This is a genomic window from Dulcicalothrix desertica PCC 7102, assembly GCF_003991905.1.
Classification (GTDB): Bacteria; Cyanobacteriota; Cyanobacteriia; order Cyanobacteriales; family Nostocaceae; genus Dulcicalothrix; species Dulcicalothrix desertica.
This window is the reverse complement of the sequence record NZ_RSCL01000002.1, coordinates 454,484-548,479: the sequence shown is the minus strand read 5'-3', so window position 1 is coordinate 548,479 and position 93,996 is coordinate 454,484. Positions and strand designations below refer to the sequence as shown.

Genomic DNA, 93,996 nt, shown 5'->3' with positions numbered 1-93,996 from the left:
TGCAGCACAGAATCGCTTTAACTTGTTGTTTCAAAAGTTTATTGAGGTGTTCACAACAAAAGAGCATCCACTAGTAATGTATAAATAATTCAACCCAAACACCCAACATAAAAACGTCAGGCGCCTCAAAGCCTATTTCCATTCAACAGGAAGTCAAAATCATTACACCTATTAGTGGTGAAACAACAGCTAAAACAACCAACTTAGCTGTGCAATATCACCCTAGCTCAAATGTAAAAGTAACACTTAATGGTAAACCCATAAACTCAGCAATTTCCAGTTATTTACAAAAGGATGAAGCCAACCAGCTTTATACAAAAATCTGGTATAATATCCCTCTAGAACTCGGTGTAAATATAATTACAGCACAAACAGAAGAAGGTAAAACAAGTAGTATAAAAGTAACACTAAAAGAGCAAAAAACTAAACTTGTTTTTGTGCCTGTAGATGAACCCAGAATTCCTGCTGATGGTCGTTCAAGACTAGAATTTGAAGGTAAAATTACAAATGAAAAAGGGGAAGTTATCCCTGAAGATGTTACTATTACCCTTAGTGCTACTGCTGGTCGATTTTTAGGCGCCGACCAAGATAACGATGCTCCTGGGTTGCAAGTTTTGGCACGTGATGGTAAGTTTTCTGCTACTCTTCAAGCTGGTTATGACGCACAAAATGTTAAAGTACGCGCGGCTGTTGATAAAACCAACGTAGAAGCGTATTCTAATATCGAATTTATAACAAACCTCCGTCCTTCACTTGCTACAGGTGTCATAAATTTAAGAATTGGAGCAGGTGGCACTAATTTATGGGGTAGCTATCGCGATTTTCTTAACCCAAATAAAACTGGCAGAACTGATGTTGATTTGGATGCATCGGTGTTCGCAACTGGCAAAGTCGGGGATTGGCTATTTACAGGCGCCTACAATAGTAAACGTCCTCTAAATCAAGATTGTCAAGGAGATGTACGTTTATTTGGTGGAGTTCAAGATTGTGAAAAAGCTTATCCTGTTTATGGTGATTCTTCCAGCGTAACTCCGACGACACCATCTATAGATAGTGTTTATGCAAAATTAGAACGCAGTCCAAATATACCTGGCGCCGAATCTGATTATTTCATGTGGGGTGATTATAGTACTCAAGAGTTTGCACGTAATTCACAGTTATTTACGGCAACAACTCGTCAACTCCACGGGTTTAAAGGTAATTACAATATTGGCAACTTACAAGTAACAGGTTTATTTGCCAATAATATCCAAGGGTTTCAACGTGATACTATTTCTCCTAACGGTACTAGCGGTTATTACTTCTTATCACGTCGCCTAGTAATTCCCGGTAGTGAAAATGTATTTATTGAATCAGAAGAACTTAATCGTCCAGGTACGGTAGTAAAGCGCAAAGCCTTATCACGCGGCGCCGACTATGAAATAGACTACGACCGAGGCACGTTACTTTTTCGCAGTCGCATATTTTCCACTGAACTCAACCCATTTGGCGCCACCCTAGCAAACCGTATTGTTGTAACTTACCAAAACGAGAAGGGAGGTGATAGCAAACTTTATGCAGCAAGGGCACAATATAATTTTCGCACAGACGCAAATGGTAGAGACCGGGTTAATACGGTCTCTACGAACGACCCTTTTATAGCAGCAAGTTATTTATGGGAAGACCAAGGCGCCCAAGATTTTGAATTATATGGGGCTGATTTCTTTGTTCCTTTGGGTAATGGGCAAATAGTAGGTGAATACGCGCGTTCAAGTCATAATTCACCAACATTTGGTTATGTAAGTGGTTCTGCTTATCGTATAGAAGCATTAGGACAAATTACACCTTCTTTACAAGGACAAGCTTTCTATCGTTCGGTGACAGAGAACTTTGCCAATAATGCAACATGGAGTTTTGCACCAGGACAAACTCGTTATGGCGCCGGACTTTCTGGAAAAATAACCGATACAACAAGCTTTAATTTAGGATACGACTATGAAAATAATTTTGGTATTGCGCCAGCACAACGGACAGAAACGTTTGATTTATTCAATCCGCAACCGCTCCCAAAACCTGGTAGCAAAATTGATAACTCGCTAACTACATTAAGAGCAGGTCTACAACAAAAACTAGGCGCCTCTGATATTAGTTTAGAATATGTAAACCGTTCTCGTAAAGACCGCGTTGATAATAAATTCAATGCTAATGCAAGTCAGTTAGTCTCTAAATTAAATGTACCTGTAACAGAATCACTAACATTCCGCGCCCAAAACGAAGCCAACCTTGGTAAAAGTGATGCTTTATATCCCAACAGAACTACCCTTGGATTAGATTGGGCACTATATCCGGGTGTGAATGTGCGACTTGCACATCAATTCTTTGATGCGGGTTTACTACAAGGTAATAGTATTACTAGTCTTGATACCACAGTTGAACATAAATTCTCTGAAGATACTAGTTTGACAGGACGTTATTCTATCTTCACAGGTATTGATGGCATGAATGACCAAGGTGCAGTTGGACTTAATCATCGCATTCGACTGGCACCGGGACTCAAATTAAATCTAGGTTACGAACGCATTCAAAATAATATCTTTGGTAACACTGCCACAGGTATTCGTTTTGCCCAACCTTATACAACCGGACAAAGTGCCTTCTCATTGGGATATTTCTCTGGTAACTCTTACAGCGTTGGTCTTGACTATACAGATAACCCCAACTTTCAAGCGAACGCGCGCTTTGAATACCGCGATGGTAAAGAAGCAAATAACATGGTTATCTCCGCAGCAGCAGCAGGTAAAATAACCCCTACATTAACTGCCGCAGCTCGCTATCAACAAGCAGGTGGCGCTAATCAGTTGTTAGGTGGACTTGGTGACACAGCAAATCTTCGCGTTGGTTTAGCATACCGTGACCCCAACGACGATAAATTTAACGGTTTACTCGCATACGAATATCGTCAAAACCCATCAACTACCCCTGACACTCTTTTATTTGGAGCTGGCAGTGGTTCTACAGAACACTTATTTTCAGCCGAAGCAATTTATGCACCAAATTGGCGCTGGGAACTGTACGGTAAATATGCTTTACGTAATAGTACTACCTATCTTGCCAATAATTTTACAGGAAGCAGTAGCTTACATCTAGCACAACTACGAGCCAGCTATCAACTAGGCTACCGTACCGATGTAGCAATAGAAGGACGTTGGTTAGGTCAACCAACACAAGGCTTTAACGAATTTGGCATCGCCCTAGAAGGAGGGTATCATCTTACACCCGATTTACGAATAGGTGTGGGTTACGCCTTCGGAAGTGCAGATGACCGTGACTTTACAGGTTATCGTTCCGCAGGAGGCCCCTATTTAAACATCTCATACAAAATCAACGAACTATTTGGTGGATTTGGCAGACAAAAAGTTGCGCCACCCCAACAACAAGAATCCCTCACCCAAAAAACCCCCCCACCGTAATAAGCACTTCAGTGCTTTCATTCCCAAGCACTGAACTACTTACAACGACGAAAATATATACTATACACCCTCACCATGAAACTAATAAAAACTATTACAAGCATACCTTTACTACTAACAACTCTCACCTCCCAAATCCTATTACACACACCAGTAACCGCACAAACAGCCACACCTTTACTATGCGCGGTTCCTGGTAAAGATGGAGTCAGAACATTAGCAGGTGTTATTAATACATACTATGCAGGCGCCGGAACAGCATCTCGTGGTACCGATACTATTAATGTTGGCGCCATCAACCTTGACGGTTCTCAAACTCCTATAGCTGCTGGTGATTTACTATTAATCATCCAGATGCAAGGAGCAAATATTAATTCTACTAATACTGATAGTTATGGCGATGGGACTTCAGGAGGTGGAAATGATGGAGACTTAAGGATAATTCCCAATCCAAATGGCGCCAATGGTAATCTTGGTGACGATGAGTTTACAGCAGGTAATTATGAATACGTAGTTGCAACTAAAGTATCGGGTAGTTCCATAACAATTAGAGGTGCAGGTAGTAATTCTGGGTTAATAAATACTTATAGTAGTGCCCCTTTTGGTGCCCAAGGTCAAAGAACATATCAAGTAATTCGTGTACCACAATACTCAAACGCTACTCTCACCTCTAGTTTAACTGCAGCTCGTTGGAATGGTTCATCGGGAGGAGTTTTAGTTTATGATGTTGCAGGCAATACTAACCTTGGTAATAACACCACTGTTGATGTTAGTGGTATAGGTTTTCGAGGAGGTGGCGCCTATCAATATCAGGGTGCAGCACGTGGATTAACAAGTAGAGACTATCGTACCCTTTCTACTGCTACTGCAAATAGTTCCAAGGGAGAAGGTACCGCTGGTACACCACGCTATGTATTTAATCGAGTTAATAACACCCGCACAGACAATGGTGTAGCTAACGAAGGTTATCCAGATGGTAGTTTTGGTCGAGGTGCCCCAGGTAATGCTGGTGGTGGGGGTACTGATGGTAATCCTGCTGCCTCTATTGGTAATAATGAAAACTCTGGTGGTGGTGGTGGCGGAAATGGCGGTAGCGGAGGAATGGGAGGTCGTTCTTTCCGTTCAGCATTGGCTGTTGGTGGTTTTGGTGGAGCGCGTTTCCCTGCTTCTAGTGGTCGTGTTGTTATGGGTGGTGGAGGTGGTGCTGGGACAACAAATGATGCAACTAGCGACCCTCCAGATAGTATACCAGATGGTATTGCTAGTAGCGGCGCTTCAGGAGGAGGCGTTGTATTAATTAGAACGGGTACCATTAGTGGCAGTGCTACTGTTAATGCTTCGGGTGCTGATGCTTTAAATGTTGGGCGAGATGGCGGAGGTGGAGGAGGCGCCGGAGGAAGCGTAGTTATAACTGCTGCAAATACTGTAAATAATAGCCTTGATCGTTTGACAGTAGATGCCAATGGTGGTAAAGGTGGTGATGCTAAATTTGGCTTGCTTCATGGTCCCGGTGGTGGTGGTGGTGGTGGAGTTATCCTAACTAACCTACCCGCCCAACGCAATGATAATGGTGGTGCTAATGGTGGTACAAGCGACCCAGTTGACCCAAGAATGAACTTTGGTGCAACACGTGGAAGCGATACCATTCCATTAGATGAGAACAGTATCCCCATCCCTGGTGCAAACTCCGGCGCCGAGTGTGTGCCACAATTAACTGTTAATAAGACAACAAGTACTCCCAGAATCACCAATAAGCCTGGTAAAGCTATTTATACAATTACCGTTTCTAATGCTGCAAACCGAGCAACAGCTACAAATGTTGTTATTTCTGACCCTTTACCGACAGGTTTTACTTTCGATGCTTCTACTCCTCCCACGGTGACTTTAATAAATTCTGCCAATGAGCCAACAGCTCGTAACACTATAATGAATCCTGAAGCGGGCGCCACAACCGCAGATTTTGGTACTTTCAATATTCCGGGTGGTGGCAGTGTACAAATTACTTTTAGCGTTGATGTTGGTGTGAACGTACCTGACAATACATATAATAATGATGCTATCGCTACTTATATTGACCCAACTCTAGATACACCAGGCAGCAATCCAACAACTACAAATATTGCGCGTAGTAGATATGACGGTAATATTAGTACAACTGAAGATGTCATAGTCAGTCAACTTCCACCTCCACCACCTACTCCCGTAGTTAATATACGTGGTGTTAAACGTATTACCAACGTTATTCGTAATGGTGTGCCTCTTGCTGGCGTTAACTTTGGTGTGGTTATTGATGACCCTAGTGATATAAACGATGATGCTAGTATTTGGGCAAATTCGCAACTGGCGCCTGTAGGTGTAACTCGCATTGACCCACAATTAAAATTACGTGCGGGAGATGAGGTTGAATATACAGTTTATTTCCTTGTTGATGGTAATGAGCCTATAACTAACGCACGTTTTTGCGACCCTATTCCCCAAGGAACGAGCTTTATTAGTAATTCAGGTAGTGATATTACTTTAAATATAGCGAACACAATTACTAACCAAACGAATATTGCCGATGCTGATAGAGCAAGCTTAGTTAACGCAGTAGCCCCTTTACCAGCAAATAACGTTTGTCCCAATCAGTCAAATCCTACAGGCGCCGTTTTGGTGAACTTTGGAACTCTAGACTCGACACCTGGCAACAATTTTGGTTATACAAGGTTCCGAGTCCGGGTTGATTAATTCCCCTAACAAGAACAACGCACAGAAACCGGGCTTCTTACTTAAGTTATTACCATAAACAGTGTTTTTCGTATAAAAGCCCGGTTTCTTGGGAGCCAATCAATGCTAATCATCAACTATTGGCTATCAATTACCCCTCTGTTTGGCGCCAAGCATTACAGAGTTTAAAGTTATGTAGCCTTTTGATTACGAACGATAGGGCACTGCGGTAAACTATCCTTTGTTTAATGAATTCTTTCGCAGAGAAAATTACTGGAAAGGAGCCTTTTCAAATGTCTCATACCGTTAAAATCTACGATACCTGTATTGGCTGCACCCAGTGCGTTCGTGCTTGCCCCACCGACGTATTGGAAATGGTGCCTTGGGATGGCTGTAAAGCTGCTCAAGTTGCTTCGTCCCCCCGGACTGAAGATTGTGTAGGTTGTAAGCGCTGCGAAACCGCTTGCCCTACCGACTTTTTGAGCATCCGAGTTTACCTTGGTGCTGAAACCACCCGCAGTATGGGTCTTGCCTACTAAATAAACGATTTAAGGAAAAGGTTTTGGGAGAAGGGGTAAAGTTTTATTTTCCGGCTTTACCCTTTTTCCTTTATCCTTTTCCCCACTTAAAGCCAGGATGGGAATTTGAATCATAAATTTTGTTCCTTTCCCTGGCGCCGAATCATACCAAAGTTTTCCTCCGTGCTTCTCTACGACTATTTGGTAGCAAACAGATAATCCTAATCCCGTGCCTTTACCTACTTCTTTCGTTGTAAAAAAGGGGTCAAACAACTTGTTACTAACATTATCATCAATCCCAATACCATTATCTTCAATAGTAATTATTACATTACTGCTTTGAATATTCTCCGTATAAATCCAGATAGTAGGATTTTTGTTTGAAGTATCTTCTTTATCCTCTAATGCATCAATAGCATTGCTAAGAATATTCATAAACACTTGATTTAATTGTCCAACGTAACAATTCACTAATGGTAATTGACTGTATGCTTTGATAACCTGAATTTCAGCACGGTTCGGTTTTGCTTTGAAACGATGGTTTAATATCATTAACGTACTATCGATACCTTCATGAATATCAGCTTCTTTAACTTCAGCCTCATCTAAACGCGAAAAATTGCGAAGCGACAGTACAATCTCTCGAATGCGCTTAGTACCAACAGACATTGAATCAATAATTTTACTCGTGTCTTCTTGAATGAAACTTATATCTATTTCATCCATCAATTCTTGAATTTGTTCAGGAGGAGTTGGAAAATATTGCTTATACATTTGTATTACTTTTGATAAATCTTGAGTATAATTATTTAAATGGTTGAGATTAGCGTGAATAAAATTGACAGGATTATTAATTTCGTGTGCAATTCCAGCAACCATTTGCCCTAAACTAGACATTTTCTCATTTTGAATCATCTGGCTTTGAGTATACTTTAATTCTTCAAGAGCTTTTTCTAATTCAATAGCTTGCTGTTTAAGTATGGCTTTAGATTTATTTAGCTGCTTTTTTTCCCAAATATCCACTTGCCACAAAACAATTATCATTATCACTGCTAAAGATGCGACTAATGCCGCTGTGATATATAATAACCAAAGTTGGTATTCAATATTCGTACGAGGAATGACTAGCCCAATAGACCAATCAACACTCTTGAGTGGTAAGTAAGCTATATATTTTTCGGCGCCATCAATAAAAGCTTTTTCAATACCTTTGTTTTTGTTTACCATTCTGCGAGCAAGTGCAACGGTGCTTGGAGAAGTAGATGTGAGGAGACTAGGGGTAGGTTTTTCAATAGTTGATATTAAATTTGAGTTAGGGTGAATAATAATTTCTGCTTTATTATTAATGACAAAAGCATAACTATTACGTCCATAGCGCAGTTTATTAACAACAGAAGAAATCTTAGTTAAATTCACATTACTATGAATTTCTCCAATTGGCAGACTAGTTTTATTTGAATTACTCCAAATCGGCGCCGCAACAACAATAGCAGTTTTATTGGTAGCGCGACTTACTAAAGGGTCGGATACATTAGTTTGCCCTGCCATTGCTTTTTTAAAATAGTCTCGGTCTTTAATATTTTTACGTTCGCTACCTGTTGCAGTACTTTGGCGCCAACCGTTAGGAGTAGCAATTGCGAGCCAATCAAACTCTTTAATGCGCTCTACCTCTGACTTTAAATATGGCTCTGATATCGACCAATTGAGTGAGCGTACAATATCAGTGGCTGCAATAGTTTCAATTTCTGATGAGCGAATTAGTAACCACTCATCAATTTCGTTGACTCCATTTTTTACTGTGAGTAAAGCAGTTTGCTTCAGGTTATTTAATGTAAAATCATAAATTAATTCAAACCCTACAAAAGCAGAAATACTGACAATAATTATTGTTAATATAAGAATCAAACGTACTAAAGAATAACGGGGTAAATCATCCTTTAGCTGTCTAGATAAAGATTTACTAACTTTTTGATTCCTCAGATATTTAAATTTTAATACAGGTATTTTAAACATTTTATTTAAACGCTTGAAATATTAAGCTCTAGATGTACCCTTATTTGTTACGCCAGCAATACTTTCAGCATGTATACATCTAAGTAAATACCGACTAAGTAAATACCGACTAAAAAGTCATCAGAAAAAGCTTATTCTTATTATTCCCTCAAAATTGTTAATATCACAACCTACAGTAATGTTGCCAAATTTTGACAATAAATAATTGCCAATCTATGATTATGTATGCTGTTATTGTATAATTCTGGTTTCAAATTTAATATTAAAGCTTTTATATGGCAAAGTTATCGAGACGGAAGTTTCTGGCAGCTAGTAGTGCAGTTGTCGCAGCGCAAGGTATTGCTCATGGCCTCAATAATTCTAGTTCTACGTATGCTGAGTTGCGGAGTAAATACTCTATAGGCGCCTATGCAGGTTACACTGATACACCAGAAGTAACAACAGCGGTACTTGGATTTATTGCTGTCACAAGTTGCGCTCCTTTAATAATAGCAAAAGCAAAAGGCATGTTTGCTAAGTATGGAATGCCTGATGTAATAGTGCAAAAGCAACCTTCATGGGGGGTAATGCGGGATAAGTTAATGCTGGGTTCTGATAAAGATGGGTTGGATGGTTCACATTTACTGTTCCCGATGGCGTATCTAATTACAACAGGAGAAATTAGCTATGACCGTAAAATACCCATGTATATTATGGCTAGGTTAAATGTGAATGGACAGGGAATTTCAGTTGCGAAAGTATATCAAAATTTAAATTTAAGTTTGGATAGTTCACTCTTAAAGTCTGAACTACAGAAAAAATCAGCAAAAGGGGAATCTATACGGTTTGCAGTTCCATTTCGCCGCGTTACAGGCGATTTTTTTATGCGATGGTGGTTAGCATATGGAGGTATTGACCCAGAACGAGATACTTCAATAATAGTTATACCTCCACCACAAATGGTTGCTAATATGCGTGGTGGTTCGATGGAAGGGTTTTGTGTAGTAGACCCTTGGCATCAAAGATTAATTAAACAGAAACTTGGTTATTCGACGGTGACAAGTGGTGAATTATGGAATAATCATCCAGAAAAAGCCTTTGTAATGCGCGCGTCTTGGGTAGACAAGTATCCGAAAGCTTCTGTAAGCTTACTTGCTGCTGTTATGGAAGCGCAAATTTGGTGTGACCAACCAGAAAATAAACAAGAGTTATTTAAAATTTTAGCTGAACGTCAATGGATGGGAGTATCCGCAGAAATTATAGGTAATCGTTTGTTAGGTAAATTTGATTATGGTAACGGGCGCCTTGTGTCCAATAGTCCTCATGCGATTAAATATTGGAATGATAATGCATCTTACCCTTATAAAAGTCATGATTTATGGTTTCTAATCGAGGATATGCGTTGGGGTAATCGTTCCCCTGACTTTGATACTAAACGTTTAATTGATGCCGTCAACCGTGAAGACTTATGGCGCCAAGCTGCAAAAACTATCAGTCAATCTGATGCCATACCACCATGCACATCACGCGGAGTCGAAAAGTTCTTCAACGGTCTAGAGTTTGACCCCGAAAATCCAAGCAAATATCTACAGGCGCCTATATTAAGGCAAGTATCATAAATTTAATTTTACCTAAGAAACCTGGTTTCTACGCCAAATCATCATTTTTATTACCATATATCAACAAGAAACCAGGTTTTTCAAATTTTACAAGTAAAGACAATACAAAACAAATTAAAATTCAACTACACAATTATACCTAAGAAACCTGGTTTCTACGCCAAATCATCATTTTTATTACCATATATCAACAAGAAACCAGGTTTTTCAAATTTTACAAGTAAAGACAATGCAAAACAAATTAAAATTTAACTCGTCTCAACAACTTAAGCAAATCATACCATCGGTAGTTGGTTTCTTAGTTTTTTTCTTTATCTGGTATCTTCTAAGCTTGCAACCTGACACATCACTACCCTCTCCTATAAAAGTTATTAGCAATACTTGGGACTTGATAATCGACCCATTTTTTTACAAAGGCAATAACAATAAAGGTTTATTTTGGTTACTACTTGCGAGTCTCCAACGAGTTACTATTGGATATTTATTAGCTGCGGTTATTGGTATTAGTATTGGCTTTATTATCAGTTTAAATCAATTCTTAAAAAAAGCTATTGAGCCAATTATGCAATTACTGCGTCCAGTGGCGCCTTTAGCATGGTTGCCGCTTGCACAAGCAATTTTTCTCAAACCAAATCCATCAGCAATATTTGTAATTTTCATCACTGCAATTTGGCCCATTATCATTAATACAGCTTTAGGGGTGCAACTAATTCCTAAAGATTACATAGATATTGGAAAAATGTTAGAAATGTCATTTGTAAAAAACCTCTACAAAATTATCTTACCTGCTACACTTCCTTACATATTCACAGGTTTACGCATATCTTTAGGATTATCCTGGCTTGCAGTAGTGGCGGCAGAAATGCTATTGTCAGACGATGGACTAGGTTTTTTTATTGTTAACGCATATAACAATTCTGATATCAGCGAAATCATCTTAGCAATATTTTATTTAGGTATAGTTGGCATTATTCTAGATAAATTAATGGTTTTAGCTTCGTCAAAATGGGAAAGAAAGATTCCGTAACATTCATATGTTGTAGAGACGCGATAAATCGCGTCTCTACATTATATATTTTTTATAAATATGCCTTTGGGTAGATTTTAACAATAGCATTTTAAATTTTATGTAAATTTTTAATAAACTAAACTACCATATATATAATGTTATATATCATAGTCTTAAAATTAATTGCACAATTAAAGGTAGAAAATAGTTGGTTATGTTAAAAGTAGACAAGAGGTATTAATGTTATTAGATATAAATAATAGTGGAGTTGAATTATCTGCGCCGACGAATGAACAAAATGCTGATGGGTTAATTAGAACAACACATCCACGTCCACAGTTACAGCGCTTGCCTTGGCAAAGCCTAAACGGTATATGGAAATTTGCATTTGACGACGAAGGTTTAGCTGTTCAACCCAGTGACGTTAAGGAATGGACTCATTCTATAGAAGTTCCCTTTGCTCCGGAATCAGCCAAAAGTGGGATAGGTGATACAAGTTTTCATCCTAATTGTTGGTACGAGCGCGAATTTGAAACGCCTTTTTCTGATGGTAGATTACTTTTACATTTCGGCGCCGTTGACTATCGTGCCCGTGTATGGGTAAACGGTCAATACATCGCTGAACATGAAGGTGGACATACTAATTTCTCTCTCGATATTACCCACGTTTTGAATGATAGTGGCAAAACCACAGTAACAGTGTGGGCACAAGACGACCCGCAAGACCTCGCTAAACCTCGCGGTAAACAAGATTGGCGCCTGGAACCGCACAGTATTTGGTATCCTCGTACTACTGGAATTTGGCAGACAGTATGGATTGAGCGTGTGGGTACTACTTATTTAGGAAGCATTTACTGGGATTCTGACTGCGAGCGATGGGAAGTTGGTTTTGAGGCTGGACTAGCGGGTGATGTTCCTGATAAAGGCATCCTAATCAAAATGAAACTCAGCGTTGGCGATACTATATTAGCGAACGATACTTATGAAGTGCTAGGGGGAGAAATTAATCGTCGCATTGCACTTGGCGACCCTGGTATTGACGATTACCGCAATGAATTATTGTGGACTCCAGAAAAGCCAACTTTAATTGATGCTTCCATCGAAGTGTGGTACGAAGGACAACTGCTGGATGAAGTAAAATCTTATACTGCAATGCGGGCGGTAAGTATACAGCGCGATCGGTTTATGCTTAATGGGCGCCCTTATTACTTAAGAATGGTTCTTGACCAGGGGTACTGGCCAGATACGTTAATGACTCCACCGAGTGATGAGGCATTGCAGCGTGATGTAGAACTTATTAAAGCAATGGGTTTTAACGGAGTACGCAAACACCAAAAAATTGAAGACCCACGTTTTTTATATTGGGCAGATGTTTTAGGGTTATTAGTTTGGGAAGAAATGCCTAGCGCTTATCGCTTCACCCGTAAAGCAGTGGAACGAATGACGCGCGAGTGGACTGAAGCAATAAAGCGAGATATGAGCCATCCATGTATTGTAGCTTGGGTACCTTTTAATGAATCTTGGGGAGTGCCAAATCTCGTAGAAACCGCAGCTCACCGTAACTACGTTTTAGCAATGTACCATTTAACGAAAACGCTTGACCCAAGTCGTCCAGTAATTGGTAACGATGGTTGGGAAAGTATAGATACAGATATTCTCGCAATTCATGACTACGACACCCAACCGCTGCACCTAGCTCGTCGTTATGGTGGAGAAGTTAAGTTGTCAGATGTGCTTAATCAAAAGCGTCCCGGTGGACGTATCCTTACCCTTGATAACTTTCCCCATCAAGGACAACCAATTATGCTAACTGAATTTGGTGGTATTGCTTATGCTGCTGATGACAGCTTAGATGCAGATAAAGTTTGGGGATATGAGCGCTGCTCGAATTTGAGTGAGCTACAAATGAAATACGCTGCTTTACTCGAAGCCGTTAATAATATAGAGATATTCAGTGGATTTTGTTATACACAATTCACCGATACGTTCCAAGAAGCTAACGGTTTGTTGTATGCTGACCGAACGCCAAAATTTCCCATAGAAGCAATTCGGGCTGCAACGCTTTCAGGCGAAGGATTTTGCACTCCCAACAATTGTTGAAGTATCGTGCATCCTGGCGCCGAGGCACGCATCGGGTGCAATCTATCGGATTAGAGAGGCGCCTACACGTTACCCTAATAATTGATGAGGACGTGCGACGATGCATGACACGCCGTTTTCCGTATGGAATCCTTTACACAATTGAGCAACACTATATTCTTATCTTAGCAGTAATGCATTGCAGTCGAGAACCTGGATACTGGAAAAGTCGTAGATAGAGAAAGTAATGAAATTTGTGCAGTAGTTATTAATATCAGATAAAGTTGCCCTTAAATTTTGATATTTTTGATTTTTAAGATGCTTATCTAAACACTCTTGATACACTACAGTTAAATAATCAAAAGTAGATTGCGGGAATGGATCGTTATACATATTCATTTATATAAAAAATATACTGATATAAAAACAGCATAGATTACATAGTATGAAGATATGTTTATAAATAAGTGATATTATATATTTTTCCTATAAATTATGAGAAACAAAAAATACTTTTTTCAAATTATTCTTAAGTATATATCAAGTATACAAATTAAAAATGAATGTCATTAGAAAATCCCCCCAACCCCCCTTAATAAGGGGGGCTTAAAGCACTCTTATCCTCCCGTAATTAAGGAAGGCTTAAAGCACTCTTATTCCCCCCTTATTAAGGAAGGCTTAAAGCACTCTTATTCCCCCCTTATTAAGGGGGGCTAGGGGGGATCAACCCAAGATTACTTTGATTTTGTTTCCTTTTTAGTGTCAACTTTTTCTTCTGCAAGGCTTTTTTCAATAGCGCCTTCTGTAGTCAACTGACCCAAGGCGCCTGATACCATAAGTTTAGGCAAATTCTCAATATCTTTTAACCTAGTAAGTTTACTCTCTCCCGTTGCTGTATCCCGGTGAACTACTACCACTGAGGGCACTATATCATCTCCAAATGCATCGAGTAGAGCAGGGTTATGAGTAGTTACCAAAATATCAATTTCACGTTTTCTGCCTATCTCGTGTAACATCCGTGCTAATAGTTCCGCGCGTGAGGGATGTAACCCGTTATCAACATCTTCAATAATTAACTGGCTTTTTTCAGGTATTGTTAATAAAGCCGTCATGATGGCTATAAATCTTAAAGTTCCATCTGACATGCTACGGGCATCTACTTCTTGTATTTGTCCATTTGTCCATTCTTCTTCGCAATATAACATTGCATCACTGGCATATCTACCAACACGCTCTGCCCAGACTTTTAAAATATTTCCTGCTGGTAAACCGCGTGCATATTCCGATAGTGTATCTTCGACTTCATCTTGTTTACGTGCCGATAAACCAGCTATGACTCCTGCAAGATTTGATGCATCGCTGTCTAAGCATTTAGAAAGATGCGAGTAATTCCGCATTTTAGCGGGAATTGGATTAAATACATAAATTTTCTCAAGATTGCCAATTACATGATTAACTTCAGTGATATTATCGAGTACGTAGGTATTTTTAAAGTAAGTTAAAACTGATTTGTCATTATTGGGGAGTGTCCAACGTGCATTTTTATAGTGCGTAGAAATTTTAAGAATTTTTTCGCGTTCGTCTTTTGAATCTATATAGCTGGTAACAAAATCGCGTTCAAAAATCATTGTTTTTTTATCGCGTTGATACTCACGACAGGTTATTTTTTCTTCGAGTATCATGGCATCGCGTTTTGTTTCTACGGTAATGCCATATAAATAATCGACTTGTTTACTTTCACCATTGACAAGTGCTTTGAGTGTAAATTCTACTTCGGGTTTAAGAGCTGCCCAGCTAACACCACCACGAATGGGAGGCAGAATTTTATCTCCTGCTAGTGCAGCTTCAATTTCATATCCATCAACGGTTCGTCTTAAAAACTCAAATGCTTCGACAAGATTTGATTTTCCGCTAGCATTTGTACCTATTAAAACCGTGAGTGGGTATAGCGGTAGTTCTGCATAACGAAAACTTTTCCAATTTTTCAGAAAGAGGCGCTTTAGCATACCCACTTTAATGAACAATATCTAATTGTCCTACTATCTTCCAATACTTACATCTGGGTTTTCCTCAAGCTTGATTGTATTTTCATGCTTATTATCAGCAAATTCCGATGCTGCTGTATTAAATGTTCCTGCTTGCCAGTTATCAGCAGCATCTTTAATAAAACTTGCGATTGGTATGGCAACTAGCACTCCAATAATTCCTCCTAGTTTGCCACCTATTAATAAAGAAATTACTACCCAAATTGGGTTTAGACCAGTTAAATTACCGAGTAGACGAGGCGCCACAATGTTTGAATTAATTTGGTCGAGTCCTACAGAAACAGCAAATATTTCTACACCTAACCAGAAATTTTGTAACCCGACCAATAACGAGACAATAATAATACCAATGGTAGTTCCAAACGGGAATAACGAAAATATTCCAATAGTAACACCGAATAATAAAGCGAGTGGCACTTGTAAAAGTACAAATGCCAATATCAACGAGACTGCAAGAATTGAGCCTAAAACAGCTTGACCTAGAAAGTAATTTTGAAAATCCTCACGCAACAATTGACGAACTTGGGTACTTATATGACTTGGAAACCATTTAAAAATTCCATCCCAAAGCTGCTCACCATTGAATACCATATAAATAGTTAATACTACTGTTAAGAGTACATTAACTAAAGTACCAATAGTATCTACAGCAATGCCCAGTATTTTTCCTGTAAATGTTTGTAGTTGATTTGAGACTTTATCCAGAACTTGGGTTACTATCTCACTCAAATTAATCGGTAACTCCTGTTGCTGAAGTGCCCAATCTTGAAACGCTTGTAATTGCGCGGTTCCTGAATCAATCCAAGTTGGTAAAATATTTGCTAGTTCGTAAATTTGTTCTAAAATCAATGGTACAAGAGTGATAGTGATGCCAACACCCCCCACCAAAGTAATTAACAAGGCGCCTGCAATTGCCAACTTACGCTTAATTCCCTGTCGCTGGAAAAACTCGATAGGGTAGTCCAGAATAAATGCGAGTAAGATAGCAGTAATAAATATATTAACTAATGGTTGAAAATACTTAATCACTTGTAGCAAAACCCAACCATTTAAAACAGTTAGGGGAAAAGCAATTCCAATAGTTAACCACCGGGGAAATTTGTTGACTTGCATCATGAATCGTGCGTTATGAGTGCTGACTGCTATTATCCATGAAATTTATTAAGATTTGTTGATGAGCAGGCGCCAATAGTCGCTCTTCCTTCGCATTATCAGAATAGTAACTACCCTTACAAATATCAGATGGCAAAAGCATTGCCATATCCCAACCTTCATTCAGAGCTAGTTGCTCAAACTCGACATCTAAAGTTGCACTAAAAACATGACGTATAACATTTTCGTCACGATAGCAACCAAAAAAGCTAAATGTAGAGGGTAGTTTGTAACCAATTTCTTCTAATATTTCCCGTTGTACCGCGACTTCGGGAGTTTCACCTGGCTCAATATGTCCACCAAACAAAGCCCAATATCCAGGCAAACGGATAGTCGGTATATTATCCCGCAATTGCATTAGATACTTATTATCTCGATAAAGAATTGCAATAGCAGCCTGTGTTGTTATATTCATAAATATTTACTATTTAAATTATAAGTATAAATTATTACTTCTCTTCAATATAAACTTCACCTTTTTCTTGTCCAGCCAAGGGAATGCTCTTGTAGCGAAGTTGACCTTTGAAGACAGCTTGCTCCCCAACTTTAAATCCCTTCTGGTTTGTCAATACAACGATTGACCCAGTGGAGTCATTTAGCTGGTATGCGTGCTTACCCAGCAAGGGTATATATTTTTCAATTTTTCCTTGAATGTAGACTGTAGAATCTTTTTGCTGTGGTGTTAGCTGTTTAATCGGTGTAATGTTGGCGCCAATGGCATTCATGCTTGTGCTTATATTTGAGCAGCTTGCTAAACCAGCAAAAGCAGTCACTGCCAAAGCCCAACGAAATACTGAAATTGGATGGTAAAAAAAATGTGCCTGCTTCATAGCACCCCAAGTAAGGAGAAAGTTTTGTATCAGTATGTGCTTTGTCGCCATTTTAATCAAGTCAGTTCCCCTGAAAAGTACAGCAGCTTACAATGCCCTTTAATCTCAAAAATATACTCTCTACTGATACAACTCTTCTGAGAAAATAGGGACTGGGGAATAGTAGCCACCCTAAACCCATATTCAAAAATCTAAACATTCCCAATGGAAACACAAACTGCTAAAATCCTTGACGGTAAAGCGCTAAGTGCGAAAATTCAACAATCTTTGTCAGCACAAATTCAAGAACTGCAACCCAAATTCGGGCGCCCTCCTGGTTTAGCTGTACTAATGGTTGGCGATAATCCTGCTTCTGCGGCCTATGTACGTGGTAAAGAGCGTGCTTGTGAAAAAGTTGGGATTGCATCGTTCGGGAAACATTTTCCAACTCAGACAAGTTTGGCGGAACTCGAAGATACTATTGCAGCACTTAATAATGACCCACAAGTCGATGGCATTTTAGTACAATTACCTTTACCTGAGCATTTAGACTCTGTAAAACTTCTGAACCAAATTGCACCTGAGAAAGATGTTGATGGTTTACATCCTGTGAATATGGGGCGCCTGGTGCGAAGCGAGGAAGGGTTACGTTCTTGCACTCCTGCTGGTGTAATGCGGCTCTTAGAAGAATATCAAATTCCTGTGCAAGGTAAACAAGCTGTAGTATTGGGACGCAGCATATTAGTAGGTAAACCCTTGGCTTTAATGCTGCTCGAAGCAAACGCTACCGTCACCGTCGCCCATTCTCGTTCTCACGAAATTAAATCCATTACACAATCAGCAGATATTCTTATTGCTGCTGTTGGACGAAATGGACTTGTCACAGGCGAAATGTTGAAACCGGGCGCAATTGTGGTAGATGTGGGGATAAATCGCGTTGTTGATGCTAGTGGCAAAGACCGTTTAATCGGTGATGTTCACTTTGAGTCAGCTTCAAAAGTAGCAGAATATATTACCCCCGTTCCTGGCGGTATTGGTCCAATGACAGTTGCGATGTTGCTACAAAATACTGTCAAAAGCTATCTCACTCGATTTTAGATTTTAGAACTTTATCAACTTACTCCCTTAAAATTGTAACCTATATGACAGAACCTCAAGGATACTTAGCATGGTAGCAGCGGATAATATTCAAACTAAACAACCCACCCAGCCTGGTGCAAAATTTAACCTTAAGGATTACCTCAAAGCACGTCAGCAGATTTGTGAAGCCGCGCTCGATAAATCGCTGCCTATGCAGTATCCTGAAAAAATTTACGAAGCAATGCGCTATTCGCTTTTGGCTGGAGGTAAGCGCTTACGTCCGATTTTGTGCATCGCTACCTGTGAAATGATTGGTGGCACAATTGATATGGCCATGCCTACCGCGTGCGCGTTGGAAATGGTTCATACCATGTCGCTTATTCATGATGACCTCCCCGCAATGGATAATGATGATTATCGACGTGGGAAGTTGACAAATCACAAAGTTTATGGTGAAGATATCGCTATTTTAGCTGGCGATGGTTTACTGGCTTATGCTTTTGAGTTCATTGTTGAAAATACTCAAAATGTGGCGCCTGATGCTATTTTAAAAGTTGTTTCTCGCATTGGACGCGCGGTTGGTGCCGCCGGTTTAGTAGGTGGTCAAGTTGTAGATTTAGAATCTGAGGGTAAAAGCGACACAAAGATCGAAACCCTCAACTTCATCCATAATCATAAAACCGCAGCGCTTTTAGAAGCTTGTGTCGTTTGTGGTGGCATTTTAGCAGGCGCCAATACTGAAGAAGTACAGCGACTATCACGGTATTCTCAAAACATTGGGCTAGCATTCCAAATAATCGATGATATTTTGGATATTACAGCAACACAAGAACAGTTAGGTAAAACCGCAGGCAAAGACCTAAAAGCGCAAAAAGTTACCTATCCAAGTCTTTGGGGAATCGAAGAATCGCGCAAAAAAGCCGACCAACTTATTAAAGACGCATGTGCAGAACTTCAACCATACGGAGAAAAAGCCCAGCCGTTGATAGCTTTAGCACACTTTATTACAAACCGTAACCACTAATTTTATTACTTGGTTGCATCACATACTTTACTTCAGACACGAGAGTGTTTAACATATACAAACTTATCTGAAATAACATGCAGGACATAGGCGACATCTTTAACAACCGGGTGCTGCTGGTTGCCCTCACAGCTTGTTTCATGGCTCAAGCTATAAAACTAGCTGTTGAAATCATCAAAAATCGTAAGTTGAATGTACAGGTCTTAGTCACAACTGGAGGAATGCCCAGCGCACACTCAGCTTTAGTCACAGCTTTAGCAGCAGGTGTCGGGCAAACAGTTGGGTGGCAAAGTCCAGAATTCGCACTTGCAACGGTTTTTGCCATCATTGTCATGTACGATGCGGCTGGAGTTCGTCAAGCTGCTGGTAAACAAGCGCGTATTCTTAACCAAATGATAGACGAATTATTTCGTGAACACCCTAACTTTAACGAAGACCGCTTGAAAGAATTACTCGGTCATACTCCGTTTCAAGTTATAGCTGGTTCAGCTTTGGGTGTTACAGTCTCTTTATTAGCACGCGCTGCCTATTAAAAATGTAGAGACGCGATATATCGCGTCTCTACAATTATTGTAATTTGACGATGGGGCGCAGCAACACTACCCTACGCGCGTCTACCATTTGGGTATAGAAACCGCGCTCAGAAAGTGTTTGTAATGTATTTTGCGCTTCACGAGAGTTCGTTGTATAAACTGCTAACAAGTAAGGACGCTGACCGTAAGAAACGAAGCCAATATCGCCTCCAACTACTTGCTGTACTTGTTTCACTGTTTCTGGCCTATTGAAGTAATCAACTAACACTGCATAACCCTGACCCAACGTTTGTGGTTTGGGTGCTGGTCTCACAACTGGTTTAGTAGCTACATCTTGAGGTCGAGTTGTGATAATAGCAGAAAGACCCGCAGAATCGCGTATAAATCTCGCCCAGCGATTTGCATCTTCTAGCTTACCAAAACCACCTATGCGGGTTACGATGTCATTGAGATATCTACAGACAGAAGTGTTAGTTTCTGAAGGCAGGACGCGACGCAATTGATTTTGATTATCAGTTGTAGGACTAATTACCAACAAAAGATACTCACCACCGTTAGGTGGACGGCAAACAGAAATGTTCTGTTGGGCGCCTACAGAATTCATGCTGCCCATCAACCCAGCAATCGTAATAAACAAAGCACTAGATAAAGTCTGAAGTCTCTCCACTACAGTTGAACACATAAATTGCTTCTCTTCAAAGATTTCGCGTACTTCGATTTTGTTCCCCAAAACAAAAAATGCCCAGTAGAGACGTGATTAATCACGTCTCTACATTTACACTGTTACCATTGACGCTAAAGCATCGGGTATTGACTCGCTCGGCGCCTGAAATTCTCCTGTAATGACGTACTCCAAACGAAGTTTTAACCAAGTGATAAACTGAGAGTTAGTTGAAATTACTGCCACAGATGGTTGTGGACACTTCGCTTTTATACTCACCATAGCAGGCGCCTCAAGAAACGCAGGCTGTTTGACTAACCAAAAATCAATTTCTTTTTCGTTTTCGTGGTAATAACGAGTTCGTTCTTTCAAAACCTCTTCAAATGGTTCTTCTTCGAGTAAAAAACGCTGACTTGCTAAAACGTAATAGTATGTCGTCATTTTTCTTCCTTATACTTCTAATTAATAATTTAAGGATACAGCGATTACTGACTGTATCCAAGCGCTATTAACTCTTTGTGAATCGCTTAAATAAAGAAACTGGATTAAACGGACACCCTTGCGACTTAGTATCAGATGCTACCTTCCCTCCCGCTGTTAACTGAGTAAGAAACAGGGAATTATCAAAGTAGTGTTCCATCGATTCTATTTTCAAGTCAGAAGTAACTTTTGCTACGCTCATACCAATAATTTCCACAGTTTCACCAGTGGGAGCAAAGTCTTTGTACTGACCTTTAAAATGACCCCAATGGCGCCACTTGAAAGTCACGTTAGGTGGTCCAGAATATACTTCGAGCAATTCCCAAGGAAAACCATTGGGAAAGGTTGTGTGAAAAATGTGATGTGAGGATTCAAAAGACTCTTCCGACGATTTGTAATGTTCGGAATTTGCCATAAACACATTATAAGTACCTTTGGCGCCAAGTTCTACAGCATCAAATTCACGCCCCCCATTAGTACTAACACGGAATTTATCTTTAACAACCGATAACCATTGTTGGGGGTTAGTCTTGAAAGATACTTCCATTTCAAAAGTTCGCACCAAATTTTGAACGATAGCTTCGAGCGACCCCTCCATATGTTTACATACGCTTTCTTTTGCCAAATTATCGTTCGAGCGAGAATAATCTGGAGCTTTTCCTGTACGCCATTCAACATCGGCAGTTGCACTATATGCAATTACCGTATCGCGATGTTGTACCCAAAGTGGTAAATTATTAGATTGTTCGTTTGATGGTTGTTTTGCGTTTGTTGCAGTCATAGAAGTTATGGCTTGTGTTTTCAATTACTTGAGATTTCGCAGTAAAAACCCCTCTATGACATCTCTACACAATTAATATTCGCCGCGTATTGCCATTTTCATTTCGCGAACAGCACGCTCAATACCAACTAGTGCAGCCCTACTAATAATAGTATGCCCGATATTCAACTCCTCCATTCCAGGAAGACACGCGACAGGATATACATTCCAGTAAGTAAGTCCATGACCAGCGTTGACTCTTAACCCTGCTTTTAAAGCTTGTTCGCATCCAGCAGCTAAAAAATCTAACTCGTGCTTACGACTCAAATCATCTTTTGCGTCAGCATACTTACCTGTATGTAACTCAATAAACTTAGCCCGCAATGAGGCAGAAGCTTCTATTTGTGCAGGTTCAGCGTCAATAAACAAGCTAACAGGAATATTAGCGCTTTGCAGTTTATCAACAACTTCTCCAATTCTACCAATTTGCCCAACGATATCTAAACCGCCTTCTGTAGTTACTTCTTCGCGACGTTCAGGTACCAAAGTTATATAGTCAGGTTTAATATCAAGTGCAATAGCTGCCATTTCTTCAGTTGCAGCCATTTCCAAATTCAAATGTGTACGTACCGTCTGTCGCAATAACCGTACATCTCTATCTTGAATATGGCGCCTATCTTCCCGTAGATGTGCAGTAATACCATCGGCACCTGCTAATTCTGCTAATACTGCTGCTGCTACTGGGTCTGGTTCTACCGTTCTACGAGCCTGACGAATGGTAGCAATATGGTCGATGTTCACCCCAAGTGTTAAAGTCACCCTTGTATATTCCTTAATTCCACAATCCTAGAAAAAATTATTGTACTAGAAATAAAGCCCTTCTTGTAGCACAGGCATCTTGCCTGTGCAGTCATGTATTATTTTTACCACACAGACACAGAGTACACGGAGAGAGGAGGAATGAACCACATAAGGAGCGAGGATTTCCCGCATGCATAACTAATAACTCCCGGTTCGCCCATTTTAAATTGAGTTAAGAAAAAGCTGAACGATTTAATCAGGGTTCTAGGTTATAGTTCAACTGCACTCTTGTTCTAAATTGGCACCATCACATAAAAATAGAGTTTGTAAAGCGGGATGGTATTTTAAGGTAAATCGCTCAAACCGTTGTTAAATATAGATTCTCAGTTTTTCGGCAATTTCTCTAACTCCAAAAAAAATGAGCGAACCAGGAGTAATAACCCGCAACTTGGGTTAATAATATGGAGTACTAGAAGCAAAATCTATTTTGCTTTTATAGTAAATAATAATCAAACCAAGTAGCCATTTGTTATATGACAGTAGCGTTAATCCCGACCAAGCAATATATCGAACAACGAGGTGAAGGATATTACATAGAGGGGACACGTATCTCTCTCGATTCAATTGTATACGCTTTCCTAGATGGAGAATCTCTTGAAAGCATTGCCCAAAACTTTCCATTGCTCTCGCTTGAACAAGTTTTTGGTGCTATTACTTTCTACCTTGCCAATCGAGAACTGATTGATACTTATTTACGCTCAGGTGAGAAAGAATTTAATAAACTGCAACAATCTTGTAGAGAGAAGAATCCGCTTCTGTATCAAAAATTAAAAGCTGCTCAAGCACAGAAGCGTGTGTAGAATATGACGAGTATTAAATTTCAAGCAGATGCAGACCTTAATCAAGCCATTTTGACTGGAACACTACGTAGGCAACCAACCATTGATTTTCAATCAGCATTTGAAGCAGGATTTGAAGGAAAGAAAGACTCAGAAGTATTAGCCATTGCGGCAATAATAGTAGGATTCTTGTAAGCCATGACCGCAGAACTATGCCTGCTGAGTTTGGTCAGTTTATAATGTCACAAACAAGTTCTGGAGTTTTAATTCTCTCTAAAAATTTGTCAATAAGTGATGCTATTGAAGCGCTCATTCTCGTTTGGGAAGTATCTACTGCTGAAGAATGGGTTAATCAAATTATGTCTATTCCATTCTAAAAAACGACAATGAAGGGGAATTTTTGGCCCGTTTGAGCTTTTACGCTTTATTTAAGGGAAATTTAACTCGACGCACTAGTATAAAACCTTAGTGCAAACCGCCAAAACCAGGATGATAAGAAGAATAAACCTAACGCTAACACTCCGGCGCCTATTAACCAACCTACCTGACTTCTACCCAGCATCGCTTCTGCTGGAATAGTCGTTAAAAAGGCAACTGGCACTACAAATGTAAAGAAAAATCTAAACGCTGTTGGATAAGCGACCATTGGATATCTACCTGCTTCTAGCAACCCACGCAATACTTCGGTAACGTTATAAATCTTTACAAACCAAATACTTGTGGCGCCGAGCATAAACCACAAGCTGTATAGTACAACCAACCCAAAAGATATAGGTATTAAGCTGATTAAATAACTATTAATCCCTATACCAAGACGAGTTCCTGCGTAGCCAATTAGTACTACACCAAAAATTAAATCTGGCAATCCCCAAGGTGATAAAGTGTGGAATGATAACCAAAACTGACTTTTTACGGGTTTGAGCAAAACAAAATCGAGTGTACCTTCTTGAACATGACGAACTATTTTATTTAGATTTGGCGCCAGAAATGTTGCCGCAAAGCCTTGGAGTAAAGTAAAAACACCTAGAACTAATAAAGCCTCTTCCCATGACCAGCCCGCGAAAGAATAGCCTTTGCGATAAAATAAAAATAAACCAAACAAACTACCCGCCAAGTTTCCAACGCTACTCAAACTCGCCAAAATAAAATTAACCCGATATTCCATTTCGGCAGCTATCGCAGCACTCCAAAATAGTCTAATCATCTTTAAATATCTTTTCATATCACCTCCACCATTAAATCTTGCAGGCGCCTTGCTTATCAAAATATTACAATAACCAAGAGTAACGTATATTCTGTAACGCTATACAATAAATTTACTTAATTATATTTACCACAGAGGCGCAGAGAACATAGAGAAATTTGTTCAGGTAGTGTACCGCAGGTAGATTGGCACCTAACTATTCACAATTAATTACATGAAGCGTTAGAGACCAAGATTATATTTGTGACGCAACAATAGTCAATTTTCTGTCTATACGTATACGTAGAAACCTTACATGTAACGTCTCTACACGTCCGGTATCATGCAAAACCCTAATCTGAGGGGCAATATTATCGCTTTTACCTTATTGGTTATTTTCTTACATGAGCGATAAAACTTTATGGGAAAACCAAATGCAAGATTTTATTGAAGTACTAGCACAAAGGCTAGAGATTAAGGATTTAATTGCTCAAAATCTTAAGGGAATAGAAGAATTAATATTAGTGCCTCACTTGTTACTGCATCAAATTCCCTTCGCTGCTTTACCTATTGGAAATAATCAATACTTAGCAGATAAGTTTATTATTCGCTACATCGCTAGCTGCCAAGTTTTAGAGTTTTGTAAACAGCGCCCTAATATAGAGATAGGATATATTGCTTCTCTACAATACGGTACTGTGGAAGATGCTAATAACAATCTTGCGTGTGCCGCTTTTGAGGGTGAAAAAATTGCCAATTTATACAATATTCCTTTGGAAAAACGCTTAATTGGAGGTCAAGCGACCTGTAATAACTATCGACAGTTAGCGAAACAAGTCCAAGTGCTTCATTCTTGCCATCACGCCCAATCTCGCCTTGATAATCCTTCAAGAAAAGTACGAAAATTGGGTAAGTACGCTTCAATATTGGTCAATAGAAAAAGGCTTGTTTGTCAGTTATAATCCAAGAGATACTTCTTTTATTGAACAACTAGTAGATGCTTTACTCTACCACAGTGACAACCTTTCGATGGGCAGGTATTTAAAATTATCATAAAGTACAAAGCTATTATTAAATTATTAGCATTACTTAATACAGTTTAATCAAATTGTTCAAAAAATATATGAATGAAGAAGTAAATCCTAACTCTCAAGAAAAAATAGACAAAGCATGGCAAGCATTAGAAGAAGCTAGGCAAGTTCAAAAAGCTTGGCTAGCTCATGGGATTGACTTTGTAGAACTATACGTTGAAGATTGGGATGGAGACTGGCTGGAAACTTGGGGTGACGATGATGAAGAAGATGAAAATCCTTCTATAGAACCAATTCTTAGTTTTTTAGAAAGTGATGATTCTGTAGCTGTAAAAGTGAGGACACAGTTACAAGATAAATCTCTTCCTGAGATTGCTGCTCAATTAGAGAAGTGTTTGAGTGTTTCAGAGGCAGAAGATAGAATTTTTGCTGTTAAGGATTTATTAGCGGATCGCATGGAAAATAAAGAAAGTTTCCGTTCAGATAATGATGATAATCATATTGATTTGCTTGATTTAACAGAAGAACTAGTAGAGAAGCTTGGTGAGATTTTGCCGAACTAATCCCCAAGTATAGTTGTAGGGGCGCCGAAATAACGCAATACTAAATTGTTTTTGAACAAATCATACGGTTTGTAAGCTGGGTTTTGCCATACTCTTTGGTAACTGTATCTTTATAAATCTTTAGAAATAAGCGATTCTGTTGTGAGTGAAGAAGAATTTACGCATACTATCCAAATTATCCGTCAACAGATAGAGGCGCTGTACCTGATATCTTGCACCTCTACGTATAAATTCTTAAATTTCAATAAGCCTGTTTATAATAGTACTGATTAACTTAGTTCATTTTAATGAACTTAAGCCCCAACGCCTACGGGTTTTAACCCTAGGCGGGTATGGGCATCATTGTAAAATTGGTAAATAAAGTTACATGTATAAACCCAGGTGCAAGATATGAGGTACGGATATATTGATTCAACGCCAATACAAGAACAATTGAGTAATACTATGGAGGAAATTGGCGCCTCTGCTACCTCGTTTTCACTAAAAATTCCAAAGTGTTGATCAGGCAGCTAAATAGTGACCGCCGCGCGCTTCAAAAGCAAAATATAAAATGGGTAACTGAAACTGCTAGGTGCAAATCTTATTTTTATTGATATCACCAAGCACATACATCTTGAGAACGAATTGGAAAGCTTAAGAGCAAAACTGGCAAGGCTTACTCAGTAACTGTATGGTGGGCAATGCCCACCCCTACCAAAGCCAAAAGTTCTTCTAATAGGGAGGCTTTTTCTTAGTTACGCTCAACATTGGTAGTGATGTGCTTGAAGAGCGTTCAGGTAGGTAAAGCTGCTTTACTGGTTTTTCTTCTTGCGGCGATGGACGACTTTGCCCGGATAGGCGCCACCATCGGAACGCTAGCGTCAAACCCGCTGTTCCTAAACCAAAAGCGAATAAAGACCAACTGTCACCGAACCCGCCAATCACAGCATCAACTACCCCTACGGTAATTAATCCGCTAACTACTGGTTCTCGACGGTATGTAGATTTTAATAAACGAGGTAACGCAATATTCATCACAGCTTTTTCTTTTAGACTTTTGTATAAATTTACCTAAAATGCTTCACCTGTTGTCGGCGCCAAATAATGAAACTCCATCATTATTTATTATAATTTTGATTCATATATAGCAGGGGAAGACATTTTATCAGCACGGAGCTACAACATTGGTATTACTATAACCGTGAGCATCAATCTTGCGATAGACGGCATTTTACAGTATTTCAGTCATAATTAAGTTCATATGTATTAAAAACCAGCCCGATACTTTAATAATCGGCTGGCAACGAAGCCTTACCTGTAAGGTTACAACTAAGACTACAACTTATACACTATGTTTTCCGGCAAGTGGTAATCGAAAATAGAGATAAATCGCACTGACCCTAAATTCTGTGCTTTTTTTCGCGGCTTATCCCCTACGCCAGCATCCAAGACGACTGAACTAGCAGCTACTTGATTGATGAGGTAAACTCTTAAGCATTGCTTAAACTAGGAATATACCAACTGGGCATCGCCACCACATATCCCTTAAGTGCTGTATAAGTCAGCCTTTCTTATAGTCACAGAACTTAAACCTGGAGGTTTATATATCACAGGCTTTTAAAAATTGAGTAGAAAATTATGCATCAGATAAACTTCCTAAGCATGAGGTGAAGTTTGTATACATAAATTGGCTAAATTTACAACCCACCCGTAGCTTCTTATCTAAATTAACACAAAAGTCTTAATTTGCATGATTTTCCACACTTAATTTAAACACTATCAACTTTAACAACATATGTCAAGATGCAATTAACTCTACTTTGTGCGTCTGTTATCTACCGTCAGAAGTCTAAAATATCACTGGTAAGCTTTATCCAGTATTACGTCTATCGTAAACCGAGCCAAGTTAAAACTCCTTTGTCAGTGACGTATTCAATCACCACAATTAGGAGGAATCCAATCATGGCAGCTCTACCGTTCAAACGTTCGGCATACTCATTAAATCCAAACTTGGGTTCTTCGAGCTTGGGTGTAATGCTAGGTTGTGGCTGAGTCATCATTTACAATACCTCAATAAGGCAAACTTAAGTTTACAGCAGTTTGTGACACTTTTGCTTTCGGGTAAAGCAAACTAGTTTTGTTACAAAAAGTAATTATTCTTTATATATTTTAGTGAAAATGCGTCAATAGTCAAGAAACGGCTGGAAATACTGTAAACAAAAATAAAATATTCCAGGTTGGTGTTATTCGTATCTAACGTATCAAACTGGCAACTTAGTCTAAGAGAAACTACACTAAAGCAAAATTAAATTAGAGGCAGTAAATGGAAATTGGTATTCCCAAGGAAACAAAAGACCAAGAGTTTCGAGTCGGGTTGAGTCCTTCAGTAGCGCGCGTGTTGCGAGAAAGTGGTCATCGCGTTTATGTTGAAACACAAGCAGGTGTGGGTGCTGGATTTAGTGATGATGATTATCTACACGCTGGCGCCGAAATTGTGCCAACTCAAGAAGCTGTATGGAATCGTGAGTTAGTAGTCAAGGTCAAAGAACCTCTAGAATCTGAGTATAAATTTTTACAAAAAGAGCAAATATTATTTACATATTTACATTTAGCTGCTGACCGTAAGTTAACTGAGCATTTAATTGATTGTGGTGTTACTGCCATAGCATATGAAACTGTAGAACAATCTGGCGCCAACAAATTACCGTTGCTAACCCCAATGAGTATTATTGCCGGAAGATTATCTGTACAGTTTGGCGCCAGATATTTAGAGCGTCAACAGGGGGGTAGAGGAGTACTATTAGGTGGAGTCCCTGGTGTTAAACCGGGCAAGGTAGTAATTTTAGGTGGTGGGGTTGTAGGAACCGAAGCTGCTAGAATTGCTGTTGGCATGGGCGCCTCGGTTCAGATATTAGATGTAAATGTCGATAGATTGAGTTATTTAGAGACAATATTCGGTTCGCGCGTTGAATTACTATATAGTAACTCTGCTCATATTGAAGCTGCTGTTAAAGATGCTGACTTACTAATTGGCGCCGTATTGGTGCTAGGAAAAAGGGCGCCTATATTAGTATCGCGTACACTTGTTAAACAAATGCGTGCGGGTTCCGTAATTGTGGATGTAGCAGTTGACCAAGGTGGATGTATAGAAACTTTAAATCCTACATCTCATACCAACCCAGTTTATATAGAAGAAGGTGTTGTTCACTACGGTGTACCGAATATGCCGGGTGCAGTACCTTGGACAGCAACCCAAGCACTCAATAACAGCACACAACCTTATATACAACAGCTAGCTAATTTAGGTTTAAAAGCTTTGGAAACTAATCCTGCTTTAGCTAAAGGTGTGAACGTTCAAAATCATCGTTTAGTACATCCAGCAGTACAGTCCGTATTTCCCGACTTAGTGAGTTAGCTGTAAGGTCGTCACTGACGACCCTACCAACTCTTATCCAAGTGGTAGCTCGATTACAAACTCAGTTCCTATGTTAGGTGCCGAATTACAAATTAACTTACCAGCATGAGTTTCCTCAACAATTTGATGAGCAATAGCTAACCCCAACCCAGTACCTTTACCTACACCTTTAGTTGTAAATAAGTGGTCGAAAATTTTAGCCTTTACAGATTCTGACATTCCAGAACCATTATCTTTAATGCGAATTACAGCAGTGTTATAAGCTTGCAAAACTTCTGTTGTAATTGTGATTTGTTTAGGATTTGCTTTTAATTCATCGAATGAATACTTTTGAGGTTGTTCATCAATTGCATCAATAGCGTTTGCCAAAATATTCATAAATACTTGGTTGAGTTGTCCTAAAAAGCATTTAACAGGTGGTAATTTATCGTATGCCTTAATAACTTCTATGGCAGGACGAAACTCGTTGGCTTTGAGACGATATTTTAAAATTAATAAGGTACTATCAATTCCTTCATGGATATTACAAGCAACTTTTTCGGCTGTATCAGCTCTGGAGAACGTGCGGAGGCTTGTGCTAATATCTTGAATCCGCGCTGTTGCCCCTTTCATTGAAGTAATTAATTTGGGTAAATCTTCAGCTAGAAATTCTAAATCAACTTCTTCGGCAAAATCATTGACAGCAGGCGCCAGTTGTGTATGATGTTGCTGGACACATTGTATATATTCGAGTAAATCTTTTACATACTCTTGAGCATTATTAAGACTACCTCTAAGAAACCCAATCGGGTTATTAACTTCATGTGCTACCCCAGCAACTAAGTTACCTAAAGAAGACATTTTCTCGTTTTGTACTAACTGAGTTTGTGTTTGCTGTAGCTGATGCAGAACATTTTCTAATTCAGTCGTTTTTTGTCTAAGTTGAGTTTCAGATTGTAGCAGCGCTTCTTCTGATAGCTTGCGTTTAATACCTAGTGCAATCTCACTTGCTGCAAATTCCAATGATTCTAAAACCGATTCGGATAAAATTTGACGAGCAAACATTGCTAGTACACCCACAATCTGCCCATCAACTATAAGTGGGTATCCTGCAAACGCTACCATCCCTTCGCGTTTTGCCCATTCTCGGTTACTAATACGAGAATCTTCTAGAACCTGATTTGTTAAATGTGGTTTACGCTCAAAAGCAATCAATCCAATTTTAAATTGACCGACAGGAATTTGGCTGTGAGAACCGTTGATATGGGTGTATATCCCAGCACTTGCTCGTAATTCTAAGATTTGTTGTACAGAATTCAGTGTCCAAATTCGAGCGAATGCTGCATCAAGATGCTGAACAATCACTTCCGTACAACGTTGGAGTGTTACTTGTAAACTATTTTCTTGGGTAAGTATCGTATCTACATCTGCTCGGAAAGCTGTCAATCTGGCTTTTTCTTGAAGCGAAGCTAACGAGTCTTCTAATTGTTGAGCGTAGTTTTGCGATTTTTGATACAGTCGCGCATTCTCTAAAGAAATAGCAGCTTGCGTACACAAAAGGTTAAGAATTTCAACACGTTCTTTTGTAAATGCTCCGATTACTAAGTTATTTTCTAGATACAAAATGCCTAGCAGTTTACCTTGATTCAAAATCGGAGTACATAATAAGCTCTTGGACTGCTGCTGGATAATGTATGAGTCAGCAAGTAAAGAATCCTCTTTTGTCGCATTGTTGATTACAACAGTTTGCAAGCTACGTTTAACAGTGTAAATTAGGCTAACGGGGACATCAGAACTGTGTTCAATACTACTAGCTTGTAAAATTATTGGTTCTTGTCCCTTTATAGCAATGGCTTCTAAGCGTAAGTCATTATCCCACAGCAACATCAACACGCATTTACTGGCGCCAGCGTTGGTAATAATAGTATTAAGCAAACAGGTAAGTAATTTATCTAAATGAATTTCCCCAGAAAGAGTTTGAGAAGCTTTGAGGATGGTAGCAAAATCTAAAACGGACGAGATTGAAGTGCTGCTACTAGTAGATGTTTGTGTCGAATTAACTGTACGCGCGGTAGTAATACTGGAGATTGTTTCTAACGAATTAAGACGAAGTTGTTTTTGTTGCAGAATGGGCTGTAGCAATTGCGGATAACGTTCTTCCAAGTCAGATATTTTAGCTTTGGCGCCCCAACGCGCGTAGCAGTAGTAAGCTTCCTGCATATAAGTAGTCGCAATTTTCTCTCGACCCCATTCAAGATAAAATTTACCAGCCAGTTCATTTGCCAGTGCTTCTTCGCTAAGGTACTCATTTGCGCGCGCTCCCGCAATAGCTTTGTCGTAAAGTTCAATAGCTTCCACTTTGTTATTTAAGAGACGATACCTTTCTGCCTCAACTAGCTCGTACTTATGTTGGTGGTTCATTGGAGCGTGAGTTGCCCACTTTTTCATCTTCTCTTGATTTAACTCTACTTTCTCCATAAGGCTTTTTTGCTCAATTGTTGAGCAATAGTGATAAACTCCAAGTCGCGCTAAAGAATTGTAGAAATTAAATATAGGAACCAACAACGTAGCTGTTGCTGTTTCTAAATATGTTTCTGCTATTGTAGCATTTGTTACAGCTTGAGATAATTCTTCAAATAGATAGCATAAAATAAGTTTATTCAGGTGAAAATAGTAAAGTGCGGTTGTGTCATTTGCTTGCTGATGTTGTGCTAGTAGCTTTGACTCGTTGTAAGCTTCACCAACTAAAATAAATGGAGTTTCCGAGCTACCAGTTAAGTTCAATACAAACTGCCTAAATATCTGATGATAATTGAAGTGAAGTTCTTGTTTAAGATGATTAAAAGCTGTGCTGTAGTTAGCCATCTTCTCTGTTAACTGGTTAAGTTCATGACCAATAAAACATGAATATTGACTTTCAAAGAAGAGATTCCAAGCGGCATGTTGTAAATCACCAGCTTCTATACTATTTTGATATCCTAACTGTAAAAGTGATAGTGTTTCCTTAACATGAGTCTGCCAATGCATTGTAAACGTAGCAACAAGCATGAATGTCTGAGCGTTTTTTTCCTGATTGTTATATTTTTGCAATAATTTTAAAGCTAGTTTGCCAAATTTACCACCACATTCAATGTCCTGAACTACACCACATAAAATTGTTCCATAAGCAGAATAAGCAATTGTAGATAAGGAATCATTTCCATATTGGATAGATAAATTGACCATTGACAAGAGAATTAGAAGATGTAATGGCGGGTTGGCTATGTAAGCAGAACTAGATATACTCTTCAAGATACTTAAAGCAGCTATCTTGGAAGCATCAGTCATTTCGGGAAGATGAATTAAGTCTTCAATACCATTCTCAGGAATTAGTGAAGCTGTGTATGCTATTGCTTTACCTATGTCTTCACCTGTAGGCTTTTGTGGAAAGGTAATTTCTAATAGCTTTAGTACTTGTAGCCCAATTTCAATAGCTTCTAATGGTTTTTTCTGTGCTACATAAGTGAAAATTTTAACTTCATAAGCTTTGACCTTATCAAGCAGGGTTTTAGCTTGTTCCAATACAACATTTGACAATAGCTCTATCTGTTCATAATTACCACAAAGATAAGCTGTTTCGGCGCCTAGGTCATACAAAGCTAAAGTTAGGTCATAAGCTTCTTGCCAAGAATCACCTAAAAGCTGAATACCCGTAATCGCGTAATACCAAGCAGGTTCATAAGCTGTTGCGGCTCTAGCTTTGCGTCCTGCTAGGAGATTTAATTGTGCCAATTCTTCTAAGTTTTCTTGTTGAGTAATTAAGGCGGCGCCTATATTTAATTGATTGACGATTGCAAAAAGAATGTCTTCCCGCTCTACCTCCTCGCTATTACTCTTCATCATTTGTCCAATTTTCAAGTGCGTTGCTTGTTTTTGAGCTTCTGGAATTAGGTAATAAGCAGCTTGCTGTACTCGGTCGTGAAGAAATTTATAGTTAGGTAATTGGTAACAAATTGTAGATAATTGGGTCGTTTTCTCATTGCCACCATCTTGGAAAAATTTGTAAACCTCAGTAGTAGGCAATATTAACCCTTCCTGCAATGCCTTCCATAAATCTTCGGCTGTTTCTACTTGAGATTTTTCATAAATAATTGCCAATGTCGCTAAATCAAATTGGTTACCAATACACGCAGCCAGTTTTAGCACATTCTGGGTTTGTAATGGTAGCTTTTGTAACTGCAATGCCATAAATTCAACAACATCGTCGGTAACTGCCTTTGCTTGAACTTGAGCAATGTCACACTGCCATCCCACCTGCCTTTCACACGAGTTAAAAGTAATTAATCCATCATCATGCAGCGCTTTCAAAAATTGGTTGCTAAAAAATGGATTGCCTTTCGTTTTGTGATAAACTAGTTGCGTTAATGGTGAAGCTATTTTAGTTGTACAACTAAGAGTATCGGCAATTAACTGGTTGAGATGAATTTCTTTTAACGGCGCCAGGGTGATAGTATTTAATGTAACGTTATTCTTTTGTAACTCTTCCAATGTCAATATCAGTGGATGTGCTGCAAACACCTCGTTATCTCGATAGGCGCCGATTAATAATAAATATCCTGCCTCCGCTTCACTTAGTAATAATTGCATCAGCCTCAACGACGCAGAATCAGCCCACTGCAAATCATCGATAAAAATAACTAACGGATGGTCAATAGTAGTAAAAACTTGAATAAATTTTTGAAATAACAGATTAAATCTATTTTGCGCTGCACTTCCTGAAAGTTCCGCAACAACAGGTTGCTTGCCAATAATATATTCTAATTCTGGAATTACTTCAACAATTACCTGCGCGCTTTCACCCAACGCTTGTAATATCTTAGCTTTCCATTGTTGAAGCTTGACATCAGTTTGGGAAAGCAATTGTCCCATCAAGTCCCGAAATGCTTGAACAAATGCAAATAAAGGAATATTACGCTGAAACTGGTCAAACTTGCCTTTGATAAAATAACCACACTGCCTTACTATCGGCTTATGTACTTCATTAACAACAGCAGTTTTACCAATTCCTGAAAAACCAGCTACCAGAATCAATTCGGCAGCAGATTTTCTGATAGTATGCGTTTCATCTGTTTGTAATGGGTTACCAGCGACTCTTTCAAAAGCATCTAATAACATTTTGACTTCTGCTTCTCGACCGTACAGTTTCTCAGGGATGAGAAAACGGTCGGAAATATCACGCTGTGCAATTTCAAAGCTTTCAATTTTGTGTGTATCTTTTAATTCATATAAGCATCGTTCCAAATCATACTTTAACCCTAATGCACTTTGATAGCGGTCTTCAGCATTTTTCGCCATCAATTTTTCCACAATTAGCGACAGTACAGGGGGAATTTCTGGATTGATTTCATGTACTAAAGGGGGGTATTTGGCAATATGACAATGCACCAACTCCATTGGGTCATCAATCCCAAACGGCAATTTTCCTGTAAATAACTCATATAAAGTTATCCCCAACGAGTAAAAATCAGTACGATAATCAATCCCACGATTCATCCGTCCTGTTTGTTCTGGCGCCAAATAAGCTAATGTACCTTCAAGAAGATTGTGACTATGTATTTCTTGAGTTTCTCTAGGTAGCAGCGAGGCAATACTAAAGTCAATTAATTTTATTTGCTGACTATGGGGATGTATAAGAATATTAGCAGGTTTAATGTCCTTATGAATAACCCGCGCTTTCTTTAGTCCATCCAAAATATCTGCAACTTGTATAGCTACAGTTACAAGCTGCCACAGACCAAGAGTATTTGTACGAACATAATCCCGCAGCGAAACCCCACCAAAATCTTCCATCACCAAAGCATAAGCATTCTGATAAGGTTCTAAACTGTAGGGACGAATAATTCCTGGTATGTCTAGATTTTCGGCAATCGTGTACTGGTTACGAAATTGTACTAACTCGTTAAAGTTAGGGTAAGAATTTTTCAGCAACTTGATAACTACAGGTTTTTGGTCAATCAAGCGTTGACCTCGGTAAACCAGTGTTCTGGAACCATCGTAAAGTAATTTACTGAGGTGATAACCAGGGATGCTGCCTTCTAAAATTGCCATATGCTAGGAATTGTTGAGATGTTCTTTGTATATTATTCCCTAGCAATATAAAGTACTAACAGCACAAGAGTACATAATTAAATAATTAGTAAAAATACAGAGATTCTCATTATCATTACTATAAATAAACCAAAGAAATTATGCTTTATTCTTTTTATCGCCTAAAATTTTAGATATCCAACCCTTAATACTAAAGCTCAACACCCAAGTAACTAAAATAAAAACCTATCTGCAATAATTGCAAAAATAACATTTATTATTATCGCTAAAATGTAGGACATTTTTTTTAATTACTAGTAGTTACAGAAAATTTTTAAGGCTGTTTATTCAATTCTAAATAGTTTTTGATGTTAAGCTGTTGTTGAATGATTGTAGAAACTATGTTATCACAAGTTTCCCATAACCAGTCTTTGCTGATACGGCGCCTATTTGACTTGAGTTTAATAACTTCGCTTTCTTGCAAATTAAAAGCCAAAAAGTGAACACTAGGCACCAAGATTTTATGATTAATATGATTATTACTCATTCTCATCAAATGATATTTTAGATGCAATACGAAAATATTCAGAAGCTGCTTTCAAATTATCTTCCCTGTTTCCATAAATACGATGTTGGTAGGCAGTAGCCATATTTCGTAGAGTTTCTGCCCATTCTTTTGGGAAATGCTCGCGTTCATATATTCCCAACGCAACGCGATAACATTCAATAGAAACTTCTACATTAACTGCTTTATCACCTAAAATACGTTTCAAATATGCTTTACCAAGATAATTTTGCACTCCTGCCCATTTCAGCGGATACTTATCACGACGATATGCTCGCAGCGCAATTTCATAACCTGCAATTGCAATTTCTACATTATAAGCAAGCTCTCCACTAGTAAAATCTTGAACTAAATTACTAAAATTAATAATGTCTGTAACAATACTCAAAGCTATTTCTTGGTTTACCGCAATTAATGTAGAAGTTGCCCAATTATCTAGAGCTTGAGCAAAGTTGATGTTGAGCTTATCTAAATTTCCTTCTAGCAGCTGATAAATAACTTGTGCATCACCGTTACTATTCGCTGTTAACCGTAACACATCACCAAGAAAATCTATGTACTGTGAAGCCAATAAATTTGTATTTATATTCGAGTTAGCATTACTGAGTGCTTGAGTTAAAGGTACTGCTATTGTTTGTAAAAATTCAGCTGCCTTTTTTTCGCCAATGTCAGTAAACATCGCTGCAACTTGTCGCAGTGTCAGTATAAATCTTGTATCTATGATGTCCTGATGCGAACGTAAAATTTCTGTTTCGGCGCCGCTAGGACAGTTGAGTAATTGCTCAATCACCTGCATGTAAACAGAATACGCTTTCTCTTCGTTATCAAATTGCTCTTGTTGTGGCACCAGCATTTCTTTGAGTTGCTGCACTAAGTCCAGCAAGAAATTAGCTGTGCTGAAATTACCTCTTTGTGTTGCCCTGGTGGCTACTCGATCCATCAATTCAATCAAATTTGTATCAACCAATTCTAAATTAGCTTGTAACAAAGCTAACTCTTCTCCATTTGGGCATCGTAGCAATTCGCGAATCAATGTTAAATAAGCCCGGAGACGGTTTCTGTCCATTCAGGGCCGACCTCAGTGATTAGTTAATTATAGATATAAATTTATACTAGCTATTGTAAAGACTCTAGGACTGGTTGATACATTTAGGGAAATCACTAATTCCCCATTTTCTCGAAACAGGTTTATATAGGAACATGACCGCTAAGATAAAAGTAATAGTGTTGCGATTTGTTAAGATTTTTTGGAGTGGGGTTTTTTAGCAGCGGCGGGTTTACCCATATCCTGGTGAATAGAAGGAAATTTAGGTGAACCCGCCCATACAATAATTATTTAGGAATGTGTTATGGCTCCCGCAGTTTCGATTCAAAATTTAAAAAAGCGCTATGGTGCAACTGAAGCTGTCAAAAATGTGTCCTTTCAGGTACAGTCAGGAGAAATTTTTGGTTTGCTCGGTCCCAACGGCGCCGGTAAAACAACTACTTTACGTATATTGTGTACTTTGACGGCGCCTGATGCTGGTAAAGTAGAAGTCTCTGGAATTTCGGTAGTAGAGAACCCAAAAGCTGTACGACAACGTTTAGGATATGTCGCACAAGAAGCAGCACCAGATAAAATATTAACAGGTCGCGAACTGCTACAATTGCAAGCTGCAATTTACCATTTACCTGCGGCAGTAACAAAGCAGCGAATCGACACAGTACTTAGTTTACTAGGTTTACAAGAATACGCCGATAAAAAGACTGGCACGTATTCTGGAGGTTTGCGTAAGCGTTTAGACTTAGCAGCAGGGTTACTACATGCACCCGATGTGCTAGTACTAGACGAACCAACAGTAGGACTCGATATTGAAAGTCGGTTTATTGTTTGGGAATTTTTACGAAAGCTGCGCGAAGCTGGAACAACAGTATTAATTACTAGTCATTATTTAGAAGAAATAGACGCATTAGCTGACCGAGTGGCAATTATAGACCGTGGTGTAGTCATTGCCCAAGGAACGCCATCTGAGTTAAAGGATAAAATAGGAGGAGATAGAATAACGCTGCGTATTCGTGAATTCTCTCCGCAGGAAGAAGCAGAAAAAGCAAAAGATTTACTTCAATCTTTGCCATTTGTACAAAATGTAATTATAAATGGCGCACAAGGTAACTCGCTTAACTTAGTTGTAACTCCGCAAAACGATACCTTAATCACAATTCAACAAGCTTTAAACAATGCTGGTTTACCCATGTTTGGTATTGCCCAGTCACGTCCTAGTCTAGATGACGTTTACCTTGCTGCAACAGGAAGCACTCTTATGGACGCAGAACTTGCAGCAGCAGCAAACCGCGACCCCAAAGCAGAGAAAAAACAAAACATGCGCTAGCAGTAAGGGCGGGTTAACCAAAAATCTATACTTGACTTTAAGATACCCCTAAACCCGCCCCCTTTTCCCCAAATCCAAAATCCTAAAACCCCAAAATCCTTATGAGTGGCACCATACTACCCCCAAAATCAGATATCAACTGGCAGCAAGTAGCATCACCGCAACTCTACGCTAGTAAATCATCAAATAATACCTTCGGTGAAATAGTTCAAGAAACTTTAGCGCTAACAAAACGCTTATTCATCCAACTACAACGGCGCCCCAGTACTTTATTTGCTGGTATCATTCAACCTGTAATGTGGTTAGTACTATTTGGCGCCTTATTTCAAAATGCACCAAAAGGTATATTTGGCAGTACAACCAATTACGGTCAATTTCTCGCAGCAGGTATTATTGTTTTTACAGCATTTGCAGGAGCGCTCAACGCTGGACTTCCTGTAATGTTTGACCGTGAATTTGGATTCTTAAATCGTTTACTAGTCGCACCCTTAGCATCACGCTTTTCCATCGTCTTCGCGTCAGCAATCTTTATTATTAGTCAAAGCTTACTCCAAACTGCCGTTATCATAGGCGCCGCATCATTTTTAGGTGCAGGTCTACCTAACGCAGCAGGCTTAAGTGCAATAGTACTAATTGTGTTTGCGTTAGCCCTTGGTGTAACTGCTTTAAGTTTAGGTTTAGCATTTACTTTACCAGGGCATATTGAACTTATCGCAGTTATTTTCGTTAGTACCCTACCGATGTTATTCGCTTCGACTGCATTGGCGCCATTATCATTTATGCCTACATGGTTACAAACAATTGCGACCCTTAACCCTCTTAGCTACGCTATTGAACCAATACGCTACCTCTACACTCATAGCAACTGGGGATTAAATAGTGTTGTAATGCAGTCATTTTGGGGTGATGTAACCTTCGGTGGCGCCTTACTAGTATTAGTAGGGTTCGCAATTGTAGCATTATTGAGCATACAACCTCGACTTCGCCGGACACTTTCGTAGAATAGAAACAATCATTAACTATAGTACTTGAGGGGCAGACTCTATGAAAATCCGATTATTAGCACTTTTATCTTTAGCTGGACTAGGTTTAGCAAGCGTAGCACAACCAAGCAACGCGCAAACTTTCCCTGGCAACCAAACCAACCCACAAAACTACGACGCACCTAGCGACCCATTTAGTCGCGGTACTGAGCAAAGTCCGTTCAACATGTTCCAAATGATTCACAACGCGCAACTTGGTATCAACAATTACAATCCAGATTTTTTCAATCAACAAAGCAAAGAATTAGACGAAGCAGCAGCAGCATTCCGCGCGCGGCAACAACAAATGATGCAAAATGGCAATACACAAAATACAGGCAACATAGTACAACCACTACCACAGCAAGGTTCACAAATAATCAAACTAGAACCCAGCAAGTAGTATTTACACTCTTTTTAAATATTTCTCTTGTGGGGTGGGCATCCTTGCCCGCCCATTTATTTTTTATTATCATTTATCTTGGATAAACTTCCAATGAGTACTGAAAATGATGAAAGCTATGAGTTGCATATTCTAAAAAGCGTTATCAATACTTACCTCGACCGCGTATTGCCCAATACAGAAGAAACTTTAGGCTCATTTACCTCTAAACGTGATGAAACTGTATGGAAAATAGCTACAGATATTTATAACCAAAGTGGATATAAAGTTAAATTCTCTATAATACGTGATGTTGTTGATTCTCGGATTGAAACGTTAAAAATACAACTATTAGCTGAGAAGAACGCTGCCCACGAGCGCTTAAAATTACAAAAAGCCGAGAAAGCTAAACGAATAGTAGAGGCAGATAAGCTTTACCAAAATCGCTTAATTGAGTTAGCTAATAACTTAAACGAGTCAGGTAGAGATAAAATTATGTCCAATCTTTTTCTAAGAATTCAAGACATAGTTAGTGATAAATTAAACGTTGAGCGAGATACAATAGCTTTAAATCATCACATAATATCTGATTTGGGTGCTGATGCGCTTGATATTACAGAGCTTTCTATGGCACTAGAAGAAGAATTTGACATTGAAATACCAGAGGATATACTATGTTCGGCTAGTACACCTATGTGGATATGGCCTCAGTCTTCGAGTAATTCTTTTGATAATTCTGAACCTACAGCTTGTACTATTGGAGAAATTTTAGATTTTATCCACAAGCAGTTATTCAAAGGGAACACCAATAAATAAATTATTCATATTATGTTATTGATAACCAGTCTAACTAAGGAGGGCTATAAGTCCATCCTACAATAAACAATTAAATAATTTCAAAATCAGGAATTATTAATTGAATAAGTTTATATAAACATATCCTTTAGGAAAAATCTCTATTACATTGCTAAAAATTTCTAGAGAAAACATGGTACACGCATATTATATATTCTCTAGAAAAATTTCCAGACGGCGCCAAATTTCGAGAAAAACAAGTCTGATATAAATACATTCTCTAGAAACTCCATACATTGATAAAAATTTCTAGAGAAAACATGGTACACGCATATTATATATTCTCTAGAAAAAACTCCAGACGGCGCCAAATTTCGAGAACAACAAGTCTGATATAAATACATTCTCTAAAAACTCCATACATTGATAAAAATTTCTAGAGAAAACATGGTACACGCATATTATATATTCTCTAGAAAAATCTCCAGATGGCGCCATATTCTAACTCGTTTAACTTTTATTTCTGTGTCCTCTGCGTTTCTGTAGTAAAAATTTTCATTGTCAGCAAATATTGCTACCTATTTTTTTATTAATTAAGTGTTATTCTCCTCCGGAGACACTCCGTGAACGCAAAAAAAGCGCTTTTTTACAGGGCGAATTTGTATACTTGGATATTTTTTATACAGTTTGATTACATAAATTCGGAGCTATAACTGAATATTATGATTATTTTGACGATTTTATTCGTTGCTTTTTGTTTCAATTACTGGGGTTTATTTATTATATCCCCCAGTAAAACATCATCCTGACCGATATATAATTACAAACCTAATGCTTGTAAAACATCACTAGCGTGAGTGGAAGTGTTAACGCTGCCATCAACGTGAGTAATTTTGCCGTTACCATCGATTACATAGGTAACGCGCTTCGCATATCCACCACCATCAACGTCATAAGCGCTGATAAGTGAATGGTCGGTGTCTGCCAACAGAGGAAAATTCAAATTGTACTTTTGAGTAAATGCCTGGTGCGAACTTTCATTATCAGCGCTAACTCCCAATACAACTACATCTTTATTTTGATAGTCAGGTTGAGCATCGCGGAAACTGCAAGCTTGTTTGGTGCAACCTGGAGTATCGTCTTTGGGATAGAAATATAAAACTACAGTTTTACCTTTGAAATCAGACAACGACACTGTATTACCGTTGGTGTCTTTGGCGGTAAATGCAGGTGCATCTGTACCAACTGCTAAAGCCATAATTAAACTACCCTGTTTGCTGATTGTTTATGCAATTGAAATTTTACAATAATTTACAATGTTTTTAAGATGAATATCTGTAGAGACGCTTCTAACTCTTAACTCTTATGTCTGTTGCTGATTATCAAAACCAAAAACCTTTCGTTTATACAGGTCAGACTCTTGAACGCGCGTTGCGGTCGCTGATTTGTTCGCCTTTTATGCTTTCTTTGTTTGATGCGATGCGTCAAGACAGGGTAGCAATCAGTGAAATTACTGGTACTAAGGGTGTTGAGAATGGTTATACTAAACGCCCTTTGTCGGAATTAATTACGGATAATGAGCTGGTTTGGTTAATTCAAGTTGGTGTATTACGACGTGAAGTTGATGGTCAGGGTATAACCGATAGTTTTCGTTTGACTCCTTTAGGGCGCCAATTAGTTGAGGAATCTTTGACAAAACCCTGGCGCCAACCGACGTTTCTGGATATTTTTTATGAAGTTGTGACTCGCTACTTGAGATTACCCTTCTAGAATTAAGGGGAAATGAGTTATTAAAGAAGGATACACGGGAACAATAAGTACGGAAACGTCAATCCCATTCATGAAATCTTTAATATAGTTGAGTTGTCACTCGTTATCTAATTGTGACGATTGGCATCTCACATTGGTTTGCGACCACTCTCCCCCTACTAAAAACTAATAGATTATTAACTTATGAAAGCAATTATGGTTGTGGGCACTACATCCCACGCAGGAAAATCTCTATTAACAGCTGCTATTTGTCGGATTTTGTCGCGACGTGGTTGGCGAGTGGCGCCTTTTAAAGGTCAGAATATGGCTTTAAATGCATACGTAACAGCCAGTGGTGGTGAAATGGGCTATGCTCAAGCTGTTCAAGCCTGGGCTGCTGGTGTTATTCCTTGGGTGGAAATGAATCCTATATTGCTTAAACCCCAAGGCGATATGACTTCACAGGTCATAATGAAGGGCAAACCCGTTGGTAAAGTTACTGCTACTGAATATTATGAACAGTATTTTGATTTAGGCTGGCGGTCAATTGAAGAATCTTTACAGCATTTGCAAACCGAATTCGATTTGTTAGTTTGCGAAGGTGCTGGAAGTCCTGCGGAAATTAATCTTAAGCACCGCGACTTAACCAATATGCGAGTCGCTAAACATTTGAACGCATCCACTATATTAGTTGTTGATATCGATAGAGGTGGCGCCTTTGCTCATATTATTGGCACTTTAGAACTACTAGAACCAGATGAGCGCGCGTTAATTAAAGGTATTGTAATCAATAAGTTTCGAGGACAGCGTTCGTTACTTGAATCAGGAATTAAATGGGTTGAGGAACGCACGGGTATTCCAGTAATTGGGGTAATTCCTTACCTAGAGCTTGTATTTCCTGCCGAAGATTCGTTGGACTTACTCGAACGTAAACCGCATAAACATGGCAGCGACCTTAATATTGCAGTAATTCGTTTGCCTCGCATTTCTAATTTTACCGATTTTGACCCACTCGAATCAGAGCCAAGTGTATCAGTAAAATATCTAAGTCCAAAGCAAGATTTAGGACATCCAGATGCAGTAATTATACCTGGCACAAAAACGACTATTGCTGACTTACTAATTATGCAAAAAAGCGGCATGGCAGAAGCTATCCAACACTACGCTGCTTCTGGTGGAACGGTTCTAGGAATTTGCGGAGGATACCAAATTTTAGGACAAATGATAGCCGACCCAGAAGGCATTGAGGGTCAAGCAGGTAGATTCCAAGGGTTAGGATTATTACCATTAAAAACAGTTATTACTGGACAAAAAATTGCTCGTCAGCGTCAAGTAACTTCAAATTTCCCACACCTAGGTTTACCTGTTACCGGATTTGAGATTCACCAGGGACGTTCACGCACAGAAATTCCACCCAACGATAACCAAGGGTACCAAGCATTATTCGATGACCCCAATTTAGGATTAGTCGATGGTTGTCAATCTGTTTGGGGAACTTACTTACACGGTATATTCGATAATGGACCTTGGCGCCGAGCTTGGTTAAACCGTTTACGTCAACAACGTGGTTTAAAATCATTACCTACAGGTGTTGCAAATTACCGCGAACAGCGCGAAAATCTATTAGATTCCCTTGCGAATGAAGTTGAACGGCATTTAGATTTATCAGCGTTTTTGTGATTAAGTTAACAAACCCATGACTATTCGTGTTCATTTTCTACCCGATGATATAACTATTGATGCCGAAGTGGGAGAGCCTCTACTTGATGTTGCCGACCGTGCGGGAGTATTTATAGCCACAGGGTGTTTAATGGGTTCATGCCACGCTTGCACAGTAGAGTACGAAGACGGAAAAACTGTGCGTGCATGTATATCATCCGTACCACCCGGACGTAAAGAACTAACCATTAACTTATTTAGCGACCCAACCTGGTGAACTGGTAATAAGGACTTCAGTCCTTAATATCTACATTAAGGACTGAAGTCCTTACAACGAAGCGTCCTTACAACGAAGCGCATACTCTTTAAACCGTTGTAAATCAGCATCAAGAGTAGATTCTACAACCTTCCCCAAAAACAAATTATCCATAATCTTACCGATAACCCCAGGAATGGCATAAGCAACCGTCAATTTGACGATACTACTGGTTTTACGGTCATAAAATCGAATGGCGCCACGATTTGGTAATCCATCAATAGATTGCCATTCGATTATTTGTAGTGGTATTTTTTTTAGAATGCGAGAACGCCAACTAAACTCTAACCCGTTTGAGCTAAGTTTCCATATTGATATATCTGGGTCGTCTTCGGGTATTTTTACTGAATCTATCCATTTCATCCAACGTGGCATTTGTTCTAAATCTGACCAGAGACTCCATACGAAATCTATTGGCGCCTCTACTTCTACCTGTACAGTATGCTCTAACCAGTCTGGCATTATTTTTTAATGGGGGAATGAGGAATGAGGAGTTAGGAATGAGGAGTTAGGAATAAGGGGTTATAACTCCTAACTCCTAACTCTTAACTTTTAATTGTTTCTAATATTGCTTTGGCTGCTTGTCTTCCTGATAGCGTGGCGCCCTCCATACTATCAATATAGTCTTGCTGTGTGTAACTTCCGGCTAAGAAGAAGTTAACAATTGGCGTTTTTTGGTTGGGACGATACATATCCATTCCCGGCGCCTCACGATATAGTGATTGTGCTAGTTTTACTACATTTGACCAGGTTAATTTTAATTCTCGTGATGAAGGAAATAATTTATGGATTTGGTTGAGAGAGTGTTCAACTATTTCTTCGTTACTTTTCTTTATAAATGGGTCACCCGGTGTCAACACTAACTGTATTAATGAACCTTGTCCTTCACGGTAAAAACTGTCGGGACTAGTTAGCGCTAAGTCGGCGAAGCACGAAAAGTCAACATCGGCAGAATATAATAAGTTATCGATTCCGGCTGCAAGTTCTCGTGAAGTACTAGTTTTCGCATCTTCTAGTTCTGTAACCCAACCGTCAAACCGTAATTGTACAGTCGCAACAGGCACAGCATCTAACTTGTAAATGTTATCAAACTCTGACCATTTACGCCAATCAGAGGGTATTAATCGCTTAATTCCTGGTACATCACAAGCTGCTACATAAGCATCAGCAATAATACTTTCTTCGCTATCACCGTTTGCTACTTTTATTTCGGTGATGCGTGTTTGTCCTTCTATCTCTGTATATACAATATCTCTTACTTGCCGACGAGTATAAATTTTGGCGCCTCTCTTTTCTAGATAATTCAAAATTGGTTTATGCATGAAATCGTAGGGCGAACCCTTCAGCATTCTTAGCTTTGAGGCTTCTGTACGAACGGCGAATAGCTGAAAAATTGTCAACATACACCGTGCGGAAATATTCTCTGTATCAATAAACCCTAGTGCTAAGGCAATTGGATCCCAGAGTTTTCGCAAGCTGTTGTTGTTACCACCATGACTGCGGAACCAATCAGCAAAACTGCAAGAGTCTAGGTCACGAATAGTTCGCATGGCGCCATCAAAATCTACTAGCCCCTGTACTACAGGACTTGTGCCTAATGCCATCGCGTTGCGGAATTTGTCATATGCCGAAAGTTGCGATGTTGTAAAAAATGCTTTTAATCCATTTAAAGGGGCGCCAGTGAAGAAGCGGAAATCAAGCGCGCCAACACGTCCACCTTCGTTAATAAAGGTATGAGTATGTTGCTTAGGTAAAAAATTATCCAAAGCACCGACTTTCTGCATCAAATCGAACAGTTGATAGTAGCAGCCAAAAAAGACGTGCAAACCCATCTCAATGTGGTTGCCATCCGAATCAACCCAACTGCCGACTTTTCCGCCCACAAATGGACGCGATTCAAAAATTTGGACTTCACAGCCCGCATCAGCTAAATCTACAGCGGTTGCTAGTCCAGCTAAACCAGCACCTACGATTGCAACGCGCATTCCGTACTTCCTTTTCCAGTTATCTTTACAAATTTTAACTTGGGTTGGTGTCAGAAATGGCAATTGTCGCTATAAGTTCTCACTCGTATCGTTGGGTACGTGCGTGTGGGAGGTGAAATAGATTTAAAAATTTTAGAAATTTAAGTGTGTGAGGAGGCGCTAACTAGAGTTACTCAAAAATTAGTAGACATTTAGAACGAGATTTTAACGTTCCAAAACTTGTTATCGATTCGCGCTAACGTTGTTCGTCGCTTCCTCGTTAATTGGTAAGCCTCGAATCAGTTCTCGGATGACATCGGTTGCAGGTCTACCAGTCTGCTGACAGTACAGCTCTAGTCTTTCTGCTTCCTGTGCCGCTAAATTAACAGTTATGCGTTTGACAGCCCATTTTTTATTAGTCATTTTTGTTATGCTTCTTTGAACCAAATTCAGTTGTAGTTTGTAATCACGCGAGTGAAGAATATATCATGTTTATGTGTTTATGTGCAGTGGAGCATCTTATATTACTAGTTTCATGAATAAAATAAATTTAGGGTTAGCAGAATACTTATCATATCCTAATAAAGTATAAAATTTGAGATTCATTGTAGTTGATTGTGACAAAAAAATTATTGCACACTGACTATTACGACAGGAGAAACTATCAACAGGATAAAACAATCCTGCTTGAACAAAATTTTATAAATTAACTTGATATTGTTACTGTTAAGCAAATAACGAATTTACAAAATCCTCATTAAACTCATCGCGACCTGAACGTAAATCAAGTTCTCCAAAAACTTCGGGAGAAAACATTTGCCATAAGACTTGATAGTATGGCATCAGTGCATCGACTTGTTGGGTGGTTAAGCGCTGACGTATTTCTTGACCTAATAAGTGTAACATTTGTCGTATTAACTCCCATTGGACATTAAATGTGGGATACAACATTACACATAAAGGAAATAACTCTTGCGTCAGCGCTGCAACACTTCCCTCTAAGGTTGATAACCATAAGTAAACTTGAAACATTTCAATGTCACGTATACTCGAAATCATCACTGCTGCGTCGCTTAAACGACCTGAAGAACAGCGGTAGTTGGGATATATGTCAATAATTTTTTTTGATATATTTTTAGCAATTTCAGTACTTACTGGTAATAAGCTTTGCACTGCTGATAATTCTTTTGAATCGTAATCGTGTTCTGCTGCTGCTTCATAAACTCTTTGAAGTGGCATGTATAAATGGTCATCAATTACTTTGAAGTACGCACTTATTATTGAACGTTCTAAAGGTGATAAAGTATCTAGCAGCATTTGGCTTGTGTAGTGAAATTGCATACTCACAAACCCAATTACACGTGGGTCTTGTTCTGTATACTTTTTTCGTATTTCTCCAACGTTATGACCTATTACTGTTGCTAACTGACTCGGCGCCACTTGTTCAGTATAAATACTCAATGCTTTTTCCGATAAAGGTTCGCCAGTACGCGCTAACCGCATTACCGTAGACAATTGCCGTTGCGGCACCTGTTGAGTATAAACTTTCAAGGTTTTTTCATAAATCTTAAATGATTCTGCGGTTATCTCCCACGGGTTGATAAGTTCGGGGTCAATCTTATGACGTTTTGCTTCAGTTGCTAGTAATATCTCAACACGGTTCCAGGCTTGGTGGCTAACCGTCCGTAAAGAACCATATAGCGACTGCGCGGTTTTCTTACGCCCATCTTGAGATACAACGTTGTTTAGGCTTTCTCTCTCAGGTTCGGATTGCTGATACAAACCGTTATCGAGATTTTGTAAATACTTTTTTGCCCATTGCGATGCTAAAGATAGGGTGGTACTTTTAGGAGTGACACCCAACCTATGCTCCTTTGACTCTTCCAATATTTTTTTCATTATTACCCTGGTATTTCTGGATATTACAAGCTAAAAATGATTTTTAACCTGATTATTCAATTGTATATCTTGTCTCTTATTCACCTATATTCTTTAAGTAATCTTGATTTATTGTATAAACTATTTTGATAGTTTTACTTCATGAAATATTTGTAAAGAATATAGTTGTTTAGTTAAATTTTTAATCATATCTCTTGACAGTAGACATAATGCATAATATGTAATATCTGTTACAATTATTTTACAATCATACTAACTCTCTTAATAAAGAGTAACTATCTTTGGTTACTATTTAGGGTAGAGATTTATGAATTTTGAGTGGCAGTTATTTGGCATCATATGTATAATGATAATCGTTCGATAGTGACTAATGAATCAGTATTTTTAGCCAAAATTTATGAGCTTATAAGCTTGGATGTCAAAAAATATACGACATCAAGTCAAAGTTAGTTTTATGAAAAAGTCTATAGCACTTAGCAACATACGCCAATAGCTTGTTAAAAGCTTTGTCGAAACTCCTCGGTGAAGGTATAAAAAATTATTGAAAATTTAGTAAAAATTTAGTAAAAATTTAGAAACTATCTGGAAAAATATCTGGGCTGAACATTTCCCATAAAATTTCAAGGTAAGGTTTAAACAGGGTTTTCTCTGTATCTCCTAATCTGGCGCCAACTTCTTGACGTAGTAGGTGAATCATCGTTCGTATTAGTTCCCACTGAACCTTAAGTGCAGGGTAAAGCATTACACACAATGGAAACAGTTCGTGTTGAATTGAACCAATACTGTCTTCTAGTACACACACCCATAAATAAACTTGAAACATTTCAACATCGCGGATGCTGGCAATTTTTACTACTGGATCGGAAAGTAAGCCACTGTGCGTATGGTATCTTGGGTAAATCAAGTTAACTCGTTCACATATCGACCGTGCAATGTCAGTACTGATTGGTAATAGCTTTTGAATAACTTGCAGAACTGTCGAATTTAGCTCATGTTTGGCAGACGCTTCATACGCTCTCTGTAAAGGCATGTAAAGATAATCATCAATTACCTTAAAGTAACTATTAACTACTTGACGTTCTGAATATGGAATTTGTCTCAGCAGGATTTGCCCTGTGTAATGTATTTGCATTGATACAAATCCAATCACTCGCGCATCACTCATCGTATAATTAGAGCGCACTTTCCCCAAATATCCACCTATTTTTGTAGCTAAGTGTTCAGGTGGTAATTGTTTAGCATATGAATCTATAGCCTTATTGTATATAACAAAAGAATCTTGGGAAATTTGCCACGGGTCAATTAACGTGCGGTCGATTTCATGACGATGTAGTTCTCTACCAATTAGCTTCTCTGTTTGTGACCAAGCCTCAATACTTGTTTGCCTTAACAAATTATACATTATTTCCACAGTATTTTCTCTTAAGTTTCCTCCTTCGTGTATGTCATTTACTTTATCCAAACGTTGGACATATTTTTTAGCCCACATTTTGGCTAAATGAATTACTGGTGAAACTTCTGGCTTACTCTCCCCTTGCGAACCAGAAACCAATGCTGTATTAAACATAACTGAATTCACAAGTTATACTACTTATGCTAATAGTAATTTATATTACTTAACACAGGTGTTGCAACAGTGATTTCTCTGAACTATATAATAGTGGAAAGTGCTGAGTGCTGAGTAGAGTTAGGACTCAGCACTCAGCACTCATTACTTTTTACTCATATTGAAGTTCGGGCATTAATTGTAAAGTTCCGATGCCTAGTTGCTGGGGTGAAAGGGATACACCTTCAAACAATGCCATCATGTCACGCAGTTGAGGGTTGCCGCGACTGGCGCCTGTTAGTCCTTTGGCAATTATTAGTCCGCAGTAGCCTTTAGTGTTTTTGCACCTTTGGTTCCACTTTCTACGAGCTTCGACATGGGTGGGGTCGTCGTCTTCAAATTCTCCAAACAAAAATAATTCACCGTTCTTGGTTTGTAACAAACCCAGGTCGTATACTTCTGTTCCCATAGGGTCGGCGCCGGGGTTAAAACAAATTGCTTTCAGTCCACCTGCTTCTTCAATACTCTCAATGACAGTTTTTGCTTTGGGACGTGAGGTTTGTATTAATATCACAGGTAAACCATCACCAACTGGCTTTATATCACCTGCTTTCTGGTATTTAACGCCTTTTTGAAGATAATCTAACATTTCCCACGATACGACTCCTAAACTTAAAAACGAATCGTCTGGTATCAAATCATCGCGAAGCGAACGAAACATTGGTGTGTCATATATATCTTCTTCGTCTTCTGTATCAAAACCAGCCATTTCTTCCAATTCGGCTGCTAATTCTGGCATTGTTGCAACATTAACGTTAATAGATTTTATCTGTTCTGACTCTGGTAATGCTATTCGGTAAGCACGACTCAAAGATGGAAAAATCTCTTCGCTAAGTTGGCGCCGATGGTCACGAACAAACTTAATTAAACTTTCAAGTGCTACATGTACTACTAAGGCTTCTTCATCATAAAGTACAGAACGTAACCCCTCTAAAGGATGAATATTACCAAAAGTCGGGCTGATTTCTGAGATTGGTAACTCTGCAAGGTCTTCGTACTCGTCGTCGTCGTCGTCATCATCATCCTCGTCCTCTAAGTCAGAGTTGCGCTCAAAAGTCAAAAATAAACAATCTTGCTTTAAAAATGCTTCTTCTAAATTTTGTGTATCGTCATCTTTTAAAACAGCGGCACGAAAGCGCTTAAGTGATTCACTTGACCTATATAGTAAAATTCCATACTCCATCCCCAACATGCCCATTACTGAGGCATACAGAGTTCCAATATCCCATTGGTTAATTTCAATGGATATAATTTGCTGCTCTTGCAGAAAATCCCACGGACAAGCTTCCCATATTGCGTAAGCTTTCGAGTGTAAAAGTTCTGCATACTGCGGTGGTAAATCAGGAATTTGATTGTCAATAATTTCGGAAAACCCACGAAATAGCTCATCTATTAAAGGAAGTTCGGGTGTGTAATCTATTGCAATTTCTAAATCTTGCAAAACACCACGTAAGTAAAACTGTATTTCGCGGTCGCGCACTACAATCCGCAACGGACGCGATGGTTTAGCTGGACTGTGAGGATTTTCCATCGCGCGCATTAGCGTCCGAACGATTGCCTCTGGCCCTGCGTCACATGCTACCACATCCATGCCCCGCACAATTCCTTGTGAACCATCTACCCAAAGAATACAGTCACCTTTATCATCCTCGGACTTTTGGTGCGATGACAACGGACGACGATCGCCCTCCCATACAGAAGGAATTTGGGGTAATTTCTTCAGCCGACGACTGGTAGAGCGATTAAAACTTGTCATATAGAACCGTGAATCAAAACAAGCGATTTGTAACGAGAGCAATTTTGGGAATGGAAAAGCCAAACCTTTATAAAGTCAGCAATGGTGCTGAGTATAAGCTGTTATAAGGGCAATTTAACTCAAATGCCAGACTTTGAACATACTGAATCTCTCAATTCTAGAATAAAAATATGACGAACGATGGACGACCAGTATTTACAATTCGGCTGCCTGTAACCCAATAGAAAGCTAGAATAAAGATAAAAACTACCGTTTCTCAAGCTAATACCCATAAACTCAGTCTTCTAAATTTAAGGAGTTCAATCATCATATGACACAAGCAACCCAATCCCAACAACGAGGAATCCAATTAAGTGAAACTGCACTGCGTCAAGTCAAATCTTTACGCGACAAACAAGACAAGGACTTGTGTTTGAGGGTGGGAGTACGTCAAGGTGGCTGCTCCGGAATGTCCTATATGATGGATTTTGAAGATGCAAGTCAAATTACACCCCATGATGACGTTTTTGACTATGAGGGCTTCAAAATAGTTTGCGACCGTAAAAGCTTATTATATCTTTACGGCTTAATGCTCGATTATAGCGATGCCATGATTGGTGGTGGTTTTCAGTTCACGAACCCCAATGCCGCACAAACCTGTGGCTGTGGTAAGTCGTTTGGCGTATAATCCAATTGATTTAACAATTTGCAATTACTTTTAGTAATTGCAAATGGCTGTCTTGTTGTGAGTATTTGACCAATTTTGTATGACTCAAACTTTAGAATCACTATTTGATTCAGGACTCGAACGTTACAAAGCTGGGGAAAGTCCAGCTACTTTAATTCCTGTTTTTAAAGACATATGCGACCGCTCCCCTAAAAGCAGTGCTGCATGGACTTGTTTATCTTGGCTGTATCTTCTTGACGATAAGGGTTCATTGGCATGTAAGGCTGCTCAAAAAGCTGTCAAAATTAATCCCCAAGACCCACAAGCGAGGGTTAACCTAGCTGTAGCTATGTTAGAAACCGGACAAAAAGGACTTAGGCAGCACGTCGAGTTTGCACAGCAACTAATTTTTGTCAATGAAGAATGGCGCTCTGAACTTGAAGAAAGCATTAAGGATGGTCTTTCTAGAAAGCCTGATTGGAAAAGCTTAATAAAAGTTAAAGATTGGATATTTGAATAGAAGATATTTTGGATATAAGTGACGTATAGGGTAAAGGCGCCTACATTGCCATTACCCTATACCTCATTAACCTTGATTCTCATATACCTTTTATGAAAGAAAAATTTTTAAACGGGTTAAATTTTATACTTGTAGCTGATGTATTTTTAGTATTTTTTGGATTTGCTTGGTTTGCGGTTGCCGTCATTTGTGATGCAACTGGTGTTCCACTGGGTCTTGATTTGTGGCATCAACTTTGGCAACCTGTATTCAACCCCGCTATTGGTATTTTGATGGGTGGCGCCATTCTGAGTGGGGTTATTAGTTGGGTGTCTAAGAATGTTTTTGTTAAGAAAACTTAGGATAAATAAAACAGGCTTAAGCAAATAAAACATGCTTAAACAAATAAAACAGGCAGGGATGCCTGTTCCACAAGAGGTTTATTTGAGTATTTCTACCAAGGCTGGTTCTAGATTTGGATACTGGTAGTTAAAGCCAGATGATAATGTCCGTAATGGTATTACCTGTTGCCCTTCTAAAACTACTATTGCTCCATCTCCTAATAATGCTTCTAGTGCAAAAGATGGTACAGGTAGCCATGAAGGGCGCCCCATTACTTTTCCCATTGTTTCGCATAACTGTGACATCCTAACTGGGTTAGGCGCGGTCGCATTATATACTCCTTCCATTTCTGGTTTTGTCAGTGCCTGAATTATTAAATTCACCACGTCATCAAGGTGAATCCAGGAAAACCACTGCTTGCCGCTTCCTAGTGGCCCACCCGCAAACAACTTAAACGGTGTAATCATTTTACCCAAAGCGCCGCCGTTACCTAAAACAATTCCTAAACGTAAAATAACTAATCTCACACCAGCGTTTTTGACAAGTTGCGCTTCAGATTCCCACGCTTGACAAACGGATGCTAAAAAATCGTTACCTGGGGAACTTGTCTCGTCAAAGCTTGCTGTCTCGTTAGTGCCATAAAAACCAATTGCCGAAGCATTTACTAGTACATTTGGTTTAGGATTGGCATTTGTAATTGCCTCAACAATTTTTGCAGTCCCAAGCTTACGACTATTGAGAATTTCTTGTTTACGGGCAGGAGACCAACGTCCTTCTGCTATTGGTTCACCAGATAAATTCACAACTGCATCGCACCCAGATATCGCATTTTGCCATTCTCCTGATGTCGTTAAATTTGCCGTCACTACCTCCACATTCGGGAATGAACTCTTAGGAAACACTCTTTGAGCATGAGTAGCATTCCGGGTTAGTACTACTACACTATTATTTTCTTTGGTAAGTCGTTCTACCAAACGACTACCTACAAATCCTGTTGCTCCAGCAATCGCGACTTTCATTTTTACAACCTAACCTCACCAAATCATTATTTTAGAGGAGGTTTTTTTGAATTGATATAAAAATTACTTACTTTGAGCAGGTGTTAGTTATTATAAGAGGACGGAGTGTTGTGAGGTTTGCGGCTATTATGGCTCGCTATACATGTTCATTTGTTCTTTCTGTTTCTATAGACCACCTTCTACCTACACTTATAGACCTTCTACAAAGTACGGGTTTGAATGTGCAATATCACAATGCTGATTATATTATGGCGCGCGAATTTCCTGGAAGTGTTCCGTTTTCTAAGTTAGTCACGGTAGAATTACTCATCGATAAGACTACTGCCACCGAAACGGAAACTCGTATGAATTTGGTAGCTAAGAACGAAGAACTTCCACTTCAACTCGAAAATCACTGCCAACAAGTTTTTCAATACATTAAGCAAGAAATCGAGGCTAGTCGTCACTGGAATCTAATTGAAAGTATTGCTGGGTAAAATTGTAGGTTGCGTGGAGCGAACAGCGGAACCCAACACTAAATTACAATGTTGGGTTCCGTTCCTCCACACAACCTACTAGTCGTCAAAGTCATCGGTCATGCCGGGATTGATAAGAGTAATATCATACTCGCTAGCATCGGTTTGTCCTGTCCGCATCGAATCTTTGAGTAGATAGTATATTGCTCGCACCTGGGGCCCAAAAACCACTTCGTCTTCGTTTTTCAAGTCGTGTGCAGGTAGCTTGCGTCCATTTATCACCAACCCGTTCGCACTTGGTTTCCCTTTGCTGTCTCCGTCTACTATTCGATAATAATAACTTTGACTATTATCGTCGCGTGGTAATCTTACCAATACGGCATGGCGCCGCGACACAAATTGAGAGTTTAAACAAATATCGCAATCTCTGTCTCTGCCAATCGAATATACAGGACGCTCAAGTGTGACTTCTTTGCGTCCTTGGTCATCTTCGATAATTAATAAGTGGCTTTCGTTTATTTCTGCTGCCATCGAAAAATCGTTGCCAAAATCGGTTGAACTTTGATGAGTAAAAATTGGTTGAGTATTATTTACTGCCATGCTCTTTGCTTCTAGCTACTGTATAATTTAGTATTTAAAAAACTTATTTGCTATTGAGTACTGCAAATAAAAGTAGCGCACTTAATTTGTTGTATATATTGGACAAAAAACTGCACATTGACCTAGTTTAACCTCACATTAGTCAAACTAGGTAATACGTTTTGTAATACAGATTGTTACAGACGTTTAACTGCGGGAATGTCGTAATAACAGAGAATTTGACACAACACTAACAGAACTGAAAGCCATTAAAGCAGCAGCACCAGCTGGGTTTAAAACAAAACCTAGCTTTGGAAGTAAAACACCCGCAGCAAGTGGTATCCCTATCGTATTATACGCAAAAGCCCAGAATAAATTTTGGCGAATTTTGTTAAAAGTGGCACGACTTAATTTTATTGACTCTACCACATCGGTTAAACAATCACGCATTAGTACAATTGATGCAGTCTCTATTGCTACATCTGTTCCAGAGTGGAGTGCAATTCCAACATCTGCTTGTGATAAAGCTGGTGCGTCATTAATGCCATCACCAACCATTGCAACTTGGTTTGATTGCTGTAGCATTTGAATTGCCTCAGCTTTTTTGGCTGGGGGTATTCCTGCAACAATGTTGGTGGCGCCTATACCAAGTTCGGCAGCTATAGTGTTAACAGCTTCAATACGGTCACCGCTTAAAATCATTACCCGCAAACCCAAGCAGAGAAGTTTTTCTACGGTGGTTTTTGCTTCAGGTCTAAGGGTATCGGCAACTGCGATAATTCCAGCTATTTTATTGTCGTAAGCTAAATATACTACCGTTTTCCCAGCATTGGCTAGTACACGCGCTTTATCCTGCGTACTTTCATCAACTGTAATACCCTGCCAAGTGACCCATTCATAGTTACCTAAGAATACTATTTTATTTTCGACTACCGCCGAAATTCCAAAACCTGGTTCGGTACGAAAATCTACTGCATCGGGAATAGCTAACTGTTTTTCTATTGCTGCGGTTTGAATTGCTATCGCAAGAGGATGACAAGTACCGCTTTCTACTGCTGCTGCTAATCTCAGAAGATTATCTGCTTCTATTTCTTCTAATACAATACAGTCTGTTACCGTAGGTTTTCCACTAGTCAGGGTACCTGTTTTATCAAAAACTATAGTATCAAGCTTGTGAACTTTTTCTAAAACATCTCCCCCTTTTATTAATAAACCTTTTTCGGCGCCCATTGCTGTACCAACTAAAATAGCTGTTGGGGTTGCAAGTCCTAACGCACAAGGACAAGCAACTACCATCACAGCAATCGCAAGTTTTAGGCTTAATAGTAAAGGAGAGTGATGAGTGCTGAGTGCTGAGTCATGAGTGCTGAGTGTTGAGTGATGAGTGAGTGGTGTAGTTACGGCAGTAATATCTGGCCAAATGTGGGCACCGAAAAAGTACCAAAATAGAAAAGTTAATAGTGCGGCAGTTAGAACAAAGTAAGTAAAATAACCAGCAACAGTGTCAGCGAGTTTTTGTATGGGAGCTTTACGAGTTTGTGCGGCTTCTACTAAAGCTATGATTTGGGCTATTGTCGTGTCGGCGCCAGTACGAGTTGCACAAATTATAATTGCACCAGATTGGTTGAAGGTAGCTGCTGTAACGTTATCTCCTGGTTGCTTAATTACTGGTACAGATTCCCCTGTTAACATCGACTCATCAACAGTCGTCTGTCCTTGTACCACTTCACCATCGACTGGTATCTTCTCTCCTGGTAAAACCTGTAACCATTCTCCAATTCGTACTTGTTCGGCAGGAATTTCTACTACATTGTTAGAAACAACAAAGTTAGACGACGAATTTCCATCTTTCGGTTTTCCAATCAAACGTGCAACTTGTGGCTGAAGTTCTAATAAATTTGTAAAAGCAGCAGCAGCTTTATGACGGGCACGTTGTTCTAAAGTCCTTCCTAATAAAATAAACGCCAGCATCATTACTGGTTCGTCAAAAAAGCATTCCCATCCCATCTGTGGAAATAATAATGCTATTAAACTCGCTGTATAAGCTGTAACACTTCCCAAACTGATGAGAGTGTTCATGTTAGGCGCCCCTCGACGTACACCCAACCAGCCATCGATTAAAATTGAACGACCAGGAATAAGAAGCGTCAGTGTCGCTAATCCACAGTGAAACCAAATATTATCTAATCCTGGTAAAAATGCATCAAAGATATTGCTGAAATGCCCCAAACTTGAAACTACAAGCAAAAACCCAGCTATAAATAAATTTAAGTTGGCAGAACGTACTTCTTGAATTTGGTTTTGTTTACTTGGAGCAGCACGTGAGTAACGTGGTTGAGATGGAAAACCTGCTTGAGTCAAATGAGAAGCTAGTGCCGAAGCATCAACACCACTCGACTCAACCACAGCAACCGAAGTTGCCAAGTTCACGCTACTAGTAACAACTCCTGGATATTGAGTTAGCGTGCGCTCGACATTACGAACACATCCAGCACACTTCATTCCTGTAATATCTAGAGTTATTTTTTTTAATGGTTCGTTTTGGGTATTTTCGTTGAGTAAATCAGTTTTTGAAACAAGTTGCATGGAAAATGGGTGGATTTGCTACAAATTTTGACGCTATTTAATAGCATCTCTTATTTGAGGGTAATCTATATCCACGCCTTTGACATATTGTCAAACTAATTAACTTTTCTTTAAATTATTTTAGATTCTTGTGGAATGGGTGTCCCACCCGTAATACAAAAGTTACATAAATCAAAGCTAAAGCTTGTAGCGGGATCAAAATGAACTCACCCCGCAAAAAACTATTTAGTTCTAAATTTGATACAGTACCGAAGTAACCCATGCTACACAACACAAAAATTCCTAATATTAGCTTTTTGTTCTTAAGTAACATCATATTTAATTACCTATATATAAAATGAATATTTTAGTAAAGAAGATTCCCGACCGTTTCAAGAAGCCGGGAATTTGACTTTAAAACCAACCTTGTTTGTTTGCGAAATAAGTGTCAACAAACTCTTCATGACTTTTGTTGAGATAAATCATTCCTTCGACTAATCCAACGAGTTGCATAACTATAAAGGGAATGCCATAAGCAAAAATGGCGCCAAGAATAGAAACAACTAGCATAATTGAGCCTTCGGCAGAGTAACCCAAAACAAATTTATGAATACCCAATCCACCAAAGATAATACCGCAGTAGCCAGATAACAGTTGTTTTGTGGCGTGGCTAGGGGTGAGATTTGCCATAATTAAGTACTGCTCCTTAGTTGTTTATATATAATTTGACGAAAGTTGGACAATGCGATGCCAATTTACGACTAAAAATGACTAGAAAATAAACCATAAAGCCTATGTGAACGTAGCTTAAAAATTACGCTCTATATGTAGTCGATTTTTAGTCGATATTTAATTTGTTCTATTTGATAAGAAGATAAGAGCAGATTCCTGCTACTAATAAATATGAACGTAAGTAGAAACACATGTTCGTCAACTTATAGCCGAATTTAGGGCGCCTAATATAAACAAAAACGCTCTAAACATATTTATAGGGAACCACGCTGCATACTCTAAAGCTTGCAACTATCAGGTTTTTATGTAATTACAATTTAATTTGATAATAAATCAAGCTATAGCATGTTCATGAAGAATGAGAACAAGATTAATCTTGCTCAAAACAAGCCAGGACGCAGAATCTTCAAAACTACTACTGTATATTACTTTCTACAACTCCAAAGGCTTTATTTCCGGACTGTTTTAACTTGTTTGCGTCAATACTAATAATTAGACGTTATCGCTATCAAATTTGTTTCGGAAAACCCGAACAAAATCAACATCGATTTCACCACGCGCTTATTACCAGTACAAATACTGCAATCGAAGCTCAATTATATTTACTAGCTCGGAATATCAGCCAAATTTTAGTGAAGCAGACAATCAGGTATTTCTGAAGCAAATAGCTCGACACTACCATTATAGTAGATGCTTTGCTAAATTCGGGCTAGATTTTTAACGTATTTTTTGGGATTGAATAGTAATTAACTTAACAATGGTTATCGCTTACATACATAATTTACTTGTGTTTTTTCTTGTTGAAATATATTAATGCAAATGTTTTTGCGTTTGTCAAGGGTCTTAGGACATACATTTAGCTGTTACTGCTGCCTAGTACGAATAAAGTCAGTAGTGTACCACTGTTCCAAAGGCTATGCAGCATCATTGGCGCCAGTAGATTTCGAGAACGAGTATAGACTATCCCTAATATGATCCCCAAGGAGGTTAGAGGTAAAATTTCTGACAAGCTGAGGTGAGCAGCAGCAAAAATAAAACTGCTAACCATAATAGATGCCCATACAGGCATATAACGAGTCAGTGATGGTAGTAGAAAACCACGAAACAAAAATTCCTCAAACAAAGGAGCAGCAATAGCAGCAGTTGTGAAAAATATACCTAGAGCAGCAGAATCTTTTGCTTCGAGAGCGAGTTGCAACAAGGGATTACTTCCACCCTGTCCTTGCCAAATTTGTTGATTAACCAACGACACGAAAAGCACGATGGGTATAGCAACGCAGTAACCACCTAATCCCCACAGTATCCATTTGCCACCTAAACGAAACCGAAACCAATCGTCATTGAGTGGTAAAAACGGTTTGATAGAGAAATATAAAACTGATATTGAACCCGCAGCAAGAAGAATATAGCTAATTAGTACATACACAGCTTGAAAACGGATATTACCAGCAGGACGAGGAAGAGGTAATAGAGAAAAGAAGAGTGGAACTAAAATTTGCCCCATAAAGAAGAAGCCACCGACGAAAACTTGTAAAATCGTCTCAGCATTCCAAGGTGTCGTCCAAGCTAGTGTGCTGTTGGTTGCTAATATTGAGTCTTTCCCTTTTAACAAGCGTTGAACCAAAAGGAAAATCAGCGTCACGAAACCAATTAGTCCGGCTAAGTTAGGAACTACCCCAACAATGCTTAACTGGAGTAAGGCTTTTTCTGCCTGTTGTTGCTGTAATACTTCGAGAGCTTTGAGTGCGTCACTACGTTCTTGAAGTGTATATAGTTGGGTTAGTGCGCGCATTTTAAACCAGCCATTGAGTTGACTTTGAATCGATTCAGAGGCATTGGGTAGTAATTGCTTTGAATTACCCCATAATCCTGATAATACACGCGCTGTTTGACTCATGTCTGGAAAAGTTAGCTTGCGTTGCTCGACTTGTTCCCAGGTTGCGAGTGCTAAATCTGTTTTAGAAAGTTCTGCTTGCAGTACTCCTAAACGTAGTTCGAGTTCTGTTAGTAATTTTTGCTGTTCGTCAAGTGACTTTAATAAAACTTTTAAGTCTAATTCTTTTTGAGGAGCTAGTTTTGAGTCTACTTGATTTGGTTGCTGTGCAATGGGTTGACGCAGTTTCTCGATTCGCTGTTTAGTTGTTTCTATTGCTGTTTTAGCTTTTTGACGCGCTTCTGAGTATTGTTCTGCTGCGCTTTCTGTGGGGTTGGCGCCTAATATAGCATTTTGCGCTCCCTGGTAGTTTTTGTCATCTTCTTCTGGTTTCCAAGCTGCTGCTTCTAAAACTATATCGGTTTGGTAAAGTTCTAAGCGACTTTGATACTGAGGTTCTTGTAAAGTTTCATATAGTCTTGACCCTGATGTCAAAATTGCCAATACCGTTAATAAAATTAATATTATTCGCTTGATTGTCATTACTGTTTCTCACTCCAAACATCATACTCAACCGCATTATCGCTTATATGGTGCGGTTGGTGCCTATCGAAAAAGTAAGGGGTTGCTATTTCAAGGGTGTGAAATGATGTAAAAGGCGCCTTTGACCTTGGTAATATGATTCAGGGAATGAGATTTACCACCAAGAATGCTTCCACCTGCTGCGATTATTGTACTTAACCAAAATAGTGTTGCACTTGGGCGCCAAATCGCAAGTGCTTTACCTAGTGCTACCGTTTACGGTTTACTAAAGCGCACTACAAGAGTTGATAGGGGTTTTGATAATTTTGGGGATACGCTACGTGAGTTGTTCGCTAGTGGAACCCCGATAGTCGGTGTTTGTGCTGCGGGAATTTTGATTCGTTCGCTTGCTCCTATTATCTCTGACAAACGCCAAGAGCCACCTGTTTTAGCTGTTGCTGAAGATGGTAGTGCTGTTGTACCTCTGTTAGGCGGACTTCAGGGGGTTAATGATATGGCAAGACTTATTGCAGCAGTGCTTGAAGTTCCACCAGCAATTACCACAACAGGAGACATTCGCTTCCGTACTGCACTACTCGCTCCCCCAAAAGGATATTACTTAGCAAATCCTGAAGCTGCAAAGGGTTTTATTTCAGATTTGCTCGCTGGTGCAAAAGTCAAGTTGAAAGGAAATGCGCTCTTAAACCTAAATTGGTTAGTTAACAGTAAACTACCTTTCGATGCGAATGGAGATTTGGAGATTCGCGTAACTGAATATAAGACAGACTATACTCCTGACTGTTTAGTGTATCATCCTGCTACCTTGGCTATTGGCGCCAGTGTAAACCGTGTAAACGATATAGAACATGCGGTAGTGTTAGTTAAGGAACTGCTTGTAAATGCTGGACTGAGTGAAAAATCGGTAGCAGGTGTGTTTGCTTTAAATAAAGATGCTGCTCAACCTGCGATTAATCAAATTGCGAGCGTTTTAGATGTACCGCTTCGGCTGTTGGAGTTAGAAAGTATACAGGGGGTTCAACGAAAAGATATAGAGTCTCAAGCTAAAATGGCTGAGTTACTAGCGCTAACTGCAACAGGTTCATCTGGTAAGTTATTAACGCAAGTATCAAATGATTCTATTGAGATATCTATAGCTTTGTCTTCTTCTATTATTGATGCTGATACAATTGGCAAGTCTAGAGGGAAATTATTTATTGTTGGGACTGGACCGGGTGCTAGTGGCTGGATGTCTCCTGAAGTTAAACGTATACTCAATGAGGCAACTGATTTAGTTGGTTATAGTTTTTACTTGGATTTAGCAGGCGCCTTACGTCCAGAACAACGGCGCCATGATTCTGATAATCGTGAAGAATTGGCGCGAGCAAAAATGGCTTTAGACTTGGCAGCAGAGGGACGTAATGTTGCTGTTGTTTCTTCTGGTGACCCCGGTATTTACGCAATGGCTGCGGCTATATTTGAGGTGTTGGAGTCAAATGCTGTTCCAGAATGGCAGCATGTACAAGTTCAGGTAGCTCCGGGTATTTCGGCTTTACAAGCTGCTGCTGCTAAAATTGGGGCGCCGATAGGGCATGATTTTTGTGTTATCTCTTTATCTGATATTCTTAAGCCTTGGTCGATTATTGAAAGTCGTATTATCGCTGCTGCTAGTTCTGATATGGTTATCGCTTTTTATAACCCTGCATCGAAACAACGCACTTGGCAGTTAACTTCTGCACGCGACATTTTACTAAAATATCGTTTGCCAGAAACTCCTGTGGTTCTTGCTCGTAATCTTGGTAGGGTGGGGGAGTCTGTGTTGGTTAGGAGTCTTGGAGATTTTTCTGTTTCGGAAGTTGATATGCGTACTTTGGTTTTGGTGGGGTCGAGTAAAACACGTGTGGTTAAGCATTCTGAGGGGGTTTGGGTTTATACACCTCGTCAGTACAGTGAGGGTTAGGTTATATCTATGAATGATGCTGTATCTGAGAATCATATTCAAGCGTTAAAGTTTATTATTCCGATTTTTGAGGAACATAATATTACATATCGTATTACAGGTGGGTTAGCTGGCAATCTTTACGGTTCGCATTGGGAGTTACATGATATTGATATTGAGGTGGCACGGAAAGATATTGAGTTAGTTGCCGAACTGTTTAAGGAGTATATAGCTATTGATTTAATGCGAATTGTTGATGATGAGTTTGATTTATTTATGATGACTTTGGTTATTCATGGAGTGGATGTTGAAATAAATCAAGCTGAGGAAGCATTTATTTATCATCATGACACTCCTGTTAAATTAGATGATGATTTGTCTGTATTTAATACTTTTTATTATGAAGGGTTAAGATTAAAAGTTAAGCCTTTAAAACAAATTATTGAATATAAAGAGTTGCTTGGTCGTCACCAAGATGTAATTGATTTAATTACATTAACTTCATAAATTTAATTTTTAATGTTGCCTATGAAAGTATTTATCGTTCACGCTCATCCCGAAAAACAAAGTTTTAATGGCGGATTAACTCAACATGCAAAAGCTGTTCTTGAACAAACAAATAATGAGGTAATTATCTCTGATTTATATGCTATGAACTTTAACCCTGTGTCTGACCGTCGTAATTTTACTTCAGAAAAAGACTCTGATTATTTTCAGCAGCAAATTGAAGATTATTATGCAAGCGAGAATGATGGTTTTTCTGAAGATATCAAAGCCGAAATGGAAAAGTTATTTTGGTGCGATGTACTTATTTTTCAATTTCCATTGTGGTGGTTTGGTTTACCAGCAATTTTAAAAGGATGGGTGGATAAAGTATTTGCAGCAGGTAAGATTTATGGTGGTGGCAAGTGGTATGATAATGGTGTTTTTAAAGGCAAAAAAGCGATGTTGTCGCTAACTACAGGTGGAAAATTACCTATGTATACTGAAATTGGTTTACACGGTGATATTCATACTATTCTTTACCCAATCAATCACGGAATTTTACGATATATTGGTTTTGATGTATTACCTCCTTTTGTTGTATTTGGCGCCACTAAAATTAACGACGAACGACGTAAGGGTTATTTAAGAGAATATGAGAAAAGATTAGTCAGTATTGATGAGACGTATCCAATTATTTACCCAGCATTAGCTGATTTTGACGACAATTTTCAATTAAAGAGCTAGAAACCTGGTTTCTTTGTTGATAACATGTAATAAAAGTAGCAATTTTGCGTAGAAACCAGGTTTCTTATTTTATTATGCATGGCAAATTAATCGTTTTTGAAGGGGTAGAAGGATGTGGCAAAACTACCCAAATTGAATTAACTAGCGAATGGTTGCACATTTTAGGTGTGCCAGTTATAGTCACACGCGAACCTGGGGGGACTTCCACCGGAATACATCTGCGAAGATTATTACTCGAAGCTAATAATAATGCGATTGATCCCCGCACTGAACTTTTATTATATGCTGCTGACCGCGCCCAACATGTCGAGCAAGAACTCAAACCGAATTTGGCAGCAGGAAAATATGTATTATGCGACCGCTTTATTTATTCCACAATCGCATATCAAGGCTATGGGCGCAACTTAGATATGAATCTAATTGACCAATTAAATACAATTGCTATTGCTGGTTTGGAAGCTGATTTAGTGTTGTGGTTTGATATTGACGTTGAAACCGGACTTGCACGTAAACGTAAAAGCGGAGAAGCAGCAGACAGAATCGAGCTTGAATTAATTGACTTTCACCATCGTGTACAACAAGGATACACAACTTTATCTACCATGTACCCTGAAAAAATTGTTAGAATCAATGCAAACCAGGACAAAATTACTATACAAAATCAAATTCGGCAAATTTGCACTCAACGTCTTCCAGACTTATCTATAAAATGACAGATTTTTTTGCACCTCTAATTGGACAACAACAAGCAGTAGAGTTACTGAAACAAGCTGTAGCAAAAAATAGAATTGCGAGCGCGTACTTATTTGCAGGCGCCGATGGAGTTGGGCGAAGTTTAGCGGCGCGTTGCTTTGTTGAATTATTATTTTCACACTCTATTAATAATATATCGAGTGACTCGACGACTAAACGTTTACAGCAAGGTAATCATCCTGATGTACTTTGGGTGCAACCAACATACCAGCACCAAGGACAACGTTATACTCCACAAGAAGCAGCAGAAAAAAAAATTAAACGCAAGGCGCCACCAGTTATTCGGCTAGAACAAGTCCGCGAAATTACAACATTTCTAAGTCGTCCTCCAATGTTGGCGCCAAGAAGTGCGGTAGTAATAGAACAAGCCGAAACAATGGCAGAGTCTGCCGCAAATGCTTTACTTAAAACTCTTGAAGAACCAGGAAAAGCAACATTAATTTTAATGGCGCCTAACTTAGATGCCATACTACCAACTATTGTGTCGCGATGCCAACGCATACCATTTCATCGCTTAGACACAGCAGGTATGACAGAAGTACTAACTTTAACAGGACATCAAGAAATATTGCAGCATCAAGCAATCATCAATATAGCTGCTGGAAGTCCTGGAAAAGCTATAGAATCATACCAACAAATGCAAGCTATAAATTCTGACTTATTAAAATCTGTTACTAAGGCGCCAGCAAACCTTCGCCACTGTTTAGAATTAGCCAAACAAATCGACAAAGAATTAGAAACCGAAGCTCAATTATGGCTGGTTGACTATTTACAACAAATGTACTGGCAACAGCGACGTCAACCAAATATTATTAAGCTACTCGAACAAACTAGAAAAAATCTACTTTGCTACGCTCAACCACGTTTAGTTTGGGAATGTACGTTTTTGAAGATGCTGGGGTAAGGGGCGGGTTTAGGAAATTTTTTTACTAAAAGTAGGTTATGGGTTAACTCGCCCGTACAGGAGTTATCTTTAGTTATATATTTTGCGTTTTCTTTTTTTAGGTTTTTGCACTGGACGCATTGCTTCGCGTCCAAGTACAAACATACCTGCTACACCAAGATTAACAAACCAAATATATTGGTACCAATATCTTGCGATTTGTTCGATTTGGCTCAATTCTGGATGGAGTGTATTTAAGTACAGCAACAAAATCATTACCATCAGCGCACTGAACCCAACAAAACCTAAACCAACTTGAATCCTTGCTGGTCGCAGTTCCCAGTCTGATATTTGCTCTACATCTATTTCTGCTAGCTGATTTAATGTATTATCTGCTACGTTATTCACCTTATCGAGGCGCCTGCTAAGGGGTGCAGGTAAAATTGGAGTAATGGCAGCAACAGTTGGACGACGTAATAACGCTTCAGCATCTCGTAATATCTCTAAAGATTTACGAGGTGTGGGTTCAGCAAATCCAATACTGGGTGTAGGGGTTTCTGTAGTGTTTTGGGGTTCAAAGTCCATTTATTTACGATGCTGTTTGTTGTAGTTCATTTAGTCGTGATAGAACTTCTTTACTATGAATATTTGGATTGACCTTAACAAAAGTTTCGCGTAACATTCCTTGGGGGTCAATAATAAAACTGTGACGCATTGAGAAAAAGTTCATCCATGAACCGTAAGCTTTACTTACTGTACCTGTGGTATCAGCGAGTAAAGGGAATTTTAATCCTTCTGAGTCGCAAAACTCAGCGTGTGAGTCTATGTCGTCTGCACTTACCCCAATAATTTCAGCATTTTTTTGAATGTACTTGGGTAAATCTTCTTGAAATCGACGTGCTTCAATCGTGCATCCTGATGTAAAGTCTTTTGGGTAGAAGTAAAGTACTACCCATTTACCACGCAAATCTCTTAGTGCTATTTTTCCATTACCTGTGTTAGTCGGTAGTGTAAAATCGGGTGCGGGTTGATTAGTTTCTGGCAATTTACCACCTAGTGCGTGGGCAACTTGCGCTCCTCCGAACCAAGATAAGAAAGTAAAACAGCCAACCAGAAGTATATTTAGAAAATTGCGACGAGAAATCATTTATACATACCACATTCACATCTTCATATAAGTTTACAATATAGTAGAGACGCGATTAATCGCGTCTCTACTGTGTGGATTCAAAATATTGACTTTCGAGAAGGAATGTTCCGCGTGTGAAGCGTATACCCCAATATCCACCTGGACGACGGTCAACTATAATACCTTCCTCACCGATTTTAATGACATCAGGAGGACGTAGCATTGGCATTGTGTCAGCAGTTTTAACATATTGTGGTAGTGCGACAACACGAACTTTACTACCAACGGTAAATTCTTCAGACATTTCTAATATATAAGGGCGCCTTTCCCTAAAATTACGAATATCTACCAAAATAGCAGGTTATACCAAGAATTAGACAAAACCCGCTCCTGTATTCAGAACGGGTGATTTCATAGTAGATATGCACTATTAAATTATCTAGGTCTCCCACCAGGATTCTGGCGACTTTGACTTTGATAGTACTGTCTGATTTGATTCTGTTGTTGTGGTGTTAAAACAGTTTCAAAAATTTTCTTTTGCGAACCAGCGACAATTTGCTGAAGTCTTCTGCCTTGGTCTGGGGTTAATTTCAAGTCTTGGGTAATTCCTTGTGGGTCGCGACGTGCTTGCAGCGATTTTTTAAGCTGTTCACGTTGCGGTTTTGTTAACACACCCTCAATTTGCTTGCGAACTTCAGCGTTGATTACTCGAACTTGGTCTTGTTGTTTTTTGTTGAGTTGGATTTGTGGTGGAGGAGCAACCGCTGGTTGCTGTTGAGCTTGAGCTAATTGCTGTACTGGTTTTGCGTTCGCACTAAAGGGGATTGCTGTTAAACTCAGGGCAATCGCTCCGGCTAAGATTGATAAGCTTTTTAATTTCATTTATTGCCTCGTGGATTTCTCCTATTGCTTTCACTATTATAGGAAGCTATTGCAAAAACCATGTCAGGGAAAACCACAAATCTACGTAATTTTGTAACAATTTTCATGAATAGCTTAAACTTTTAGAAATTTCTTTGAGTAAAATTAATGTTAATAATCAAACTTCCGGTTTCACAGAAATTACTTAGAAACCGGACTTAAAGTTTTAGCGATTTTGTTGTTGACGACGTGTACGCCAATTTTGACGCATTTCTTGTATTTTTTGTTTCTGTTCGTCGGTAAACACTGCTTGCATTTGAGTTTTAGACGCTTCTTTAATTTTCTTAATTTCTGCGCGTTGGTCTTCGCTGAGATTTAGCGCTTTAAATCCTCCACGACGAGCTTGACGATTTTGTTTTGCAGCTTGCCATTGAGTGCGCTGTTCAGGGGTAAGAACTTTTTCAATTGCTGCACGTGTTTCCTGACGAATCCTTGTTAGCTCTGCTTTCTGTGTGTCTGTCAATCCCAATTCTTCTGCGAACTTTCCACGGTTGGGTTTCGCATCTGTTGTTTGAGCTACAATTTGCGATTGAGAGGTTAGTGTGTTGGCTTTCGCAACAAAAGGAATAGCGGTTATGCTCAGAGCAACGATTCCAACGAGGACTGACAATTTGGATTTCATGTGGTTGTTGTTAGGTTTATCTGGTTTGATACTGCCATCATAAGTAATTTTGTAAAAATACTGTATTTGAAAAAGGTCATGATTCTAACCATGACTTACGTCATGGGTGAAGGTGTGACTAATTTAACTAGATTTTGTTGCCGATGATAAGTTATTAATTTAAGTACATAAGCTTATTATTTAAATTTTTAATATTTGGTTAATTTTATTTCGATATGTGGAAGAACCAGATGAGTAACTCGATTCAATTTAAAAATCACCCGTTTCGATTTCTGCTTTATCTAGAGTGGACGCTGTTGACTATTGCTATCTTCAGTTCACTGGCCCCGACTCCGTGGATAAGACGCTCACAAGATTTTCCTGAGTTGACGATTTGCAGCTTAATAATTTTTGGTTTAATGGGGTTACGATTACCAAAAGGAATTCAATCAAGTAAAATCATCTATACTGCTTGTGAAGTATGCTTAATTTTAATTACAATATTGTTTGGCGGTCGTGCTTCGCGATTATTTCCATTTATATATTTAATTTTAGTAACTCGTAGCTGTTTAATTTTTCAACTACCGGGTCGGTTAGTTGTAACTTCATTGTCGTTTAGTTTATTTCTATTCACAATTTTTCGTAAATTTAATAAATTTCCTGTATCACCAGTAGGGCAAGAGCGATTCAAATTTTTCACTTTAAGTTTTGTCGTATTATTTGCACTAGCGCTGATTTTTGTACTATTATTAATGAATACAATTGTGTCAGAACGTCAAAGTCGTGAAAAACTAGCAGCAGCAAACCAAAAATTAAAGCAATATGCAATGAAAGTTGAATATCAAGCAACTTTAGAAGAACGTAACCGCATCGCACAAGAAATTCACGACTCTTTAGGACATTCATTAACAGCACTTAATTTACAACTAGAAGCTGCATTAAAGCTGTCGCAGTCAAATCCAGTTAAAGCACACGATTTTTTAGCGCGAGCAAAAGAGTTAGGTTCAAAAGCATTACAAGATGTGCGACAATCGGTATCAGCATTACGCTTACACCCTTGGCAAGGTGATTCATTAGAATCGGCAATTATATTACTTTTAGAAGATGTGGAACGCACAACTAATGTTAAACCAGAATATATAATTAATTTAAAGACTCCATTATCAAGCGAATTGAGCATTACTGTGTATCGAATTATTCAAGAATCTGTGACAAATATTTGTAAATATGCTAATGCCACAAAAATAAATTTAGAACTATTAAATATTCATTCCAAACTACATTTAAAAATTCAAGATAATGGAATTGGATTTGATTTAAATGAAGCTACCAAAGGGTTTGGATTGCATAGTATGCGTCAGCGCACTGAAGCTTTGGGAGGCAACTTTAATATTGAAACTTCTCCAGGTAACGGTTGTCAAATTCAAGTAATAATCGAATTGATGTGATATATTAATTATGATTTACGTTAAGAAACCGGGTTTCTCCATTTAGAAACCCGGTTTATAGGATTTTGTCATAAAATTTACTTTGATGTTTTGCATGAATGAATTAGAGCGTTACCTATTTGATTTACAAGGATTTATCGTTATTGAAAACGCTTTATCTAGCTCCCAAATCGCTGAATTAAATTCTTACCTAGACAAGCAAAAGGAGTTACATAAATCACCAAATGCGACAAGATATAGATTTGATTGTTTACTAAGTTGGGGTAAACCATTTCGCGATATTATCGATAACCCACGTGTTACTCCTTATCTTTTGGAACTATTGGGTCATGAGTTTCGTTTAGACCATGACTACGTTCATATTATCGGTCAAGGAGTCGGGCCAGTTGGGTCATCGCTTCACGGTGGTGGAAATCCTTATGACCCTTGCCAGTATTACGAGTTTAAACACGGCAAAATGTACAATGGTCTCACTGCTGTTGCTTATGAATTAAGCGATGTAAATCAAGGTGATGGTGGATTTGGCTGTGTTCCTGGTAGTCACAAAAGTAACTATCCGTTCCCCCAAGCATGGCAAAATTTAGAAACTCCACATAGCTGTGTTAAAACAGTAACGGCAAAAGCTGGAAGCGCAATTATTTTTACCGAAGCTTTGACTCACGGTACACTACCCTGGCAAGGTAAAAACGAACGTCGCACCCTATTTTACAAATATTCACCTCAATCTACAGCCTGGGCGAGATACTATTACAATGCTGATAACTTCCCTGATTTAAACGCTTCACAGCGTCGGATTCTCAGAATACCGGGTATTTCAACATAATTGACGTGATATCTAATCAAGCTTTGCATAAACGGCGCCAATGTCACCCTATTAGTAATTAGATAAATAAAAATTGCTACGAGGGGTAATCAAATGCAATCTTTCCCAACTAAATCACACACAACTATACAAACATACTATCAAAACGCCTCTTATGCTAATTTATACATAAATGCTAGTTTGATAGTAGTAATTATCGGATTATTAGTAACAGTAAGAATAATTATAAATAAAGAACGACGTACCCAAAAAACACAGCAGCAAATTAAAAAACTTGAAAAAATATATTTACTTGAATGTAAAGATAGCAACAGATAATGAACAGATGAAGCGGATAGCTTATCCGTTTCATCCGTTGTATCCGTTGCCAGTTACTCTCCCCCGTATTGATGACTCGTAACTTTACCTCGAAATACTACATACTGATAAATATTGTAGAAAATCATAATTGGAATCAGAAATCCTACAAAAATTAGCATGAACACAAGTGAACTAGGGTCAGCAGCAGCTTCATAAATTGTGATTTCAGTTGGAATAATGTATGGAAACACAACTAAAGCTAACCCAATAAATGTCAAAACAAATATTAGAATTGTCCAGACAAACGGCGCCTTATCTTGCTTTTTGTCTAAACTACCCAGAAGTTGCCATATTAACCATATTCCCAACACCGGAATTATTGCAAAAATATAAACGAGCGGCGCCTCAAATAACTTTGTGCGTGCGCTTTGATAAAATACTGGTGTGGAAATGGTAATAAATATTGCTCCTATCAATGTTGTATAGGCGGCAAGTTTAGCTGTTTTATAATGGGTTTCCTGTAATTCACCCTCTGTTTTCCAGATAAGGTAAGTTGAACCAATTAGTACATAACCTTGAATTAAAGTCAAAGCTACTAATATAGACTGCCAACTCAAAAAGTCCCAAGTTGTGCCCACGAAATGACCATGTGAATCGACTACAATACCTTTAAGAACGGCGCCCAATGCAAACCCTTGTCCAAGAGCAGCTAAAAAACTTCCGGTGCCAAAAGCGATGTTCCAGAACAGCTTTCTATTTGCGTGTTCGCGAAACTCAAATGCTACGGCACGAAATATAAACCCAAATAGCATCATGCTAACGGGTATATATAACGCATTTAATATTGTGGCGTAAGCTAAAGGAAAGGCGCCGAATAAACTTCCTCCCATCAGTACTAACCAAGTTTCATTTGCATCCCAGATATTACTTAAACTGGTCATTAAAATACCGCGTCGTTCTTCGTTAGATGCGGTGAGTGATAAAATTCCCACTCCTAAATCAAACCCATCCAGCATAACGTAAAGGAATAAAAACAAGGCTAATATTCCAAACCAGACCTGCGGTAGAAAGTATGTAAGTGTTTCCATTTTTACTCCTAACTCCTAACTCCTAACTCCTAACTCCTAACTAATTACTGTTGTGCTTCTACTGGACGTTCGTCAGGTACAAATTCTCCGGGTTTTGTGTCGAGTGCTGGTTGTGATTCTATACCTGGTATTGGTAAGTTTAAATTTGGCCCTTTACGAATTATCCGACTGCCGAAGTAGAGCGCTGCAAATAACAGCATGGTGTAAACGGTCGCGTAGCAAATTAAAGTTGTTAAAACGTTACTTGGGGGTAGCTTCGATACTGAATCTACTGTACGAAGTTGATTATATACCGTCCAAGGTTGGCGCCCAACACAGCGCACAACCCACCCTGTGTCAATTGCTATGTAACCAAGTGGTGCAGCAAATAGCCACGCACGTAGTAACCATTTTTGCTCGGTAATGTTTTCGGTTGATAGTTTGCCTCGTAACCATTGCAGTGTGGTTATTAGCATTAACCCAGCTAGTGCAAACCCAATTCCTACCATTGTTCGGAATGAGTAATAAATTAGACCTACAAGGTGCGGTCGATTTTCTGGTTTAAATTCTTTTAGACTTAAAACGGGTTCAGAAAGCTTTTGTTTAAATTCCAGCACAAAACCTAGTGCATTTGGTATAGAGAGTTCCCAATCGTTTTTTTCGGCTTTGTCATTGGGTAATGCTACTAGGCTATAATCAGCAGATTCTCCTGCGGGTATTGTTTGCCATCGTGCTTCCATTGCTGCAAGTTTTGCTGGTTGACGATGGTAAACTTGTTCGGCGCTTAAGTGTCCGATATATATTTGTATTGGCGCCACTAAAATCACAGCAGCTATAACTATTTTTAATGAGCGTGAGAAAAATGCTGCGTTACGCTTATTTAAGATATACCAAGCGCTGATACCACCAATTACAAATAGCGAAGTCTCCAATGTTGCAAAAAACATGTGGAGAATACTCACTTTCATAAATGGATTGAATATTGCCTGAAAGTAATCGCTGATGATAAATTTACCATCAACTAATTTGCCACCTGCGGGCGTTTGCATCCACGAATTCGCTACTAATATCCAAAATGTGGACATGTTGGCGCCGACGGCAACTAAAATCGTGGCAATGTAGTGAATGATGGGGTTTACTCGTTCCCATCCAAACACCATTATTCCTAATGAAGCAGCTTCGAGCATGAATGCCCAAGTCGCTTCAAAACCCATAATACTGCCAAAAAAGTTACCAACAGCTTCAGAAAATGGCGCCCAGTTTGTGCCAAATTGAAATTCCATTGGAATTCCAGTTGCTACACCAATTCCAAAATTAAGAATATATAACTTCGACCAAAAGCGTGCATGGTAATAGTAGTCACTGTTGCGCGTTTTTAGCCACAATCCTTCCACAATTACCAAATAAATGCCCATGCCAGTTGTCAGCACGGGCCAAAGCATATGGAATAAAGCTGTCAGCGCAAATTGCATTCGCGATAAGACAACGGTGTTTTCTAAGAACATGACTGTATTGCATTCTCTAATAGAAGCTACTCAGTAATTGTGTAGCAGTTTCTGTGCAACAGTCATCTATCTTAATGACAACTTAAGCCTGATATGACTTAGTGTCATATTTTTAACCTACTGATTTCTTTCTTAATAATTCTTTCTTTGTGTCCTTTGTGTCCTTTGTGGTTAATTTTTCTTCGCTTTGTGGTCTCTGTGTCTAATAAGGTAAAAATGAAGAATCACTGCACAGGCAGGATGCCTGTGCCACATTTTTGTCACCTTTTACTTATGGATATACAGCATCGGCAATTAAGACGGGTCTATTTTTGTATTGTGCTTCCAGCTGTTGCTTGACGTTTGGATTCCAAGAGAAGCTATATTCTTGCTCTATTTCGTTCGCAATAAATGGACGTACTTCACCAACTACTGCGACTTTCTGACCTTTGTTAATCGCAACTTTGGGAGATGTAGTCATCAAAACAGGTAGGTCTCTACCTTTGATGAATTGATCTGCTTGCAATGTCATTACAGAGTTTTGAAGTTCAGAGACCTGACCTGTAACCGATATGGTTTTGCCGTAGAACTGCTCTGGTGCTTGGGATACTTGATTTGGTTGAGGCGCCAAAGTAATGTTTTCGGCAACCAATACAGGGTCTCCGACATAATCACTGTACAAGTCCTCATTTAGCTTCACCTTAAACTCGCGTTCAATATCTGAAATCACGAAGTCTCTGACCTGACCTGTAATTTGTACATCTACATTATTCGCAGGTAAATTAAACGGTATTCCTGATGCATTCACAACCAAAAGCGGTTCTTGTTGCGAAAACAGCCCATCTTTGAGTTTGAAAGAGTTTACTCCCAACTTTTCAATTGGTCTACTTCTCACCGTTACTGTTTTATTTATGAAATCTCTAGGATTTCTAACTACTTCAGCAGCGTTAACTGGTCGAGCAGGTGAGTAAGTACTTTCTTGACCGTAGTTCCCAGCTTGTGCGGTAAACGCAAGAATGACCAGAGACGAGATTACACCTATATCCCATATACTCTGAACAAAACCACGTCGTTTTGGACTTCTATCTGTTTCAATTTGCGTAGTCATAGTCTCAAAAATTATTGGGTAGTTAAGAATTGACGACGACAACGATATACAGTAAGTTCATAAAGTCTTACTGCAATAGGTCACGTCAACCCCTGGTTAACTTGTTACACACTGTCTTATCAATACTGAGGCAACTATTGAGTACGGTATGAAGAAAAAGATGGCACCCGCTGCGTCTGTACTCAATTTGGTTAAACTCTCACTATGTTCATTTAATAGGGCTACTAATTGTATTTTTTTAAGTAACTGCTCACACCATGCGATATGCTTCGCTCCGGTTTCAGCGCAAAAGCTTCATATTCCTTTAACTTGGGTTTATTAAAGTGTTACCATCCCCTTTGGTTCAGGCTCCTAATATTCAAGATACAGGATGGAATGAAACCCGCACTCTCCCAACAGAATGGAAAGGGCTTCTATCCTAAGTATGAACATAATAATGTAAATTCATGAAATATTTTATAAAAAAAAATTAAAGTTTTTTGCCTCACTTTAATCTCAGCTTATTTACTTTCTAGGGAGAAAAATACATAATCTAGTTTCTACTTTATACCCTCAGCAGAAACCGGGCTTCTGTGCGAGTGATTAAAATAAAAGCGTAGTTTGTCATAAGAAGCCCGGTTTCTTTCAACTAACGATAAATATGTTAAATAATGTAAAGAGTTATTTAATGCTTATACAAGTACACGTAAAGCTATGACCGCGACCTCTACACGGATAGACACTAATGTATCAAATGTACCCGCATTAGAAAATACAAATAACGCATCTGTCGCAAGTATGAATGCAGGTGGTAGTAGCGCAAATTACTTTGATGTTTTAGAAGCGTGGTATCCGGTTCATTACGTTCGCGACTTAGATAAACTGGCGCCGACTAAGTTTACTTTGTTAGGGCAAGATATAGTAATTTGGTGGGATAATATTACGCAAAGTTGGAGTGTATTAGAAGACAAATGTCCACATAGACTGGCGCCGCTGTCAGAGGGTCGAATTAATCAAGATGGACTTTTAGAGTGTCCTTATCATGGTTGGACTTTTGCCCCAAGTGGAGATAGGCTACTAGTATCTAAAACTTAACTAAAATTTATCATAATTCCTTATTTTGAGTAGGTTTTGATTCCCAAAATCCCCTAACCCACCTCTCAACATACTCACTCACACTAAGTTTTTTCTCTCTAGCCCTGTTTTTTAGCTCATTCCAAGCCGTATCTGTCAGGTGTATTTCATGCCCTTTCTTCATTTCATCGTAAAAAGCTGGAACGTCTTTAACTCTTTTCATTTACCCTATTGACTTTTTTAGAACTGCTGGCTATTCTGTTTATAGTAATAGAAACAGGGGTGTATGTCAAGTTATGTACGCATTAAAGAGAGAATTGAAGTTAAATAACAAGGAAACTTCCTCAATGCGTGGCATGGCAGGATACAGAAGGTTTGTTTATAACTTCGGGTTAGAGATGCTAAAGGCATCTTGGGGATTTGAGGGAATAAAAGCTTCTGATTCAGATAGGCTATCATAAATTAAAAAAGTTTTTACAAATCATGTAATGACACTTCCTGAATATGCCTGGACTAAAGATTATCCTAGTGCTATTTACCAATCTGCTTTTCAGGATTTGGGAGAAGCTGTTGCAAGATGGCGTAAAGGCTTAACTGAATTTCCGGTACTGGCAACGAAAAAGAAAGGAGATAAATTTACGCTCTACAAATCAAGAGGTATTTATCCTAAGAAGGGTGAACCAGCTTTACCTTTTACAAACCGAGTCTCAATTGCGCCTGGTAAGAAGATAAATTTACCTGGTTACGGAGAGGTACGTTCAAAGGAAAAGGTTGATTTTTATTATTCCTCCCAAACTTTTACCGTGACTCGTACTTCTGATAAATGGTTTGTATCCTCGAACATTGACGCAGAACCTATTCCACCAATCATTCACAAAGTCGAGAAAGTTGGTATTGATTTGGGCGTAAAAACCTTTGCAACATTCTCAGACGCTTCTACAATATCCGCTCCTGAATCTTTAAAGAAAGCGAAAACCAAGCTATCAAAAGAGCAGTGGCGGAATAGAAACAAAGAGTTTGGTAATAGAGGTAAGGGTGTGCGCGCATCAAAGAATGCCAAGAAGTTCTTTAACTACATAGCTCGAAAACATGCTCATATTGCGAACATTCGTAGAGATTTCTTGCAGAAAACCACAACTCAAATTAGCAGGAAATATTACAAAATCCGTGTCGAGGATTTAAACGTATCCGGAATGGTAGCAAATCACAAATTGGCAGAAGCTGTTTCTAGCTTGGGGCTTTATGAGTTCCGGAGAATGCTTGATTATAAGCAATCACACTACGGAACCAAATTAGAGGTTGTGGATAGGTGGTATCCAAGTTCTAAGACTTGTTCTGTGTGTGGGCATGTCCAAGACATGAAATTATCAGACCGTGTTTTTAATTGCGGTGCCTGTAACTTCGTCATAGACCGTGATTTAAATGCGGCTATAAATTTGGAAAGGGCTGATAATCATATGTCGGCTGCTCCCAAGCAGAAAAAAAGCATTAAAAAGTCTAGGAAAAAGAAAGATTAAGGGTAAAGATTTTTAGATATCGTAGTGACCGTGGCTTGCGGTTGAAGCCTTGGATGCAAGGAAAACGCTTGTGGACAAGAAGGAGCCGACTCCCTTGGTTGAAGCAAGAAGCGAACACCAGAACTGTTGAATCTTGAGAGTAGATGGGTATGGGTAAGTTTCGTAGAGCAGAGGTATCATTCACATACAGTACATTGTGGTAGTTGTAGTAAAGCATTGGCGAATATTAAAAAAATTCGCACTGCAATTGGATCTATAGGCGCCATCTCATGGGCATTAATACCAGTACTAAACCAATTCACCTCCACCACTACAGCTACAAGCATTGCATCACTAACTTTTTTAGTTATTGGTTTGACATGGTACCGACTTGGTAAACTCGAACAAAAATTCTACCAAGGGCGCCTAATTCCTCCCCGCAACCTACCTGAAAAGCCCAAAAAGTAAAATTTATTTGTAGGATAGGCATCTTGCCTGTCCTTACTACTTCTTCCAAGGCAATTTCGTTCCCATCTCTGTGTAGGCAGAAAAAACAAGATAAAGAATAAACACAAAAACACTAGCTACAAATATAACAACGTCGTTATCCATATGAATTAAGTATTAACGAATACAATAAAACTTTACCATCAACAGCACTCAAGAAATATATAAAACCCTATCCTTTGATAGATTAAGCATATAGCAATTATGCGTTGAATAAGAAGTAATGCTTGTTGCATTTTCAAACCCTGATTAAATCTGAAAATGTAATTAGATAGATAAAATTTTACTGCAATAAAGGGTATTTTTTGACATGATTAACACAAATGCATTGCGCGAAGCCGAGCGCTACTGTGCTTTAGGAATTGGAATATTATTTTTAGTTCTTGGTATAGTTGGATTTATTCCAGCTTTTGTTTCTATACCTGGAACTGATGTTTCTTTTGTTCCAGCACAAGATGCACATAATGCTTATGCTGCTGGTTTTGGATATGTCTTTGGGCTATTTCCTACTAACTTTTTGCATAACCTTGTTCATTGTACTGTTGGTTTATTGGGAATTACCTCTTATTTAACTCACCACGGTGCCAGACAATTTAATCGTATCTTCTTTGTTGCTTATGTTGTAATTTCCATAATGGGTTTACTGCCATTTGCAAAAACGTTCTTTGGTTTGATGCCATTATTTGGCTATAACGTAATTTTAAATGCAGCTAGTGCGCTTGCCGCTGCTTATTACGGAATTGTTATACCAGCAAAACTTGCAGGTGAACCTGTCTCTGACAACATTTAATTTTTAAAGAATATGTCATTGTGGAGACGTGATTAATCACGTCTCTACATTTTTTAACTAGGATTGGAACCCATGACTTGTTGTAGGAGTGCAACTACATCGCTACGGCTAAGTTTTTCTTTACCATGTGCAATGGCTTCTAGGGTGCCGTAAGCTAATGTTAGGGGTATTTGGCAAAAGTCTAGTGCTGGACTGTTGGGGGGAAGGGAAGCGTTATAAGCTGAAGCTAAAGCTAAATTTTTACGTGCGTATGCTTGCAATTTGTTCGCATCCCAACCTTTGGGCGTAAAGGTGACACCACGCAGTGAGTCTTCGCTATAATTGCGAATGATATTCACGGCTTGCAATCCTCTACCAAACCCAATTGCTAAGGTTCTATTGGTTTGCGTTCCATCGTACCAAGCCCATAAATCTGATAGCAATAACCCAACGGCGCCTGCAACCCCAAATGTGTAACGGTCTAAGTCTGACTCATCGTCTATTTTCCAGTTTCGTTCTGCCCAATATGCCATGCGGTCTGACATTGCAGCTGTGGCATCCCATATTCTAGGTGCAATACTTTCTGGTGCCAATATTAACCATTCGCGCAGTCGAAGAGTAACTTCAGGTAATTTATTCTCGTATCCAACAAATCCCTCTGTAAAAGCGTCAACTGCAAAACCATCAACTCCTGCCTGCAAAGTCAAACTAATATTTCGCAGCAGTTCAGATTTTGTTTGGTTATCAAGCTCTGAATCATCTTCGATTTGGTCGATAGCACGCATACACAAATACGCTGAAGAAACTGCTTCCTGCAACCCTCGTGGTAAACGAACTATGGGGATGTAAAAAGTCCGGCTAGTTTCCTTTAATAACTCTAAAGCGTCTGTACGTAAATCCATTCGTTACACTCCTCTGGATATTTTCCCCCACTTGCAGTTTCCTGCCTTCTGAATATTATTTATACATATTTAAGTAAAAATTAAGCATTTTAAATTAATTATAAAGTTTACTTATCTTTGTCTTCTAGGTTACAGTTTATATCATTTCTGAATATCAATCGCAATTACGATTACTCGGCAGCAACCTATAAACCTTACTGTCTTTTAACAAAAGCAAGATACTAAAGAATTAAACTTTAGCTTGTTTTTCACTGTATAAAATAATATCTAGAAACCGGGTTTCTACCCAAAAGAAACCCGGTTTCTTGAGATGCATGTTATATTTCAAAATGCAACCACATTTACAATAGCTTTAAAGAATTATTTTATACAACAATCGTTTACTAAAGTTGTGATAAGTTTTGAGTCAGATGTCAACATGTGAAGTAAGTGGTTATTTAATCTGTTTCTAAACTTTGTGCATTGAACTCCTTCGTAGATAACATAAAATTTATAAAAGTTTTCCAGAGCATATCATGGTTTTCCATACTTGGGAATATTTTTAATGTATCGTACTGTAATTGAATTGTGGTATAATCAATAAGCTTGTAAGTAACAAGAAATTCTGGTCATATGTAATCAATAGATAAATTTTGTATTATATTTTACATGTTTAAAAATCTTTTGTAGCTAGCTAAAGCTGTATATATGTTAATAATTTATACAAGCTAGCCACAAAAGAAGTAACGGTATGATGTATTTGATTAAGTTATAAGTGCTTGATAGCGACCAAGAGCTAGTAAAGGAAAGTACTGTTGGTATAGGTGATATTTTAGATAGAAGTGACAGGGGAAACCTGTTCCTGTAAAATCATCTTCGTTCCAAGTGCCTTCATGCTGAGTTGCGACCAAATAATCTACACCACCCTTAATCACATCTGTAGAATATTTGCCAGTTGCTTGACCTGCTGCCATTAAGCCTAGTAATGCCCAAGCAGTTTGCGATGCTGTACTGCGTCCTTTACCTTTTAAAGAAGGGTCGTTATAGCTGCGGCAGGTTTCACCCCAACCACCATCTGTGTTTTGACAACTTATCAACCAAGCGGCACCACGTTGAATGCTTGTTCTTTTAGACGGCGCCATACTAGCTAAAGCACAAAGGGCACCGCTAGTCCCGTAAATGTAATTGACTCCCCAACGACCAAACCAACAACCTTCGGCTTCTTGCTCTTTGAGTAAATAATCAAGCGCGCGGTCAAAGTCGTGTTGATTAATTGATAAATCGCAGCAACCGAACATTTCTAAAACACGTGCGGTTACATCTGCTGTGTTCGGGTCTATCATGGCTTTGAGGTCGCCATAAGGAATCATATTAAGCCAATCAGCATCATTATTAAGATCAAATGCCGCCCAACCTCCTTGTTTACACTGCATTGTTGCTACCCAATCAATCGCTCGCATCATGGCTGCTGTCTTTTGTTTCTCATTGGGGAGCTTTGCAAGTGCTAATGACATGACAACGACTGCTGTGTCATCTACATCAGGGTAGAAATTATTATCAAATTCAAATGCCCAGGCGCCTGGTTTGCCTTGACGATTTTTAACTGCCCAATCACCATAGTTTAGAATTTGCTTAGAAAGTAACCATTCACCCGCACTTACAATATCTGGATGGTCTGGTGCCAAACCTGACTCAATGAGTGCGCGTATTACCCAAGCAGTATCCCAAACAGGCGAAATACAAGGTTGTACACGATAACTATCGGCAGTTTCTATGGCAAAATTATCAAGCGCTTTGAAACCACGCACAACTATTGGGTCGTTGACATCATAATTCAATGCACGCAACGCCAAAAGTGAATTGAGCATTGCTGGAATAATTCCACCCCAGTCACCTGTAACTTCCTGACGCTCTAAAACCCATCTCTCCGCTGCTTGAATACCCTCTTCACGGAACGGTACTAAACCTAAGCTTTCGCTCCTTTTAAAAGCTTCATCCGCCACTAAAAAGATATCAGTCCAATCATTGCTACGTGGTAACTCATACTTAACATTATCAATACCTTCTGTATATAGCTCATTAAGGCTAATACCAGGATTGGTAACATACACAGGTTTTTTATCTGTGACAATCAGTAAAGGCACTGTACTAGAGCGTGCCCAACTTGACATTTCATAAATATTAAATATGAAATTATCTGGAAGTAACATTACCCAAGGAGGCAGCGAAGGAATACCACGCCAGCTATAACAGCCAATTAATGCTAAATGTAGCTTAGTGAAAATTCGCGTTTTGCTGATGCCGCCTAACCCTAAAATAAAATCGCGCGCTAACTTTAATGCTGGGTCAGTTTCTGGAACCCCTAATAATTTCAGCGCCATATAAGCTTCGACTGAGGTGCTTAAATCTCCACCATCACCATAAAAAAGTTCCCAGCTACCATTAGGACGTTGTTGGGAACGGAGATATTTTTCAATTTTATGTAGGGGTCGATAGTTATCGGTACCCCAAATCTTGTGAAGGAGGACGACCTCAGCAGTTATAGTGACATTAGATTCTAATTCAGCCCACCAGTAGCCATCTGGGTATTGAATCGATAAAAGATAATTTTGACTCGCTGCAATTGAGTAAGGAACTTTTGATAAAGTAACCCGATTTTGAGTTTGCATGAAGTACTACTCAGACTTAACAATAGTATGGATGCGGCAATGAAAAATGCAAGTGCTATCTCTAAGTAGAGAGAAAACGTATTCTCCCATGTAAAAGCAGTGATAAGCAAGGGTACTATGACACTTATTGAATTGGTTGCTACATTTTTGCCAGTTTTGATTTGGATAGGATTACTGATTTTTCGAGGCGCCTTCTGGCAAGTGTCAGAAGTCATAGAGGATATGAGCATCGGCGATTCCTACCCTACAGTTTGCGCTGTAATTCCTGCACGTAATGAAGCTGATTTATTAGGGAAAACCTTAAAATCTATACTTTGTCAAGACTATCCAGGCATATTTAATATTGTTTTAGTCGATGACAACAGCAGCGATGGCACAGCATCGATAGCGTTGAAAACTGCTGAAAATCTTAACAAAACTCAACATTTACATATAATTAACGCTTTGCCACTGGCGCCGGGTTGGTCTGGTAAACTTTGGGCAGTTGAACAAGGTATTCGTAAAGCTAGTACCTTTAAACCAGATTACTATCTTTTGGCAGATGCAGATATTGAACATGATTCCCATAATCTTCATAGACTTGTTACAAAAGCATTTCAACAAAACTTAGACCTTGCCTCAGTAATGGTGCGGTTACGCTGCGAAAGCTTTTGGGAAAAACTATTAATACCAGCGTTTGTATTCTTTTTCCAAAAACTTTATCCTTTCCGTTGGGTAAACGACCCTAATAAATCTACTGCTGCCGCTGCTGGTGGTTGTATATTAATTCGTCGTGATGCACTAGAACGTATTGGTGGAATTGAAAGTGTCAAACAAGCTCTAATTGATGATTGTGCATTAGCAGGCGCCGTAAAATCAACTCAAAATCATCCTATTTGGTTAGGGCTAAGTTCTTTAACGCACAGCTTACGCCAGTATAATTCCTTAGAGACAATTTGGGATATGGTGGCGAGAACTGCTTATACTCAACTTTGTTACTCGCCAATATTACTAATTGGGACTTTATTGGGAATGACTTTAGTGTATTTAATTTCACCAATAGCGTTAGTATTTGGTTTAGTAACGAGTAACTGGTTAATTGCTGTATTGGGTTTACTAGGGTGGTTGCTAATGGCTCTAGGCTACTATCCAACAATTCGTTTTTATCATTGCTCACCTATTTATGCTTTTTGCTTACCAGTAATTGCATTTCTATACACTTTAATGACTATTGATTCAGCATTGCGTCATTGGCAAGGACGGGGAGGCGCCTGGAAAGGCAGAGTTTATGAAATATAAAAATCTTGTGGAATATAAAAATCTTGTGGAATGGGCATCCCTACCCGTTCCATATAGTTTTATATGAGGGGCGGGCAAGGATGCCCGCTCCACAAGAAAATATTGAGTATTTTATTGCTTGAAAGTTCCTAAATCCTTTGTGACATCTTCTAAAACCTTCAATCCTCGTAAAGAACCATATATCAAACGACAAGCAGCGATAGGTTGACGTAACATCCCTAAAGCCAATGGTAAAGGTAAAAGGGTGCCTTCTGGACTAAAAGCGGAATTTAGATTAGGCAAATCATGTTTACACCCATCACTGACTACTCGTAACATTCCCACTTTGAAACCAACCGAACTTAAAAATTCCAGCGCACTAAAACCTTCCATATCAACGACAGAGGCACCACATTTTCCCAATAAAATTTTCTCATATGACGAGAAAACAACACTATCACTAGTCAACGCCTTTACTCTTGATACTTTCTCTTTAAGCTGTAACTCCAATTGATTAGTAAAATCATTATCACAATGCAGAACTTGATCTTTATAAATACAAGTTTCATAAAGCACAACATCACCCACATCGTAATCAGGCGTTAAACTTCCACATAAACCCATTACTAAAGCATATGGCTGAGAATCTTTAAGTAAATTCACAGACTCATACCATTCTTGTAAGTATCTAGTAACAGCTTTACCACCCACAGGAATAGATATAACCTGTGAACTTATCTTATTAACACGCCTTAAACCGTTACACACAGCTTTATATTCGGCGCCTTGCGGCACAAAAACCCCCCCCGTCGTAATAAGCACTTCAGTGCTTTCCATACTCATAACAAGCACTCCCGCGCGTGCCGAGACATCATCTAAACATCCCAATCCCCATCATAATCTTCCACAGGATACTCAACAAGACGATCCAAAAGCCATTGTTCTCCATGCTCCTGCAAATACCAATGGACGCTAGTTTGATTCCAATCAAACTCAGATTTAGTCCAAAGATGCTTAACAGGATTGCGATGAATATAATTAATAGTGGCATTGTAATGACGTTCAGAACGAATCGCGCGGTCAAAGTAAGAGTACCAAACCTTGCGTCCAGTAATATTATCGTCAAGGTTCCAATAACGAGAAGTTTTACCATGAACAATGCGTAACGACTTGCCCAAGGAATCAAAATTCTCTACATATACTAAAACATGGTAATGATTGGGCAATACAACCCAAGCAAGGATTTCTACGTCATTATTTACAAGCTCCTCAAATAGCATATCAAGTAGTTGCTGGCGCCTTGCTTCTGTGGACATATGATGTTTATGTTCGTAGCAAGCTGCTGTGATTAAATATAGTTTATTGTCGCGTATGGTATGTGGTGGGGAGTGGGGAGGATAACCACGACTTAATCGCAGTTGAACTAGTTCTGCTTTTTCCTGTGGTGTGAGTTTGCGATATATATACATTTTGGAAATGTATTGGTAGGTGTTACTATTAGTAGTTTTCCCAAAATTTTTGTGGGTGTTTATGTGTTTGGGGTTGAGTATTGTGAAGTTGTGTGAAGTTGTGTGAAGCACTGAAGTGCTTATTACGAGCTGTTTTTGCATTGCTTGTATACCGAAGCTTGAAATTGGCTTTAAGATCAGGAATTAGTGCCAACCGCAGTTAACGATGGTAAAAGTGAATCCTCCTAAATCCGCGCGCGACCGTTTTAATATATCTAGAGTCGCAATTAAGAATTCTTGGTTAACGTTATCGTTTTGGCTTGCTGTGATGGTGGCTGGAATTTTGGCGTTTAGTTCGCTGAAGTACGCTTTATTTCCAGATATTACTTTTCCTGTGGTGGTGGTGAATGCAAATGCACCCCTGACTACCGCAGAAGATACTGAAGCTAAGTTAACTAAAGTTATTGAGCAGCGTCTTCAATCACTGGAAAATATAGATGATGTTCGTTCGTCAACTTATCCAGGACAAGCTGTTGTCAGTGTTGCGTTTGCGGTAGGAACAGATTTAGAGAAGTCTAGACTCGCTATTGATAATGCGGTAAAGCAGGTTAAGCTGATTAATAATTCTCAATACCAGGTAATTCCGTTTAATCTTAATGAATCAGCTGCAATTAGTTATGCTGTAGAGAGTTCAAAGCTTTATTTAAATGATTTAGCTTCATTAACCAAAGATAAAATAGTTCCATCTGTATCTAAACTGCCAGGGGTTCTTAAAGTTGTTTTGTTAGGAGAAGCTACTCCAGATTTACCCCAACCTGTAACTCAACCAAGTAGCGGCGCCACTAAGGTAAGATTCAATGGTAAAGATGTGCTTGCGTTCCAAGTTATTAAACGTGGTGATGCCAATACGCTAGAGGTCGTTAGTAGGGTTGAGCAAGAAGTTTCAAGACTGCGAACAAATTTACCAGATATCAAACTTAATTTAGCATCGACGCAAGCAGAGTATATTCGCAGAGCAACTCATGCGACAATTGAGTCGTTGATTGAAGCAATTGTTCTGTCGGTAGTTGTAATTTATCCTTTTTTAAGAAGTTGGTCAGCAACGCTAATTTCTGCACTTGCAATTCCAATCTCATTGCTGGGAACGTTTATTGTAATGGCATTGTTTGGCTTTAACTTAGAAACAATTACGCTGCTCGCACTTGCACTGGTAATTGGTAGTATCATTGACGACGCGATTGTTGATGTGGAAAATATTATGCGCCACATTGATAAAGGTGAAACTCCTCGCCAAGCAGCATTTACAGCCACTTCTGAAATTGGAGTCACTGTTACCGCAGCAACCCTAACAGCTGTAGCAGTTTTTCTGCCTATTGGTTTGATGGGTGGAGTTGTCGGTCAATTTTTTAAACCGTTTGGTATTACTGTATCAGCAGCAATGCTAACCTCCTTGTTAGTCGCACGTACACTTTCACCTGTATTAGCAATTTACTGGATTAAACCAAACTCAAGGCGCCGTGCTGCACATAATGAGAATAAAAGCTGGGGTTATTTTGCCCAGCGCTATCAAGATTTATTGCGGTGGTCACTCAATCATCGCAAAATAGTAATGGGGTTGGCAGTATTGAGTTTTGTAATTGGAATAGCAATCATTCCTATTATTCCTAAAGGATTTATTCCCAAACTTGATAGAGGAGAATTTAATGTTACATATACAGTATCGCTAACTAAACTAATAGAGCAAAGTAAACAAGCGGCACAAGATGCTTTGGGAAGTTTTTTAACTCCAGGAGATACGTCATCCGTCGCAATATCAAGCGCAAATACATCTACTGACCCCTTGACTTATTCGTTGGAAATAGCTAAGAAACTCGAAACAGTGGTAAAAACACCCGATGTTGAAACCATATTTACTACCGTAGGTTCGCGTGAAGGTGAACCAAACAAAGGTACACTTTATGTCAAACTCAAAGAAAATCGACAAATAAACACTGCCGACATGCAAGAACAAGTGCGCGCGCGCTTACCAAAACTTGCCGATGTTACGATTAGCGTTGAGGACATTCAATTTGTTGATACGGGTTCGCAAAAACCCCTGACTGTTGCATTACAAGGCGAAAACCTTAAAAGTCTTTATTCTTCAGCAGCTACCATAGCACAGCGTCTTAAAAAACTACCAGGATTTGTTGATGTAACTTATACGGGTGAAGGTAATAGTGGTGATACTGGTGATATTTTTCAAATAGAACGACTTAATAACCAGCGTGTAGCTTATATTAGCGCTAATTTAGGTAAAGATTTATCACTAGGTGATGCCACTGATAAATTAGTCGAGTCAGCCGAAACTATAATACCAAAAGATATCAAATTAGATTTAGGAGGAGACTCGGCGCGTCAAGACGAAGTTCTCGGCAGTTTTACTTCAACACTACTTCTATCGGCACTATGTATTATCATTGTGCTGGTTTGCTTGTTTGGTGGTTGGCAAGACCCATTGGTAATTGGTATTTCATTACCCCTAGCGCTCGTTGGCGCCGTAATTGCGCTATTAATTACTAAAAGCGACTTTGGTATGATTTCGCTGATTGGTTTTGTTTTCTTATTGGGTATTAGCAACAAGAACGCTATTTTACTCGTTGATTATATTAACCAACTGCGACGTGAGGGACTATCTCGAACCGCAGCCATTCTTGAAGCTGGACCAGTTAGATTTCGACCGATTATTATGACTACCGTTGCTACTATATTAGGAATGCTACCAATTGCACTGGGTATTGGTGCCGGTTCTGAATTACGTTCACCAATGGCAGTCGCTATTGCTGGTGGTTTAATTAGTTCTACGCTACTAAGCTTAATTGTTGTCCCTGTTCTATACGCAATTCTTGACGACTGGTTTAAGCGCAAAAAATTTAAGAATAATTAATCAAAATTAACCATTGACTAAACAATGCATAAAGTTTTCGTCACGGGTGGTACAGGTTTTGTTGGCGCCAACTTAGTGCGCTTGCTAGTTCAGCAAGGGTATTTTGTTTATGCGCTAGCACGTGCTAACAGTAACCTGAGTAATTTAAAAAATATTCACAACGTTGAAATAATCAAAGGTGATTTAAATAGTCCTGACCTTTGGCAGAGAATGGTGGATTGTCAGTATTTATTTCATGTAGCAGCTCATTATTCGCTGTGGCAAAAAGATAAAGAGTTACTGTATCAAAATAATGTGCTGGGAACGCGCAATATTTTAGCTGCTGCAAATCGAGCAGGTATTAAACGTACAGTATATACAAGTTCGGTTGCAGCAATTGGTACAGGAGAAAGTGTTGTAGATGAAACTCACCAAAGTCCAGTCGAAGACCTTGTTGGTGAATATAAAAAGTCTAAATATTGGTCGGAACAAGAAGCTGTTAGCGCTGCTGCTGCGGGTCAAGATGTAGTAATCGTGAATCCTAGCACTCCTATTGGCCCAATGGATATAAAACCAACTCCAACTGGACACGATATTATACTGCGGTTTTTGCGTCGAAAAATGCCCGCTTACATTAACACAGGCTTAAATCTTATTGACGTGCGCGATGTTGCTTGGGGACATTTACTTGCACTTCACAAAGGAAAATCAGGGGAGCGTTACATTCTGGGAAACGAAAATCTTACACTCAAGCAAATTCTTGACCACCTGGCACAAATTACGAATTTACCCGCACCAAATCGTACTATCCCAGCCTGGATTCCTTATAGTGTGGCTTGGTTGGATGAAAAGATTCTCACACGCTTGGGCAAAATACCATCAATACCTATAGATGGTGTCAAGATGGCACAACACACTATGTACTACGATGCATCAAAAGCTGTGCGCGAACTTGGTTTGCCTCAAACTCCTGTATATATTGCCCTCAAAGAAGCAGTCGAATGGTTTATAGCTCATGGATATGTGGCGAAAAATTAAAACAAATACTGTTTTCTTTACTTACTTTGCTTAGTAATGCTTTGATATATAAACTTACCGGGGAGTGAAAAATGTCAATTAACTTAATGCAAGCGATAGAAATCGGTAAATATCTAGTCGCGCAACGTATCAAAGGACGCAAACGTTTTCCACTTGTGTTGATGCTCGAACCGCTATTTAGGTGCAACTTAGCGTGTTCTGGATGCGGTAAAATCCAGCATCCTACTGAAATACTTAAACAAAATTTAACACCAGAACAATGCTTTGCGGCTGTCTCTGAATGCGGTGCCCCTGTAGTTTCAATACCAGGTGGAGAACCTTTATTACATCCGCAAATCGATGAAATCGTGCGTGGACTAGTAGCGCGCAAGAAATTTATTTATCTATGTACAAATGGAATATTACTAGAAAAAAGCCTAGATAAATTTACACCTTCACCATACTTAACATTTTCTGTTCACCTTGATGGAATGCGCGATTTACACGATAAATGTGTTGACCGTAAAGGCGTATTTGATACTGCGGTGAAAGCAATTCGTGCAGCAAAAGCTAAAGGATTTCAAGTAGCAACAAATACAACAATATTTGATGGTACGGAACCAGCAGAAATGCAAGAATTCTTCGATTTCGTTACATCTTTGGGTGTAGATGGAATGACTATTTCCCCAGGATACGGGTATGAGTGGGCGCCCGACCAAGACCATTTTCTCAAACGCGAACAAACACGCGCATTATTCCGTAAAATATTGGCGCCTTGGAAAGCAGGTCAAAAGAACTGGAGTTTTAATAACAACCCACTGTTCCTAGATTTTCTCACAGGTGACAAAGACTATGAATGTACACCTTGGGGAATGCCATGTTACAGCGTACTAGGATGGCAAAAACCTTGTTACCTACTCAACGAAGGACATTACAAAACCTTCCAAGAACTACTCGACCAAACTGACTGGAACCAATATGGTCGTGCAAGCGGCAACCCTAAATGCGCCGACTGTATGGTGCATTGCGGTTACGAGCCAACAGCAGCAATGGACTCAATGCAACCAACCAACATTGCGCGGTCAATGAAAGTCTTATGGGGTGGCTAATAAACTAACCATCTTACAAACTCTTGTGGAACAGGCATCCCTGCCTGTTCTTTTCAATATCAAGGGCGGGCAAGGATGCCCACCCCACAAGAGTCATGCCAAATCAAAACAGTTGATTTGGAAACAATACTGCATAAGCATAGGAAATGAAAAATGCTAAGGTAAAAGCACAACTTTAAATTACATTTAATAATGGAGAACTACCATGCGTAAAACACTACTATCAGTTCTTTCACTAGTACTATTTAGCACTTTATTTGCATCTGCAACGCGCGCGGATGACAAAAACGAAGCAGTAGTCACTAAATTACAAATGCGAGACAAAATAGTTCTAATCAAGAATCAAGCTTCAGGACTCAAGTACTCTGTAAAGTCAGAAAATGGCACAGTACTGAGCGCAAATTTAACCGAAGCCGAACTTGCAAGTAAGTATCCTGACTTATACAAAAAAGTTCGCCCTTCTGTGGCATTTCCTAATGGATCGTCCTTTGATGGTGCTTGGGCTGGTACACATCTGTAAGGGTGGGTTAAGTGGCGCCCTTTTGAATAGTTACTCTCTCCTCTGTGTACTTTGTGTCTATGTGGTAAGTATCTGTAGTTTTTAATTTTGCTTGGTTAAACAAATTATTATGTTGGGTTCCGCAAAGCCTCCACCCAACCTACATATTGAGATGCTTCACGTAGTGAGGATGTCATTGGACTAGTACTTAATCTTGTGGAGTGGGCATCCTTGCCCACCCCATTTTAAATAAACCCAGTTTCCATCAAACCACCGCAGCAGTTGCTTTGAGTTCAAAGATTTTTTCAATTATATCTTCTACAACTTTGTCGGGAGTAGAGGCGCCGCTTGTGACACCAACGACAATTTTTCCATCAGGCAACCAATTTTCTGTAATTTTCAATTGCCCGTTTAACTCACGGTGTTCGATGGCATTGCGTGATTTAATGCGTTCGACACAATCAATATGATATGAAGGAATTGTGCGTTCGATAGCGATTTCTTGAAGGTGAGTTGTATTCGATGAGTTAAATCCACCAATTACTATCATTAAATCAAGTTTTTCATCAACCAACTCAAACATCGCATCCTGACGTTCTTGAGTTGCGTCACAAATTGTGTTAAAGCTTTGGAAATGGTCGTTTAATTCTTGCGGCCCGTATTTTTGCATCATCGTCCGCTCGAATAATTTGCCTATTTGCTCGGTTTCTCCTTTGAGCATGGTAGTTTGATTGGCAATTCCAACTCGTTCTAAATCTACCTCTGGGTCAAACCCTGCGGAACAAGCTTTGCTGAATTTTGCCATAAACTCATTTCTATCACCACCATTTAATATATAGTTGGTGACATATTCAGCTTGCTGTAAATTCAATACAATCAAATATTTGCCTGCAAAGGAACTTGTAGCAACAGTTTCTTCGTGATTGTATTTGCCGTGAATGATTGATGTAAAGTCACCTTTTTTATGCTTTTCTACGGTGTTCCATACTTTAGAAACCCAAGGACAGGTGGTGTCAACTATTTTACAACCCTTCTCGTTAAGTAACTGCATTTCTTGAACACTGGCGCCGAATGCAGGTAATATTACAACATCACCACTTCCTACGACCGAAAAGTCTTTTTGTCCAGCTTCTACGGTAATAAATTTAACTTGCATTTCGCGCAAACGTTGGTTTACCGAAGGGTTATGAATAATTTCATTGGTAATCCAAATTTGCTCTGTTGGAAAATGCTTGCGTGTTTCATATGCCATTGCAACCGCACGCTCTACTCCCCAACAAAACCCAAATGCTTGGGCTAAACTAATTGTTACATCCGCCCGCTTAAAATTATAATTGTTATTGCGAATTTCTTGTATTAAATTGCTTTGGTACTCCGATTGCAATTCGGCGGCAACTTCCTCTTGATGACCGAAGCTACGACGGTGATAGTTTTCAGAATGTTGTAGTGAGCGTTTAAATGCTTTAGTATCCATTGATATTTCTTCAAAAATCTTCAAAATTTACTATATATATTGTCGCGCTTAGTTGACGACATTAGAATTGCTATTGAGCAAATGGTTGTTGCTTTAATTCTATTTCGCTGTATAACTGTAATGCTGAACGCCATACTAAGTATCCTTGTGGACTTAAATGTAACCCGTCTGTGCTGAAGTCTGAACGTATATTTCCTTGACTATCGGCAAATAACGGATGCAAATCCAAATATTTTATACCTTCTTTTGTCGCAATATTCTGTAATTGCTGATTAAGTTCGCGAATTCTATTGTTGGAAATTGCTAACAGCTTTTGTTTTCCCTCCCAAGTTGATTCTTCTCCACCATGCGGCAATATTGACTGAATCACGATTTGAGACTTGGGGTGTGATGCACCCAAGGTAGTTACTATGCGACGGTAATTATCTAATATTTTGCTATCTTCAACTCCTCGAATTAAGTCGTTAATGCCAATCATTACAAAAATTGTTTCTGGCTTGGTCTCGTTGAATAAATTTAAACGTTTTAGTAGCCCAGTACTAGTTTCTCCAGAAATACCTTGATTGAGCCAAGTGCGTTCTTCTGGTAATAATTTTTGTGGGAACCATAAAGATAAAGAGTCACCAGCTAATACTGTTAAACGTTGTGGACGTTTATTAGCTGCTACTTCGGCTTCACGTTTTAAAATATCTACCCACTGAGTATAACTAAGTTGATGACGTTCACCAAGTTGTGGCGCCGTATTAGGTAATGCTTCGATGCTTTGTGTGACAGGAGTAGCTCTACGAAAAAGAGCGGTCATACCTTGCTGTCGTAAAAACAGTAAGATAACCGCCAAGACTAGTACGCCATTGGTTAACAGCGATAAAAAAGCCCAAATTGGAAACGATTTAGCGGAGGTGGACACGTGCTGCATTGACCGAGTGAGTTACAGATGGTATGCATTGTAATCGCCTACGTCCACTTTTGGCGCAGAAACCTGGTTTCTTTTTCGATAGATTGTAATAGAACCAACGATTTTGCGTGAGAAACCAGGTTTCTTGATGTAATTACTTATTTCCAATTGATACCCGTTCTCCAAATTCTTCGTTGTAACCTTCTTCTCCGTGTTCATTGATATCAATACCTTGGTATTCTGCTTCTTCTTTGACTCGCAGACCAACGGTGGCTTCAACAATTTTGAGAATAACCCAAGTACCAGCGCCTGCTATTACATAAGCGATTGCGACTGCAACAATTTGAATTAGTAATTGTTTGGGGTTTCCGTACAATAAACCATCGGCGCCTGCTACGTTTACAGCTTTAGTGGCAAATATACCAGTTAAAATTGCCCCAACTGTACCACCAACACCATGCAACGGATATGTATCTAAAGCATCATCGATTTGAACTTTGTGCTTATAACTAACTGCGTAGAAACAGACGAAGGATGTAATACCACCCATTAATATCGATGCTAATGGGGTTACAAATCCTGCGGCTGGTGTAATACCGACTAAACCCGCAACGGCGCCTGTTGCTGCACCCACTGCTGTTGGTTTACTACGTAGCACTTTTTCTAAAATTAACCACATTAACGCCCCTGCTGCTGCACCCGTATTAGTCGCGACAAAAGCGGCGGTTGCTAAAGAACCAGAAGATAATGCACTACCAGCGTTAAAACCGAACCAACCAAACCATAGTAAGCCAGCACCTAGTAAAATAAATGGCACGTTATGCGGAGGGCTAAGACGGTTTGGATATGTTTTACGCGAACCTAGCATTATTGCTGCAACTAACGCCGAAACGCCAGAACTAATGTGTACTACTGTCCCACCTGCGAAGTCAAGGGCGCCCATTCCACCATATAGACCTAACATTCCACCTTTTGCCCAAACCATGTGAGCTAGTGGAGAATAAATAAATGTAGACCACAACAGCACAAATAGCGAGTAAGCAGTAAAGCTCATCCGTTCGGCAATGGCGCCTGAAATCAACGCTGGAGTAATAATGGCAAACATGGCTTGATAAATCATGAATGCTTGATGAGGAATTGTGCCCGCATATGACACAACGTCATTATATTTAGGGTCAGCAGCTTTTAGAGCATCTTCATAAGCCATATGGGGTAAATATCCAGCGATATCAAGTCCCACATTGCCAAACA

89 protein-coding genes (1 of these 89 running past the window's edge) are annotated in these 93,996 nt (G+C 39.1%); 45 read left to right on the top strand and 44 right to left on the bottom strand.

Features of this window, described 5'->3' with window-relative positions; translation table 11 throughout:
- Positions 1-80: 80 nt before the first annotated feature.
- From DSM106972_RS06615 to psaC, 3 genes are all read left to right on the top strand, one after another.
- Complete coding sequence (locus DSM106972_RS06615; protein ID WP_411675279.1) at positions 81-3,449, top strand: TonB-dependent receptor; 3,369 nt, start codon at positions 81-83, stop codon at positions 3,447-3,449.
- A 75-nt stretch (positions 3,450-3,524) separates the two neighbouring features.
- Positions 3,525-6,176 carry a DUF11 domain-containing protein gene (locus tag DSM106972_RS06610; RefSeq protein ID WP_127079942.1) on the top strand — a complete coding sequence of 884 codons (2,652 nt, stop codon included), beginning with the start codon at positions 3,525-3,527 and terminating at the stop codon, positions 6,174-6,176.
- Between the two features lie 272 nt (positions 6,177-6,448).
- Positions 6,449-6,694: a photosystem I iron-sulfur center protein PsaC gene (gene psaC, locus DSM106972_RS06605; RefSeq protein ID WP_010997613.1), complete on the top strand. Its 246-nt coding sequence runs from the start codon at positions 6,449-6,451 to the stop codon at positions 6,692-6,694.
- Between the two features lie 9 nt (positions 6,695-6,703).
- Here psaC and DSM106972_RS55300 read toward each other — a convergent pair whose 3' ends face one another.
- Complete coding sequence (locus DSM106972_RS55300) at positions 6,704-8,686, bottom strand: sensor histidine kinase (protein WP_127079940.1); 1,983 nt, start codon at positions 8,684-8,686, stop codon at positions 6,704-6,706.
- A gap of 275 nt (positions 8,687-8,961) precedes the next feature.
- Here DSM106972_RS55300 and DSM106972_RS06595 point away from each other — a divergent pair, with 275 nt between their 5' ends.
- From DSM106972_RS06595 to DSM106972_RS06580, 4 genes are all read left to right on the top strand, one after another.
- Positions 8,962-10,284, top strand: coding sequence for a CmpA/NrtA family ABC transporter substrate-binding protein (locus DSM106972_RS06595; RefSeq protein WP_127079938.1), 1,323 nt, complete (start codon positions 8,962-8,964; stop codon positions 10,282-10,284).
- Positions 10,285-10,513: 229 nt separating this feature from the next.
- On the top strand, positions 10,514-11,311 hold the full coding sequence (gene ntrB, locus DSM106972_RS06590) for a nitrate ABC transporter permease (protein ID WP_127079936.1): 798 nt from the start codon (positions 10,514-10,516) through the stop codon (positions 11,309-11,311).
- Positions 11,312-11,533: 222 nt separating this feature from the next.
- The gene (locus tag DSM106972_RS06585) at positions 11,534-13,393 is read left to right on the top strand and encodes a glycoside hydrolase family 2 protein (RefSeq protein WP_127079934.1); all 1,860 of its coding nucleotides are present in this window, start codon (positions 11,534-11,536) and stop codon (positions 13,391-13,393) included.
- Entirely contained in the window at positions 13,372-13,611 is a 240-nt protein-coding gene (locus DSM106972_RS06580; protein WP_233787150.1) for a hypothetical protein, read from the top strand. The genes DSM106972_RS06585 and DSM106972_RS06580 overlap by 22 nt, the downstream gene beginning before the upstream one ends.
- A 495-nt stretch (positions 13,612-14,106) precedes the next feature.
- Here DSM106972_RS06580 and DSM106972_RS06570 read toward each other — a convergent pair whose 3' ends face one another.
- Genes DSM106972_RS06570 through DSM106972_RS06555 form a run of 4 tightly spaced genes read right to left on the bottom strand, consistent with a single transcriptional unit; the run spans position 14,107 to position 17,399 of the window.
- Positions 14,107-15,378, bottom strand: a complete 1,272-nt coding sequence (locus DSM106972_RS06570; RefSeq protein WP_127079930.1) for an AAA family ATPase — start codon at positions 15,376-15,378, stop codon at positions 14,107-14,109.
- A 33-nt stretch (positions 15,379-15,411) separates the two neighbouring features.
- Complete coding sequence (locus DSM106972_RS06565; protein WP_233787151.1) at positions 15,412-16,533, bottom strand: AI-2E family transporter; 1,122 nt, start codon at positions 16,531-16,533, stop codon at positions 15,412-15,414.
- Between the two features lie 10 nt (positions 16,534-16,543).
- Positions 16,544-16,984, bottom strand: coding sequence for an NUDIX hydrolase (locus DSM106972_RS06560; RefSeq protein WP_127079928.1), 441 nt, complete (start codon positions 16,982-16,984; stop codon positions 16,544-16,546).
- Positions 16,985-17,018: 34 nt separating this feature from the next.
- Positions 17,019-17,399 (bottom strand): hypothetical protein, encoded by a 381-nt coding sequence (locus DSM106972_RS06555; RefSeq protein WP_233787152.1) that lies wholly within the window; start codon positions 17,397-17,399, stop codon positions 17,019-17,021.
- Positions 17,400-17,603: 204 nt separating this feature from the next.
- On the opposite strand from DSM106972_RS06555, the gene folD reads away from it, so the two are divergent.
- The 3 genes from folD to DSM106972_RS06540 all read left to right on the top strand — a co-directional run bounded on the left by folD (position 17,604) and on the right by DSM106972_RS06540 (position 20,015).
- Positions 17,604-18,476, top strand: a complete 873-nt coding sequence (folD, locus tag DSM106972_RS06550; protein WP_127079924.1) for a bifunctional methylenetetrahydrofolate dehydrogenase/methenyltetrahydrofolate cyclohydrolase FolD — start codon at positions 17,604-17,606, stop codon at positions 18,474-18,476.
- Between the two features lie 70 nt (positions 18,477-18,546).
- Positions 18,547-19,482, top strand: a complete 936-nt coding sequence (gene crtE, locus DSM106972_RS06545; RefSeq protein WP_127079922.1) for a geranylgeranyl diphosphate synthase CrtE — start codon at positions 18,547-18,549, stop codon at positions 19,480-19,482.
- Positions 19,483-19,559: 77 nt separating this feature from the next.
- A complete protein-coding gene (locus tag DSM106972_RS06540; RefSeq protein ID WP_073620144.1) occupies positions 19,560-20,015 on the top strand; it encodes a divergent PAP2 family protein in 456 nt (151 codons plus the stop codon).
- Between the two features lie 34 nt (positions 20,016-20,049).
- Here DSM106972_RS06540 and DSM106972_RS06535 read toward each other — a convergent pair whose 3' ends face one another.
- From DSM106972_RS06535 to DSM106972_RS06520, 4 genes are all read right to left on the bottom strand, one after another.
- On the bottom strand, positions 20,050-20,697 hold the full coding sequence (locus DSM106972_RS06535) for a hypothetical protein (RefSeq protein WP_127079920.1): 648 nt from the start codon (positions 20,695-20,697) through the stop codon (positions 20,050-20,052).
- Between the two features lie 93 nt (positions 20,698-20,790).
- Positions 20,791-21,117 (bottom strand): MgPME-cyclase complex family protein, encoded by a 327-nt coding sequence (locus DSM106972_RS06530; protein ID WP_127079918.1) that lies wholly within the window; start codon positions 21,115-21,117, stop codon positions 20,791-20,793.
- 67 nt (positions 21,118-21,184) lie between these two features.
- On the bottom strand, positions 21,185-21,937 hold the full coding sequence (locus DSM106972_RS06525) for a SnoaL-like polyketide cyclase (RefSeq protein ID WP_127079916.1): 753 nt from the start codon (positions 21,935-21,937) through the stop codon (positions 21,185-21,187).
- Positions 21,938-22,009: 72 nt separating this feature from the next.
- Entirely contained in the window at positions 22,010-22,735 is a 726-nt protein-coding gene (locus DSM106972_RS06520; protein ID WP_127079914.1) for a pyridoxine 5'-phosphate synthase, read from the bottom strand.
- Positions 22,736-23,250: 515 nt separating this feature from the next.
- On the opposite strand from DSM106972_RS06520, the gene DSM106972_RS06515 reads away from it, so the two are divergent.
- From DSM106972_RS06515 to DSM106972_RS53165, 3 genes are read left to right on the top strand one after another with little or no spacing between them, the layout of a single operon-like run.
- On the top strand, positions 23,251-23,577 hold the full coding sequence (locus DSM106972_RS06515) for a DUF433 domain-containing protein (protein ID WP_127079912.1): 327 nt from the start codon (positions 23,251-23,253) through the stop codon (positions 23,575-23,577).
- Between the two features lie 3 nt (positions 23,578-23,580).
- Entirely contained in the window at positions 23,581-23,751 is a 171-nt protein-coding gene (locus tag DSM106972_RS53170) for a hypothetical protein (protein WP_233787153.1), read from the top strand.
- 44 nt (positions 23,752-23,795) lie between these two features.
- Entirely contained in the window at positions 23,796-23,933 is a 138-nt protein-coding gene (locus DSM106972_RS53165; protein ID WP_233787154.1) for a hypothetical protein, read from the top strand.
- 62 nt (positions 23,934-23,995) lie between these two features.
- Here the strand turns inward: DSM106972_RS53165 and DSM106972_RS06505 are convergent, their stop codons facing one another.
- The gene (locus DSM106972_RS06505; RefSeq protein WP_127079910.1) at positions 23,996-24,778 is read right to left on the bottom strand and encodes an ABC transporter permease; all 783 of its coding nucleotides are present in this window, start codon (positions 24,776-24,778) and stop codon (positions 23,996-23,998) included.
- Between the two features lie 365 nt (positions 24,779-25,143).
- Here DSM106972_RS06505 and DSM106972_RS06500 point away from each other — a divergent pair, with 365 nt between their 5' ends.
- On the top strand, positions 25,144-25,701 hold the full coding sequence (locus tag DSM106972_RS06500; protein ID WP_127079908.1) for a CHAT domain-containing protein: 558 nt from the start codon (positions 25,144-25,146) through the stop codon (positions 25,699-25,701).
- 161 nt (positions 25,702-25,862) lie between these two features.
- Positions 25,863-26,333 carry a hypothetical protein gene (locus DSM106972_RS06495; RefSeq protein WP_127079906.1) on the top strand — a complete coding sequence of 157 codons (471 nt, stop codon included), beginning with the start codon at positions 25,863-25,865 and terminating at the stop codon, positions 26,331-26,333.
- Positions 26,334-27,044: 711 nt separating this feature from the next.
- Here the strand turns inward: DSM106972_RS06495 and DSM106972_RS06490 are convergent.
- Both DSM106972_RS06490 and DSM106972_RS06485 read right to left on the bottom strand, forming a co-directional pair.
- Positions 27,045-27,347: a hypothetical protein gene (locus DSM106972_RS06490; protein ID WP_127079976.1), complete on the bottom strand. Its 303-nt coding sequence runs from the start codon at positions 27,345-27,347 to the stop codon at positions 27,045-27,047.
- Positions 27,348-28,198: 851 nt separating this feature from the next.
- Complete coding sequence (locus DSM106972_RS06485; protein WP_026092971.1) at positions 28,199-28,369, bottom strand: CAB/ELIP/HLIP family chlorophyll-binding protein; 171 nt, start codon at positions 28,367-28,369, stop codon at positions 28,199-28,201.
- Positions 28,370-28,635: 266 nt separating this feature from the next.
- On the opposite strand from DSM106972_RS06485, the gene ald reads away from it, so the two are divergent.
- Positions 28,636-29,727, top strand: a complete 1,092-nt coding sequence (ald, locus tag DSM106972_RS06480; RefSeq protein ID WP_127079904.1) for an alanine dehydrogenase — start codon at positions 28,636-28,638, stop codon at positions 29,725-29,727.
- A 33-nt stretch (positions 29,728-29,760) separates the two neighbouring features.
- Here the strand turns inward: ald and DSM106972_RS06475 are convergent, their stop codons facing one another.
- The 3 genes from DSM106972_RS06475 to DSM106972_RS06465 all read right to left on the bottom strand — a co-directional run bounded on the left by DSM106972_RS06475 (position 29,761) and on the right by DSM106972_RS06465 (position 37,403).
- Complete coding sequence (locus DSM106972_RS06475) at positions 29,761-35,793, bottom strand: trifunctional serine/threonine-protein kinase/ATP-binding protein/sensor histidine kinase (protein ID WP_127079902.1); 6,033 nt, start codon at positions 35,791-35,793, stop codon at positions 29,761-29,763.
- Between the two features lie 313 nt (positions 35,794-36,106).
- Complete coding sequence (locus tag DSM106972_RS06470; RefSeq protein ID WP_127079900.1) at positions 36,107-36,319, bottom strand: hypothetical protein; 213 nt, start codon at positions 36,317-36,319, stop codon at positions 36,107-36,109.
- Positions 36,312-37,403 (bottom strand): hypothetical protein, encoded by a 1,092-nt coding sequence (locus tag DSM106972_RS06465; RefSeq protein WP_127079898.1) that lies wholly within the window; start codon positions 37,401-37,403, stop codon positions 36,312-36,314. The genes DSM106972_RS06470 and DSM106972_RS06465 overlap by 8 nt, the downstream gene beginning before the upstream one ends.
- 283 nt (positions 37,404-37,686) lie before the next feature.
- On the opposite strand from DSM106972_RS06465, the gene DSM106972_RS06460 reads away from it, so the two are divergent.
- From DSM106972_RS06460 to DSM106972_RS06445, 4 genes are all read left to right on the top strand, one after another.
- Complete coding sequence (locus DSM106972_RS06460; protein ID WP_127079896.1) at positions 37,687-38,706, top strand: ABC transporter ATP-binding protein; 1,020 nt, start codon at positions 37,687-37,689, stop codon at positions 38,704-38,706.
- 101 nt (positions 38,707-38,807) lie between these two features.
- Positions 38,808-39,707, top strand: a complete 900-nt coding sequence (locus DSM106972_RS06455; RefSeq protein WP_127079894.1) for an ABC transporter permease — start codon at positions 38,808-38,810, stop codon at positions 39,705-39,707.
- Positions 39,708-39,750: 43 nt separating this feature from the next.
- Positions 39,751-40,131, top strand: a complete 381-nt coding sequence (locus DSM106972_RS06450) for a hypothetical protein (RefSeq protein WP_019490794.1) — start codon at positions 39,751-39,753, stop codon at positions 40,129-40,131.
- Positions 40,132-40,224: 93 nt separating this feature from the next.
- Positions 40,225-40,926 (top strand): acyl carrier protein, encoded by a 702-nt coding sequence (locus DSM106972_RS06445; RefSeq protein WP_127079892.1) that lies wholly within the window; start codon positions 40,225-40,227, stop codon positions 40,924-40,926.
- A 799-nt stretch (positions 40,927-41,725) separates the two neighbouring features.
- Here DSM106972_RS06445 and DSM106972_RS06440 read toward each other — a convergent pair.
- Positions 41,726-42,163 carry a peroxiredoxin gene (locus tag DSM106972_RS06440; protein ID WP_127079890.1) on the bottom strand — a complete coding sequence of 146 codons (438 nt, stop codon included), beginning with the start codon at positions 42,161-42,163 and terminating at the stop codon, positions 41,726-41,728.
- Positions 42,164-42,270: 107 nt separating this feature from the next.
- Here DSM106972_RS06440 and DSM106972_RS06435 point away from each other — a divergent pair, with 107 nt between their 5' ends.
- The 3 genes from DSM106972_RS06435 (at position 42,271) to DSM106972_RS06425 (ending at position 44,590) form a co-directional block, all read left to right on the top strand.
- Positions 42,271-42,675, top strand: coding sequence for an Npun_F0494 family protein (locus DSM106972_RS06435; RefSeq protein WP_127079888.1), 405 nt, complete (start codon positions 42,271-42,273; stop codon positions 42,673-42,675).
- Positions 42,676-42,858: 183 nt separating this feature from the next.
- The gene (gene cobQ, locus DSM106972_RS06430) at positions 42,859-44,334 is read left to right on the top strand and encodes a cobyric acid synthase CobQ (protein ID WP_127079886.1); all 1,476 of its coding nucleotides are present in this window, start codon (positions 42,859-42,861) and stop codon (positions 44,332-44,334) included.
- A 16-nt stretch (positions 44,335-44,350) separates the two neighbouring features.
- Positions 44,351-44,590: a 2Fe-2S iron-sulfur cluster-binding protein gene (locus DSM106972_RS06425; protein WP_127079884.1), complete on the top strand. Its 240-nt coding sequence runs from the start codon at positions 44,351-44,353 to the stop codon at positions 44,588-44,590.
- A 51-nt stretch (positions 44,591-44,641) separates the two neighbouring features.
- On the opposite strand, the gene DSM106972_RS06420 is transcribed toward DSM106972_RS06425, so the two are convergent.
- The 6 genes from DSM106972_RS06420 to DSM106972_RS06395 form a co-directional block, all read right to left on the bottom strand.
- Complete coding sequence (locus DSM106972_RS06420) at positions 44,642-45,091, bottom strand: SRPBCC family protein (RefSeq protein WP_127079882.1); 450 nt, start codon at positions 45,089-45,091, stop codon at positions 44,642-44,644.
- An 83-nt stretch (positions 45,092-45,174) separates the two neighbouring features.
- The gene (gene zds / locus DSM106972_RS06415; RefSeq protein ID WP_127079880.1) at positions 45,175-46,614 is read right to left on the bottom strand and encodes a 9,9'-di-cis-zeta-carotene desaturase; all 1,440 of its coding nucleotides are present in this window, start codon (positions 46,612-46,614) and stop codon (positions 45,175-45,177) included.
- 222 nt (positions 46,615-46,836) lie between these two features.
- Complete coding sequence (locus tag DSM106972_RS06410; RefSeq protein WP_019490787.1) at positions 46,837-47,016, bottom strand: CopG family transcriptional regulator; 180 nt, start codon at positions 47,014-47,016, stop codon at positions 46,837-46,839.
- A gap of 303 nt (positions 47,017-47,319) precedes the next feature.
- Positions 47,320-48,492 carry a hypothetical protein gene (locus DSM106972_RS06405; RefSeq protein WP_127079879.1) on the bottom strand — a complete coding sequence of 391 codons (1,173 nt, stop codon included), beginning with the start codon at positions 48,490-48,492 and terminating at the stop codon, positions 47,320-47,322.
- Positions 48,493-49,063: 571 nt separating this feature from the next.
- Positions 49,064-50,059 (bottom strand): hypothetical protein, encoded by a 996-nt coding sequence (locus DSM106972_RS06400; protein ID WP_127079877.1) that lies wholly within the window; start codon positions 50,057-50,059, stop codon positions 49,064-49,066.
- A 151-nt stretch (positions 50,060-50,210) separates the two neighbouring features.
- Complete coding sequence (locus DSM106972_RS06395; RefSeq protein ID WP_127079875.1) at positions 50,211-51,854, bottom strand: DUF6930 domain-containing protein; 1,644 nt, start codon at positions 51,852-51,854, stop codon at positions 50,211-50,213.
- 310 nt (positions 51,855-52,164) lie between these two features.
- Between DSM106972_RS06395 and DSM106972_RS06390 the strand changes: the two genes are divergently transcribed.
- The 3 genes from DSM106972_RS06390 to DSM106972_RS06380 all read left to right on the top strand — a co-directional run bounded on the left by DSM106972_RS06390 (position 52,165) and on the right by DSM106972_RS06380 (position 53,361).
- A complete protein-coding gene (locus tag DSM106972_RS06390; protein WP_127079873.1) occupies positions 52,165-52,521 on the top strand; it encodes an iron-sulfur cluster assembly accessory protein in 357 nt (118 codons plus the stop codon).
- A 79-nt stretch (positions 52,522-52,600) separates the two neighbouring features.
- Positions 52,601-53,020 (top strand): tetratricopeptide repeat protein, encoded by a 420-nt coding sequence (locus tag DSM106972_RS06385; protein WP_019490782.1) that lies wholly within the window; start codon positions 52,601-52,603, stop codon positions 53,018-53,020.
- Between the two features lie 92 nt (positions 53,021-53,112).
- Positions 53,113-53,361, top strand: a complete 249-nt coding sequence (locus tag DSM106972_RS06380) for a DUF8620 family protein (protein ID WP_127079871.1) — start codon at positions 53,113-53,115, stop codon at positions 53,359-53,361.
- Positions 53,362-53,439: 78 nt separating this feature from the next.
- On the opposite strand, the gene thyD is transcribed toward DSM106972_RS06380, so the two are convergent.
- Positions 53,440-54,360, bottom strand: a complete 921-nt coding sequence (gene thyD, locus DSM106972_RS06375) for a thylakoid membrane protein ThyD (RefSeq protein ID WP_127079869.1) — start codon at positions 54,358-54,360, stop codon at positions 53,440-53,442.
- 128 nt (positions 54,361-54,488) lie between these two features.
- Between thyD and DSM106972_RS06370 the strand changes: the two genes are divergently transcribed.
- Positions 54,489-54,836, top strand: a complete 348-nt coding sequence (locus tag DSM106972_RS06370; RefSeq protein WP_127079867.1) for a hypothetical protein — start codon at positions 54,489-54,491, stop codon at positions 54,834-54,836.
- A gap of 78 nt (positions 54,837-54,914) precedes the next feature.
- On the opposite strand, the gene DSM106972_RS06365 is transcribed toward DSM106972_RS06370, so the two are convergent.
- The 5 genes from DSM106972_RS06365 to DSM106972_RS06345 all read right to left on the bottom strand — a co-directional run bounded on the left by DSM106972_RS06365 (position 54,915) and on the right by DSM106972_RS06345 (position 61,107).
- Positions 54,915-55,415: an FHA domain-containing protein gene (locus DSM106972_RS06365; RefSeq protein ID WP_127079865.1), complete on the bottom strand. Its 501-nt coding sequence runs from the start codon at positions 55,413-55,415 to the stop codon at positions 54,915-54,917.
- A gap of 186 nt (positions 55,416-55,601) precedes the next feature.
- On the bottom strand, positions 55,602-57,980 hold the full coding sequence (locus tag DSM106972_RS06360; RefSeq protein WP_127079863.1) for a heavy metal translocating P-type ATPase: 2,379 nt from the start codon (positions 57,978-57,980) through the stop codon (positions 55,602-55,604).
- A 115-nt stretch (positions 57,981-58,095) separates the two neighbouring features.
- A complete protein-coding gene (locus tag DSM106972_RS53160) occupies positions 58,096-58,296 on the bottom strand; it encodes a hypothetical protein (protein WP_127079861.1) in 201 nt (66 codons plus the stop codon).
- A gap of 77 nt (positions 58,297-58,373) precedes the next feature.
- Complete coding sequence (locus DSM106972_RS06350; protein ID WP_019490775.1) at positions 58,374-58,649, bottom strand: TM2 domain-containing protein; 276 nt, start codon at positions 58,647-58,649, stop codon at positions 58,374-58,376.
- Between the two features lie 898 nt (positions 58,650-59,547).
- Positions 59,548-61,107, bottom strand: a complete 1,560-nt coding sequence (locus tag DSM106972_RS06345; RefSeq protein ID WP_127079860.1) for a type II CAAX endopeptidase family protein — start codon at positions 61,105-61,107, stop codon at positions 59,548-59,550.
- A gap of 166 nt (positions 61,108-61,273) precedes the next feature.
- Here DSM106972_RS06345 and cobJ point away from each other — a divergent pair, with 166 nt between their 5' ends.
- From cobJ to holB, 5 genes are all read left to right on the top strand, one after another.
- Entirely contained in the window at positions 61,274-63,043 is a 1,770-nt protein-coding gene (gene cobJ / locus DSM106972_RS06340; RefSeq protein ID WP_127079859.1) for a precorrin-3B C(17)-methyltransferase, read from the top strand.
- A 9-nt stretch (positions 63,044-63,052) separates the two neighbouring features.
- Positions 63,053-63,529: a nucleotidyltransferase domain-containing protein gene (locus tag DSM106972_RS06335; protein ID WP_127079858.1), complete on the top strand. Its 477-nt coding sequence runs from the start codon at positions 63,053-63,055 to the stop codon at positions 63,527-63,529.
- Between the two features lie 21 nt (positions 63,530-63,550).
- Positions 63,551-64,252, top strand: coding sequence for an NAD(P)H-dependent oxidoreductase (locus DSM106972_RS06330; protein WP_170213556.1), 702 nt, complete (start codon positions 63,551-63,553; stop codon positions 64,250-64,252).
- Between the two features lie 74 nt (positions 64,253-64,326).
- Positions 64,327-64,965, top strand: coding sequence for a dTMP kinase (gene tmk / locus DSM106972_RS06325; protein WP_127079854.1), 639 nt, complete (start codon positions 64,327-64,329; stop codon positions 64,963-64,965).
- Positions 64,962-65,909: a DNA polymerase III subunit delta' gene (gene holB / locus DSM106972_RS06320; RefSeq protein WP_127079852.1), complete on the top strand. Its 948-nt coding sequence runs from the start codon at positions 64,962-64,964 to the stop codon at positions 65,907-65,909. The genes tmk and holB overlap by 4 nt, the downstream gene beginning before the upstream one ends.
- A gap of 69 nt (positions 65,910-65,978) precedes the next feature.
- Here the strand turns inward: holB and DSM106972_RS06315 are convergent, their stop codons facing one another.
- From DSM106972_RS06315 to DSM106972_RS06295, 5 genes are all read right to left on the bottom strand, one after another.
- Positions 65,979-66,473, bottom strand: coding sequence for a hypothetical protein (locus DSM106972_RS06315; RefSeq protein WP_127079850.1), 495 nt, complete (start codon positions 66,471-66,473; stop codon positions 65,979-65,981).
- Positions 66,474-66,477: 4 nt separating this feature from the next.
- Positions 66,478-67,035 (bottom strand): peroxiredoxin, encoded by a 558-nt coding sequence (locus DSM106972_RS06310; protein WP_127079848.1) that lies wholly within the window; start codon positions 67,033-67,035, stop codon positions 66,478-66,480.
- A 67-nt stretch (positions 67,036-67,102) separates the two neighbouring features.
- Entirely contained in the window at positions 67,103-67,321 is a 219-nt protein-coding gene (gene sipA / locus DSM106972_RS06305) for a regulatory protein SipA (RefSeq protein WP_127079975.1), read from the bottom strand.
- A gap of 131 nt (positions 67,322-67,452) precedes the next feature.
- Entirely contained in the window at positions 67,453-67,899 is a 447-nt protein-coding gene (locus DSM106972_RS06300) for a hypothetical protein (RefSeq protein WP_127079846.1), read from the bottom strand.
- Positions 67,900-68,104: 205 nt separating this feature from the next.
- Positions 68,105-68,560 (bottom strand): P pilus assembly/Cpx signaling pathway, periplasmic inhibitor/zinc-resistance associated protein, encoded by a 456-nt coding sequence (locus tag DSM106972_RS06295; protein ID WP_127079844.1) that lies wholly within the window; start codon positions 68,558-68,560, stop codon positions 68,105-68,107.
- A 230-nt stretch (positions 68,561-68,790) separates the two neighbouring features.
- On the opposite strand from DSM106972_RS06295, the gene DSM106972_RS06290 reads away from it, so the two are divergent.
- From DSM106972_RS06290 to DSM106972_RS06280, 3 genes are all read left to right on the top strand, one after another.
- Positions 68,791-69,987 carry a sensor histidine kinase gene (locus DSM106972_RS06290; RefSeq protein WP_127079842.1) on the top strand — a complete coding sequence of 399 codons (1,197 nt, stop codon included), beginning with the start codon at positions 68,791-68,793 and terminating at the stop codon, positions 69,985-69,987.
- 94 nt (positions 69,988-70,081) lie between these two features.
- Positions 70,082-70,810 (top strand): phytanoyl-CoA dioxygenase family protein, encoded by a 729-nt coding sequence (locus tag DSM106972_RS06285; protein WP_127079840.1) that lies wholly within the window; start codon positions 70,082-70,084, stop codon positions 70,808-70,810.
- 93 nt (positions 70,811-70,903) lie between these two features.
- On the top strand, positions 70,904-71,128 hold the full coding sequence (locus DSM106972_RS06280; RefSeq protein ID WP_127079838.1) for a hypothetical protein: 225 nt from the start codon (positions 70,904-70,906) through the stop codon (positions 71,126-71,128).
- Positions 71,129-71,181: 53 nt separating this feature from the next.
- On the opposite strand, the gene cydB is transcribed toward DSM106972_RS06280, so the two are convergent.
- The 3 genes from cydB to DSM106972_RS06265 form a co-directional block, all read right to left on the bottom strand.
- Positions 71,182-72,198: a cytochrome d ubiquinol oxidase subunit II gene (gene cydB, locus DSM106972_RS06275; protein ID WP_127079836.1), complete on the bottom strand. Its 1,017-nt coding sequence runs from the start codon at positions 72,196-72,198 to the stop codon at positions 71,182-71,184.
- Positions 72,199-72,242: 44 nt separating this feature from the next.
- Positions 72,243-73,682 carry a cytochrome ubiquinol oxidase subunit I gene (locus DSM106972_RS06270; RefSeq protein ID WP_127079834.1) on the bottom strand — a complete coding sequence of 480 codons (1,440 nt, stop codon included), beginning with the start codon at positions 73,680-73,682 and terminating at the stop codon, positions 72,243-72,245.
- Positions 73,683-73,953: 271 nt separating this feature from the next.
- Positions 73,954-74,769: a hypothetical protein gene (locus DSM106972_RS06265; RefSeq protein ID WP_127079832.1), complete on the bottom strand. Its 816-nt coding sequence runs from the start codon at positions 74,767-74,769 to the stop codon at positions 73,954-73,956.
- 693 nt (positions 74,770-75,462) lie between these two features.
- On the opposite strand from DSM106972_RS06265, the gene DSM106972_RS06260 reads away from it, so the two are divergent.
- Positions 75,463-75,843, top strand: coding sequence for a Rieske 2Fe-2S domain-containing protein (locus tag DSM106972_RS06260; RefSeq protein ID WP_325052151.1), 381 nt, complete (start codon positions 75,463-75,465; stop codon positions 75,841-75,843).
- Positions 75,844-75,853: 10 nt separating this feature from the next.
- Here DSM106972_RS06260 and DSM106972_RS06255 read toward each other — a convergent pair whose 3' ends face one another.
- Positions 75,854-76,045, bottom strand: coding sequence for a hypothetical protein (locus tag DSM106972_RS06255; RefSeq protein ID WP_127079830.1), 192 nt, complete (start codon positions 76,043-76,045; stop codon positions 75,854-75,856).
- A 73-nt stretch (positions 76,046-76,118) separates the two neighbouring features.
- Between DSM106972_RS06255 and DSM106972_RS52485 the strand changes: the two genes are divergently transcribed.
- From DSM106972_RS52485 to DSM106972_RS06240, 4 genes are all read left to right on the top strand, one after another.
- The gene (locus DSM106972_RS52485) at positions 76,119-76,283 is read left to right on the top strand and encodes a helix-turn-helix domain-containing protein (RefSeq protein WP_201800688.1); all 165 of its coding nucleotides are present in this window, start codon (positions 76,119-76,121) and stop codon (positions 76,281-76,283) included.
- Positions 76,284-76,310: 27 nt separating this feature from the next.
- On the top strand, positions 76,311-77,339 hold the full coding sequence (locus DSM106972_RS06250; RefSeq protein ID WP_201800687.1) for an RNA-guided endonuclease InsQ/TnpB family protein: 1,029 nt from the start codon (positions 76,311-76,313) through the stop codon (positions 77,337-77,339).
- Between the two features lie 216 nt (positions 77,340-77,555).
- Entirely contained in the window at positions 77,556-77,786 is a 231-nt protein-coding gene (locus DSM106972_RS06245) for a hypothetical protein (protein ID WP_127079828.1), read from the top strand.
- 349 nt (positions 77,787-78,135) lie between these two features.
- Complete coding sequence (locus DSM106972_RS06240) at positions 78,136-78,615, top strand: DUF4383 domain-containing protein (RefSeq protein WP_127079826.1); 480 nt, start codon at positions 78,136-78,138, stop codon at positions 78,613-78,615.
- A 53-nt stretch (positions 78,616-78,668) separates the two neighbouring features.
- On the opposite strand, the gene DSM106972_RS06235 is transcribed toward DSM106972_RS06240, so the two are convergent.
- Both DSM106972_RS06235 and shc read right to left on the bottom strand, forming a co-directional pair.
- Entirely contained in the window at positions 78,669-79,496 is an 828-nt protein-coding gene (locus DSM106972_RS06235) for a squalene/phytoene synthase family protein (RefSeq protein WP_127079824.1), read from the bottom strand.
- Positions 79,497-80,239: 743 nt separating this feature from the next.
- Positions 80,240-82,144 (bottom strand): squalene--hopene cyclase, encoded by a 1,905-nt coding sequence (gene shc / locus DSM106972_RS06230; RefSeq protein ID WP_127079822.1) that lies wholly within the window; start codon positions 82,142-82,144, stop codon positions 80,240-80,242.
- 117 nt (positions 82,145-82,261) lie between these two features.
- Between shc and DSM106972_RS06225 the strand changes: the two genes are divergently transcribed.
- A complete protein-coding gene (locus DSM106972_RS06225) occupies positions 82,262-83,422 on the top strand; it encodes a glycosyltransferase (protein WP_127079820.1) in 1,161 nt (386 codons plus the stop codon).
- Positions 83,423-83,533: 111 nt separating this feature from the next.
- On the opposite strand, the gene DSM106972_RS06220 is transcribed toward DSM106972_RS06225, so the two are convergent.
- Both DSM106972_RS06220 and DSM106972_RS06215 read right to left on the bottom strand, forming a co-directional pair.
- On the bottom strand, positions 83,534-84,244 hold the full coding sequence (locus DSM106972_RS06220) for a phosphorylase family protein (protein ID WP_233787155.1): 711 nt from the start codon (positions 84,242-84,244) through the stop codon (positions 83,534-83,536).
- 32 nt (positions 84,245-84,276) lie between these two features.
- Positions 84,277-84,870 (bottom strand): REP-associated tyrosine transposase, encoded by a 594-nt coding sequence (locus DSM106972_RS06215; RefSeq protein ID WP_127079818.1) that lies wholly within the window; start codon positions 84,868-84,870, stop codon positions 84,277-84,279.
- A gap of 205 nt (positions 84,871-85,075) precedes the next feature.
- On the opposite strand from DSM106972_RS06215, the gene DSM106972_RS06210 reads away from it, so the two are divergent.
- The 4 genes from DSM106972_RS06210 (at position 85,076) to DSM106972_RS06195 (ending at position 90,397) form a co-directional block, all read left to right on the top strand.
- Positions 85,076-87,772 (top strand): efflux RND transporter permease subunit, encoded by a 2,697-nt coding sequence (locus DSM106972_RS06210; protein ID WP_127079816.1) that lies wholly within the window; start codon positions 85,076-85,078, stop codon positions 87,770-87,772.
- 24 nt (positions 87,773-87,796) lie between these two features.
- Positions 87,797-88,789 carry a hopanoid-associated sugar epimerase gene (gene hpnA / locus DSM106972_RS06205; RefSeq protein ID WP_127079814.1) on the top strand — a complete coding sequence of 331 codons (993 nt, stop codon included), beginning with the start codon at positions 87,797-87,799 and terminating at the stop codon, positions 88,787-88,789.
- Positions 88,790-88,860: 71 nt separating this feature from the next.
- The gene (hpnH, locus tag DSM106972_RS06200) at positions 88,861-89,877 is read left to right on the top strand and encodes an adenosyl-hopene transferase HpnH (protein WP_127079812.1); all 1,017 of its coding nucleotides are present in this window, start codon (positions 88,861-88,863) and stop codon (positions 89,875-89,877) included.
- A gap of 205 nt (positions 89,878-90,082) precedes the next feature.
- Entirely contained in the window at positions 90,083-90,397 is a 315-nt protein-coding gene (locus tag DSM106972_RS06195) for a hypothetical protein (RefSeq protein ID WP_127079810.1), read from the top strand.
- A gap of 244 nt (positions 90,398-90,641) precedes the next feature.
- Here the strand turns inward: DSM106972_RS06195 and DSM106972_RS06190 are convergent, their stop codons facing one another.
- The 3 genes from DSM106972_RS06190 to DSM106972_RS06180 form a co-directional block, all read right to left on the bottom strand.
- Positions 90,642-91,850: a 4-hydroxy-3-methylbut-2-enyl diphosphate reductase gene (locus DSM106972_RS06190; RefSeq protein WP_127079808.1), complete on the bottom strand. Its 1,209-nt coding sequence runs from the start codon at positions 91,848-91,850 to the stop codon at positions 90,642-90,644.
- 70 nt (positions 91,851-91,920) lie between these two features.
- The gene (locus DSM106972_RS06185) at positions 91,921-92,757 is read right to left on the bottom strand and encodes an SGNH/GDSL hydrolase family protein (RefSeq protein WP_127079806.1); all 837 of its coding nucleotides are present in this window, start codon (positions 92,755-92,757) and stop codon (positions 91,921-91,923) included.
- Between the two features lie 142 nt (positions 92,758-92,899).
- A protein-coding gene (locus DSM106972_RS06180) for an ammonium transporter (RefSeq protein WP_127079804.1) crosses the window boundary here: on the bottom strand, positions 92,900-93,996 show its 3' portion. The gene runs 358 nt beyond the window's last position; 1,097 of the gene's 1,455 nt are visible here — the last part of the coding sequence; its start codon lies off the right edge, out of view — the gene reads right to left on this strand; it ends in the stop codon at positions 92,900-92,902.

Bases quoted from the DNA above. Each gene is read 5' to 3' on its own strand.
- DSM106972_RS06260 (WP_325052151.1), top strand. From the start codon at position 75,463: ATGACCGCGACCTCTACACGGATAGACACTAATGTATCAAATGTACCC.
- DSM106972_RS06240 (WP_127079826.1), top strand. From the start codon at position 78,136: ATGATTAACACAAATGCATTGCGCGAAGCCGAGCGCTACTGTGCTTTA.
- DSM106972_RS06405 (WP_127079879.1), bottom strand. From the start codon at position 48,492: ATGAAAAAAATATTGGAAGAGTCAAAGGAGCATAGGTTGGGTGTCACT.
- DSM106972_RS06495 (WP_127079906.1), top strand. From the start codon at position 25,863: ATGAATGAAGAAGTAAATCCTAACTCTCAAGAAAAAATAGACAAAGCA.
- DSM106972_RS06470 (WP_127079900.1), bottom strand. From the start codon at position 36,319: ATGAGTAATAATCATATTAATCATAAAATCTTGGTGCCTAGTGTTCAC.
- DSM106972_RS06345 (WP_127079860.1), bottom strand. From the start codon at position 61,107: ATGACAATCAAGCGAATAATATTAATTTTATTAACGGTATTGGCAATT.
- DSM106972_RS06515 (WP_127079912.1), top strand. From the start codon at position 23,251: ATGACAGTAGCGTTAATCCCGACCAAGCAATATATCGAACAACGAGGT.
- DSM106972_RS06280 (WP_127079838.1), top strand. From the start codon at position 70,904: ATGCAATCTTTCCCAACTAAATCACACACAACTATACAAACATACTAT.
- DSM106972_RS06530 (WP_127079918.1), bottom strand. From the start codon at position 21,117: ATGACGACATACTATTACGTTTTAGCAAGTCAGCGTTTTTTACTCGAA.
- ntrB (WP_127079936.1), top strand. From the start codon at position 10,514: ATGCAAAACAAATTAAAATTTAACTCGTCTCAACAACTTAAGCAAATC.
- DSM106972_RS06425 (WP_127079884.1), top strand. From the start codon at position 44,351: ATGACTATTCGTGTTCATTTTCTACCCGATGATATAACTATTGATGCC.
- DSM106972_RS06360 (WP_127079863.1), bottom strand. From the start codon at position 57,980: ATGCAACTTGTTTCAAAAACTGATTTACTCAACGAAAATACCCAAAAC.
- DSM106972_RS06420 (WP_127079882.1), bottom strand. From the start codon at position 45,091: ATGCCAGACTGGTTAGAGCATACTGTACAGGTAGAAGTAGAGGCGCCA.
- DSM106972_RS06595 (WP_127079938.1), top strand. From the start codon at position 8,962: ATGGCAAAGTTATCGAGACGGAAGTTTCTGGCAGCTAGTAGTGCAGTT.
- DSM106972_RS06610 (WP_127079942.1), top strand. From the start codon at position 3,525: ATGAAACTAATAAAAACTATTACAAGCATACCTTTACTACTAACAACT.
- DSM106972_RS53160 (WP_127079861.1), bottom strand. From the start codon at position 58,296: ATGATGTTACTTAAGAACAAAAAGCTAATATTAGGAATTTTTGTGTTG.
- DSM106972_RS06385 (WP_019490782.1), top strand. From the start codon at position 52,601: ATGACTCAAACTTTAGAATCACTATTTGATTCAGGACTCGAACGTTAC.
- DSM106972_RS06410 (WP_019490787.1), bottom strand. From the start codon at position 47,016: ATGACTAATAAAAAATGGGCTGTCAAACGCATAACTGTTAATTTAGCG.
- DSM106972_RS06465 (WP_127079898.1), bottom strand. From the start codon at position 37,403: ATGGACAGAAACCGTCTCCGGGCTTATTTAACATTGATTCGCGAATTG.
- DSM106972_RS06315 (WP_127079850.1), bottom strand. From the start codon at position 66,473: ATGGACTTTGAACCCCAAAACACTACAGAAACCCCTACACCCAGTATT.
- DSM106972_RS06190 (WP_127079808.1), bottom strand. From the start codon at position 91,850: ATGGATACTAAAGCATTTAAACGCTCACTACAACATTCTGAAAACTAT.
- DSM106972_RS06370 (WP_127079867.1), top strand. From the start codon at position 54,489: ATGGCTCGCTATACATGTTCATTTGTTCTTTCTGTTTCTATAGACCAC.
- DSM106972_RS06310 (WP_127079848.1), bottom strand. From the start codon at position 67,035: ATGATTTCTCGTCGCAATTTTCTAAATATACTTCTGGTTGGCTGTTTT.
- DSM106972_RS06220 (WP_233787155.1), bottom strand. From the start codon at position 84,244: ATGAGTATGGAAAGCACTGAAGTGCTTATTACGACGGGGGGGGTTTTT.
- DSM106972_RS06195 (WP_127079810.1), top strand. From the start codon at position 90,083: ATGCGTAAAACACTACTATCAGTTCTTTCACTAGTACTATTTAGCACT.
- DSM106972_RS06265 (WP_127079832.1), bottom strand. From the start codon at position 74,769: ATGACTACGCAAATTGAAACAGATAGAAGTCCAAAACGACGTGGTTTT.
- DSM106972_RS06585 (WP_127079934.1), top strand. From the start codon at position 11,534: ATGTTATTAGATATAAATAATAGTGGAGTTGAATTATCTGCGCCGACG.
- cobQ (WP_127079886.1), top strand. From the start codon at position 42,859: ATGAAAGCAATTATGGTTGTGGGCACTACATCCCACGCAGGAAAATCT.
- zds (WP_127079880.1), bottom strand. From the start codon at position 46,614: ATGCGCGTTGCAATCGTAGGTGCTGGTTTAGCTGGACTAGCAACCGCT.
- DSM106972_RS06365 (WP_127079865.1), bottom strand. From the start codon at position 55,415: ATGGCAGTAAATAATACTCAACCAATTTTTACTCATCAAAGTTCAACC.
- DSM106972_RS06460 (WP_127079896.1), top strand. From the start codon at position 37,687: ATGGCTCCCGCAGTTTCGATTCAAAATTTAAAAAAGCGCTATGGTGCA.
- DSM106972_RS06270 (WP_127079834.1), bottom strand. From the start codon at position 73,682: ATGTTCTTAGAAAACACCGTTGTCTTATCGCGAATGCAATTTGCGCTG.
- DSM106972_RS06290 (WP_127079842.1), top strand. From the start codon at position 68,791: ATGAGTAACTCGATTCAATTTAAAAATCACCCGTTTCGATTTCTGCTT.
- DSM106972_RS53165 (WP_233787154.1), top strand. From the start codon at position 23,796: ATGTCACAAACAAGTTCTGGAGTTTTAATTCTCTCTAAAAATTTGTCA.
- DSM106972_RS06330 (WP_170213556.1), top strand. From the start codon at position 63,551: ATGAAAGTATTTATCGTTCACGCTCATCCCGAAAAACAAAGTTTTAAT.
- DSM106972_RS06485 (WP_026092971.1), bottom strand. From the start codon at position 28,369: ATGACTCAGCCACAACCTAGCATTACACCCAAGCTCGAAGAACCCAAG.
- cobJ (WP_127079859.1), top strand. From the start codon at position 61,274: ATGCTTCCACCTGCTGCGATTATTGTACTTAACCAAAATAGTGTTGCA.
- DSM106972_RS06475 (WP_127079902.1), bottom strand. From the start codon at position 35,793: ATGGCAATTTTAGAAGGCAGCATCCCTGGTTATCACCTCAGTAAATTA.
- DSM106972_RS06255 (WP_127079830.1), bottom strand. From the start codon at position 76,045: ATGAAAAGAGTTAAAGACGTTCCAGCTTTTTACGATGAAATGAAGAAA.
- crtE (WP_127079922.1), top strand. From the start codon at position 18,547: ATGGTAGCAGCGGATAATATTCAAACTAAACAACCCACCCAGCCTGGT.
- DSM106972_RS06400 (WP_127079877.1), bottom strand. From the start codon at position 50,059: ATGTTTAATACAGCATTGGTTTCTGGTTCGCAAGGGGAGAGTAAGCCA.
- DSM106972_RS06450 (WP_019490794.1), top strand. From the start codon at position 39,751: ATGAAAATCCGATTATTAGCACTTTTATCTTTAGCTGGACTAGGTTTA.
- DSM106972_RS53170 (WP_233787153.1), top strand. From the start codon at position 23,581: ATGACGAGTATTAAATTTCAAGCAGATGCAGACCTTAATCAAGCCATT.
- thyD (WP_127079869.1), bottom strand. From the start codon at position 54,360: ATGAAAGTCGCGATTGCTGGAGCAACAGGATTTGTAGGTAGTCGTTTG.
- DSM106972_RS06285 (WP_127079840.1), top strand. From the start codon at position 70,082: ATGAATGAATTAGAGCGTTACCTATTTGATTTACAAGGATTTATCGTT.
- sipA (WP_127079975.1), bottom strand. From the start codon at position 67,321: ATGTCTGAAGAATTTACCGTTGGTAGTAAAGTTCGTGTTGTCGCACTA.
- DSM106972_RS06445 (WP_127079892.1), top strand. From the start codon at position 40,225: ATGAGTACTGAAAATGATGAAAGCTATGAGTTGCATATTCTAAAAAGC.
- folD (WP_127079924.1), top strand. From the start codon at position 17,604: ATGGAAACACAAACTGCTAAAATCCTTGACGGTAAAGCGCTAAGTGCG.
- DSM106972_RS06350 (WP_019490775.1), bottom strand. From the start codon at position 58,649: ATGGCAAATCTCACCCCTAGCCACGCCACAAAACAACTGTTATCTGGC.
- DSM106972_RS06540 (WP_073620144.1), top strand. From the start codon at position 19,560: ATGCAGGACATAGGCGACATCTTTAACAACCGGGTGCTGCTGGTTGCC.
- DSM106972_RS06235 (WP_127079824.1), bottom strand. From the start codon at position 79,496: ATGGATTTACGTACAGACGCTTTAGAGTTATTAAAGGAAACTAGCCGG.
- DSM106972_RS52485 (WP_201800688.1), top strand. From the start codon at position 76,119: ATGTACGCATTAAAGAGAGAATTGAAGTTAAATAACAAGGAAACTTCC.
- DSM106972_RS06455 (WP_127079894.1), top strand. From the start codon at position 38,808: ATGAGTGGCACCATACTACCCCCAAAATCAGATATCAACTGGCAGCAA.
- DSM106972_RS06215 (WP_127079818.1), bottom strand. From the start codon at position 84,870: ATGTATATATATCGCAAACTCACACCACAGGAAAAAGCAGAACTAGTT.
- DSM106972_RS06395 (WP_127079875.1), bottom strand. From the start codon at position 51,854: ATGACAAGTTTTAATCGCTCTACCAGTCGTCGGCTGAAGAAATTACCC.
- DSM106972_RS06535 (WP_127079920.1), bottom strand. From the start codon at position 20,697: ATGTGTTCAACTGTAGTGGAGAGACTTCAGACTTTATCTAGTGCTTTG.
- ald (WP_127079904.1), top strand. From the start codon at position 28,636: ATGGAAATTGGTATTCCCAAGGAAACAAAAGACCAAGAGTTTCGAGTC.
- DSM106972_RS06250 (WP_201800687.1), top strand. From the start codon at position 76,311: ATGACACTTCCTGAATATGCCTGGACTAAAGATTATCCTAGTGCTATT.
- DSM106972_RS06295 (WP_127079844.1), bottom strand. From the start codon at position 68,560: ATGAAATCCAAATTGTCAGTCCTCGTTGGAATCGTTGCTCTGAGCATA.
- DSM106972_RS06440 (WP_127079890.1), bottom strand. From the start codon at position 42,163: ATGGCTTTAGCAGTTGGTACAGATGCACCTGCATTTACCGCCAAAGAC.
- psaC (WP_010997613.1), top strand. From the start codon at position 6,449: ATGTCTCATACCGTTAAAATCTACGATACCTGTATTGGCTGCACCCAG.
- DSM106972_RS06525 (WP_127079916.1), bottom strand. From the start codon at position 21,937: ATGACTGCAACAAACGCAAAACAACCATCAAACGAACAATCTAATAAT.
- DSM106972_RS06565 (WP_233787151.1), bottom strand. From the start codon at position 16,533: ATGATGCAAGTCAACAAATTTCCCCGGTGGTTAACTATTGGAATTGCT.
- cydB (WP_127079836.1), bottom strand. From the start codon at position 72,198: ATGGAAACACTTACATACTTTCTACCGCAGGTCTGGTTTGGAATATTA.
- DSM106972_RS06555 (WP_233787152.1), bottom strand. From the start codon at position 17,399: ATGAAGCAGGCACATTTTTTTTACCATCCAATTTCAGTATTTCGTTGG.
- DSM106972_RS06505 (WP_127079910.1), bottom strand. From the start codon at position 24,778: ATGAAAAGATATTTAAAGATGATTAGACTATTTTGGAGTGCTGCGATA.
- DSM106972_RS55300 (WP_127079940.1), bottom strand. From the start codon at position 8,686: ATGTTTAAAATACCTGTATTAAAATTTAAATATCTGAGGAATCAAAAA.
- hpnH (WP_127079812.1), top strand. From the start codon at position 88,861: ATGTCAATTAACTTAATGCAAGCGATAGAAATCGGTAAATATCTAGTC.
- DSM106972_RS06225 (WP_127079820.1), top strand. From the start codon at position 82,262: ATGACACTTATTGAATTGGTTGCTACATTTTTGCCAGTTTTGATTTGG.
- DSM106972_RS06500 (WP_127079908.1), top strand. From the start codon at position 25,144: ATGAGCGATAAAACTTTATGGGAAAACCAAATGCAAGATTTTATTGAA.
- DSM106972_RS06210 (WP_127079816.1), top strand. From the start codon at position 85,076: ATGGTAAAAGTGAATCCTCCTAAATCCGCGCGCGACCGTTTTAATATA.
- shc (WP_127079822.1), bottom strand. From the start codon at position 82,144: ATGCAAACTCAAAATCGGGTTACTTTATCAAAAGTTCCTTACTCAATT.
- DSM106972_RS06435 (WP_127079888.1), top strand. From the start codon at position 42,271: ATGTCTGTTGCTGATTATCAAAACCAAAAACCTTTCGTTTATACAGGT.
- tmk (WP_127079854.1), top strand. From the start codon at position 64,327: ATGCATGGCAAATTAATCGTTTTTGAAGGGGTAGAAGGATGTGGCAAA.
- DSM106972_RS06560 (WP_127079928.1), bottom strand. From the start codon at position 16,984: ATGAATATAACAACACAGGCTGCTATTGCAATTCTTTATCGAGATAAT.
- DSM106972_RS06335 (WP_127079858.1), top strand. From the start codon at position 63,053: ATGAATGATGCTGTATCTGAGAATCATATTCAAGCGTTAAAGTTTATT.
- DSM106972_RS06570 (WP_127079930.1), bottom strand. From the start codon at position 15,378: ATGCTAAAGCGCCTCTTTCTGAAAAATTGGAAAAGTTTTCGTTATGCA.
- DSM106972_RS06390 (WP_127079873.1), top strand. From the start codon at position 52,165: ATGACACAAGCAACCCAATCCCAACAACGAGGAATCCAATTAAGTGAA.
- DSM106972_RS06300 (WP_127079846.1), bottom strand. From the start codon at position 67,899: ATGAAATTAAAAAGCTTATCAATCTTAGCCGGAGCGATTGCCCTGAGT.
- hpnA (WP_127079814.1), top strand. From the start codon at position 87,797: ATGCATAAAGTTTTCGTCACGGGTGGTACAGGTTTTGTTGGCGCCAAC.
- holB (WP_127079852.1), top strand. From the start codon at position 64,962: ATGACAGATTTTTTTGCACCTCTAATTGGACAACAACAAGCAGTAGAG.
- DSM106972_RS06380 (WP_127079871.1), top strand. From the start codon at position 53,113: ATGAAAGAAAAATTTTTAAACGGGTTAAATTTTATACTTGTAGCTGAT.
- DSM106972_RS06490 (WP_127079976.1), bottom strand. From the start codon at position 27,347: ATGAATATTGCGTTACCTCGTTTATTAAAATCTACATACCGTCGAGAA.